Source organism: Rhizobium sp. M1, assembly GCF_002531805.1.
Lineage (GTDB): Bacteria > Pseudomonadota > Alphaproteobacteria > Rhizobiales > Rhizobiaceae > Rhizobium > Rhizobium etli_C.
Window position 1 is genome coordinate 56,103 of sequence record NZ_NWSW01000006.1, and the last position, 115,343, is coordinate 171,445.

Sequence of the window (115,343 nt, forward strand, 5' to 3'; positions counted from 1 at the left end):
GTGCCGCCGTCGGCTTCCATGAACTTGCCGATGTGACGTTCGGTCGCGCCGGTGAAAGCGCCCTTTTCATGGCCGAAGAGGATGCTCTCGACGAGATTGTGCGGGATCGCCCCGCAATTGACGGTGACGAACGGCTTGTTCGAGCGTTCGCCGCCGGACTGGATGGCGCGCGCCACCAGCTCCTTGCCGACACCGGATTCGCCTTCGAGCACGACGGGAATGTTGGATTGCGCCGCCCGCTGGGCAAGATCGATGACGCGGAGCATTGCCGGGCTGGCCGAAACGATGTCGTCGAAACCGACGGAGCCTGAGCGCGACCGGCGTCCGGCCCGTGCCTTCACCTCACGCTGGTCGAGCTTCATCGCATTCGAGATCGACGTGGCGATGCGTTCGGGCGAGACCGGCTTGACGACGAAATCGAAGGCGCCGGCGCGCATCGCCTGCACGACGGTTTCGATGCCGCCCTGGCCTGTCTGCACGATCACGGGGATCTGCGTGCCGAATTCATGAAGCGCGTCGAGGAATTCGAGACCGGTCATCTCGGGCATCATCAGGTCGAGCACGATGACGTTGAAAAGGCCGCTGTCGCGCTTGACCATTTCCAGGCCGATCCGGCCGTTTTCCGCCTGGTGCACGACATGGCCGTGACGCTCGATTGCGTTCTTGAGCAGGCGGCGCTGCACCGGGTCGTCTTCGACCACGAGGATTTGCCCTGCTCCCTTGAGCTCATTGTAACCGGTCATTGTCGCCTCACTTCATGCGAAACCATGGAGGGCACTCTGGCAGAAAGGCTTGAACATCCAGTTTTGAGAAATAATTGCATTTTAACGATTGCAACGACCGATTTTCGTGCCGAAGCGAGGCCTTTGATGGGGCGAAAGGCCCTTGATGCGGGGCCTTCTCACGCTTATTCAAACAGACCTGTTTTAAAGTGGAGAGGAATTGCGTCCATGAAAATCAAGCTCCCGCACGCCAGCCTTCGCTTGTCGCCTGCAGCGCCGGCTGGGCCCGCCGATCCGGCGCTCGGCGATCTGCCGGTCTGGAAGCTGCAGGATCTCTATCCCTCCGCCACGTCAACCGCCTTCGTCGCCGACATGGAAAAGGCCGGCAAGGCCGCGATCGCCTTCGAGGAAAGGTGGAAGGGCAAACTCGCCGACGCCGCGACGAAAACCGGCACCGAGGGCATCGGCGCGGCGCTGAAGGAATATGAGGCGCTTGACGACATCATGGGCCGCCTCGGCTCCTTTGCCGGCCTGACCTATTTCTCCGACACGACAAACCCGACCAACGGCAAGCTCTACGGCGACGTGCAGGCCAAGATCACCGAATTCTCGGGCCATCTCCTGTTCTTCGCGCTGGAACTGAACCGCATCGACGACGCGGTCATCGACGCCTGCATCGCCAACGACCCCGATGCCGGCCATTATCGCCCCTGGCTCATCGACCTCAGGAAAGACAAGCCCTATCAGCTCGACGACAGGCTGGAGCAGCTCTTCCTCGAAAAGTCGATGACATCGGCCTCCGCCTTCAATCGCCTGTTCGACGAAACCATGGCGGAACTCCGCTACGAGATCGATGGCGAGAAGGTGCCGCTCGAAGTGGCCTTGAACATGTTGCAGGAGAAGGATCCGGACGTGCGCCGCAAGGCCGCCATGGCGCTCGCCGAAACCTTCAAGGCCAATATCCGCATCTTCACGCTGATCACCAACACGCTTGCCAAGGACAAGGATATCTCCGACCGTTGGCGCGGCTTCGAGGACATTGCCGACTCCAGGCACCTTGCAAACCGTGTCGAGCGCGAGGTCGTCGATGCGCTCGCTGCCGCCGTCCGGGAAGCCTATCCCCGCCTTTCGCACCGCTATTATAAGATGAAGGCGAAATGGCTCGGCATGGAGCAGATGAACTTCTGGGACCGCAACGCGCCGCTTCCGGAAACCTCCAGCGCCGTAATCTCCTGGTCGGAGGCAAAGGACACGGTGCTGTCGGCCTATGGCAATTTCGCCCCCGAGATGGCCGATATCGCCAGGCGCTTCTTCGACGAACAATGGATCGATGCCCCGGTTCGCCCCGGCAAGGCGCCCGGCGCCTTTGCCCATCCGACGGTTCCCTCTGCCCATCCCTATGTGCTCGTCAACTATATGGGCAAGCCGCGCGACGTGATGACGCTTGCCCACGAACTCGGCCACGGTGTGCACCAGGTTCTGGCCGGCGCGCAAGGGGCGCTGATGTGCCAGACGCCGCTGACGCTCGCCGAAACCGCCTCCGTCTTCGGCGAGATGCTGACCTTTCGCACGCTTCTCGAAAAGACCACCGACAAACGCGAGCGCAAAGCGATGCTCGCCCAGAAGGTCGAGGACATGATCAACACGGTCGTGCGCCAGATCGCCTTCTACGAGTTCGAACGCCAGCTGCACACCGCCCGCAAATCAGGTGAACTCACCGCCGACGACATCGGCGAACTCTGGCTCTCCGTCCAGTCCGAAAGCCTCGGGCCGGCGATCAGCATTTCCGAGGGCTACGAGACCTATTGGGCCTATATCCCCCACTTCATCCACTCGCCCTTCTATGTCTACGCCTATGCTTTCGGCGATTGCCTGGTGAATTCGCTCTATGCCGTCTACCGGAAGGCCGAGAAGGGTTTCCAGGAGAAGTATTTCGAACTGCTGAAGGCCGGCGGCACCAAGCACCATTCCGAATTGCTGAAGCCTTTCGGCCTCGACGCCACCGATCCGTCGTTCTGGAGCCAGGGCCTGTCGATGATCGAAGGGCTGATCGATGAGTTGGAGGCTTTGGATAGGGCGTAAGAGAGCGAGTCCCTTCTCCCCTCGGGGAGAAGGTGCCGGCAGGCGGATGAGGGGGCGACACGGCAGGACCTCTCCTTCGCAGACGCTGAGGACGTCGCTTCGCTCCACCCCCTCATCTGCCCTTCGGGCATCTTCTCCCCGAGGGGAGAAGAGAGAAAATATTTGAGGCTCCCGATCGCATCTGAGCAATGGGGAGCAAAACAAACCGAAAGCGTTGCGTGGCCGATCAACCCTATATTCTCTTCCGCGACGACACATCAGGCCAGGTGATGCTGTTCGCCGAACCTGTAGAGATCATCGCCGCGCGAACGCCCGCCGAATTCTTCAGCGGCCTCACCCGCATGGAAGAAGCAAAGGCCGAAGGCAAATGGCTTGCCGGTTACATGGCCTACGAGGCCGGGTATCTCTTCGAGGAAAAACTTGCTTCCTTCGTCGGCGAAAATCGCAAGACGCCGCTCCTCTGTTTCGGCGTCTTCGACGCGCCGCAACCGGACACACATCCGCTTGCCCAGCCCAAACAGCGTCTCGAAAACGAGGAATTCCTCACCGAACCGAAAGCCGCCTGGGATTTCCCTATATATAAAGAGCGCTTCGACCGGCTTCACGAGCATCTCAGGCTCGGCGACGCCTACCAGGCGAACCTCACCATGCCGGTCGAGGTCCGCTGGAATGGCGATCCTCGCGCCGCCTTCTGGTCGCTGATCGAACGCCAGCCGGTCAAATATGGCGCGCTGGTCGATCTCGGCGGCCCCGTCATCCTGTCGCGCTCGCCCGAACTGTTCTTCCGTACCGATGAGCAAGGCTGGATCGAGACCCATCCGATGAAAGGCACGGCCAAACGCGGCGCCACCGCCGCCGAGGATGCCGAAATCATCGAGGCCATGCGCAACGATATCAAGACGCAGGCCGAAAACCGCATGATCGTCGATCTGCTGCGCAACGACATCTCCCGCATCACCGAGGTCGGCACGCTCGATGTCCCGAAGCTCTTCGATGTCGAGACCTATCCGACCGTCCACCAGATGGTCAGCCATGTGCAGGCGAGGCTGCGCCCCGGCCTTTCGATCCGCGACATCTTCACCGCCCTTTTTCCCTGCGGCTCGATCACCGGGGCGCCGAAGATGCGGGCGATGGAAATCCTCCACGCGCTCGAAGATGCTCCCCGCGATGCCTATTGCGGCGCGATCGGCATGATCTCGCCCAGCGGCGCCATGCGTTTCTCCGTCGCGATCCGCACCATCACGCTTTTTGAGCGCGGCAGGGCCGTCTTCAATGTCGGCGGCGGCATCGTCTTCGATTCGACCGCCGAGGCCGAATACGAGGAGTGCCTGCTCAAGGCCCGCTTCGCCGTCGGCGACCAATGGATCGCGCGATGACCGACTTTTCGCTGATCGAGACGCTGCGCTGGCAGCCCGGCGACGGCTTCATCCGCCTGCGGCTGCATCTCGCCCGGCTTTCCCGCTCCGCCCGTCGCCTCGGCTTCCCACAGCCGATCGAGGCGGCCGCCAAGCTCGAGGGCGCCGTTGCAGGCGCTGCCGGTCCGCTGCGCATCCGCCTGACCTTCGACGCGCAGGGCCGCATCGAGGTAACGAGCGCGGCTTTCGTGCCGCTGGCGCCGGAGACGGCCTGGACGGTGCGCATCGCCGAGACCCGCCTCGATTCCTCCGACAGGCTGCTGCGCCACAAGACCACCCGCCGCGCCGTCTACGAGACGGCGCGCGCCGAATATAAGTCCGATGAGGCCGATGAAGTCATCCTGCTGAACGAGCGCGGCGAGGTCTGCGAGGGCACCATCACTTCCGTCTTCCTGGATGACGGGACCGGCACACTGCGCACTCCGCCGATCTCCTGCGGCCTGCTTGCGGGCGTGCTGCGCACCGAGCTCATTTGCGCGCGCAAGGCGCGTGTCGGCCGCCTCACACTTGCCGATCTCGATGCCGGCACGCTTTATATCGGCAACTCGCTGCGCGGCCTGATCCGCGCCAATCTTGTCAGGAGCTGACCATGTTCATTCTCTCCCTCACCTACCTCAAGCCCAATGGCGAAGCCGACAGGTACATGGAGCCGCACATGGCCTGGGTGAAAGAGGGTTATGCCAAGGGCTGGTTCCTCGCCTCCGGCCGCAAGATACCGCGCACCGGCGGCGTAGTCCTCGCCATCGGCGACCGCGCCGCTATCGAGGCCTATGTCGCCGCCGATCCCTTCACCATCCATGGCGTTGCCGCATACGACATTACCGAGCTCGCCGTGACGACGACGGCCGAAGGGTTGGAAATCCTGAAACGCTGATTTTACGGAGCGGAGCGGATGTTCCCGTCGCCCCTTGCCGGCCCGCCGCCCGATATTTGACCTTTCCCCCTCAACGCTCTTTATTGTGACGCCGTTTTGTGATTAGAGCCGGTCACCTCGCAATTTCTGCGGCAATTTCAAAAGAATTCTTCAGGCTGATCGCCTTCGTCCCCTTCCACAGGAGAAAAGAATGACGGAAAAGAACCATCCGGTATATGCCGAAATTACCGGTCCGATCGTGATGATCGGCTTTGGCTCCATCGGCCGCGGCACCCTGCCGCTGATCGAGCGCCACTTCAAATTCGACAAGAGCCGGATGGTCGTCATCGACCCGCGTGAAGAACCCTCCGACATGGAGATTCTGAAGAAGCACGGCGTCCGCCACATCAAGGAATTTGTCACCAAGGACAATTACAAGGAGCTGCTGAAACCGCTCCTGACGGAAGGCGAAGGCCAGGGCTTCTGCGTCAACCTCTCGGTCGACACCTCCTCGCTCGACATCATCAAGCTCTGCCGCAAGCTCGACGTTCTCTATATCGATACGGTCGTCGAGCCCTGGCTCGGCTTCTATTTCGACAAGAGCATGAGCAACGCCGACCGCACCAACTATGCGCTGCGCGAAACCGTGCGCAAGGAAAAGGCGAAGAACCCGGGCGGCGCCACCGCCGTCTCCACCTGCGGCGCCAATCCCGGCATGGTCTCCTGGTTCGTCAAGCAGGCGCTGGTCAACCTCGCCAATGACATCGGCGTCAAGTTCGAGGAGCCGGACCAGCACGATCGCGAAGGCTGGGCCAAGCTGATGAAGAAGCTCGGCGTCAAGGGCATCCACATTGCCGAGCGCGACACCCAGCGCACCAAGCATCCGAAGCCGCTCAACGTCTTCTGGAATACCTGGTCCGTCGAAGGCTTCATCTCCGAAGGCATGCAGCCGGCCGAACTCGGCTGGGGCACGCATGAAGAATGGATGCCGAAGAACGCCAAGAAGCACAAGAAGGGCAACAAGGCGGCGATCTACCTGGAGCAGCCGGGCGCCAACACCCGCGTGCGCACCTGGTGCCCGACGCCCGGTCCGCAATATGGCTTCCTCGTCACCCATAACGAGTCGATCTCGATCGCCGATTATTTCACGGTCCGCGACAAGGACGGCGAAGTGACCTTCCGCCCGACCTGCCACTACGCCTACCATCCGGCCAATGACGCCGTGCTCTCCCTGCACGAGATGTTCGGCAATGGTGGTACGTCGCAGCCGGTCCATCACGTTCTCGACGAGGACGAATTGGAGGACGGCATCGACGAACTCGGCGTCCTGCTCTACGGCCATGAGAAGAACGCCTACTGGTATGGCTCACGACTGTCGCTCGAAGAAACCCGCCGCATCGCGCCCTACCAGAACGCCACCGGCCTGCAGGTCACATCAGCCGTTCTCGCCGGCATGGTCTGGGCGCTGGAACACCCGACGGCTGGCATCGTCGAAGCCGACGAGATCGACTACAAGCGCTGCCTCGAAGTGCAGATGCCCTATCTCGGCCCGGTCGAAGGTCATTACACCGACTGGACCCCGCTCGACGGCCGTCCGGGTCTCTTCCCAGAGGACATCGACACCAAGGATCCGTGGCAGTTCCGCAACATTCTCGTTCGCTGAGAGTGCTCGCACACGCTCGATGATGCCCGCCGCAAGGCGGGCATTTTTGTAACGCTGGCTGTATAAATGGCGCCCCCGCCGCGCCAAGCCTTGCCATCATGGCGGGCGCACGCCATGTTTTGCCCGAACTTGGCGGGTGACCGCCACGCCGAATCGCCGGGAGAAGCCTTATGAAAATCAGAACTGGTCTCGTTCTTGTCGGTGCCGCGGCCGCTCTTGCCGCCTGCGTTTCATCGGAGCCGCGACAGAGGGCGGTGGCAGTCGCCCCACCCGTTACGAATTCTGTTGAAGGCGAATGGACGGATGCCAATGGCTTAACCTCCACCTTCACAGGTGGGCAGTTTGTAACTCGCACAAGCGACGGAACAAACACACAGATGGCATCGGGAACTTATACGGTCGGATCTGATCAAATTATTCAGATTAACCTTTATTCGAATGTGAAAAAAACAAGCTCTCTCGTCAATTGCGCCCTCATTGGACCAAGCCAGCTTAATTGCACGACCGCAGCAGGGTCCCAGTTCACCCTTTCCCGCCGCGGCTGAAAGTGAGGCGATAGGCCGAAAGCACACCATGCGGGCCGTCGCCGGTTACCTTATCCTGCTGCTCGCAATGCCGCTTGCCGCGTTGGCCGTCGTTTTGCCGGCCAACGTCTATCGCGCCCAGGGCATCGATGCTCCCGATTGCGACGGACCGCTGCATGTGTTGATCTTCGCCCTGCCGGTCGTGCTGATCTATGGCGTCGGCGCGATCCTGGTCTATCGCGCCGGGCGACGCTTTCGTCGCCTCCTTTCCCCTCTCTGCCTGATCATAGCGCTCTCTGCGGTTCCGAATATTGCCGAGGCTGTGCACGAACTGCACCGAAACGACGCCGGCGGCGAATGCCGGGGGTAGCAGTCGGCTTTTTTGTCCCGCCCCTCTTGGAAAGAATGCCGTCTGGCCCAGCTTTCCCTTGCAGTCATATGCCGTGTCATGGAACATCGGCATGCTGGGTACCGCCCCGGCGGACTATGGAAGGGATCGGCGAGGGGGATCTTTCGCCTCAATCAGGAGAACAGGGATGACGAAGTCTTTCAGCTTCGGTCTTTTGACCGCGTCCATGCTGGCGCTGAGCGCGGGCGCCGCCTTTGCGGATTACGAACTCAATATTCTTCATATCAACGATTTCCATTCCCGCATCGAATCGATCAACAAGTTCGATTCCACCTGCTCGGCCGAGGAGGAGGGCAAGAAGGAATGCTTCGGCGGTGCTGCCCGCCTGAAGACAGCGATCGACCAGCGCCGCCAGGCGCTATCGGGCAAGAATGTCCTTCTGCTGAATGCCGGCGACAATTTCCAGGGCTCGCTCTTCTACACCACCTACAAGGGCGCGGCCGAAGCGGAATTCCTGAACCTGATGAAGTTCGACGCCATGACCGTCGGCAACCATGAATTCGACGACAGCGAGGATGGTCTCGCGACCTTCCTCGACAAGGTGCAATTCCCCGTCGTGACGGCGAACGTCAAGGCGACGGCTGCCTCCAAGCTCGGCGACCGCGTCAAGCCGTCGCTGGTGCTCGATGTCGGCGGCCAGAAGATCGGCATCGTCGGCGCCGTCACCAATGATACGCCCGAATTGTCCTCTCCCGGCCCGAACGTCACCATCGCCGATGACGTCCAGTCCATCACTTCAGCGGTTCAGGAGCTAAAGGGCCAGGGCGTCAACAAGATCATTGCGCTCACCCATGTCGGTTATCCCCGCGACCTCGCTTTAATCGCCAAGATTCCGGATGTCGATGTCGTCGTCGGCGGCCATTCCCACAGCCTGCTGTCCAACACCGATCCGAAGGCTGAAGGCCCATATCCGACGATGGTCGACAATCCCGGCGGCTACAAGGTGCCGGTCGTCCAGGCGGCCTCCTACAGCAAATATCTCGGTGATATCGTCGTCAATTTCGACGATAGCGGCGTCGTCAAGGATGCCAAGGGCGACCCGATCTTGATCGACTCGTCCTTCACGCCCGATCCGGCCGTCGTCACCCGCGTCGCCGAACTCGCAAAGCCGATCGAGGAATTGCGCAAGAAGGTGATCGGCGCCTCCGAAGCTCCGATCGAGGGCGATCGCAAAGTCTGCCGCGTCAAGGAATGCTCGATGGGCAATCTGGTGGCCGACGCCATGCTTGACCGCACGAAGAACCAGGGCGTCACCATCGCCGTTCAGAACGGCGGCGGCCTGCGCGCGTCGATCGACGGCGGCGATGTCACCCAGGGCGAGGTCATCACCGTGCTGCCCTTCCAGAACACGCTCGCCACTTTCGAGGCCACCGGCGCAGACGTCGTCAAGGCGCTCGAAAACGGCGTCAGCCAGATCGATCAGGGCGCCGGCCGCTTTCCGCAGGTCGCCGGCCTGAAATTCTCGTTCGACCAGTCCAAGCCTGTCGGCAGCCGCGTCCGCGATGTCCAGGTGAAGGAGGGCGACAGTTTCGCTCCGATCGACCAGGCCAAGACCTACAAGCTCGCCACCAACAACTTCATGCGGGCCGGCGGCGACGGCTATTCGATCTTCAAGGAAGGCAAGAATGCCTATGATTACGGCCCGGATCTCGCCGACGTAACCGCCGAGTATCTGGCTGCGCATTCGCCTTACAAGCCCTATACCGATGGCCGCGTGACGGAAATCGGCGCGACGGTGGCGCAGGCGCCGGCACCAACCACCCAACCTGCCCCCGCCCCTGCGGCTCCGGCAACGCCGGCACCAACCGCCGAGCCCGCCCCTGCTCCAGCAGCGCCGGCAGCACCCGCTCCGGCCACCGAGCCTGCTCCGGCCGCACCGGCCGCACCCGCGCCCGCCCCGGAACCGACGCCGGCGCCGGCAGCCTCCGCGCCTGCGGCAACGACGCCCTCGACCCATGTGATCGCCGCGGGCGACACCTTCTGGGATCTCGCCGAGACCTTCTATGGCGACGGCACGCTGTGGCGGAAGCTTTCGGAAGCCAACGGCAAGCCGGACCCGCGTCACCTGATGGTCGGCAAGGAGATCCAGGTTCCCGCCAAGTAAGACGATTTGTCTCGACGCCATCGGCCGGCCCGGGGTTTCCCGGGCCGGCTTTTCTTTCTATAGGGTGAACCATGATCTCACGGCTGCGTATGAGCCAACGAGACAACGAGTGTTGGGGCCAGAATGACAGCAGATATTTCACTCCGTCCGGCGGATCATCCGGCCGTCAAGTCAGGCAAGATCGGCGTCCTGCTGGTCAATCTCGGCACGCCCGACGGAACCGACTACATCTCGATGCGCCGCTATCTCAGGGAGTTCCTGACCGATCGCCGCGTCATCGAATGGTCGCGCTGGAAGTGGTATCCGATCCTGTTCGGCATCGTGCTCAACAGGCGCCCGCAGAAGGTCGGCAAGGCCTACGAGCTGATCTGGAACAAGGAGAGGAACGAAAGTTTTCTCCGTACCTATACGCGCAATCAGTCGGAACTGATGGCCGGGCGGCTGAAGGATCTCGATAACGTCAAGGTCGACTGGGCGATGCGCTATGGCACGCCGTCGATCGCCTCGCGCATCGACGCGCTGAAGCAGGAGGGCTGCGACCGTATCGTGCTCTTCCCGCTTTATCCGCAATATGCGGCTGCGACGACTGCCACCGTCAACGACAAGGCCTTCCAGAAACTGCTCTCGATGCGCTGGCAGCCGGCGCTGCGTACCGTGCCCGATTATCACGACGACGAGACCTATATCGAGGCGCTCGCCCAATCCGTCGAACGGCATCTTTCGACACTCGACTGGAAGCCGGAGATGCTGATCGCCTCGTTCCACGGCATTCCGATGTCCTATTTCAAGCAGGGTGATCCCTATTACTGTCAGTGCCAGAAGACCGGACGGCTGCTGCGCGAGCGCCTGGGCCTCACCCAGGAAAACTTCATGGTGACCTTCCAGTCCCGCTTCGGGCCGGAGGAATGGCTGCAGCCCTATACCGACAAGACGGTGGAGAAACTCGCCAGCGACGGCCTCAAGCGCATCGCCGTCATCAATCCCGGCTTCGTTTCCGACTGTCTGGAAACGCTCGAAGAAATCGCCGAGCAGGCCGCCCATTCCTTCCACGAGAATGGCGGCGAGAAGTTCGCGCATATTCCCTGCCTCAACGACAGTGAAGACGGCATGAAGGTGCTGGAAAAGGTCGTCCGCCGCGAATTGCAGGGCTGGGCCTGAGAAAAAGGGATAACCGGCGGCAGCCCACGGATCTTGGCGAGAGGAAAGCTGCTTTTCACGTGAAGGTGGAAGTGTGGCATCCGTGTGGCATTTCTTCCTCGCAAAGAACATGCTAACCCCACATCAGTGTGTGGGCGCATGCGCCGATGGGAGGGTTTTTTCATGCTGTTGGGCGGTTTCGATATCGTCGTGATCGTGCTGGTCATCTTCGTCATCCTGGTCCTCTTCGCCGGGATCAAGACGGTGCCGCAGGGCTACCGCTATACGATCGAGCGCTTTGGCCGTTATACCCGCACGCTGGAGCCCGGCCTCAACCTCATCACCCCCTTCATCGAGCGCGTCGGCGCTCGGTTGAACGTGATGGAGCAGGTGCTGAACGTGCCGACCCAGGAGGTGATCACCAAGGATAACGCCTCGGTTTCGGCCGATGCCGTCGCCTTTTATCAGGTGTTGAACGCGGCTCAGTCCGCCTATCAGGTTGCCAACCTCGAAAACGCCATCCTCAATCTCACCATGACCAACATCCGCTCGGTCATGGGCTCGATGGATCTCGACGAACTGCTTTCCAACCGCGATGCGATCAACGACCGGCTGCTGCGCGTCGTCGACGAGGCCGTGCAGCCCTGGGGCATCAAGGTCACCCGCGTCGAAATCAAGGATATCCAGCCGCCGCGCGACCTCGTCGACGCCATGGCCCGCCAGATGAAGGCCGAGCGCGAGAAGCGCGCCCAGGTGCTGGAAGCCGAAGGCTCGCGCAACGCGCAGATTCTGAGAGCCGAGGGCGCCAAGCAATCCGCCATCCTGCAGGCCGAGGGCCAGCGCGAAGCCGCCTTCCGCAACGCCGAAGCCCGCGAGCGCCTGGCCGAGGCCGAAGCCAAGGCGACGCGGATGGTCTCCGAGGCGATTGCCGCCGGCGACGTCCAGGCGATCAACTATTTCGTCGCGCAGAAATACACCGAGGCGCTCGCCTCCGTCGGCTCGGCGCCCAACTCCAAGATCGTGCTGATGCCGATGGAAGCCTCGTCTATCCTCAGCTCCCTCGGCGGTATCGGCGCCATTGCCCGCGAGGTCTTCGGCGACCCCGGCAATCCGCCGCCTGCGCCGCCGCGTCCGCGCCCCGCGCCGGTCCGCTCGACGCCGCCGATCAATCCGCCGACCCCCAACCCTTTCAACCCCGATTCGGAGCGCTGAGCCATGCTGGCGAAGATCATCGCCGAACTCGGTCCGTGGAGCTGGTGGGTTGTTGGCCTGGTTCTGCTCGCCGCGGAAATGATCGTGCCCGGCTTCTTCCTGGTGTGGATCGGCCTCGCCGCCTTGATCGTCGGTGCGCTGTCGCTGCTGTTCTGGGACAGCGCGTTCTGGGTCTGGGAGCTGCAGGCGATCCTTTTTGCCTTGCTCGCCGTTGCCACGACCTTTGCCGGCCGTCGGCTGATGCTGCGCAATGCCGCCACCGACGAGCCCTTCCTCAATCAGCGCGGCGCGAGCCTCGTCGGCCGTACCGCGACGCTGCACGAGCCGATCCGTGAAGGCCGCGGCCGCATCCGTCTCGATGATACGCTGTGGCAGGTGATGGGGCCCGATCTGCCGGTAGGGACGCAGGTCAAGGTCGTGGCGAGCAACGGCCGCGACCTCACGGTCGAACCCATCTAATCAAACAATGCTGATCAGGCGACGCCGATTCGCAGCAGGTCATGGAAATGCACCAGCCCGACCGGGCGGCTGTCATCGTCGACGACGATCAGCGCGCCGATGCTGTGCTGATTGAGCAGCGCGAGAGCAGCGGTCGCCAGAATCGTCGGCTTCACCGTCTTCGGCGTCTTCGTCATGATGTCGTCGACGGCAAGCTCGGCGAGATTGCGGGTCAGGTTGCGCGCCATATCGCCTTCGGTGACGATGCCGCAGAGCCGTCCCTCCTCGTCGAGCACGCCGACGCAGCCGAAATGCTTGCGCGACAGCACGGTGATCGCTTCCGGCATTGGCGTGCCCTTGGCAACGAGCGGCAACCGCTCGCCGGTATGCATGATGTCGGCGACATGTGTCAGGCTGGCGCCGAGCTTGCCGCCGGGATGGAAGACGTGGAAATCCGTGGCGCTAAAGCCGCGCGCCTCCAGAAGCGCCACTGCGAGCGCATCGCCAATCGCAAGCTGCATGATTGCCGACGTCGTAGGCGCCAAACCATGTGGGCAGGCCTCTATTTCCTTTGGCAGCTTGAGTACGATATCGGCGGCTAAGCCAAGGCTGGATTCTTCATCATAAGTGATGGCGATCAGCGGAATGGAAAAGCGCCTCGAATAGGAGAGAATCGCCTTGAGTTCCTGTGCCTGTCCGCTCCAGGAAATGGCGATAATGACATCGCTTTGGCCAATCATGCCAAGATCACCGTGATTGGCTTCGGCCGCATGCACGAAGAATGCAGGTGTTCCCGTTGAAGCAAGAGTCGCGGCAATCTTCACGCCGATATGACCGCTCTTGCCGACGCCGGTCACAATGACGCGCCCGGAGATGTTGCCGATGGTCTCGACTGCCCGTGAGAAGGGAACAGCCAATCCATTGTCGAAAGCCCGTTCGAGCGCTTCAAGACCGCGTTTTTCGGTCTCTATCGTGCGTTTTGCCGATTCGAGCACGCTGTTTTCAACGAGTTTAACCGCTCTTTTGTTCATGCAGATGCGTTAGACCTTTTCACTTTCTGAGTCCACCCTGGGATATTTCCGAATTGTGAACAACGCCTGCCCGCGGCAACGAATGATTAACCACAAGGCTTTACCTTTGGGTAAGAACCAAAATGCATGTCAGGCGCGAATTGATGGGCCACCCAAAACAGACGAGCAGTGTGACGCCGCTCCGCGCCATGAGCCGTGTCATCTGCTTTACTGCGTTCGGCAGCCTGCTTCTCGGCCAGACGGCAGCTTTGGCGCAGTCGGCCACACAGGTTCAGGCAAACACCGCAAATAGCCGCTCCACCGCCCAGGGCAGCACCACGAACGCCGCCGTCGGTTTCGATGAAGAAATCGACGTTTCCGCCGCTCCGGCGGCAGCCGGCGCGGCTGGAAATGCGGAGGAAGCCCAGCAAAGGCCCGCCATACCGGATGCGCAATCCGGCGACGATATCACCGGCTCCATCCTCGACGAGGACATCCGCCGGCTGAACACCCGCGAAGCACCGGTCGACGAAACGCCGCGCCGCCGGGCTGCCGAAAGTGCGTCGACGGCGGAAACGCCGGGCATTCCGCTCGGCACTTTCGTGCTCCGTCCGAGCGTCACCCAGAGCATCAACACCGAGACCACCAAGGACGGCAACACCAGGCAGCGGCGCGCCTTCCTCGAAACCGATGCGGCCGCGACGCTGACCTCCGACTGGGGCCGCCACCAGCTGAGCGTCACCTCGGAAGGCGCCTGGCAGAGGAATATCAGCGGCGAAGGCGAGGAGCAGCCTTCCTTCAAGATCAACGGCGATCTCAGGCTGGATCTTCCCCGGGATACGGTCGCGCACCTCACCGCCGGGTATAATTTCTACCGCGAAGATACGGACGATCCCGACGCGATCGCCAATGCGACGCAGCAATCCGATGTGCAGGAGTTTTCGGCCGGGGCCTCCGTCCAACGCGATTTCGGCATCCTGCGCGGCACGACGGCGCTGGCGCTGACCCGTTCGATCTATTCCGACGCCACGCTGGCCAGCGGCGCGACCGTCGCGCTCAGCGACCGCAATCAGACGACGGGCACGTTGCGCGGCCGCGTCGGCTACGAGCTGTCGCCCGCACTCATCCCCTTCATCGAGGCGACGATCGGCCGGACGCTTTATGACGAGACGCGCGATTCCGCCGGCTATGAGCGTTCGGGCCATAGCTACGGCGCCAAGGCCGGCGTCGAGGTCGATCTCGGCGAAAAGCTGAAGGGGGAGGTCGGCGTTGGTTACGAGAGGGCGGATTTCGAAGATAACAGGCTCTCGTCGATCGACACGGCCACGCTCGATGCGAGCCTGCTCTGGTCGCCGATCCGCGGCACCGACGTCAATCTCGACCTGCAGACGAGCATCCAGCCGACGACCACGGCCGGCGAGAGCGGTTACGTCTCGCACGCGCTGACGACGACGGTCACGCATCAGCTGCGCGACAATCTGGTCGGCACGATGATCGGTGGCGTGGTTTGGCGCGATTATCCCACCGACAGCACCATCAACGACGAGCTCGTCTATAGCGCGGCGACCGGCCTCACCTGGAACATCAATCGCTATCTCGACCTGACCAGCACGCTCGGCTACGAACTGACGACGCGCAAGGAAGGATCCGATTCGCAGCAATGGCGCGCAGGCCTCGGCCTCAAGCTGAAACGTTAAAGCGCATCGCGATCTTTCAGATTCGCTGCTTGCGCTTTAGCTCTTTCTTTCACGCATGTCGTTGCCGCAAAACCGCGCACACTTTTGCGCGACATGCTTAAACGCCGCACATCCGGTCCGGATGCGCGGCGCCCTGTCATGTCTGCGCTGATGAGAACCTTACCTCAGGCCGGCCAGCAATTCCTTGAAGCCGCCTTCGACGGTCGGGCGGATATCGGCGCGTTCGAGGGCGTAGGCGACATTTGCCAGGATGAAGCCATCCTTGGCGCCGCAGTCGTAGGTCGTGCCGCGGAAGTGATACCCGGCGAAATCCTGTTCCTTCAGCAGCTTCAGCATGCCGTCGGTCAGCTGGATCTCGTTGCCGGCGCCGCGCTCCTGGGTTTCGAGGATCCGGAAAATCTCCGGCTGCAGGATGTAGCGGCCGTTGATGAAGAAGTTGGAAGGCGCCGTTCCCTTGGCGGGTTTTTCCACCATGCCGGTGATTCGGAAGCCCTCGCCGATCGCTTCGCCGACGCCGACGATGCCGTATTTATGTGCCTGGTCGGGTGCGCATTCCTCGACGGCGATGATATTGCCGCCGCTCTGCCCGTAGAGGTCGATCATTCCCTTCATGCAGCCCTTGTCGCCCTTCATGATCATGTCGGGAAGCAGCAGTGCGAAAGGTTCGTCGCCGACGATTTCGCGGGCGCACCAGACCGCATGACCGAGGCCGAGCGGCTCCTGCTGGCGGGTGAAGCTCACCGTGCCGGCCTTCGGCAATTGCTGCTGCAGGAGAGTAATTTCCGCCTTCTTGGCGCGCTCCTTGAGCGTCTGCTCAAGCTCGAAATGAATGTCGAAATAATCTTCGATGACGTGCTTGTTACGCCCGGTGACGAAAACCAGATGTTCGATCCCGGCTTCGATCGCCTCATCGACGACATATTGAATGATTGGCTTGTCGACGACGGTCAACATTTCCTTCGGAACAGCCTTTGTCGCCGGGAGGAATCGCGTCCCCAACCCGGCCACGGGAAATACTGCTTTACGAACTTTGTTGTGCTGAGCCACACCGGCCTCCTGCTTCGCCATATCGCTTTGGAAAAAGAGCCTTTTGGCTCTACCTAGTATAGAATTGCTACTGTTTTGCAATGGTGACCGGAGCGCACCGCCATGGTAAAGAATTTGTTGACTCCGTTCCTGTAGTCTCGGGTCTGGGCGGACATGACGCCTCTGCTGCACCGAAAACTGAAGATGACGGATACGACAGTCGATGATCCAGAATCACAAAAACTCCCTTCGTGGTCTTGCTCTCGCCCTCGTTGTCGCCGCCCAGGTAGGCCTGGTCCCCGACAGCGCGAAAGCCGATTCCCGGTTCCAGAAATGGATCGCGGATTTTTACCAAACAGCCGCACAGAGTGGCATCAGTAAGGCAACCTACCAAAAGGCCTTTTCCGGGGTGAGCGAGCCCGACCCGACGGTGCTCGAAAAAGCCGCCTATCAGCCGGAATTCACCTCGAAGATCTGGGATTACATCGATTCGCGCGTCAATCCCTACACGGTCAAGATCGGCCGCGAGATGGCCGCCAAGCATGCCCGCACGCTCAACGCGATCGAGCAGCGCTTCGGCGTCGACAAGGCCATTCTGCTCGCCATATGGTCGATGGAATCCAATTACGGAGCGATCCTCGACAAGGACGACCGGCTGCACTACGTGCCGCGCGCGTTGGCGACGCTTGCCTATGCCGACCCGAGCCGCGCCAAATTCGCCAAGAAGCAGCTGGTCGCCGCGCTGAAGATCTTGCAGAACGGCGACGTGCCGGCACGCGAGATGACCGGCTCCTGGGCGGGCGCCATGGGCCACACGCAGTTCATCCCGACAAGCTACCTGCTTTACGCCGTCGACGCCGACGGCAACGGCCATCGCGACATCTGGAATTCGGTGCCGGATGCGCTGGCGACCTCGGCCAATCTCCTGATGAAGAACGGCTGGGATACCGGCAAGACCTGGGGCTACGAGGTCGTCGTTCCCGCGGCCGCCGCCAAGCAGGCCGGCAAGACCCATACGCTCGCCCAATGGGCGGAACTCGGCCTGAAACGCCCAAACGGCAAGGCCTTCCGCGAAGGCGGCACCAAGGCCGTGCTGAAGATGCCGGCCGGACCAAACGGCCCGGGCTTCCTGATGACCGCCAACTTTTTCACCATCAAGAACTACAATGCCTCGGACAGCTACGCGCTTGCCGTCGGCCTGCTGGCCGATCAGATCGCCGGTTACGGCGGCATGCAGCAGCGCTGGCCGCGCCCGGACGGCGCCCTTGATATCACCGAGAAATTCGAGCTGCAGACCCGCCTCAAGACCCTCGGCTATTACAATGGCGAGGTCGACGGCAATTTCGGCTCGGGTTCGAAGGCGGCGATATCGGCGGTGCAGGAGCGCATCGGCATGCAGCCGGACGGCGAGCCTTCGCTGCCGCTCCTGAACGCACTTCGCCGATAGGAATGCCGAAAAGCAAGCCCTGATTGGAAGCCACAGAACCGTGACCTAAATTATGAGCGGGAGTGGACGCTGACCTACCCCGCGTGCAAGATGCCGGCAGATGCGGAACTGCCCATGATGAAGAAAACTGATCGGACCCCTAAAATCCGTTGGCCGGTGCTCGCCTTGACGGCGGCTGCGCTGTGCGTCGGCGCGTTTGCGCCGGTGCATGTCGCCGAGGCCCAGGAGCAGCGCTACGAGCGCCGGTCGATCCTCGATTTCTTCCTTGGCCGGCGCTATCTCGATGACGGTCCGCAGGCCCCTGATGCCCAGCAGCCGCGACGCCAGCAGCGCAAGCGCCCGCCGGCGCAGAAGGCGGTGATCAATGCCCGCACCGCGCCGCCGGTGCGGCCGCCAGTGCAGGAAGAGCCGGTCGTGCAGAAGCTTGGCGACGCCAAGAAGGTCCTGATCGTCGGCGATTTCCTCGCCAGCGGCCTCGGCGACGGTCTCACCGCCGCCTTCGAGACTTCGCCCGGCGTCGTCGTCGAAGCCCGCGGCAACGTCTCCTCAGGCCTTGTCCGCGACGATTATTATGACTGGCCGGAACAGCTGCCGAAGATGATCGACGAGCTGAAGCCAGCCATGGTCGTCGTCATGATCGGCGCCAACGACCGCCAGCAGATGGTGACCGACACTGCCAAGGAAAAATTCCGCACCGACGGCTGGTTTGCCGAATACCGCCGCCGCGTTCTTTCCTTCGGTAAAGAAGTCACCGACCGCAAGATCCCGCTGCTTTGGGTCGGACTTCCCGCCTTCGAATCCGATCAGATGACGGCTGACGCCGTCCAGATGAACCAGCTCTATCGCAACCAGGTGGAAAGCATCGGCGGCGAATTCGTCGATATCTGGGATGGCTTCGTCGACGAGAACAGCAACTTCATCGTCACCGGTTCGGATGTGAACGGCCAGCAGGTGCGCCTGCGCACCTCCGACGGCATCAATCTCACGCAGGCCGGCCGCCGCAAACTTGCCTTCTATGTGGAAAAGCCGGCCCGCCGCATTCTCGGCACCCAGGCAAGCCCGGATCTGGTGCGGCTGGACGAAAGTGCCCTGCCCGGCCTCGGCCTTCCCACCAATCCGGTCGAACACACCGTGCCGATCAGTCTCTCCGATCCCAATCTCGACGGCGGCACCGAGCTTCTCGGCGCAAGGCCGCCGCCTGTGACGCTGACGAAATCGCCGCGCGATCTGCTTGTCGAGCAGGGCGAGATGACGCCGGCCCCGGTCGGGCGCGTCGACGACTATCGCATGCCGGCGGCCAAGACGCCGGCCGAAGTCTCGGTGAAATGAGAAAGTCCGCGCGAGCATGATGCCGAAACGTGTCGGCGGTTTCGGACCACATAAAAAAATCCGCCTGGGAACTGACCCTCGATAAGTTGGTCAACAACCTACGGGGGTCCGTTCACAGGCGGAGTTCGTCTCGTTCTGAGCCTGCGTGAGCCGACAGTCAGTTCGGCAGCACGCTCGAGCCCATCAAGGCCTCATCGATGGCGCGGGCAGCCTGGCGACCTTCGCGGATCGCCCAGACCACCAGCGACTGGCCGCGGCGCACGTCGCCCGCCGTCCAGAACTTGTCGATCGAGGTCTTGTAGTCCCGGTCGTTGGCGACGACGTTGGTCGAACCGCGCTTATCGGTATTGAGCGTCAGCTTGCCCTCGAGCTCCTTCAGCACGCTTGTCGTGAACGGGCCGCGGAAACCGATAGCGATGAAGGCGAGATCGGCTCGGATGACGAATTCCGTGCCCGCAACCGGCCGCCGGCGCTCGTCGACCTCACAGCATTTGACGCCCGTCAGCACACCGTCTTCGCCGATGAATTCGAGCGTCGCCACCTGGAACTCGCGCACGGCGCCTTCGGCCTGCGAGGAGGAGGTGCGCATCTTCGTCGCCCAGAAAGGCCAAACGGCGAGCTTGTCTTCCTTCTCCGGCGGCTGCGGCCGGATGTCGAGCTGAGTGACCTTGACGGCGCCCTGGCGGAACGCCGTGCCGACACAGTCCGAAGCCGTATCGCCGCCACCGACGACGACGACATGTTTGGCGCCGGCAAGGATCGGATCCGACGGCCAGCCGACGCTGTCGATGTTCTCGCGCCCGACGCGGCGGTTCTGCTGCACCAGATAGGGCATGGCATCATGGACGCCGGCAAGGTCAATGCCCGGAATGCCCGCCTCGCGCGGCGTCTCGGAGCCGCCACAATAAAGCACGGCGTCATGATCGGCCAGCAGCTGCTCGACCTTGACGTCGACGCCGACATTGACGCCGCAATGGAAGGTGACGCCCTCGCCCTTCATCTGCTCGACGCGGCGATCGATGAAGTTCTTCTCCATCTTGAAATCGGGAATGCCGTAGCGCAGCAGGCCACCCGGCTTGGTCTCGCGCTCATAGACATGCACCTCGTGGCCGGCGCGGCCGAGCTGCTGGGCGGCCGCCATGCCGGCGGGGCCGGAGCCAATGACGGCGACTTTCTTGCCGGTATGAACTGTCGCCGGCTGCGGCCGGATGAAGCCGAGCTCATAGGCCTTGTCGGCGATCGCCTGTTCGACCGTCTTGATGGCGACCGGCGCATCTTCGAGGTTCAACGTGCAGGCTTCCTCGCAGGGCGCCGGGCAGACGCGGCCGGTGAACTCCGGGAAGTTGTTGGTCGAATGCAGGTTCTGGATCGCCGCTTCCCAGTTGTTGTTGTAGACGAGGTCGTTCCAGTCAGGAATCTGGTTGTGCACCGGGCAGCCGGTGGGGCCGTGGCAATAGGGGATGCCACAGTCCATGCAGCGCGCCGCCTGTTTCTGCACTTCCGGATCCGACATCGGGATCGTGAATTCGCGGAAATGGCGGATGCGATCCGACGCCGGCTGGTACTTCGCCACCTGCCGGTCGATTTCCAGAAACCCTGTTACCTTACCCATCTCTTCGTCCCTTACCCTCATGACCGCCTCATCCGCGGCCAATTGTCTGTCGTCAGTCCCGGCATTCCGGGCGGGTTGCTTCTCTTGACCGTCATTGGAACATATCCCCTGAAACATCCGGGCGATCTGGACGGCCTTTCGCCGTCATGATCGTCACGGATCATCGAGACGTTTCCGATATCCGCCACCCGCAATCAGCCCGTGGCGAATATCCCGGTGCAAATCACTCCGCGGCGATGCCCATCCGGCTGCGTTCCATTTCCTCGAGCGCACGGCGGTATTCGACCGGCATGACCTTGCGGAACTTTGGACGGTAGTCGGCCCAGTGATCGAGGATCTGCTTGGCGCGGGACGAGCCCGTATAATGCAGATGATTGGAGATCAGCTGGTAGAGGCGCTCCTCGTCGTGACGCGTCATGTCGCCCGAGACGTCGACACGTCCCTTGTGCATGAGATCGCCGCCGTGGTGGTGCAGCTTCTCCAGCATGTCGTCTTCTTCCGGCACCGGCTCGAGCTCGACCATCGCCATGTTGCAGCGGCTGGCGAAATCGCCGGTTTCGTCGAGCACATAGGCGACACCGCCGGACATGCCGGCCGCGAAATTGCGGCCGGTGGCGCCGAGCACGACGACGACACCGCCAGTCATATATTCGCAGCCATGGTCACCGACACCCTCGACGATGGCGATCGCACCCGAGTTGCGCACGGCGAAACGTTCGCCGGCCACGCCGCGGAAGTAGCATTCGCCCTCGGTCGCACCGTAAAGCACGGTGTTGCCGACGATGATCGAGTTTTCGGCGACGATCCTCGAATTCTCCGGCGGCCGGATAATGATCTTGCCGCCCGAAAGGCCCTTGCCGACATAGTCGTTGCCATCGCCGATCAGGTTGAAGGTGACGCCGCGCGCCAGGAAGGCGCCGAAGCTCTGGCCTGCCGTGCCGCGAAGCGTCACGTTGATCGTGTCTTCCTTCAGCCCGCGATGGCGGAAGCGCTTGGCGACCTCGCCGGACAGCATCGCGCCAGCCGAGCGGTCGACGTTCTTGATGCCGACCTCGAAGGCGACGGGCGTCTTGTCGGTCAGCGCCGGCTCAGCCTGCTCGATCAGCACGCGGTCGAGAATGTCATCGATCGGGTGCTGCTGCCGGCTCGTCCAGAAGGTCTCCTCCTTGGCGGCATCGACCTTGTGGAAGATGCGGCTGAAGTCGAGACCCTTGGCCTTCCAATGCGCCAGCATCTCGTCCTTTTCCAGAAGCTCCGAAGCGCCGATGATCTCGTCGAGCCGGGTAAATCCGAGCGAGGCGAGGATTTCGCGCACTTCGTTGGCGACGAAGAAGAAGTAGTTGATGACGTGCTCCGGCGTGCCCTTGAAGCGCTTGCGCAGCACCGGATCCTGTGTCGCCACGCCGACCGGACAGGTGTTGAGATGGCACTTGCGCATCATGATGCAGCCGGCCGCGATCAGCGGCGCGGTGGCGAAGCCGAACTCGTCGGCGCCGAGCAGCGCCCCGATGATGACGTCGCGGCCGGTCTTCAGACCGCCGTCCACCTGCAGCGCAACACGCGAACGCAGGCCGTTCAGCACCAGCGTCTGCTGGGTTTCGGCAAGGCCGATTTCCCAGGGGCTGCCGGCATGCTTGAGCGAGGTCAGCGGCGAAGCACCGGTGCCGCCGTCGAAGCCGGCGACGGTGATATGGTCGGCGCGCGCCTTGGCGACGCCGGCGGCAACCGTACCGACGCCGACTTCGGAGACGAGCTTGACCGAGACATCAGAGGTCGGGTTGACGTTCTTCAGATCGTAGATCAGCTGCGCCAGATCCTCGATCGAATAGATGTCGTGGTGCGGCGGCGGCGAGATCAGGCCGACACCCGGCGTCGAGTGACGGGTCTTGGCGACCGTCGCATCGACCTTGTGACCGGGCAGCTGGCCGCCTTCGCCGGGCTTGGCGCCCTGCGCCACCTTGATCTGCAGCACGTCGGCGTTGACCAGATATTCGGTCGTGACCCCGAAACGGCCCGAGGCGATCTGCTTGATCGCCGAACGCTCCGGATTGCTCGACCCATCGGAGAGCGGCATGTAGCGGTCGGATTCCTCGCCGCCTTCGCCGGTGTTCGACTTGCCGCCGATCCGGTTCATGGCGATCGCCAGCGTCGTATGCGCCTCCCTGGAGATCGAGCCGAAGGACATCGCTCCCGTCGAGAACCGCTTGACGATATCGGCCGCCGGCTCGACCTCGTCGATCGACACCGGCTTGCGGCCGAGCGCCTCGGCGCTCTTAATGTTGAACAGCCCGCGGATCGTGTTCATGCGCAGCGCCGAATTGTTCACCATTTCGGAGAATTCGCGGTAGCGGTCCTCGGCATTGCCGCGCACGGCATGCTGAAGAGCTGCGACCGCATCCGGCGTCCAGGCATGGCTTTCACCGCGCATGCGGTAGGCATATTCGCCGCCGATATCGAGCGTCGTCGCAAGCAGCGGATCCTTGCCGAAGGCGGCGTTGTGGCGGGCGACGGTCTCTTCGGCGATCGCTTCGAGGCCGATACCTTCGATCATCGTTGCGGTGCCGAAGAAATACTTGTCGACCAGTTCCGACGACAGGCCGATCGCATCGAAGATCTGCGCGCCGCAATAGGACTGGTAGGTCGAGATGCCCATCTTCGACATCACCTTGAGGATGCCTTTGCCGACCGCCTTGATGTAGCGGTAGACGATTTCCGAGGCATCGACTTCCTTGGGGAACTCGCCCTTGGCATGCATGTCGAGCAGCGTGTCGAAGGCAAGATAGGGGTTGATCGCTTCGGCACCGTAGCCGGCAAGCAGACAGAAATGATGCACTTCGCGCGGCTCACCGGTCTCGACGACGAGGCCGACCGAGGTGCGAAGCCCCTTGCGGATCAGGTGATGATGCACGGCAGCCGTTGCCAGCAGCGCCGGAATGGCGATTCGATCGGGCCCGATCTGGCGGTCGGAGAGCACGATGATGTTGTAGCCGCCCTTGACGGCCGCTTCCGCGCGCTCGCAGAGCCGGTCGAGCATTTCAGGCATGCCGGCAGCACCCCGCTCGATGTCATAGGTGAAATCGAGCGTCTTGGTGTCGAACCGGTCTTCCGTATGACCGATCGAGCGGATCTTTTCGAGATCGCCGTTGGTCAGGATCGGCTGGCGCACTTCGAGGCGCTTGGCGTTCGCCATGCCTTCATGGTCGAGAATGTTCGGGCGCGGGCCGATGAAGGAGACGAGGCTCATGACGAGCTCTTCGCGGATCGGGTCGATCGGCGGGTTCGTCACCTGCGCGAAGTTCTGCTTGAAATAGGTGTAGAGCAGCTTCGGCTTTTCCGACATCGCCGAGATCGGCGTGTCCGTGCCCATCGAGCCGATCGCCTCCTGCCCGGTCGTCGCCATCGGCGACATCAGGATGCGGGTATCCTCGGTCGTGTAGCCGAAGGCCTGCTGACGGTCGAGCAGAGACACGTCGCGGCGTAGCGCCCGCGGCTCCACCGGCTTCAGCTCTTCGAGGATCAGCTGGGTGCGGTCGAGCCAGCTGCGATAGGGATGCGCGGTGGCAAGCTGCGACTTCACCTCGTCGTCGGAGATGATCCGGCCTTCTTCCATGTCGATCAGCAGCATCTTGCCCGGCTGCAGGCGCCACTTCTGAATGATCTTCTCCTCCGGAACCGGCAGCACCCCGGCTTCGGACGCCATGATGACGCGGTCGTCGTCGGTGACGAGGTAACGCGCCGGCCGCAGGCCGTTGCGATCGAGCGTCGCGCCGATCTGCTTGCCGTCGGTGAAGGCAACGGCAGCCGGCCCGTCCCACGGCTCCATCAATGCCGCATGATATTCGTAGAAGGCCTTGCGTTCGGCGGCCATCGACTGGTTGCCGGCCCACGCCTCAGGGATCAGCATCATCACCGCATGCGCTAGCGAATAACCGCCGCGCACCAGGAATTCGAGCGCATTGTCGAAGCAGGCCGTGTCCGACTGTCCCTCGTAGGAAATCGGCCAGAGCTTGGAAATGTCTTCGCCGAACAGCGGCGAGGAAACCGACGCCTGGCGCGCCGCCATCCAGTTGACGTTGCCGCGCAGCGTGTTGATCTCGCCGTTATGGGCGACCATGCGATAGGGGTGCGCAAGCTTCCACGACGGGAAGGTGTTGGTCGAGAAGCGCTGGTGCACCAGTGCGACCGCGCTTTCGAAACGCGGGTCCGACAGGTCCTTGTAATAGGCGCCGACCTGATAGGCCAGGAACATGCCCTTGTAGACCACCGTCGCCGACGACAGCGACACCGGATAGAAATTGCTCTCCTCGCCGTCGAACTCGTCATAGATGCGGTTGGAGATCACCTTGCGCAGCGTGAACAGCCGGCGCTCGAATTCGTCATTGTTCTCGGCATCCTCACCGGCACCGATGAAGACCTGCACGTGATGCGGCTCGGTAGCGGCAATCGCCGGCGCCTTGGAGAGCGAGGAATTATCAACCGGCACGTCGCGAAAGCCGATCAGGACCTGGCCTTCCTCTTCAATGACGTCCTTGATCACCTTCTTGAAGTGCTCGATCTGCTTTTCATCGCGCGGCATGAAGATATGGCCGACGCCATATTCGCCGGCCGGCGGCAGGGTGATCCCCTGCCCCGCCATCTCCTCACGGAAGAAGCGGTCGGGAATCTGCACCAGAATGCCGGCGCCGTCACCCATCAGAGGATCGGCGCCGACGGCGCCGCGGTGCGTCAGGTTCTCAAGAATGAACAAGCCGTCCTTGACGATCTGGTGCGACTTCTCACCCTTCATATGCGCGACAAAGCCGACGCCGCAGGCATCATGCTCATTGCGGGGATCGTAGAGGCCCTGTTTCTTCGGCAGGCCGGAGGCGGATTTGGACATATTGGCCGTCGCACGCATCTCAGCAGCGGCAAACCGGTCAAATTCCATGGATGGCGTCTTCGTCATCGTCTTTCCTCCTGTCGAAACCCGCGGGCCGCGGGCGGCTTTTCGTCCCGCACCGCAACCCGAAGATAGGTTCGGCGCATGACAGCGCTGTTGCATTGTGAAGATCGCCGCAGACATCTGCTTCTAGGGAAAGCAAACCGTCGCGTTCCGCGCCTGCCATTCGCCTCCGCGCGCCGCCCATCCTGGGGCTTGGCACTCGGAAGAACTATAGCGTGAAAGCCCGCCTGTTCCAGGGCTTTCGGCGCCTCTTCGGCCGCAAAGGCCAAAATAGGACAGCAACACTGTCCTAATTCATCTGCTCTATGCCAGAAAGCATTTGGCTTCGCAAGGGCGTCGGGTCAAAAATCGTCATTTTGCGACGGAAGATTACCAAATCGGTCGCAATCACGAAATAAAATTACGTCAAGTCGAGCCATTTTATTTATTGATTGCGCGGTTCAATTTTCGTGATGGATTATGGGCAATGGCCTTGATCCCGTGAAGGATTGACGTAATGTCCGCTGCGACCCTCCCAACCTGTTTCACTCCCACGGTCTCCGCTATGTTCTTTGCATCCGACAATTGGGCCGGCGCCCACAGATCCATTGCCGAACGCCTGCTGGCGGAATCGGCTGGTTTTGCCCCTGCCTATGGCGCCGGCGACCTCGACAAACAAGTCGAGGCCCGCTTCTGCGAGATCTTCGAACGTGAGGTTTCCGTCTTCTTCGTCGCCACCGGCACGGCCGCCAATTCCCTGTCGCTGGCAAGCGTCCAGCGCGCTGGCGGCATCACCTTCTGCCATTCCGAGGCGCATGTGATCGAGGATGAATGCGGCGCGCCGGAATTCTTCTCCGGCTCCGCCCGCCTCGTTGCCGTCGACGGCGAAGCTGGTAAGATCGATCCGGCGAAACTTTCGGCGAAGATCGCCAACTTTCCCGAGGACGCCCTCCGTCACGGCCGTGCCAGCGCCGTCACCATCACCCAGGCGACCGAGATCGGCACCGTCTATTCCCTGCCGGAGATCGGCGAGATCGCCGCCATATCACGAAAGCGCAACCTGCCGCTCCACATGGACGGCGCCCGCTTCGCCAATGCGTTGATTGCGCTCGGCGCCACCCCGGCCGAAATGACCTGGAGGCGCGGCGTCGACATGCTCTCCTTCGGCGGCACCAAGAACGGCTGCTGGTGCGCCGAGGCGATCGTCTTCTTCGATCCGGAACGGGCGCGCGAAATGCCCTTCATCCGCAAGCGCGCCGCCCAGCTCTTTTCCAAGTCGCGTTTCATCGCCGCCCAGTTCGATGCCTATTTCGAAAACGGCCTCTGGCTCGATCTCGCCCGCCATTCCAACGGCATGGCCGATCGCTTGCGCGCCGGCATCGGCGCCAGCAATGCCGCGCGGCTCGCCTGGCCGACCGCGTCAAACGAAGTCTTTGCCGTCATCAGCAAGAGCGCGGCAAAAACCGCCGAGGAAAGGGGGGCAAAATTCTACGCATGGCCGGTACCCGCAGCAACGCCCGAACTCGTCACCGAAGGCGAAACCCTGATCCGCCTCGTCACCAGCTTTGCGACCACGCAAGCCGATGTGGATGGTTTCCTGAAGTGCCTGACCGCCTGATCGGCCGGGAGGAGCGCCCGCCTGCCGGGCAGGCTCGCGGTGCCGAGGATGGCTCATGCCGACCTCAGCCCCCTCACCTTTTGCAGAATATCGTCCGAAAGTGCGGCGACCAGCGTCTGATCGGCGCCCTTGCGCGGCACGAGCACGAATTCCACGTCCTCCAGCGCCGGCAGCCTTCCAGCAGCGATCTCTTTCAGCCCCGAGGGCGCCATGCTGCGCGGCTGCACCAGCACGCCCATCCCGGCCCGCGCCGCCGCCGTCAGCCCGCTGAGACTGCCGCAAGTGCAGACGATCCGCCACGGCACGCCGTTGCGCCCGAGCGCTTCCAGGGCGATCGCCCGTGTTACGCTCGGTGGCGGGAAAGCAATCAGCGGCAGTGGCCCGGCAGCCAGCAGCCGCTCAGGATCGCGCGCCAGCCAGACGAGCGGCTCGCGATAGACGAGCTTCCCGCGTGCGTCACCGAGCCGGCGCTTGGCAAGCACCAGATCGATGTCGCCATTGTCCTGCATCTCGTAGAGGACGCCGGAGAGCGCCACGGTCAGTTCCAGGTCGACGGACGGGTGCGACCGAACGAAATCTTCCAGCGCCGCCGGCAGCTGGCTGGTGACGAAATCCTCCGAGACGCCGAGCCGCAGGCTGCCGCGCAGACTGTTGCTCTTAAATAGCGACTGCACCTGCCCCTCGATCGAAAGCATGGCGCGCGCATGCGTCAGCAGCGCTTCGCCATCGCCGGTCAACATGACCTTGTGCGTGTCGCGCGCCAGAAGCTTGCGACCGAGCGTCGCCTCCAGCCGCTGAATATGCTGACTGACCGTCGATTGCCCGAGACCCAGCCTTTCTGCGGCGAGCGTGAAACTGCCCATCTGTTCGACAGCGACGAAACTGCGCAATTGCGAAAGGTCCAGCATGACATCCGGTTTCTTGATAACTGTTATTTCTTGCATCCTGGATCATAATGGAGGACAGAACAATATCTAATCTTGTTTTGCCGCGAGACCGCCATGCGCCGCTTTCTGCCCGATAGCTTCACCAGCCTGCTTGTCTGCACCGTCATCCTTGCCTCGCTGTTTCCGGCAAGCGGCACCTTCGCGGCTTATTTCGGCATCGCCACCGATCTCGCCATCGCCGCCCTGTTCTTCCTGCATGGCGCCCGCCTCTCGCGTGATGTCGTTATCTCGGGGCTCCTGCATTGGCGCTTGCATCTCGTCATCCTGCTGACGACCTTCGGCATTTTCCCGCTGCTTGGTGTGGCGCTCGGCTTCATTCCGGACACGATCCTGCCGCAGCCGCTCTATCTCGGCATCCTCTTCCTCTGCGTGCTGCCGTCGACGGTGCAGTCATCCATCGCCTTCACCTCGATGGCCGGCGGCAACGTGCCTGCCGCCATCTGCTCGGCCTCCGCCTCGAATATTTTCGGCATGTTTCTGACCCCGCTGCTCGTCGGCCTGCTCTTTTCCGTCGGCGGCCATGGCGGCTTCTCCCTCGACGCGCTTCAGCAGATCCTGCTGCAACTGCTTGCCCCCTTCATCGTCGGCCAGATCCTGCAGCCCTGGATCGGCGACTGGATTCGCGCCAGGAGGAAGATTCTGATGCCCGTCGACCGCGGCTCGATCCTGATGGTCGTCTATCTCGCCTTCTCGACGGCAGTCGTCGAAGGACTCTGGCATACCTTCTCGATCGCCGATATCGCCGTCGTCATCGTCGCCGACATCGTCCTTCTGGGGATAGTGCTGGTGCTGACGATGTTCGGCAGCCGCCGGCTCGGCTTCGGCAAGGCCGACGAGATCACCATCACCTTCTGCGGCTCCAAGAAAAGTCTCGCAAGCGGCGTGCCGATGGCAAACGTCATTTTTGCCGGCCAGTCGATCGGCGCGATCGTGCTTCCGCTGATGCTCTTCCACCAGATCCAGCTGATGGTCTGCGCCGTCATCGCCCAGAAATACGCCGCCGCCGCGGCCCGCCGTGCAACCGAACAGCAGATCAAGGATGCCGCCAGCCCCGCCTGAACCGCAATAAAGCGAGCGCAATAAAAAACGGCGCCCCAAGCGGAGCGCCGTCCATTTATCCGCACGGGATAACGATCAGCTGTTGACGACCTGCGCCTCGATGGCCTTCGGAGCCTCGACCGGCTCTGCGGCAATCGCGATCTTGCGGGGCTTCATGGCCTCAGGAATATTGCGCAGGAGGTCGATGTGCAGCAGGCCGTTCTTCAGCGAAGCGGCGGTCACCTCGACATGGTCGGCGAGCTGGAAGCGGCGCTCGAAGGCGCGCTTGGCAATGCCGCGATAGAGGAATTCGCCGCCTTCGGCGGTTTCCTCGTTCTTTTCACCCTTCACGGACAGCACATGGGCATGCGCTTCGATCGAAAGTTCGGTCTCGTCGAAACCGGCGACCGCCATGGTGATGCGATAGGTGTTTTCACCGGTGCGCTCGATATTATAGGGCGGATAGGTCTGCGCCTGCTCCGGCTGAGCAAGGCTGTCGAGCATGGTGAACAGCCGGTCGAAACCGACCGTCGAGCGATAAAGGGGAGAGAAGTCTACGTGACGCATGATGTCCTCCTGTGGAAGCGACGTGTTGCGATAAAATGTCCCTGAAACCCCATGTTTGGCGGCCCCGGGGACGGTTGCGCGGGCCCTTCTTGGCACCCGCATCAAGGAGATGGTGATGGGATTTGCGGAGTTCAAGACCTTTTCGGAATCGCCTTGAACGGCCCGTGAACCCCGCATGAACGGCCGGTTCGGAACGCATTCAGACGCAAGCGCCTAGAGATAGCAGCGTCGGGTAAATCTGGTCCCGGCGGCTGAAGTGCATCGTCCCTTCTTCTTCAGCCTCAACCTAGGCCGGCTGCGGGCACCCTCATGCTCCTGCCGGCCCTTTTCTCCCGCCGCTTTGCGGGCACCGCCGCTTTCCAAGCCGGGAGCCATGCGCTATCCCTGATAGCGAAGCAGGCAGCAGCGGCGCATTGGCAAAGTCATGGATCAGGTTCTCTATTCGACGCCCGACAATCCCGCCCCGGAAAACCGCACGGAAGGGTATTTTGAAACCCATGACGGCCACCGGCTGCGTTACGCCGTCTTTCGCTCCGGCGCCCAGGTCGCCAGGGGCACGGTGGTCATTCTCCATGGCCGCAACGAATATATCGAAAAGTACTTCGAGACCATCCGCGACCTGACGGCGAAAGGCCTCTGGGTCGCGACCTTCGATCTGCGCGGCCAGGGCGGTTCTCAGCGGCTGATGAAACGCCGCAATCACGGCCACATCCGCCGCTTTGTCGATTACGAGCACGATCTCGACACCTTCCTCGAAAAGGTGGTGCTGCCGGATACGCGCCTGCCTTTCTATCTGCTCGCCCATTCCACCGGTGGGCTGATCGCGCTGTCGGCCGCCCCTTATCTGACCACCCGCATCGACCGCATGGTGCTGTCCGCTCCCTTCATTGGCCTGACCGGCCAGACGGCCTCGCCCCGTGTCATCCGTGCCCTTGCAGGCACGCTGACCGCTCTCGGCCTTGGTTTCCTGCCGTTGACCTCGAAATTGAAGGAGCCGGACTTCAGCCACAACCCGCTGACCTCGGACGAACAGCGCTTCGACCGCAACGTCGCGATGATGGCGGCTCATCCGGAGCTGACGCTCGGTCCGCCGACAGCCCGTTGGCTCACCGAGGCGTTCCGGACCATAGATCGGGTCACCTCACCCAACCATCTCTTTTCGATCACCATCCCGACCATCGTCATCGCCCCGACGCGCGACGGCGTCGTTCCCTATACGGCGCAGGAGCGGCTCTCGCGCTATTTCCGCGCCGGTCAGCTGGTGCCGATCAACGGCGCCCGCCACGAAATCTTCCAGGAACGGGATATCTACCGCGCCGCCGCGCTCGCCGCCTTCCACGCCTTCATTCCAGGCAGCGATGCCGAGGAAAACCAGGATGTCGCAGCCCTCGGCACGTGAGCCCGGATCAGGAACTGACCGGGGGATCAGCGGAGCTGACCCGGGGATCAGCGCTGCAGCACGGCGATCGCCTGCTCGTAGACCGCCCGGCTGCTGGCGGCGATGATCGAGCCGCCATTTTCCGGCCGGCCGCCGTCCCAGGTGGTGATGATGCCGCCCGCCCCCTCGATGACGGGAATGATGCCGCCGACATCATAGGGCTTCAGCCCGTTTTCGATGACGAGATCGATATGGCCGGCAGCAAGCAGCGCATAGGCATAGCAGTCGCAGCCGTAGCGGAAGAGCCGCACCTGGCTCTCGATCTCCCGATATTTCTCCATCTCCTCGCCGCCGAAGAGATGCGGCGAGGTGGTGAACAGAATGGCGCTGGAGAGCTGGTCGCACTGGCGCGTCACCAACCGCCGTTCGCCCTCCGGCCCGGTATAGATCGAACCGTTTTCGTCGGCGAAATAACGCTCGCCGGTAAAGGGTTGTTCGATCATGCCCATGATCGCCCGACCCTCCTTCTGCAGGCCGATCAGCGTGCCCCACACCGGCACGCCCGATATGAAGGCGCGGGTTCCGTCGATTGGATCGATCACCCAGACATAGTCACGGTCGAGCCCGACATTGCCGTGCTCCTCGCCGAGAATGCCGTGATCGGGGAAATTCTCCTCGATCAGCGCCCGGATAGCGAGCTCGGCAGCCCGGTCGCCTTCCGTCACCGGATCGAACCCCGAGGAAAGCTTGTTGGTGACATCGAGGCCGGAGCGGAAGCGTGGCAGTGTCTCGGCGCGGGCGGCCTCCGCCAGACGATTGAAGAACGAACGGTCAGGAAGCATGGTGACACCATTTGGCTGGCGGGAACGGGGTTTCATAGCGAAACGTGACGGGAATGCAAACGCCGCGGGCAATTTCGGACGAATTGCCCAAAGATATCGCAGCGCAATATATTGCTTGACATTTGTGCAATGCAATAGTAGCGTCGTCCGTACAGTCTTCTGACTGTAAATACCCTCCTTGGGTGTTTCCTCCCTAGACTTAGCCGCGCTGACCAGCGCGGTTCTTTTTTGGCCATTGCGAAAGACGACGGCCACACGAATATCGCCAAATTGAAAAGAAGATTATTCGGCGGCCAGCGCCCGGTCGCCGGCGAACTTTTCGACGTAATCGGCCATCTGCTGCATGAAGGCCGTCACGGCCTCGGCCACCGCGGCGAAATCTTCGCGCTTCTCCAGCGTCACCTCGTCGACATAGATCGCCCGGTTCACCTCGATCTGCAATGCATGCAGGCCGCGCGAGGGGCGGCCGTAATGTTCGGTGATGAAGCCGCCGGCATAGGGCTTGTTGCGGATCGCCGCGAAGCCCATTTCCTCGAGGATGGCGATGGCGGCGCGCGAAAGTTCGGCCGAAGCGCTGGTGCCGTAGCGATCGCCGATGATAAAATCGGGCCGTCCGGTGCAGCCGGCGACGCGCACATTGCCGGGCATCGAATGGCAATCGATCAGCACGCCGAAGCCGAACTGCACATGGGTACGGGCGATCAGCCGGCGCAGCGCCGCATGGTAAGGCTTGTAGACCGCCTCGACCCGATCCAGCCCCTCCTGCACCGGCAGGCGCCGCGCATAGATCTCCATGTTCTCGGCGACGATGCGCGGAATGGTGCCGAGCCCGCCGGCGACCCTCAGCGAGTTGACATTGGCATAGGGCGGCAGCAGCCCGTCGAACATCCTGGGATCGAGCTCGTAGGGCTCGCGGTTGACGTCGAGATAGGCGCGCGGAAAGTTGGCGGCGAGAAGCGGAGCGCCGAGGGTGACGGCCGAACCGAAGAGCTCATCGACATAGTGATCCTCGGAACGCCGGATGGCGATGCCTTCGAGCCTCGACTGGGCGATGAATTCCGGTGGATAAATGCGGCCGCTATGGGGGGAGTTGTAGACGAAGGGAATGGTCTGCGACACGGGCTCATGGACTTCAAAAAGCTCGTATTCGCGGATTTCCGGCACTTTCTGCCCTCTTTACCATGTCATGAACTGACTGCTTCGGCCATGTTGCCAGTTGCCCGCCCTCAAGTCCATACTATGTAGAAGGGATGGCAATCACGCACAGGCAATTCACCGGTTGTTTACCGGGCAAAGACTAGTGTAAACGGCTGGCACCCACCCAAAACCTATTGATCAGCGGTCTGGATTGATGACTCAGAAGATACTTCTCGCCGAAGACGACAACGACATGCGCCGCTTCTTGGTGAAAGCGCTGGAAAAGGCCGGTTACAAGGTCCTTTCCTATGATAATGGCGCCAGCGCCTATGACCGGCTGCGCGAGGAGCCGTTTTCCCTGCTGCTGACCGATATCGTCATGCCCGAGATGGACGGCATCGAACTGGCGCGCCGCGCCACCGAACTCGATCCCGACCTGAAGGTCATGTTCATCACCGGTTTTGCCGCCGTGGCGCTGAACCCTGATTCGAAGGCGCCGAAGGATGCCAAGGTCCTTTCCAAGCCCTTCCACCTGCGCGACCTCGTCGACGAGGTCAACAAAATGCTTGCCGCATAAGGCTTGTCTGGCGGTGCGTCACAAAACTGAAAAAAGCCTATTGACGGCTCCAAAGGTTTTGTGATCTATGCGCCGCCATCGGATGGGCGTGTAGCTCAGCGGGAGAGCACTACGTTGACATCGTAGGGGTCACAGGTTCAATCCCTGTCACGCCCACCATCCAGATTGCTTGACCTAGAAGGCCTTTCGAGAAATCGAGAGGCCTTTTTACATCACGGCTTGCGGGTGTGATCCACCTGCCCCATTAGGAGTTTCAGACTTGGCCCAGGTCATCAAACGACGCAAAACTCTTGTGGTTTCCAACGACAAGATTTCCCTGGCAAAAGGTGTCAGCCTTCCTGAGGGACGCTACCCCGTCACTGCCGAGTACGTCGTCTCCCATATGCGCGGCAGACCGGTCGAGCAGGCCGGCCGGATCATGCTTCACCTGACGCGTCAGAACCTCCTGGACTACGGTGTCGATCTGACCGGCAGCGCGATGTTGGGCAGTGATATCGATGTGAGCGGCAATGTCGCCCGCAAGGAAGCCACCCTGGAGTGAATTCTTGGGGTACAGGTGTCGTCACCGCGTCAAGGCCGCAATTCAGGCCGAGAACACCGCCCCAATCACGTCGCTGAACAATGCGAGTACCTGACCTTCCAGCGCACGGCCGGTTCGCCGGCGCAGACAGAGGGTGGGAGATTTTTCGCACCGGCGGCCGCCGCACACACGGCAAATTGGTAAGAGGGCAGATAACGAAAGCGTCGCGATCGAGCAGTCGGTTGCCACATTCGCTCATAAACCAGCGGGCGACGTCGGCAGTGTAGATCTTTGCGATGGTCGTCTCAATCTTCCGGCCCGACTTGAATAGCGCCGTGTCAAGCGCCTGACGGCGCATGCTGATGTGCATCAGTTTGCGCCGCGCTGGCCGGCCGGCATCGGACACGAATACGGAAAGCTCGCCAACCCGATACCGCCGGACTCGAACCCTGAGCCGAGGCGGCCGCAAAGCCTCGAACCGGGCATCGATGGCAGCAAGCCGTGACTTGACCTCCGCCTCGGGTAAGGTCTCGCACGGCAGAACATCGGCTGCCGGCGCAAGCTGGCTGGCAAATTGCGCCTGCGCAATCTCTTCGGGGTGGCGGGCATGAGTGAGATACTTAACCGGCAAGTCGCCCAGCCAGTCTCTCCGCTGGGCTATCGCCAGCGCTTTGGCACGCCGTTCGCCATATTGATTGACGGAGAAGCGTCTTTGCTTCTGACCTGCGTCGGTCAGAAGCGTCGCCTGCCAGGCAATACCCGAGCGGTCTTCTACCCGGCGCACCCCGGAAATTCCGCTCTGATTGTTCCTGCGCAGCCGTACTGCCTGTTCGTGATTGGTCTTTGGCGGTAAGGCGGAGATCACCTCATCCCGATAAGCCTCCGCCTGGACCAGGCTCGCTTCAGTGAGCCGTAGACGCTGTCCTTGAACAGGCGCGCGATCCGCTGCCCTTGCCGGCTTAGATTTACCCACCAGCCGGCGCCGCGGCGTTCGTTGGCCTCTTCACGCGAAATTCCATAGATGCCGCCGCGGTCTCCGGTTACCTCTCTGCTACTTGTCCTGAATTTTGCTTCGGCCGTCCGCGGCGGCATTTGTGCAGGTCCTCCAGACGCCCGTGCGCCAGTCCGTCACGCAGCAGCCGCCGGAGAAAAACGCACATCTTCCTGCGCGTTGAGACTTATCCCTGGAGTCGGCTCAAGGGATCCGGACAAGATATCGCCCTCCGGCGTGAACAGGAAAGCGTTGTCGTCCCTAATATCCCGACCGACATCGACAACCACCGGCATCCCCAGAATGTTCGAGAGGCGAGACAATTTGCTGGTCACGTCCTCCTTTTGGTACAGGTAGATGTTCAGCTTCGTGGCAAACGTTTTACGTTCGAGCAGCCAGCATTCCGCCACGGAATACTTGTCGATGAAGTCGACGAACGACCTGGCCGCATCTCCTCCGTCGAACACGGCCGGGCTCGGCACGCCGAACGCGTCGCAAAACGCAGCCTCCAATTCTGCCAAGCCGGGCTTGCCGTCGACATAGACATCCGCCACGGGGCCGTCGTAAACCAGACTTACTTTTTGCATTTGCGCCAAAGCTCCATGACGGTGTCGATTGCGTCCTGATCCAAGATGCCCTTTTTCTTCATGGCCTGGGCGAATTTCTGAGCGTTTTCCGGCGAGTTTCCGTTCAACTGCTGGATAAGCTGGTGCTGGGGACGCGAGAGATCAACAATACCCGGCCCGCTTACGGGATGCAGCGACCCGTTGTGCATGCCGTAGCCGCGGCCGTTGACGCTCCAGGTCTCGCCCGTCTTCTGCACCTTGCCGGCAATGATGTCGTCCAGATCGCGGTTGATGGCATCCTTGTAATCGGGGTCGATCATAGAATTGCGTTCCTTGGTCGGATCTCCACCTTTCGTCCTGCACGGATCATGCCGGCGAACCGGCTTCTTCAGGGAAGAGCAATTGCCGCTGCAATTGTTTCTCTGCCGCGCGGCGTTCCCTTGCTGGTCAGCTCTTTGTTGCGCCTGCCGGGGCTGCGCCGGCGGTTTCGGCGGAGCCGGTCGCGGCGCGGGCGGGCGCGGTACAGGCGGACGGCGCACACCACCCTTCAAAAGCTGGAGAATGAGTCTGAGAAGACCGCCCATCAGCCGATCCTGCTCCAGATATTCTCCCAATCATCACCGGCGGCCCGCTCGAGGTCCAGCAATAGGTCGTCAATCGCGTCGTCCGGATGCTTTGAAGGAAGCCGGAAATAGTCACGCGCCTCGACACTGTCCTGAATGCCGCCATTCGTGATCGACATCAGATAGGCCCATTTCATATGCGCTCGCTCCGAAGCCAACCCTAGCCGCGTTCCCGATGCCTCATAGGACAGGACCCGGTCCATCAACTCGGCATCGGTCAGTTCCGCCGTCGCCGGATCGACATCGCGTAGATAGGCCGTCACCTTGCGGCGGGATGCCTGCATGCGGGCATCCTCGATCATTGCGATCATGTCCCGATCCAGACGCAGCTGGCCGCGGCCTTCAAACGCCCTGCCGGCTGGCCTGCGCGCACGCTTGACGCCTCCGCCCCAGATCGGAGCGGGGGCGAAGAAAATCTGGTCGGCCGGACCGAACAGCCTCAAGGCACGCTCCTCGTCCAGGACCGGAAAGACCTGCATCATCACGTTGGGATCGGCGTGGCGAAAGATCACCATCTCGCCCGCATCGGCGCGTTGGTTGGCGGTCTCGGCAGTATTTTCCTCTGCGGCAGCCTCAATTTCCGCCCTGCCGCCGTCGAACACGTCAGAAGCCGGACCGCGCGGAATAACAACGCGATTTATGCTACGCAAATGGCGGAAAAGAGCTTCCGCCGTCATGGTCTCGTCGCCGACCCAGAACACGATGGCAGAACGCCGATCCGCAATTCTCAGCAGCGCTTCAATCCGGCTAGCCTGGTCAGGGGTAGGTGGCGCACCGGAAACGGTCAGCATTCCGCCGCCGGACGGATCGCCGGCTTTGAGGTTGGTCATCATCCTGTCGGAGAGTCTAGCCGCCCGCGCCTGCAGCGCCTCGTCTGAGAGATCGTTATCGCGATCATCAGGAGGAACCGCGTCCTCGCTCAGCTTGAACAGCGCCGGTCGCGAAGGGTCGACGAGCCAGGGCCCACCGACCACAATCGCGTAGTCCCCGCCAGCATGGCGATAGAGCGGGCGATGTAGAACGTCCGCCTCCCTCAGCATGGAAGGAAGGTTGTCGAACCGCGCACCATCCAAAACGGCGAAGAGGCGCCGGCCCGGTTCCGTGGCGATGTCGCACAAACGCGCCAGCAGCGCTTGGCTCGCATTCGACAGGTCCTGGCCGTCCACCTCCGGCTGTGGGTCGATCATGATCATCCTCTGACGGTGGGCATGGACTGCGCCGCCATGCTGGTCTGGCAGGACGTGCCGCCGCTTGCACTGGCGCCGGCGGGGCCGAGGGCCTTGTCGCCGATGAATACATTGGAAGAACCGGTCTGTACCTGGCCACCGCAATCGATGGCATCACCGATGCGCCCCGCCGGCTTGCCATTGATGAAGACGGATGCGGAACCAGCCGCCAGCTTTCGGGGGTGAGCCGGCTGCGGGCAGGCGGGGCAGCCGTGCGGCACGTAAGCATCGCCAACCCGCATCAAGGGACGGTCGTTGACATACACGTCCGGGCTGCCGCCGGTTGCCGGCGTCGGCGGGAAATGGCACGAATGGGCCGATCCAATATCTGCTCTACGATGGGCTGGTGGCATGGATCGAGTTCCCTTGGGCTGAGGCGAATACGCGCCGTGCGATGACAAACATGATTACTGCTATGACCGCTTGTAGGAAGGTCGCCAGCACGTCGAGCAGTTGGCTTAAAACGATGCGGGCGACTACAAAACCGTTTGGTTTGAAATTCGTCATTCCCAATTTCTTGACGAGGTGGGTTCGACATGATCACCGAAGACGCGCCTGAATTTGCTCGTTGGTCATCTGCAGCATTCACATTCGCGGTTCAGTTGAAATCTCAAAAGCCTAGCGAGTGAATTGGACTTGCAAAAACGTCCCGCAGAGCCGAAAGCAGGATGAATATAAAAAGTGCAACGATGAAGAGACCCCACGCCATTAGATCATAACGCACAGTTTTTCTTAGGATAGCAAAGTACGAACGTAGAATTCTCTTCATCTCCGCTTACCGCTTACCGTTCATGGTGTCAGACTGCGCACTTCACTGCGGTAGCCCCCAAGGGATTTGCCAGCCAGGAATAAGGGGCTCCGGATTTTGTATTTCGTTCGGCCAGATCGTTGGAAGAGGAAGCTCGTTGGGGATCAACTCATTGATGTTAGGTAGCCTCCAACTGTTGTCTTCGCTCTTGGCCTCCTGCCCTCCTATTTCGGCGATCAAGCGTTTTGCCTCTGCGACATAATCCATCGCAAACTTGTCGGCCAACCAGTTTAGAAACTGGAGTTCGGGATCCGCAAGCCGGATGGCATCTGGATGATCTCTGAGAATATTGCGAAGGGCCGCCACCTGTTGCGCACCAAGCTCGCTTGTCATCGTCACGCCTTCTGCACTTCCGGTTACGAAAGCGTGAATGTAAGACGCCACCTGATTATCATGTCTCTGCTGCTTCAGGATGTTGTGTGCAACACGCACCGCGGCGCCGACCTGTGCGAGGAGGAAGATAACGGCTGCAGTTGCCGGGCTCGCCAGTTTTCCGCCTAAAGTGTAGACGGGACCAGAAACGAAAATGCCGCCAGCCAACCGGCTACCAAACCCAACCAAGAACTTACCTCGCAGCTCCGTCTGTTGCCACAGCAAATAAAGCTGCATCTCAATGCGAATTTGCTCTCTCGTCTGACCGTTCCATGCCACGCCGAGAACTTGGTCGATCTTTCCGGCGTGAACTCTTGCCCCGGAACCATAGGTATCGAATTGTCCCTCAAGGGCCATGATCCATAAAATTGCGATCATCACGTCGGTCGGGTGACTTGCAAATCCTTTGACGGCGGCTCCCAGGTACTCGCCAACTTGATCCAAGATTGGCGCGGGCAATCCTCGAGCAGCCTCGATGATAAAATCGTCACCATCGTAGGTCGTGGTGATCCGCGATCCGTTTTCTCGAACAATCATAATGCCCGACATCGTGGATCTCCTAGTTCAGGTCTATTCTCTTGGCTTGGACGGTATACTCTGCCCCTGCCTTCGACCGGATTGTTTCACTTGCCTCAATCTCAAGATAGGTTCCTTTGATGCGAATACCGCCATCTTCCGAGACCATAATGTAGCCGTCTCCCGCCTGCAGCTTAACAAAAGAGGCAGACACGATATTCACGCCTTTGTGGGCGGACAACGAGGCCGCCGCGTGAGCGCTGATTTCGACACCCTGGGCAGTCATTAAGGTAATGGGGCCACCAGACTGGAGTATTGTCGCTCCTATACTGTTCATCACCAAGGACGTGCCCGTGCTCATGAAGACGTTTCCCTTCGCCGTCACGCGAAAGTCTCCTGTCGTTCCGGGAGCTAGGCCGGAGAGAAGATGGAAACTTGGCATGAACCTCTGTAAGAAATCGTCTGAGAACGCCAATCCGCTAATCATGCCAGCGGACAAACCGCCCATGCCGACCGTTATATTGTAGTCCTTGGCGACGCGGAGCGATTTCGTATAGCCGACGACTTCGGTGCTCTCGCCGTGAATAACTTCTCCGACATTTCCGCCGATGTTCCTTGCTACATTATGCTTTACGCGGATGCTCATGTCCTTCTGAGCATGCATATAGATTTCTTCTCGTCCAGCCTCGTCCTCGAAGCGTAGTTCGTTATGTCCATGTCCTTTGTGGGTATTTGTCCTAAATACACTCCGCGTCTTGTTCGCCGGCAGGTCGTAGGGCACCGCATTGGCCGGATTCGGTACGACGCCTGTTACCAGCGGCCGGTCGGGGTCGCCGTCGACGAAGGCGACCATCACCTCCATGCCGATGCGCGGGATGATCTGCCCGCCCCAGGTCGAACCTGCCCAGCTCTGCGCCACGCGCACCCAGCAAGTGTCGGAGCCGTCCTTCTTCGCCTTGCGATCCCAGGGGAACCACAGCTTGATGCGGCCGTACTGGTCGGGATGGATTTCCTCGCCGGAAGGGCCGGCGACGATCGCCACCTGGGTGCCTTCGATGCGCGGCCGCTTCGTCTCGCGGTGCGGCGTCATCGGCACGCGTGACGGCACGGCCTCGAAGGTATTGGTGTATTCCGGCTCGTTGCTGTTGGTCTCGTAGGAGCGGTCGACGACGGTATGGGTCGTCTTCACCACCACATGCTCCTCGTAGACGTGGTCGGGATGAGCGACCTCGTAGGGGGTGAAGCGGCGTCCCGCCTCCAGGATGCGGGATGTCGAGCCGCCGAAGACCCGGTCGTGATCGGCTTCGGAAGCCTGCATCCTCAGTTTTTCCGCCCGCTCCGCCTCGGCGACGGAGGAAATGCGCGCCGGATATTCGTAAAGCTCGCGTTTGGTCGCTTCCGGCATCTGCACCAGCGACGGCGTCATCGTGCCCGGCACCATGCGCGGCGTTTCGAAGTTCCAGTCGGCACCGGCACGCTGGCCCGGCACATAGGAGTAACGCCGGCTCCACTCGGTGATGTGGTTGCGGTCGGCCGAGCCCTGCGCCAGGCGAACCCGGACCTCGCCCTGTGCCGAGGGCGACGGGCCGAGCCAGGATTGGGCGCTGTCGGCCACATGCAGCTTGTGTTTGCCGTCCTCGTGGGAGAACCAGTAGAACAGGCCGTCCTCTTCGAAACGGCGGGTGAGATAGGCGAGATCGGTTTCGTTCCACTGCACCGAATAATGCTGCGGCGGCGGTGGCGTGATCACGCCGGAGGTGTCGGGTGCCGGGATGCCGTGTTCGGAAAACAGCGTCTCGACGATATCGACCGAGGTCTTGTCCATCCAGATGCGGCAGTCGGAGCGGCGCGACAGCAGCCACATCTGCGGCCGCAGCACCATGGAATAGGACCTGAGGCCGCGGGTGATCGGCGGCCCCTCGTTGAGTTCGGTCACCAGACCGTTGAACGGCCGGCGCACGGCGCCCTCGCCATCGCCCTGTTGCACTTCCACGGAGACATCCATCAGCCGGCCGATCAGTTCCTCCGGCTTGACCGACGGCTTCTTGGTGCGGGCCGAAAGCTTGATCTCAAACAGCGAGGAGATACCTTCCTCGATCGTCACCCGCTCCGGCAGAAGCTGGTCCTCGCCGAGCGGCGAGACGATCTTCAGGATTCGGTTCGCCTGGATGAAATCGGCGGCGAGGGACTGCAAATCGTCCATGAGGACCCCAATACTCTTCAAATCCGACAAAGGCTCCACCGAAAAACGGAGCAGAAAATGCACGCCATGTTTGTGCGATCAACATAGTTGCAAGCGTAAAGACGTCAAGCTTGAATGGCCTCGGTCGACTCAGACAGGTCCGTGTCCGGATAAGATGTCAGAAGCGCGTCGAGGACGGCCAGCGCACGATCCTTCAGCCCAGCAGCTCGCGTGCCGCGCAGGCGTCGCGTAAAACCTTCCATTTGTTGGCGGTCTGGCCCTTGCGAAGGTCTGCGATGTCGAGCTGACCGGCAGCGCGATGGTGGGCAGTGATATCGATGTGAGCGGTAATGTCGCCCGCAAGAAGCCACCCTGGAGTGAGTTCTTGGGGCATAGGTGATAGCCCCGCGTCAAGGAGGCGATTCAGGCCGAGAACACCGCCCCAATCACGTCGCTGAACAATGCGAGTACCTGACCTTCCAGCGCACGGCCGGTTCGCCGGCGCAGACAGAGGGTGGGAGATCTCTCGCACCGGCAGCCGCCGCCCTTGTTTCCGCCGCCCTCGCCTTGCCGGCCTTTGCCGCGCCTGCCTCCGCGCCTGAGACACTTCCCGGCACCGCCAGCGTCATTACGCTTTCCGGCAAGCGCGCCAAACTGGTCGTCGCCACTCCTCTCTCCCCGGCAGCTTATTAGCCATCCCCGGATTCGCACAGACCGCGGTTATGGCGCGCGCGCATATGAGGACATGCTTACGCGAGCACGAATTGCATATTGTTTTCGTGGCTCAGCCCACCGTTGTTCACGGCGAGATTTGCGACAGGCACGTGACAGATTCGTGACAAAACACGTGTTATTTCAGCAACATAGCAGCGCCAGCCTGCTGTCATGATCGATATCGTTATTGCGGCGCAATATCGCCTATGTAACTACCGCGGCGAGGCAGGCACCTGGTCAAAAAGGCGCCGCTTCGCTCACACGGGGTGAAGATCCGTAGGGACTGCCGATGGCAACGGTCTTCATCCTCTCGCATCTGAACTGGAGGTTATTCCATGAACATCAAGAGCCTTCTTCTCGGCTCCGCTGCTGCTCTCGCAGTAGTATCCGGCGCTCAGGCGGCTGACGCTATCGTTGCTGCCGAGCCGGAACCGGTTGAATATGTCCGCGTCTGCGACGCTTACGGCACCGGCTATTTCTACATCCCGGGCACCGAAACCTGCCTCAAGATCAACGGTTATGTCCGTTTCCAGGTTGACGTTGCTCCGAACGCCAGCTCGATCGGCGCCAGCGGCGGCGGTTCCGTTGCCAACGACTCGGACTGGGATGCTCGTACGCGCGGCCAGGTTCAGTTCACGGCTAAGAGCGACACCGAATATGGTCCGCTGACCGGCGTTATCGTCATGCAGTTCAATGCTGACAACGCTTCGGCCCAGCAAGCCAAGCTCGACTCCGCTTACATCGACATCGCCGGCTTCCGCGCCGGTCTGTTCTACAGCTGGTGGGACGACGGCCTCTCGGGCGAAACCGACGATATCGGCTCGCCGGTCACGCTGCATAACTCCATCCGTTATCAGTACGAAACCGACGCCTTCTACGCTGGCATCAGCGTCGACGAACTGGAAGACAGCCCGTTCTACAACGGCGAAACCGCCAACAACGTCGGCGTAGCCGTTGGTCTCGGCGGCAAGGCTGGTGCGTTCAGCTACCAGATCACGGCCGGTTACGACACCGACAACGAAGAAGGCGCCGTCCGCGCTATGGGTACGGTTGCCGTCGGTCCGGGCACGCTCGGCCTCGCAGTCGTCTACGCATCCAACCCGAACGCCTACTACAACAAGGCTGAATGGGCTATCGCTGCCGAATACGCCATCAAGACAACTGACAAGCTGAAGATCACCCCGGCTGTTCAGTACTACGACAACTACGGCGTCACTGCCGGCGAGTTCAACGACGACGTCAGCGCCTGGAAGGCCGGCGTAACGATCGACTACCAGATCGTTGACAACCTCTCCACGAAGATCTCGGTCCAGTACCTCGATCCGGACAATGCCGACGACGTCACCTCGGGCTTCTTCCGCCTGCAGCGCGCGTTCTAATAAAAAGGCTGCCGGCTAGTCTAGACCGGCAGCCGCAAATTCCTGATCCGACTGACCTCCGATCGGGAAAGAATGGGTCTGGACTTCCCTGCCTGGACCCATTCCCCCTGATCAGACAGTGCAATCAAGACGGCAGGCGCTCAACGAGTGCCTTGCCACCGTCAGATCATGCCGGCTTGTTGTCGATAGCTGACAGCTACGCCATTGCCGAGCCTTCCGGCCAGCAAGCCCAACGGGCTTTTCACGTATTTGCCGTCGATCGCTGATCCCCCGCAGCCGGTGAGAATCTTATGCCGCGGGAATGGCGGAACCAAATTCGAACACAGAACCATGCCATGGCGAATCGAGGATGAGGCAGTGATTCGCCTCGCCAGCACATGGGGTTTGAAATCGAAATGAACTTATCCGCGCTTGCAGCCGCCGCATTTTTGTCCGCCGCCTTTGCCTTGCCGGCCACCGCCGCGCCGGCCTCTCCCGCAGAAACTTTTCCCGGCGCGGCCGGCGTCATTACCCTGTCCGGCAAATGCGCCAAGCTCGTCGTCGCCAAATTCGACGCCACCAAGGGCTGCAAGAACGAGCTTGCCAGCGTTACGCTGGCCAACGGCTCGGTGACGTTCATCTTCACGTCGGATGGCAAGGCGCTCGGCTTCCAGGGCGACGGCGCCGGGATCAAGCCCGCCTCCAATGGCAATGCCCGCCTGCCCCTCAGCCTCGTCACCACAGGCGTCGGCAACAAGATGACCGGTCAGGTCAAGGTCGCCGGCTTCTGCACCTTCGGCAATCCCTACGCCGGCAAGCCGATCGCGATCGAATGCACGGCCGAAAGCAAGGATTCCTCCTTCGCCGGCAGCTTCCGCACTGGCGGCAAGCTGGTGAAAAAGGGCAAGTAGCGAAGATCAGGCGCACCAGGCGCCGCCCGCGCCCGGCTTGCGCGCCAGCCCCTCGTTGATCAGCTGCGCTCCGAAAGAACGGCCATCGCGCGAAACGACGCGCGGGGCGCCGGAAGACTCGGTCTTGCCTGCCGCATTCATGGTGAAGGGTCCGGCGTTCAGCAGCCCCAGCAGCCGCGACTTGGCGGCAAAGGCGATCCTGCGCTCGTCATCGCAGCGCGCCCGGTCGACGATCGGACTTGCCATATCGGCGATGACGATCTTCTCGCCCTTGTACCAGAAGACGCCGCCGTCGCCGACGCAGTTGATATGGGCGCCCTGGCCGCAATAACCGAAGGCGGCCGTTCCCGTTTGTGCAGCCCCGGGAGAAACCGCGGTCGGAACCGCCTTGACCGGCTGGATGGCCGGTGTCGGGATGGCGGCCGGCGGCAACGATTGCGGCGTGACCGGTGCCGTTTTCGGCGTCGGCGCGGCAAGCGCCACCTGCTTCGGCGGAACATCCCTCCTGGCAACAGGCCTCGGCTCCGCCGTTTCCCGCGTGGCCGGCGCCGATTGGCGGGCAAGCAGCGGCTGAATGCTCTTCCAATGATCGTGAGCAAGAATGCCGCCGATCGCGGCAATGCCGATCACCGCCCAGGGCAGCAATCCGCCGCCGCCGCTGCGCGCCCTGCTCTTTCCTCTCGCCGGCGCCTTGCGGCGGCCGCGTGTCGCTGTCTTGGCCATCTGTCCGATTCCCGTGAGGCCGCAATTATCGCCGGCCAATCCTTTCCGAAAGGTTGGCGCGGCGACAGGATGATGCTTGTGCCGCTGATCTTTTCCTGACACGGCATCGGCGCTCCGAGCACATTTCGGCTGCAACTCCGCGCGGGGCGCCGCTCGGGACGAGCATCGATAGACAGCAAAACGCCCGGCATCATGCCGGGCGCCGGTCTTGCTACAATGGCCCGCCGCTCATTCGGAGCGTGCGGCCGAAGGATCGTTTTTCCCAACCGATGCTGAGCCTTGAATGGACGAAGCAAGCGGCGTTTGACGTTTGCCGATATCGATGCGCTCATCCGCCGCCTCGCGTATCGCCTGCCATTCATTTTCATGCCGGATGGCGATATCGCGGGGCACAAAGTTGATCGTCATATGTTTGTCATCCTGTTTCGAAAAATCAGCTGCCAGGCGCCGAAGAAGCCGTTGGAATAGGCGCTATTTCTTGGTTTCCGCGTGGCCCTTGAGGTCGGGACCGCCTTTGGAAAGATCTGCGCCGGTCACATGCGCCGGCACGTGGATGTCATGAATGACGCCAGGCGTCAGCGTCAGGTCGACATGATGCGGCGGCAGCACCTGCGCCTTCTGCATGCGGTTCGGCTTCGCCCGCTTCATGCGGTCGGATGCCTCCGTGCGTTTGTCGGGAACATGGGTCGAAGTGTGCATCATCGGCCTCCTTTTCAGCTCAACCAGGGTCTAACGAGCGGGCGTCGGGATGGTTCCCAAAAAAACTGACAATCTCCCGGCAATGACCGGCTTGACTGAGCCGGGAAGTTGATTACCTAGAGCCTGTCCGCAGCCTTCCAGACATCGGCTGCGAACAATGTTTGGTGCCGGGCCCCTCTGGCGAGAGTTTTTACGGCGCTCTCGTGATGTCGGTACCGCCTGCAGCTTAGCCGGCGGATTTTTCATCGATGAAAAAACTCACCATGCCTTGCCAGCATGCCCGTTGTGGCATGCCGCGTTTTTCGCTCTCCAGCCTCTCCAAAAAGATTTGCGGCTGTGAGGTGCGGCCATGAATCAACCTGCAACCCATGAATCCTCGCTCGGCTATTTCCGCTGGGCTTTCATCGTCACTGCTCTCGGCCTTATTCTCGGCGCCGTGCTCGGCTGGCAGACAACCGGCACCATCGGCGGCATGGCGACCGTCTTCTTCATCTGCACCGTGCTTGCGGTACTCGAGATCTCGCTCTCCTTCGACAATGCCATCGTCAATGCCAACAAGCTGAAGGAGATGACGCCGCTCTGGCAGAAACGCTTCCTCACCTGGGGCATCATCATTGCCGTCTTCGGCATGCGCATCGTCTTTCCGCTGGCGATCGTCGCGATCGCGGCACGGATCGGCCCCTGGGACGCGCTGGTGCTGGCTGCCCGCGAGCCCGCAGAATATGCCCGCATCATGAACGATGCGCATCTGCCGATCGCAGCCTTCGGCGGCACCTTCCTGATGATGGTCGGCCTCAGCTATTTCTTCGACCACGAGAAGAAAATCCATTGGCTTCGCGGCCTGGAAAAAGTGATGGCGCGCTCAGCGACCATCAGGGGCATCGAGATCGCCTTCGTGCTGGCGCTGATGCTTGTGTTCTCCTGGCTGATCGGCGGCGAGGAAGCCAGCGTCTTCGTCCATTGCGCCATCTACGGCCTGCTGACCTTCCTGGCGGTCGAGGTCGTCGGTGAGCTGCTCGATGCCTCGCAGCAGACGATGAGCGCTGCCGCCAAGGGCGGTCTCGGCGCTTTCATCTATCTGGAGGTGCTGGATGCCAGCTTCTCCTTCGACGGCGTCATCGGCGCCTTCGCCCTGACGCAGAACCTCTTCGTCATCGCGATCGGCCTCGGCATCGGCGCCATGTATGTGCGCTCGATGACGATCATGCTGGTGGAGAAGGGAACGCTTGCCGAATACCGCTATCTCGAGCATGGCGCCTTCTATGCCATCCTGATCCTCTCGGTGATCATGTATGCGCAGACCCTGGTGCACATCCCCGAGGTGATCACCGGCCTCGGCGGCGCGGCCCTGATCGGCCTGTCGCTCTGGTCATCCATCCGCCACAACAGGCGCGCGCGGGTGGAAGATCACGCCCCCCGGCAGGAAGAACTTCACGCCTGACGATAGAGCATGCCGCGCAAAAGCGTGCGCGGTTTTGCGACGACGACATGCGTGAAACAAAGGCTTGAAGCGCGACGCGCTTCAAGAAGCCGCAGCGCCTGGCGTTGCGGCCCGTTGAACAAAATAAAGCCCGCGACCATCCGGTTGCGGGCTGTTTCATTCATGCATGCCTTGAAGGTCTTAGCGGGTGACCTGACCGAAGGAGGCCGGGTCGATGCCGAGTTCCCTGAGGTCGCGGGCGCGCGGCCGGCGGCCGGCTTCGACAGCGGCGCTGACCGCGTTTGCGGCGCCGAGCACGGCAAATGCACGGCCAAGGAAACCGGTGCGGATGGAACTGCGGATAGCGGACATTGTGTTTTGCTCTCGTTCTGTGATTGACCACCTGCAAATGGGGCCGCCCGTCCTCCAGGACAATGCACGTAAACTCATCTCAGCCATGCAAAAAGAAGAGGCCGGCGCATGTCTCCATGGCCGGCCTTGAGGCAGGGGTAAGTTTGTCTTTTTAGTCTTCGTTTGCCGCCAGCTGCGCAAGCACCTGTCCCCGGCCGCGCAGCCGCAGGATCAGCGGGATGAGGAAGGCGGCCGCTGCAACAATGAGAAGGCCTGCCGCGATCGGTGACATCACAAGCGTCGTGACGTCGCCCTGGCTGATCGCCAGTGCCCGGCGCAGCTGCTGTTCGGCAAGCGGCCCGAGGATCAGGCCGACGACCGTCGGCGCAATCGGATAGCCGAAGAGCCGCATCACGTAGCCGAGCAGGCCGAAAGCCAGCAGCATGCCGAGTTCGAACACCGACGGATTGGCGCCGATCGTCCCGAGCGTCGCAAACAGCAGGATGCCCGCATAAAGCCACGGCTTCGGAATGGTCAGCAGCCGCACCCAGAGCCCGATCAGCGGCAGGTTCAAGACCAGGAGCATGGCATTGGCGATGAGCAGGCTGGCGATCAGGCCCCAGACGAGCTGCGGGTTGGTGGCGAACAGCAGCGGTCCGGGCTGCAGCCCGTATTGCTGGAAGCCGGCCAGCATGATCGCCGCCGTCGCCGTCGTCGGCAGGCCGAGCGTCAGCAGCGGCACCAGCGTGCCGGCCGCAGATGCGTTGTTCGCCGCCTCCGGGCCGGCCACGCCTTCAATCGCGCCATGACCGAACTCCTCGGGGTTCTTCGCCAGCCGTTTTTCGGTCGCATAGGAGAGGAAGGTGCCGATTTCGGCGCCGCCCGCCGGCATGGCGCCGATCGGAAAGCCGATCAGCGTGCCGCGCAGCCAGGCTTTCCACGAGCGCGCCCAGTCCTGCGCGTTCATCCAGAGCGAGCCCTTGACGGCTTCGACCTTATCCTCCGCCCGGTTGCGCTGCGCGGCGATATAAAGCGTCTCGCCGATCGCGAACATCGCCACCGCGAGCGTCGTCACCTCGATGCCGTCAAGCAGGTCGGGTATGCCGAAGGAAAGCCGCGCCTGCCCTGTCTGCTGGTCGATGCCGACCATGGCAAGGGCAAAGCCGATGAACAGCGAGGTCAGTCCCCGCAGCGCCGAATCGCCGAAAGCCGAGGAGACAGTGACGAAGGCGAGCACCATCAGCGCGAAATATTCGCGCGGCCCGAAGACCAGCGCCAGCTTGACGATATAGGGCGCGATGAAGGCGAGCCCGAGTGTCGCGAGCAACCCGGCAACGAAGGAGCCGATCGCCGCTGTCGCCAGCGCCGGCCCGCCGCGCCCGGCGCGCGCCATCTTGTTACCCTCGAGCGCGGTGACGATCGAGGCGCTTTCTCCTGGTGTGTTCAAGAGGATCGAGGTGGTCGAACCGCCATACATGCCGCCGTAATAGATGCCGGCGAACATGATCAGCGAACCGCCGGGGTCGAGCTTGTAGGTGGCGGGCAGCAACAGCGCCACGGTGAGGGCGGGTCCGATGCCGGGCAGCACGCCGACGGCAGTGCCGAGCGTCACGCCGACCAGCGCATAAACCAGGTTCATCGGCTGCATCGCAACCAGGATCCCCTGCCATAGGAATTCGAATGTGCTCATCTTGATATCCCAAGCGCGTTCCCGGCCGTGCGTTACGCGATCCGGCGCTGCGCAAAAATCAAAAGTGCCGACAGCGCGCGCGCCGTCAGAAGAACAGGCGTTCGAGCGGGCCGGCCGGCAGCGTCAGCTGCAGCAGCTGCGAGAAGATCGCCCAGACGACGAAGCTGAAGACGATGCCGAACGGCAGCGAGATCCAGAGCTTCCGTTTGCCGAAGCCGCGCGCCGTGAATGCAAACAGCAGACCGGTGGCGATCGAGAAGCCGGCAAGGCGCAGAAGCAGCATCTGTCCGACAAGACCGGCAATGATCCAGATAACGGGCGCCACTTCCTGCCGATCGCGTTCCGGAAACTCGCCGCGCCAGGCTTCGGCGACGGTCCAGATCCCAAGACAGAAGAGGCCGAAGGCCACCACTTGGGGCATCGTTGCCGGGCCGATGCGGTCATACTGCGCGATTGTTTTCAGATGCGATGCATCCCAGAACATCACGCCGGCGACAACAAAGAGGAAAGCGGCAATGATGAACGCCGCCCAATCAGGGCGGCGCGTGGTTGCCGAGGAGTTATCCCCGCTCATTGAACAAGTCCGATCTCTTTGAGAATGCCTTCAGTGGCAGCGACATCCTTTTCAAGCTGCGCCTTGAAGGCGTCGCCGGACAGATAGGTGTCGGCCCAGCCCTTGGTCTTCAGAATTTCCTGCCAGGTGGCGGAGCCGTGCAGTTTCTCGAAATCGGAGGTGATGGCGGCGACCTGCTCTGCCGACAGGCCGGGGGCAGCGGCGACCATGCGCCAGTTCTGGATGCTGACGTCGGTGCCGGCTTCCTTCAGCGTCGGCGCATCGACGCCGTCGATACGCTTGTCGCTCGATACGGCAAGAAGACGCAGCGTGCCCGCTTTCACTTGCGATTCGAACTCGCTGTAGCTCGATACGCCGGCCGTAACCTGACTGCCGAGAATGGCGGCAAGCGCTTCGCCGCCGCCGGAAAAGGCGACATAGTTGATCTTGGTCGGGTCGACGCCGGCGGCCTTGGCGATCAGACCGACGGTGATGTGGTCGGTGCCGCCGGCCGAACCGCCGCCCCAGGAAACAGCGCCCGGATCCTTCTTCAGCGCCGCGACCAGATCGGCCATGGTCTTGATATCGGACGAGGCGGGAACAACGACGGCCTCATATTCGCCGGTCAGGCGGGCGATCGGCGTGACGTTCTTAAGCGTCACCGGCGACTTGTTGGTCAGGATGGCGCCGACCATGACATAGCCGCCGACGATCAGCGAGTTGGGGTTGCCGGCAGCCTGGCTGCTGAACTGCGCCAGCCCGATGGTGCCGCCGGCGCCGGGGACGTTCTGGACCTGGACGTTGCCGGAGATCTTCTCCTGCTGCAGCGCGGTCTGCAGCGAACGGGCCGTCTGGTCCCAGCCGCCGCCGGGCGCGGCCGGCGCGATGATGGTATAGTCGGCCGCATAGGCCGGCAGCGCGATGGCGGCTGCGAGAATGGTTGCGATGAACGTATGCTTCACGATTTGTCCTCCGTCGGCGGCTGAGCGCACCGCCTGTTATTCTCCAGGGAATCGGGAGGGGTAGCCGGCCGGCGGACACAGTTGTCCGAATGACGAGCGGAATGCCTCCCAAGGCTTCAGTTCTCCGCCTCCACGGAGAAGAAGTAGCCAAAGCCACCACAACAAGCTGTCATCTAGCTGACATCGGCAAGATATCCAGGAGGAAAGGACACTTTTTTGCCGTAATTGCCCGCGCGGCGGATCCGCCGTGTTGCTTTCAGCGGCTCACCGCTCCCGGCATCACATCCGTCGGGATCGGGCAGATGTAAGGCTTTCCACCGGTCTTCTCCATCCATTCGGCCTTCGCCGCCTTCATCAGCTCCGGTGATTTCACCAGGGAAAGACCGGTCAGGGCGAGAGCCTTGGCTGCATGCGCCATGGCCTTATGCGCAGCCGGCGCCTTTCCTTGCGCAACGACCTGCCATGTATGCGGGTTGGTGCCGATGGCCCAGGCAGGAGCCCAGCATTGGGCCGTGGGGGTCACCCAGCTCACATCGCCGACATCGGTCGAGCCTGCCCGAAAGTGCGAATGGCCCTCGAAATGCCGCAGCCCGAGATGGAGCGGCATCGCGCCATCGATCTTGGCAGCGGAGAAGACGTCGTGCCCGATCTGATACAGCCTGATGCTGCTGGCGATGGCTTCGTCGGTAAACGTCTTCTGGATGCGACGCGCAAAGGCGATATCGGCTTCGTCGAAGGCGACGGGGCCGAGCGCCATCATGTTTTCATGCATCGCCGTTTCCAGCGTAATATTCGGGAGAAGGTTCGTGGAAGCCGTATCGAAGACGATCTCCACGTCGGTCTCCGTCATCATCGCGGCGCCACGCGCGACTTTTTCCACGCGGGCTGCGAGATTGAGAGCCTGTGGCATGTCCGGCGCCCTGATGAGGTAGAGCACCTCGGCCTGCGCCTGCACGACATTGGCAGCCCGTCCGCCGGCATCGGTGATGGCATAATGCACGCGGCAGTCCTGTGGCATATGTTCGCGCAGGAAATTGACGCCGACATTCATAAGCTCCACGGCATCGAGTGCGGATCGGCCGAGATGCGCAGCATTGGAAGCGTGGGCCGCAACGCCCTTGAACCGGTAATAATATTCCAGCACCGCGAGATTGTTTGTGGAGCGGACGCCGTTGAACGGTGCGGGATGCCAGGTGAGAGCCGTGTCCACATCGTCGAACGCCCCCGCACGCACCATGAAGGTCTTGCCCGAGCCGCCCTCTTCGCCGGGGCAGCCATAGTATCGCACAGTCCCGGAAATGCCGTTATCCTTCAAATGGTTGGCGAGCGCGACAGCGGCCATCAACGACCCGACTCCCAGAAGATTGTGGCCGCAGCCATGTCCGGTCGCGCCTGCCGCAAGCGAACGCTGCTCGGCGATGCCCGCAATCTGGCTCATGCCCGCGAGTGCGTCGAATTCGCCGAGAAATGCAATGACCGGCTTGCCCGCGCCGGCTTCTGCGATGAAGGCGGTCTCCATGTCGGCAACGCCGCGACGGACGGAAAAGCCCTCGTCCTCAAGGGCCTTTGCCAGCAGACCGGAAGAACTCTTCTCCTCGAATTTCAGTTCGGCAAGATCCCAAATCCTGTCGCTCAGCACCGCGCAGGCCGGCCGCATACGCTCGATCGACGAAACGATCGCATCCACTGCTTCCTTGCTCATCCCTGATCCTTGCTTCTCCCGGCGGCCAGCAGGCCTCCGGCATGACATATCGGTCCGGCAGGCGAGCCTGCCGGTCCTGTCGTGTTGCCAATCCGAAGTGCAGCGGCGTCTGCGCCTCGGCGCCGCGAGATTCTTCAGTCGACCGAGACTTCCCAGAGGCGGGCGTTCGACTGCCAGACCGGCTGGCCCTTCAACGTCTTCGTCGCACCCCACACGTCGACCATGTCGTAGAGGAAAATGCCCGGCGCCTCCTTCAGCATCAGCTCATGGAACGCGTCGAAGATCTTCTGCCGCTTGGCCGGATCGGCTTCGACATAAGCCGCTTTCATCAGTTCCACGGCCTTGGGATCGTCCCACATCAGTGAAGCATTCTTGTCTTTGTTGCCGACATAAAAACTGTACATCAGCGCAGGGTCGAGCCGCGGGGCGACCGATTGCGAAATCACCTGATAGTTGCCGGACCGGCGACGGTCGACTTGCGTTGCGTAGTCGAGAACTTCGATCTGCACATTCAATCCGGCCTGCTGCATCATCGCCTGCGCCATAACCGCGGCGGGAAAGCTTGGAACATTGCCGCGCTTGTTGGCAATGATGGTGATCGGCTCGCCCTTGTAGCCGGCATCGGCCAATTCCTTCTTCGCCGCCTCGATGTCGTAGGGCAGCCTCTGCTTCTGGGTATCGTCAAAATAAACGGAATCCTGCGATACCATCGAGCCGTTCGCCTCGCCGGTTCCATTTGAGGCGGCGGTGACAAGCTCGCCGAGGTCGAGCGACATTGCCATCGCGCGCCGCACGCCGGGCTTGCTCAGCACCTTGTCGCGCGTCTGGATGTAGAACAGGTTCTTGCCGTTGTTGCGGGCGACGATCAGCTGCAGCTTATTGCTCGCCTTGATTTCCGGAATAAGGTCGGGCGATATCTCGGCGGTATCGAGGGCGCCGGACTCCAGTCCTGCCTTGACGGTGGATGCATCGGGAATGACCATGAACTTGATGCCGTCGGCCAAAGGTCGTTTCGAGCCGACCATCCCGTCCGGCTTGCCGTCATTTTCGGGAGAGACGTAGTCGGTGAACTTGGCGAGACGGATGTACTCGCCTTTTTTCCATTCGTCCCACATGAACGGACCGGTCCCGACCGGTTTGACGAAACTGCCATCCGCAGCCACGGAATCGGGGGAAATGATGGCGGTGTAACCGCATTCCGGACGCGACATCAGACCCAGAAAGACGGCCGAGGGCTTTTCGAGCGTGATCTGGACGGTCGATCCATCAAGCGCCTTCACACCGGTCACGGGGGCGGCACCGCCGGGCGCAAAATCGGAAAGGCACGTCCATTTCGTCTCGGGCTTGAGATAACGGTTCCAGTTCCACACGACGTCGTCGGCGGTCAGCGGCTTGCCATTGTGGAATTTCACGTCGCCGCGAAGGCGGAATGTATAGCTAAGGCCATCGCTGGAAACGTCGACGCTCTTGGCGAGCAGCGGCTTGACCTCGCCGCTATTGTTATAGCCGACCAGGCCCTCGACGATGTGCAGGATAACACCGTCGGTATTGCCGTCGCGATTGACCCCGGGATTGCTGCTGCGCAGATCCGAACTCTGAGCCACGACGATGTCGCGCGCATGCCCGAAACCTGCCATGCCAAGCAGCATCGTGCCGGCGAGAAGAATTTTCTTCATTGTTCTACCCTCTTTGTTTTGTCGATGATCAAGGTTTAAAATTGTCCCAGCAGGCCCGTGAGAGCCGGCCGATGGTTTCGAGCGCGATCGTGTAGCCCGGCGTGCCGTCCGCCATGGCCTGAGGCACGTCATCGGTGAATACGGCAATGGCATAGAAGGGCTCTTCGCCCAGATAAACGATGCCGGCATTCATGCGGCCGCGCTTGCCCGTGCCGCCCTTGTGCGCAACCACGGTGGCGAACGGCAATCTCGACGGGATCGCATAACGCAAGATCTGGTTCTTCAGGGTTTGAAGCGCGTAGCGGCAGAGCGCCTGCGAGCAGCGCAATCTTTCTGCCGCTTCCTCCGAAGTCTGTGCATCGAGGATCGCCTGCAGGAGAAAAATCTGGTCGCGTGCCGTGGTGGTGGTGACCGACCGCAGCGAATGATCAGGTGATAAGGCCAGCGGTGGAATTAAAAAACGATGATGCGTGGCGTCCATGCCGATCGACTTGCAATAGCCGTCGACCTCCTCGAGCGTCAGCCGCTCGAAGACCATCTTGGTGCAGACATTGTCGCTCAACACCATCATCCCGGTGATCGCATCGCGCAGCGAAATGACAATGCCCGGCGTCAGGTAGCGAAACATGCCGCTTGCCACTTCCTCGGCAAAGCGAGCCTCGTAGGTGATCGGCTCGTCGAGATCGAGCCGGCCTTCATGAACGGCCTTGAGCGCCGCCATCATGATCGATGTCTTCCGGGTACTGGCCGAAGGGGTTTCTTCGTCAGCGCCGCGCTCTATCGTTTCACCGGTGCGCAGGTTGCGCACCATGAACCGGGTGACGAATGGCTGCGCTTCGCAGATTGCATGAAGTTGTTCGGCCGTATCGGCCGATGTCGTCACGATAGCCACGTTAATTCTCCAAACGCCATTTGAGTGTCACACCACCGCTTGCATTGTGGTCGAGCGCGGGGATGGCCGAGAGGAGACGACGCGTGTAGGGCTCCCTCGGATTGTCGAAGATCGTGCCGCAGTCGCCTTGCTCGACGATGCGGCCCTCCTGCATCACCACCACCCGGTCAGCCACCTGTTCGACCACGCCAAGATCGTGGCTGATGAAAAGGCAGGAGAAGCCGTAGCGTTTCTGCAGATCCGAGAAGAGGTCGAGCACCTGCGCACGGACAGTAACGTCGAGCGCCGACACCGGCTCGTCGGCGATCAGGAATTTCGGCCGGCGCGCAACAGCCCGGGCAATGGCGACGCGCTGCCGCTGGCCGCCTGACAATTCGTGCGGATAGCGGCTGGCATAGTCCTTCCCGAGGCCGACTTCCTCGAGCGTTTCGAAAGCCCGTCGCCGCTTGGCCTCGCCGCTCAGGTTCGGCACCAGACGCAGCGCCTCCTCGACAAGCGCGAGAATGGTCATGCGCGGATCGAGCGAGGAGTAGGGGTCTTGGAACACCATCTGGCAATCCAGCCGGTAGTTCTTCCAATCCTCGTTGCGGGACCGGCCCTGGAACTCGATCGTCCCGCCGCTTTCCCTGACAAGGCCGGCGATGGTGCGGCCGAGCGTCGTCTTTCCCGAACCGGAACCACCGACGAGGGCGACCACCTCGCCTTCATAGACATCGATGCTGACCCCATGCAGGGCCCGCTTCCCCCGCGCCTTTTTGAGGAACGACCGGCGACCGGGATAATCGACGACGATGTTCTGCGCCGACACCATCGGTGTCTTGGTCTTATCGATGGCGCGCGGTTCACCGCGATAGGGGAGCGAGGAGAGGAGCTTGCATGTGTAGGGATGCTGTGGCGCCGCGAGAAGCTTGTCGGCTCTCCCCTGCTCGACAATTGCGCCCTTCTCCATGACGATGATACGGCTGGTGTACCGGGCAACCATCGGCAGATCGTGGCTGATCAGCAGGACGGCCGTGCCTTCCGCGGTCGTCAGATCGACCATCAGCTCCATCACGTCGCGCTGAATGACGGCATCCAGCGCCGTGGTCGGCTCGTCGGCGATCAGCAATGCCGGCTTCAGCAGCATGACGGAGGCCAGCATGATGCGCTGGCGCATGCCGCCGGAAAACTCATGCGGGTAGGAAGTGAGGGCGCCTTCAGGGTTGAGAATACCGACGCGCTTCAGCATGTCGAGGATGCGCGCACGCCGCTCCTGCGGCGCCAGCTTCGTGTGCAGGACAAGCCCCTCCTCCAGCTGACGGCCGATGGTCATGGATGGATTGAGGGATGTCATCGGTTCCTGGAACACGACGCCGATCTCGCGGCCCCGCATCGCCCGAAGATCACTGTTGCTCATCGAAAGCACGTCGCGGCCCTTGTAGCGCACGGTTCCGCCGGTCACGCGAACCGCCGCCGGCAGCAGCGATATCAGCGCCCGGGTCGCCAGCGTCTTGCCTGAGCCGCTCTCGCCGACAATGCCGACAATCTCGCCTGGCGCTATGTCGAAGCCGACGTCCTTGACGACCTGCAGGCCGGTGCCTGCAACCTCAAGCGAGAGACCGCAAACGTTCAAAAGCGTGTCGCCGGTCATTTCAGCCCCCTCATACGCGGATCCAGCTTGTCACGAAGGGCGTCGCCCAGAAGATTGATGCCGAGCAGCGTCAGCGCGATGCAGAGGCCGGGAAAAAGGCCGAGCCACACGGCCTGCTGGATGAACGGACGGCCGGCGGCAAGCATGTTGCCCCAGGTCGGCGCCGGCGGAGGCACACCTAGACCCAGGAAGCTCAGGGCGCTTTCCGAGAGGATGGCCCAACCGAACATCGACGTGGCAAGCACGGTGATCGGGGCAAGGCAATTGGGCAGGATGTGACGGACCATCGTGAAAAGCTCGCTGTTGCCCATTATTCTCGACGCTTCGATGAATTCCCGCTCCCGCAACGACAGAACCGCGCCGCGCACGACGCGCGCCATGGACGGGGTGTAGGCAATGCCGAGTGCGAAGATGATGCCGTACTGATTGGCGCCGAATACGGCCAGCAGCCCGAGCGCCAGCAGAATGCCGGGGAATGCCAGCAGCGCATTGTTGATCGCCATGATGACGCCGTCGGCCCAGCCGCGGACATAACCGCTGACAACACCGATCAACGTGCCGAAGACGGTCGCGAAACCGACGGTCAGCGTGCCGATCCACACGCTGGCCCGAGCGCCGACCATCAAGCGGCTGAGAACATCGCGTCCGAACTCGTCGGTCCCGAGCAGATGAGCGCCGCCGGGGGCAGCAAGCCTTACGGCAAAACCAAGTTTCATCGGGTCATATGGGGTCCAGAAAAGACCGACCGCGGCGGTGATCACCAGGATGGCAATCAGAATGCTGCCGATGAGGCCGTTGAAAGTGAACTTTTTCATTCGGCAACCACCCGCGGATCGAAGAAGGGATAGAGGAGATCGACCACCAGATTGACCAGAACATAGGATAGCGCCACGAACAGCAGGCAGCCCTGGATCACCGGGTAATCCCGGGCAAAGATGCTATCGACCATCAAACGGCCGAGGCCCGGAATGGTGAAGACGGTTTCGATCACCGCGATTCCCCCGAGCAGGTTGCCGAGGATCAGGCCGATAACCGTCCATGTCGGGCCAAAAGCATTCTTGAAGGCATGGCGCCAGAGGACCGCGCTTTCCGAAAGGCCCTTGGCGCGCGCATGCGTGATGTAGTCGAGACGCAGGACTTCCAGCGTCGAAGCACGCGCCATGCGGATCAGAACGCCCATTTCGTGGATGACCAGCGTCATGATCGGCAGGACGAGATACAGGATCCCGCTGGCGATATTGTCGCCGACCGAGACATAACCGAGAACCGGCAACCAGCCGAGCTTCAGGCCGAAAAGCAGCAGCAGCAGGAGGCCGAGCCAAAAAGTCGGAATGGAAAGCAGCACCGTCGCCGTGCCCACCAGGGCCAGGTCCGTCAGGCTGTTCTGTCGCCAGGCCGCGATCACGCCGGCGGGCACTGCGATGACGCTCGCCAGCAACACAGCAATGACGACAATTTCGGCGCTGACCAAGAAGCGGGATGCGACCAGCGGCAGCACCGCCTCGCCGTTGACGATGGAGCGCCCGAAATCACCCTGCAGAACGTTCCCTGCCCAGATGACGAATTGCTGGATCATCGATTTGTCGAGCCCGAGCTCGATGCGCATCGCCGCCACTTGGTCAGGCTGCGCCATGTCGCCGAGCATCAAAGCGGCGGGATCGCCGGGGATGAGCCGGATGAGTGCGAAAACGGTGGCGGCCACGAGGGCGATCGTCGGCAATGCCATCAACAGGCGGTTAAGAATGAAGCGTATCATGTGTTCCCCACGATCGGCGGCAGAGCCGTGGCCGCCATCGGTTTCGTTAAGGGAGACTATGACGGAATGAAAAAATCTCCGCAATATTATGCGTATTCGTCATATGTTTATGCAGAATGATAGGATGCAGGAAACGCTGCCATTCTGTTGTTCAGGAGAAATAAGTTACTGATTCAAATATCTTTTTGTGAAAGCTGGATCTGCCGTTTTAATGCATCGCTCAGGGATTGCGCTGCAATCGACAGGGGAACCCCTGCAGCACGTGCAAGCCCGAACTGTTGACGTGCATGCGGAATGAACGGACGATGCACGACGGGAAGATGGCGATAGAGATTTGCATAGAAGCTGCTGATGATCGTGACACCGAGGCCGTGGGCGACATAGGAACAAGCGGAACTGTTCGTATGCGTTTCGATCTTGACGATCTGCTTCACGCCCGCCTGTTTGAAGCTCTGATCGAGCGCCATGCGATTGGGCCTTTGACGGCCGATGAGGATCAGCGGTACGTCGCGCAGGTCCTTGGCCGAGATCTCCGCCAGTTCTGCCAGCCGGTGATCCCTCGGGATGACGCAGACGCTTTCCCCGCTCGCCACCTGCTCGACTTCGATGCCGGGACCGATTTCCCCTTCCATACGCAGGAAGCCGATATCGAGCACACGCTCCTCGACCAGCTTATTGATGGCAATGGTCGTGTCGAAAAACGTCTCGATGCGGACACTGGGGAAATCCCGCACGTAATCCACCAGCATGGCCGGCGCGAAGTTCTCCCACATGCTGCTTGGCAGACCGATCCGCACGATTTCCGGCCCTGCGGCGCCGCTTCTCAGATCTTGGGCGTGCCCGGACATGCGATCCACGGCCAAGAGAATATTCTCTGCATCCCGGGCGAGGATGGCCGCCTCCGGCGTCGGGATCAGCCGCCCCTTGTCGCGTACAAAAAGGGTGATGGACAAGTCCGCCTCGAGCTGCTGCAGGAGCCGGCTCACCCCCGACTGGCTGAGGCCCATGGCCTTGGCCGTCGCAATGGTCGATCCGGTGGACATCAGCGTCCGCAAGACCTCGAGCTGTCTGATGTTCATCGTGAAGCGTCCTCTGCACCGGCGGCCCAGCGCCAGTCGGCAATGCTTTGCAGAAAAAGGCCCGCGGATTTGGCCAAGGGATATTTCTCGCCGCTGACGAGGCAATAGGTCACCGGCAGTTCGGGCACCAATGGCACGAAACGCAGCGGCAGGGCTGTGTATTCGCGCGCGATGATGTCGCCCACCAGGGCGATCCCCAAACCATTCGCAGCCAGCGCACATGCACTGGCCACCGAATGTGCCTCGAGCAGCGGGCGCTGGCGTAGCCCGCCCTGGTAGAAAAGCGCCTCCAATTCGTGCCGAACAGGCCGCTCCCGGTTGAGGACGATGAGGTCCTGCCCCTTGAGGTCCGATATCGTCAGAGCGCTCTGTTTTGCCAATGGATGATCGGCATGAAGCGCGCAGACGATGCGGGAGAAAAGCTGTTTCTCCTGCCGCAGTCCGGGCGTCGCCAGCGGCAGGCGCGCGAAACCGATATCGGCCTCTCCGTCCGCCACCATCCTCTCGATCGCCAGATAGCTGCCGGAAGCGAGCTCCACGCGCACCGGACCATGGGCGCCGAAGAAGGCCTTGATCATGCGGGGAAGCACGGTGGATGACAGGCTGGCCGGGAAGGCAAGGCGCAGCAGCATGTCGCGTGAACGACCGCTTTCCAATTCCACCGCCGCCGTTTTCAGCTCCCGCAACCGATCCGAAATAGCGCGGATATCCGGCCCGAGCTGCCGGCCTTCGCGGGTCGGAGACAGCCGGTTCTTGTCACGTTCGAACAGACGGACGCCGAGATAGTCTTCAAGCTGCTGCAGCAGTCGGCTGGCATTGGATTGTGAAATGCCGAGCTCCAGCGCGGCGGCGATCGTCGATCCCGTTGCCGCGATCGCGTCATAGGCCTCGATATGCTTGAGGCTGATGCCTGCGCTGACTGCCCTGACCATGTGATGACTTTCCTCGGTAGCCTTATTCGAGAACTGCATAAGATTGCAGCGCTGTCAAAAGCAGAACAATTTCCGGTCTCGACCGAAGACCATCGAAAGAGTTTCGTCAATGACCACCGTTCTGCAGCGCATCGCAGCCCAGCTTTCATCCCGAAAGCATTTCTCTGAAACCGCCATCGAACGGGCAATCGATGCCGTCGCCGATACTTTTGGCTGCATGATCGCCGGCGCCGGAGACCTGGCCGTCACCGGCGTGACCGCGGCTTTTGCAAGCGAAATCGCAGGCGGAGGAAGCGCCTGGCTTGTAGCAGGCGGCGGCGCCCCCTCCTCCATTGCCGCGCTCGTCAATGGAACTGCGGCGCATGCACTGGATTTCGACGACAATTTCCATCCAGCCCGCGCCCATGCATCCGCGGTCCTCGTCCCTGCATTGCTGGCCACGGTTGCAGCAGGTCGCCCGGTGAGCGGCCGCGCTTTTCTGAGCGCCTATCTTGCAGGCCTGGACGCGCAGGCTGCCGTGGGTTTCGGCGTCAATCCCTCGCATTACAACAGGGGCTGGCATGGGACGGCGACGGTGGGCGCAGTCGGCGCCGCGGCGGGTGTGGCTCAGTTGCTGGGCGCAAGCGAGGAGGAGACGGCGCAGGCGATGAGCCTTGCAGCCTCGCTCGCCTGCGGCCCCAAGGGTCAGTTCGGTACTCTGGCCAAGCCGCTTCATGCAGGCATTGCAGCCCGAAACGCGGTTGAGGCGGCGCGGCTCGCCATTGCAGGCATCAGAGGCCGGCTCGACATCCTGGAAAGGCCGCAGGGATTTCTGGATCTTTTTGGCGGAGACGACCCGCGGGCATGGACGGATCTGCGACCGGAGCCGGCCCATATCATCGAAAGACGCGGCTTGGTCACCAAGCGACATCCATGCTGCGCATCGACCCACCGGGCAATCGATGCGCTGCTCGAGCTTAAACGAGACTATGGACTGACGGCGGACGACATCGTGTCGATCGACACCAAGGTCGGCGTCTCCGCCTTTCGCAACCTCGCCTATGCGGAACCCGCAGACGAGATGCAGGCCCGCTTCTCGATGCAATACTGTCTGGCGACGGCCTTTCTGAATGGATCCGTCAGCCTTGGCGATTTCACGCGCTCTGCCGTTTCGCGCCCGGATGTGAGGATGCTGGCAAAACGCATAACGATGGAATCCTATTCAGCGGACGAGGAAAAAGGAAATGAACGGTTGCCGCATATTGTCACCGTGCGGCTGTCGGACGGGACGACGCTACGCCGACAACGTCTCCATGCAAAGGGTTCCGTGGAAGACCCGCTGAGCACGCAGGAGCGCCGCGAAAAATTTGAAGACTGCCTGAAATGGGGAAATCGTCAACCGGGCTGCGACCTCTACGCGCGCCTCAGAAGACTGAATGAGGCCGCAGACCTGTGGACGGAGCTTGGCATGGCGAACCACAGCCGGAAAGCTGAATTGCTTGCGGGACCTGAGACCGTATAACCCCTGTCAATCCGGGCTTTTCGTGACTTCGCGTTCCGCAGGTTGCTTCAGCCGCGCCGACCTGCTTCGGCGCGGCTGAGACAGGCAGCGCGGATCCGGCAATCCTCTTCCGGATATGGCTGTCCGGCGCTCGCAAGGACAGGTCTTCCTCACTGCGCCCGCAGAACCTCGTTCCAGTGCGCGATCAGCCGCGCCCGCTTCACCTGGTCGAGATAGACCATCAGCCCGGGGCTGACAGGCACTGGCCGAAGTTGCGAACCGAGCAGCTCCTGCAGCGTATTGGCGGTGTTCTCGCCGGCCACCTCGGGGCTGACCGCGGGGATCTGCAGCTCGCGCGCCATGATCGTCTGGCCCTCCTTCGACATGAAAAAGGTAAGGTAACGACGACCGAGCTCCGGCTCGGCGGCCGCCTGCGGGACCAGCCCGATCCGCGACATCACCACCGTATAGTCCTTCGGCAGCACGATCCCGACATCAGGATGCCGCGAAGCCCAGTCGGCGGCGTAGGAGCCGAGGATATTGTAGCCGAGCACGAAGCGCCCGTCGGCAACGCGTTCGAGGATCGCCGAGCTCGTCGAGTAAAGCTTGACGCCGGCCGCGCCCATCGCGCCGATCACCGACCAGATGTCGCCGAATTGCTCCTGGTCGCGCGCCATGAACAGAAAGCCGACACCGGACCTCTCGATATCGTAGGTGCTGATCCGGCCATAAACCGCATTGCCCTTGCGCTTCAGATAGTCGACGAGTTCCGCCCGCGAGCTTGGCACCGGCTCATGCGCGAAGCTCGGCTTGTGATAGACGAAGACCGCCGGCTCGAAAGTCAGCGCATAGGCGGTGTTGCGCCAGTTCGCCCATTTCGGCCATGCGGCGCTCATCGGCAGATTGCTGACCTGGGCATAGCCGTCATTCGAAAGCTTCACCTGCAGGTCCATCGCCGAGGAGAAAGCAAAATCCGCCGTCTTCTTGCCGGCATCCGTCTCCCCGACGATCCGGTCGTAGATTTCGCCGGTCAGCATGTCCTCATATCTGACCGCGACATCGGGATTGGCCTCCTGAAAGCCCCGGATCATCGGCTGCGCCAGCGGCTCGTCGAGCGAGGAATAAACGGTCAGCACCGGCGCCTCGGCCTTGCCCGATTTCGCCGGAAAAAAGACCTGATCGGCCAGGGCAAAACCCGGCCAGAACGCCAGCAGCAAGATGAAAATTCTCCTCATGCCGCAACAATGCCCGAGCACGGCTGGAGGAGCAAGGGCGCGCCGGAGCGAGGCCCTCGGTGGGGCCGGCTCAACTCGATCACTGGTCATTTTCGGTGCCGACCGGCAAGCTTTGACCAAGCCGTATATTTCGTTTCCGCCAGCTTTCACCACAAAGGATTAGCAAACAAGGCCGTCCTTCACCCTTTTAGAGTATTGATGAAGACCGGCGACGATATATGGTCGCGCTACCGCGTCAAAACGTCGACGCCGCCCGAATTACTTTTTCGGGGGACGACTCTGCGCGACAAAAACTCTAAAAATAGCTAGGTTATTCCGGGAAGATCCATGGGAGGGGTCATGGAACGACGACTGAGCGCTATTCTCGCTGCGGATGTCGTCGGCTACAGCCGGCTGATGGGCATCGATGAGTCAGGCACGCTGCAGGCGCTGAACCGCCATCGCTGCGAGCTGGTCGATATCAGGATTTCGGACTACAAGGGCCGGATCGTCAAACTCACCGGCGACGGCATCCTTGCCGAATTCCAGAGCGTCGTGAATGCGGTCGCCTGCGCCGCCGAAATCCAGCGCAGCATGTCGACGCGCAACGAGAACGTCCCGAAGGATGAGCGCGTCGAATTCCGCATCGGCATCAATCTCGGCGACGTCGTCGTCGAAAACGGCGACATCTTCGGCGACGGCGTCAATCTCGCCGCGAGACTCGAGCGTATCGCCGCCCCCGGCGGCATCGCCGTGTCGGCTTCGGTGCGCGATCAGGTCGGCTCGCGCCTCAATCTCGGCTTCGAATTTATCGGCGAACACATGCTGAAGAACATCCGCCAGCCGGTGCAGGTCTATACCGTCACCCTCGCGCCACCCTCTTCCGCCAAGCTCATCGCGCAGAACCGCAATACCTGCTTCATCGCGGTCTTGCCTTTCACCAATATGAGCGGCGACGCCGACCAGGATTATTTCTCCGACGGCATAACCGAAGACATCATCACCGATCTCTCCAAGATCTCCAGCCTGCACGTCGTGCCGCGCAATACGATCTTTACCTACAAGGGCATCTCGGTGAAGTTGAAGCGGCTCGCCCAGGAACTCGGCGTGCGCTATGTGCTCGAAGGCAGTGTGCGCATCTTCGACAAGCGCGTGCGCATCTCCGGCCAGCTGATCGACACCGCCAATGGCGATCATCTCTGGGCCGAGCGCTACGACCGTGACCTCACCGACATCTTCGCCATCCAGGACGAGATCACCCATGCGATCGTCGGCCAGCTGAAGGTGCGCCTGCTGCCGGAGGAGAAGAAGGCGATCGCCAACGAGCCGACCGCCAATGTCGAGGCCTATACCTATTATCTCCGGGGCCGCCAGCTTTCCCACACCTGGACGAAATCCTACCTGCAGCTCGCCAGGCGCATGTTCTGCAAGGCAGTCGAGCTCGATCCGGACTATGCCCGCGCTTATGCCGGCATCGCCGATTGCGACGCCGCGATCCGCGACTGGGCGCCCGACGATGTGCCGCTGAGACGCATCCTCGAGATGAGCGCCCGCGCGCTCGCACTCGATCCCGATCTTCCGGAGGCCCATGCTTCGCACGGCTTGGCGCTGCATCAGAGCGGCTATGATGACCGGGCGGCGGCGGCCTTCGAGCGTGCCCTGACGCTCGACCCGAACCTCTTCGAGGCGAATTTCCATTATGCCAGGTTCTTCTTCATGCACGGAAACTTTGCCGAATCCGTTCAATATTTCACCCGCGCCGCCGAAATCCGCCCTGACGACTATGTCTCGCCGATCCATCTGATGGCCGCCTACCATTCGCTCGGCCGTGGGGTGGACAGGGAAAACTGGGCCCGCCTCGGCTTGCTGCGCGCCGAACGCGCGCTGAATCTCAATCCGGAAAATTCCGGCCCCGCCCATCGCGGTGCGCTCGCGCTTGCCCATCTCGGCGATGTCAAACGCGCACGCGACTGGGCGGCGCGGGCGATCGCCATCGACCCCGACGACATTGTCGCCCAGTATAATCTCGCCTGCGTCTATTCCGTCCTCGGCGATGTCGACCAGGCGATCGACCTTTTGGAGAAGCTGCTGCCGAACAGCTCCGTCTACCATATCAAATGGTTCAATAATGATTCCGACCTCGACAATATCCGCGACGACCCGCGCTTCCAGAAGCTGCTCGCCGCCGCGATGACGCAACGCGAGGAGATGGAAAGGACGGGCAGCTGAGATCGATCTTTATCCGGCCCGTTCACCAATCTTCAAAATCGCTGTGACAACCCGTCCTCACCCCTGTAACGTCGCTTGAAAAACAGGGGAACATCCGTGCGCATCCTGCTCACCGAAGACAATATCGCGCTGGCCGACGGGCTCTCGGCGATCTTGCGCGGCACGGGCCATGCCGTCGATGTGGTCCATGACGGGGCCTCCGCCAATGCCGTCATCGCGGCGGAAAATTTCGACCTTGTCATCCTCGACCTCAACCTGCCTGAGATGGACGGGCTCGACGTGCTGCGCGCCATGCGCGCCCGGCAGAATCAGGCGGCCGTCCTCATCCTGACCGCGCGTGGAGCGCCGGAGGAACGGGTAAAAGGCCTTGATCTCGGCGCCGACGATTATCTGATCAAGCCCTTCGACATCGCCGAATTCGAGGCTCGTGTGCGCGTGCTGCTGCGCCGCCAGGCCGGGCTGCGTTCGGCGACGGTCGGCTTCGGCGGCATTTCCTTCGATCTCAATTCCCGCACCTTCTCCGCCGGTTCCACCCCTCTTGACATTCCCGCCCGAGAACTTGGCCTGCTCGAAATCCTCTTCATGCGGGCCGGCAAGGTCGTGGCCAAGGAGGCGATCATACAGTCGCTGACCGCCTTCGACGACGACATTTCCGCAAACGCCATCGAGCAATATGTCAGCCGGCTGAGAAAGCGCCTTTCGCCGCATGGCCTGACAGTCAAGACTGCCCGCGGCATCGGCTATTATCTCGACAAGCTGCCCGAGGCTTCATGAAGGCCGCCTACTCTCTCCGGCGCCGGCTGCTCTTCTGGCTGCTCGTCTCCACGGCCGTCATCGGCATGCTGGCGCTTGCCGATACCTATCGCGAGGCTGTGCAGACCTCGAACATCGTCTCCGACCGTGTTCTCGCCGGCTCGGCGCTCGCGATCGCCGAACGGGTCGTCGTCGCCGAAGATGGCACGCTGCAGGTCGATATCCCCTATGTCGCGCTCGAAATGCTGACTTCGGCCGCGCAGGACCGCGTCTTCTACCGCGTCGACGGCCCGCCGGGCCAATTCATCACCGGTTACCAGGCTCTGCCGGTCCTGCAGAAGACGCCGAGCGGTGCGGCCGCCTTCGCCGACGACACCTTTCGCGGCGAGCCGATCCGCATCGCCACGCTCGAACGGTCCGCCTCGACCGGCATCCGCTCGGTACCCTTCGTCGTGACCGTCGCCGAAACCACGATCGCCCGCCGACAGTTGACCCAGGCGATCCTCGTGCGTTCTGCACTGCGCCTCGCCGTCATGATCGCCGGAGCGGCGGTGATCGTCTGGATCTCGGTCACGGTGGCGCTCCGCCCGCTCTACAAGCTCGGCGACGCCATCGGCGAACGCAGTCCTGACGATCTGCATCCGATCGAACAAACCGTGCCGAGCGAGGTCGAGCCGCTGGTCGATACGGTCAATTCCTTCATGGTCCGCCTGCAGTCGGCGCTCGATGCCCTGCGCAATTTCACCGGCAATGCCAGCCACCAGCTGCGCACGCCGCTGGCGATTATCCGCACCCAGCTTGCACTTTCGGCCCGCGCCGGCTCGCTCGGTGAAGCCCAGGCGGCAGCGCTGAAGGGCGACCAGGCCGTCGCGCATGCCGAGCGCATCCTTGCCCAGCTTCTGCTGATGGCGAAGATCGACGCCGCCACGGCCAAGGAGGCGCTGACCGCCTCCGCCATCGATCTCGCCGCCATCGCCCAGGAAATCACCGGCGAACAGATCCCGGCCGCTGCCGTCGCCGGCATCGATCTCGGCTTCGAGGGTGAGAGCCCGGCGATGATCCGCGCCGAGCCGCTGCTGATCGGCGAAATGCTGCGCAATCTTGCCGGCAATGCCATCGCCTATGCCGGCAAGGGGGCTGAAGTCACCGTCCGCGTCATCGCCGCCGCCGAGACGATCCGCCTCGAAGTCGAGGACAACGGCCCCGGTATTGCGCGCGAGAAGCTGGAGGCAGTACGCCGCCGTTTTTCGCGCGGCAATGATTCCGCCGCGCCCGGCGCCGGCCTCGGCCTTCCCATCGTCGAGGAAATCGCCAATCTTTTCAATGCTGTCATGACGTTGGAACCTGGAACGGGCGACCGCGGGCTGAAGGTGGCCGTCACCTTTGCCAGGGCGTCGTAAAAGCCGTCGCCACCCCGGCCTTTGCACCTTGCTTTCTTTCGCTGCATTGCACAGACTGGCTTTGGGAACAGCAAGACGCACGACGATGCGCGCAGGATAAAAAGAGAAATATGTCGATCAAAGCCAGTATCTATCACCTGACGCATTATATCTATGACAAGCCGGTTCGCCTCGGCCCCCAGATTATCCGGTTGAAACCGGCCTCGCATTCGAAGACACGGGTGCTCAGCCACTCGCTGAAGGTCACGCCCTCCAACCATTTCGTCAATCTGCAGCAGGATCCCTACGGCAATTATCTCGCCCGCTACGTCTTCCCGGACCCGGTAACGGAGTTCAAGATCGAGGTCGACCTCGTCGCCGACATGACGGTCTACAACCCGTTCGACTTCTTCGTCGAAGAAGAAGCGACCAAATGGCCCTTCGATTATCCCGAAACGATCCGCGAGGATCTGTCGATCTACATGACGCCCGAGCCGGCCGGCCCGCGCCTGAAGGCGCTGCTGCCGACCCTCGACTGGTCGCCCGGGCAGGCGACGATCGATATGGTCGTCGGTTTGAACGCCCGCCTGCAGCGCCAGATCGGCTATGTCATCCGCATGGAAGCCGGCGTGCAGACGCCGGAGGAAACGCTGGAAACAGCCAAGGGCTCGTGCCGCGACACCAGCTGGCTGCTCGTCCAGATCCTTCGCCATCTCGGCCTCGCCGCCCGCTTCGTCTCCGGGTACCTCATCCAGCTGACGCCGGATCTGAAGGCGCTCGACGGCCCCTCCGGCACCGAAGTCGATTTCACCGACCTGCATGCCTGGGCCGAGGTCTACCTGCCCGGCGCCGGCTGGGTCGGCCTCGATCCCACATCGGGCCTCTTGACCGGGGAAAGCCACATCCCGCTGGCCGCCACGCCGCATTACCGCAACGCCGCGCCGATCTCTGGCGGTTACTTCGGCGAGGCCGAAACCGAATTCGCCTTCGACATGAAGGTTTCGCGCGTCGCCGAGCACCCGCGCATCACCAAGCCCTTCTCGGATGAAAGCTGGGAGGAGCTCAACGAACTCGGCGAGAAGGTCGACCGTGTCCTCGAAGCAGAGGACGTACACCTGACGATGGGCGGCGAGCCGACCTTCGTTTCGATCGACGACTTCCAGTCCGAAGAGTGGAACACCGCCGCCGTCGGCCCGACCAAGCGCGAAAAGGCCGACAGCCTGATCCGCCGGCTGCAGGAGCGCTTCGCCCCCGGCGGCTTCCTGCATTACGGCCAGGGAAAATGGTATCCGGGCGAAAGCCTGCCGCGCTGGACCTTCTCGCTCTACTGGCGCCGCGACGGCAAGCCAATCTGGCAGAACCTCGATCTGGTCGCCGCCGAAGGCAGGGATACCGGTGTTGCAGCCGAGGATGCCGAAAAGCTCTTGACGGCGATCGCGAGAGAATTGGCGATCAAGCCCGACATGGTGCAGCCGGCCTTTGAGGACCCGGCCGACTGGATCATCAAGGAAGGCAATCTTCCCGACAATGTCGATCCGGCGAATTCGAAGCTGAAGGATCCCGAGGAACGCAACCGCATCGCCCGCGTCTTCGATCGTGGCCTCACCGTCCCCACCGGTTACATCCTTCCGGTCCAGGCATGGAACGCCAGGGCCGCTGAAAGCCGGGTCTGGGTCAGCGAGAAATGGCGCACCCGCCGCGGCAGGATCTTCCTTGTGCCTGGCGACAGCCCGATCGGCTACCGCCTGCCGCTCGGCACCCTGCCCTATGTCCCCCCGGCACGCTATCCCTATATCCATCCCGCCGATCCGACGATCCCGCGCGAACCGCTGCCTGACGTTTTCGTACCGGCCGGCCGCGCCATGCCGGAAGCCTCCTTCCACGCCGGCGAGAACAATCGCAGTCGGATCGAACAGACGCTCGGAGAAATCGGCGGCGCCGTGCGCACTGCCATGTCGGTCGAACCGCGTGACGGCAGGCTCTGCGTCTTCATGCCGCCGGTCGAGCGGATCGAGGATTATCTTGAGCTGATCGCCGCTGCCGAAAACGCCGCCGCCGAGCTCAAGCTTCCCGTTCATATCGAAGGTTATCCGCCGCCGCAGGACGAGCGCATCAACGTCATCCGCGTCGCCCCGGATCCCGGCGTCATCGAGGTCAACATCCATCCGGCATCCAACTGGAAGGATTGCGTCGATATCACCACGGCAATCTACGAGGAGGCGCGCGCCACCCGGCTCGGCGCCGACAAATTCATGATCGACGGCCGTCATACCGGCACCGGCGGCGGCAACCATGTCGTCGTCGGCAGCGCCAATCCGAACAACAGCCCCTTCCTGCGCCGTCCGGATCTGTTGAAGAGCGTCGTCCTCCATTGGCAGCGCCACCCCTCGCTCTCCTACCTCTTCTCCGGCATGTTCATCGGCCCGACCAGCCAGGCGCCGCGCATCGACGAGGCTCGCCACGACAGCCTCTACGAGCTGGAGATCGCCATGGCGCAGATCGCGGCGCCCGGCCGCGGTCAGCCGCCGCTGCCCTGGCTCGTCGACCGCCTGTTCCGCAATCTCTTGACCGATGTCACCGGCAACACCCACCGCGCCGAGATCTGCATCGACAAGCTGTTTTCGCCCGACGGCCCGACCGGCAGGCTCGGCCTCATCGAGTTCCGCGGCTTCGAGATGCCGCCGAATGCCCGCATGTCGCTTGCCCAGCAATTGCTCGTGCGCGCGCTGATCGCCCGCTTCTGGGTCAACCCGGTCGACGGCAAGTTCGTCCGCTGGGGCACGACCCTGCACGACCGCTTCATGCTGCCGCATTTCGTCTGGGCCGATTTCCTCGACGTGCTCGCCGATCTTCGCGAAAACGGCTTCGACCTCAGCCCGGAATGGTTCAAGGCCCAGCTCGAATTCCGCTTCCCCTTCTGCGGCGAAGTCGAATACGAGGGCTCGAAGCTGGAACTGCGCCAGGCGCTGGAGCCTTGGCATGTCATGGGCGAGGAAGGCGCGGTCGGCGGCACCGTGCGCTACGTCGACTCCTCCGTCGAGCGCCTCCAGGTGCGGTTCGAAACCAGTAATACGGCCCGCTACACGGTGACTTGCAACGGCCGCACCCTGCCGCTGACGCCGACCGGCACCTCCGGCGTATCGGTCGCCGGCGTCCGCTACAAGGCATGGCAGCCGGCTTCGGGCCTGCACCCTGTCCTGCCGGTCAACACACCTTTGACTTTTGACATTTATGATACATGGTCGAAGCGTTCGATCGGCGGCTGCATCTATCATGTTGCCCATCCGGGCGGCCGGACCTATGACACCTTCCCGGTCAACGGCAACGAGGCGGAAGCAAGGCGGCTCGCCCGCTTCGAACCGTGGGGGCATACGGCAGGCGGTTATATCCCGCGCGCCGAGACGGGTTCGCTTGAATTCCCGCTGACGCTGGATCTGCGGCGGCCCGCCGGAATTTGAGCCGGGATCGAGGCCAAGGGCTGAGGCCGGGGTTGGGATGTGAGTTTTGATGGGTAAAAGGCCCGCAGCGGAGCGCAAGGGTGAGGCAGAGGTTCGCATCGGCAAGGATGCGGCCTTCGACTATGCGCCGCTTCCCGGCACTGCCGACGAGATGGTCGACAATAATGGCGTCGTCCGCCCCGTCTGGCAGCGTTTCCTCTCGCATCTCGGCGCAATGCCGGAAAAGGATCTCGCCGAGCGTTTCGCTCGCGCCGACCGCTATCTCAGGGATGCCGGCGTCTTCTACCGCGCCTATGGCAGCAAGGGCACCGGCGAACGCGCCTGGCCGATCTCGCATATCCCGGTGCTGATCGACGAGCGCGAATGGCAGGCGCTGTCGGCGGGCCTGGTCCAGCGCGCCGATCTGTTGGAAGCGATCGTCGCCGATATCTATGGCGACAACCGGCTGGTGGAGGAAGGGGTGCTGCCGCCGGCGCTGATCGCCGCCAATCCGGAATTCCAGCGCCCGCTCTCCGGCATCAGACCGGCATCCGGCCACTATCTGCATTTCTGCGCTTTCGAGATCGGCCGCGGGCCTGACGGCAATTGGTGGGTGCTCGCCGACAGGACGCAGGCGCCATCGGGCGCCGGTTTCGCGCTGGAAAGCCGCGTCGCCACCACCCGCGCCTTCTCGGATATCTACGCCGAAACCCCAGTCCACCGCCTCGCCTCCTTCTTCGGCGCCTTCCGCGATGCGCTGCAGAGCTTGAAACATTCCGGCGACGACCGCATCGCCGTGCTGACGCCGGGCCCGGCCAACGAGACCTACTATGAACACGCCTATATCGCCCGCTATCTCGGCCTCATGCTGCTCGAGGGCGAGGATCTGACCGTCGTCAAGGGCCGCGTCATGGTGCGCACCGTCGCCGGCCTGAAGCCGATCGGCGTGCTCTGGCGCCGTCTCGATTCCGCCTTCGCCGACCCGCTGGAACTGAACCAGAATTCGCATATCGGCACGCCCGGCCTCGTCGAAGCCTTGCGCACCGAAAGCGTCACCATCGTCAATGCGCTCGGCACCGGCATTCTCGAAACCCGGGCGCTTCTGGCCTTCACGCCGACCATCTGCCGCCGTCTGTTGGGGCAGGATCTGCGGCTGCCCTCGATTGCGACCTGGTGGTGCGGCCAGGAGGAAGAGCGCGAGCACGTCGCCAAGAATATCGAGAAGATGGTGATTGGCCCGGCCTATTCCCGGGCGCCCTTCTTCGACGACGACGGCGAATCCGTGCTCGGCTCGTCGCTGCGGGCGACCGCCAGGGATTCCATCACCGATTGGCTGAGTTCGGACGGCCCCAAGCTGGTCGGCCAGGAGGTCGTCACACTCTCGACGACGCCGGCCTGGGTGGACGGCAAGCTGGTGCCGCGGCCGATGTCGCTGCGCGTCTTCGCCGCCCGCACCGCCAACGGCTGGCAGATCATGCCCGGCGGTTTTGCCCGCATCGGCTCCGGCGCCGATGTCGCGGCAATCGCCATGCAGTCGGGCGGCGCGGCCGCCGATGTCTGGATCGTCAGCGACAAGCCGGTCGAGCGCCACACGCTGCTGCCGGCCGAAGGCAGCTTCACCCGCAATATGCCGGGCAGCCTGCCGAGCCGGGCGGCCGACAACCTGTTCTGGCTCGGCCGCTACATCGAACGCGCCGAAGGGGCGTTGCGCATCCTGCGCGCCTGGCATGCGCGTTATGCCGAGGCCGCCGATCCGAGCCAGCCGCTGCTTGCCGACGTCTCGGCCTATCTCGCCGCCGTCGATATCGATACTGCCGAGGCCGTGCCGGAAACGCTCTTACGCAACATCGACAGCGCGGTTTATTCGGCGAGCAATATCCGCGACCGTTTTTCGCCGGACGGCTGGCTGGCGCTCAACGATCTCGCCAAGACCGCCCGCCGTTTCCGTGTCACCGTCACTGCCGGCGACGACGCCAGCCACGCGATGACGATCCTTCTGCGCAAGCTCGCCGGTTTTGCCGGCCTCGTGCACGAGAACATGTACCGCTTCATGGGTTGGCGCTTCCTCTCGCTCGGCCGCTATATCGAGCGCGGCCTGCACATGACCCGCCTGCTCGGCCACATGTCCGGCCCGGAAGCGCCCGACGGCGCGCTCGACATGCTGCTGGAAATCGGCGACAGCGTCATGACCCACCGCCGCCGCTACAACGTCAATACGGCGCGGCTGACGGTCACCGACCTCTTGGCGCTCGATCCGCTCAACCCGCGCTCGGTGCTCTTCCAGGTGAACGAGATCCACCACGAGGTCGAGCAATTGCCGAATGCCCTGATCAACGGCCAGATGTCGCCCTTCTACCGCGAGGCGATGCGGCTTCATTCCGGCCTGGCGGTGATGACGCCGGAGGGCATGGGGCCTGAGGTCTATCAGCGGTTCGAACGCGAATTGGAGCAGCTTTCCGACCTGCTCGCCCAGACCTATCTCGGGTGACGGCAGTGCTTTACGACCTCTCGCTCCGCATGGGTTACATCTACGACGTCCCGGCATCCGGCGCTCGCCACATCATGCGCCTGATGCCGCTGTCGCTCACCAACCGGCAACGCCTGGTCGCCGGTTCGATCACGATTTCGCCGACGCCGGACGAGCAGTCGCATTTCGTCGATTTCTTTCAACACCCCGCCACCTCCTTCATGCTGCGCGCGCCGCACGAGGCGCTCGACATTCGCATGCAGGCCCGCGTGCAGGTCGAAAGCCAGCCGATCGCCGCCGATTTCTCGCCGCTGCTTGCCGACCTGCCCGAGGAGATAGCAGGCACCTGGTCGCTGGCGCCGGATTCGCCGCACCACTTTCTCGGCGACAGCCCGCGCCTGACGCAGACGCGCGAGATCGCCGACTATGCCCGAAGCTGCGCCAAGCCCGATCTGACGGCGATGCAGATCGCCCATGCGCTCTGCACCCGCATCAACAAGGATTTCACCTACGATCCCGACGCGACGACGGTCGACACGACACCGCTCGAGGCTTTCAAGCTGAAGCGCGGCGTCTGCCAGGATTTTACCCACATCATGATCATGGCGCTGCGAAGCCTCGGCATTCCGGCGGGTTACGTCTCCGGCTTCCTGCGCACCATCCCGCCGCCCGGCAAGGAACGGCTGGAAGGGGCCGATGCCATGCATGCCTGGGTCAGGATCTGGTGCGGCGAGACGATCGGCTGGATCGAGCTCGACCCGACCAACGACATCCCCGCCGGCACCGACCACATCGTCGTCGCCTATGGGCGCGATTATTCCGACGTCGTCCCCGTTATCGGTGTGTTGAAAAGCTATGGCGGCCAGCGTGCGGTCCAGGCGGTCGACGTGATCCCGCTGAAATAAGGCAATCCCAAAACTGGAAAAAACCGGCGATTCGTTAAAATTCTATTGACGCCGTAAGGTCGGCGTAAAGAACCAGCATGCGTTAATCACCTGACAGGGTTTCCACTTGGGTGAACATGATGAGCACCTTCTCTTTGCATCCCTGCCTGCGTCGCATGTTTAGCGATCGAGGCGGTAATTTCGGTATCATGACGGCGATTTTGGCGCCGGTTCTTCTCGGTGCTGCCGGCATGGCGGTCCATGTCGGCGATATGCTGCTCTCCAAGCAGCAACTGCAGGAAGCAGCCGATTCGGCGGCGCTTGCGACCGCCACCGCGCTGGCGAATGGCACGATCCAAACCTCTCAGGCCGAGGCCTTCGCGCGGAATTTCGTCGCAGGGCAAATGGCGAATTATCTGCAAAGCGGCGTCGACATTAAAAGCGCGACGGGCGTTAGCGTGCAGACAAACACATCGGGAAATTCGACATCCTACCAGGTGACGGTTTCGCCGAGCTACGACCTGACGGTCAATCCGCTGATGCAGGCGGTCGGCTTCACCACGCAGCACCTTTCGACATCAGGCACGACGGTCGGCGGCCATTCGCAGACTCAGACCCAGGGCTCCATCTCGATGTATCTGGCGCTCGACAAATCAGGATCGATGGGAGAGGACACGGCGACCGTCAACGAGGAAGATCCCACGGAATCATATACCTATGCCTGCAATCCCCACTATAACAAGAAGGGCAAGGAGGTCTGGGACACCTGCACGGGCAGTCGCGCGAACTACTACACGAAAATAGAAGCGCTGAAGATGGCCGCCGGCAATCTCTTCGCCCAGTTGAGCACCGCCGATCCCAACGCCCAATACGTCCGCACCGGTGCGGTCTCTTACGATATCGTTCAATACGCACCCAGCAGTCTCGCCTGGGGAACTGTTGGTGTTTCGAGCTATGTCAATGCGCTTCAGGCGAATGGCGGTACGAATTCCAGCGGCGCTATGAGCACCGCCTATTTGTCCCTGACGGCAAAGAATGCTGCGGGGAACGACGCCGAAGACTCCGCCCACCAGTTGAAGAGCGGGCAGATACCCAAGAAGTACATCGTCTTCATGACGGACGGCAACAATAACGACGACAGCAGCGGCGGCCGTTCATATGACACGCTGACCAAGGCGACATGCGACACAGCCAAGTCCAAGGGCATTGTGATCTATACGATCGCCTTCATGGCGCCCGAGGGCGGACAGGCGCTGCTGCAGTATTGCGCCTCAGACGCCTCCCACTATTTCCAGGCGGAAAAAATGGAAGACCTTTTCGCCGCGTTCAAAGCGATCGGAGCGAAGGCGTCCACTCAAGTGACGCGCCTGACGAACTGACGATACTGCCAGCCGAAAGCCGATCAAAAAAGCCGCGCCGGTACAAACCGGCGCGGCTTTTCGTTATCGCTATCCCATCCATCTGATCGGGAAAAGCGTTTGAAATCAATCCCCTCGAACCCCGTGAATATGAAGGTTTCGCAAATTTTTCGTTTGTCCAAATCCTTTGTTGCAAGTGCTTCCTAACGATGCATAAACTGTGGTCCGCGCAAGCGACAAATCGATTAAATCAGGCATAACACCCTGAAACCAAATTAAAATTGGCGAGATCTGACCATGAATACCGTTTCCAAGCCGGTTATCCCTTCTCCCGCTCCCCGCAGTTCAAGGCCGGAAATTCTCGCTGAAGAAATCATCGAACGTCTGACCTACCGCATCGGCAAGGACGCCAAGGTGGCGAAGCCGCATGACTGGCTGACGGCGACGATCCTGGTGGTGCGCGACCGCATCATCGACAAGTGGATGGCCTCCACCCGCGAGGTCTATGCGACCGGCGCCAAGCGCGTCTATTATCTTTCCCTCGAATTCCTGATCGGCCGCCTGATGCGCGACGCCGTCTCGAATCTCGGCCTGATGGAAGAGGTGCGCGATGCGCTCGCCTCGCTCGGCGTCGATGTCAACGTCATTGCCGGGCTGGAGCCGGATGCCGCACTCGGCAATGGCGGCCTCGGGCGTCTCGCCGCCTGCTTCATGGAGAGCATGGCGACGGTCGACGTCCCGGCCTATGGCTACGGTATCCGCTATGTCCATGGCCTCTTCCGCCAGCAGCTGGCCGACGGCTGGCAGGTGGAACTGCCCGAAAACTGGCTCGCCCACGGCAATCCCTGGGAGTTCGAGCGCCGCGAGAGCTCCTATGAAATCGGCTTTGGCGGTTCCGTCGAATTCATCACCACCCATGACGACCAGCCGCGCTACGTCTGGAAACCGGCCGAACGCGTCATCGCCGCCGCCTTCGACACGCCGGCCGTCGGCTGGCGCGGCAAACGCGTCAACACGCTGCGCCTCTGGTCGGCGCAGCCGATCGATCCGATCCTGCTCGATGCCTTCAACGCCGGCGACCACATCGGCGCGCTGCGCGAAAGCAACAAGGCCGAAAGCCTGACCCGGGTTCTCTATCCGGCCGACGCCACGCCGGCCGGCCAGGAACTGCGCCTGCGCCAGGAATTCTTCTTCTCGTCCGCTTCGCTGCAGGACATCCTGCGCCGCCACCTGCAGCAATATGATGATTTCACCTCGCTGCCGGACAAGGTGGCCATCCAGTTGAACGACACCCATCCGGCCGTCTCGGTCGCCGAACTCGTGCGTCTGCTCTGCGACGTGCACGGCATGGATTTCGAACAGGCCTGGGAGATCACCCGCCACACGTTCTCCTATACAAATCACACGCTTCTGCCCGAAGCGCTGGAAAGCTGGCCGGTGCCGCTGTTCGAGCGCCTGCTGCCGCGTCACATGCAGATCGTCTATGCGATCAACGCCAAGATCCTGCTCGATGCCCGCAAGACCAAGAATTTTTCCGACAGCGAAATCCGCTCGATCTCGCTGATCGAGGAAAGCGGCGACCGCCGCGTGCGCATGGGCAACCTCGCCTTCATCGGCTCGCATTCGATCAACGGCGTCTCGGCCCTGCACACCGATCTGATGAAGGTCACGGTCTTTGCCGACCTGCACAAGCTCTATCCCGACCGCATCAACAACAAGACCAACGGCATCACGCCGCGCCGCTGGCTGCAGCAGTGCAATCCCGGCCTCACCGGCCTGATCCGCGAGGCGATCGGCGACGAGTTCCTCGATGATGCCGAAAAGCTGCGCCCGCTCGAGGCGCATGCTTCCGATCCGAGCTTCCAGCAGAAGTTCGCGGCGATAAAGCGGGCCAACAAGGTGGCGCTCTCCAATCTCGTCGCCAGCCGCATGGGCGTGAAGCTCGATCCGTCGGCGATGTTCGATATCCAGATCAAGCGCATCCACGAATATAAGCGCCAACTGCTGAACATCATCGAAGCCGTTGCCCTCTACGACCAGATCCGCTCGCATCCGGAGCTGGACTGGGTGCCGCGCGTCAAACTCTTCGCCGGCAAGGCGGCGCCGAGCTACTACAACGCCAAGCTGATCATCAAGCTGATCAACGACGTCGCCCGCACCATCAACAACGACCCGTCGGTGCGCGGCCTGTTAAAGGTCGTCTTCGTGCCGAACTACAATGTCTCGCTCGCCGAGGTCATGGTTCCGGCCGCCGACCTCTCCGAGCAGATTTCGACCGCCGGCATGGAGGCATCCGGCACCGGCAACATGAAGTTCGGCCTCAACGGGGCGCTGACGATCGGCACGCTCGACGGCGCCAATGTCGAGATGCGCGACAATGTCGGCGAAGACAACATCGTCATCTTCGGCCTCAGGGCCGACGAGGTTGCCAAGGTCCGCAGCGACGGCCACAATCCCCGCGCCATCATCGAGGGCTCGCGCGAACTCTCGCAGGCGCTCTCCGCCATCGGCTCCGGCGTCTTCTCGCCCGATGATCGCAACCGCTACACGGCGCTGATCGACGGCATCTATTGGCACGACTGGTTCATGGTCGCCGCCGATTTCGACGCCTATGCCCAGGCTCAGCGCGACGTCGACCAGATCTGGACCAACCAGTCCGACTGGTACACCAAGACGATCAACAATACGGCGCGGATGGGCTGGTTCTCTTCCGACCGCACGATCAGGCAATATGCAGACGAAATCTGGAGAGCCGGATGAAAACGCCGAAAACCATCCCTGAAGTAAAGCTTTCCTGGGAAATTTCGGCAGATGAAATCACGGCGATCCTTGCCGGCTCGCATTCCAATCCCTTTGCCGTCCTAGGTGTGCACCAGGCCGGCGACGCCTTCGTCGCCCGCTGTTTCATTCCGGGCGCCGAAGACGTGACCGCCATGACGCTCGACGGCGTCGTCGTCGGCGAACTGAAGCAGCTGCATGCCGACGGCTTCTTCGCCGGCCCCGTTTCGCTGACCAGGCTGCAGCCGGTGCGCTACCGCGCCCGGCGCGGCGATGCCGAATGGGCCGTCACCGACCCCTACAGCTTCGGGCCGGTGCTTGGGCCGATGGACGATTATTTCGCCCGCGAAGGCTCGCATCTGCGTCTGTTCGACAAGATGGGCGCTCACCTCATCCGCCATGACGGCGCCCAGGGCATGCACTTCGCCGTCTGGGCCCCGAATGCGCAGCGCGTCTCGGTCGTCGGCGATTTCAACAATTGGGACGGCCGCCGCCACGTCATGCGGCTGCGCGCCGACAGCGGCATCTGGGAGATCTTTGCCCCTGATGTGCCGATCGGCGCCGCCTACAAATTCGAGATCCGCGGCCATGACGGCGTATTGCTGCCGCTGAAGGCCGATCCCTTCGCCCGGCGCAGCGAGCTGAGGCCGAAGACCGCCTCGGTCGCCGCCGCCGAGCTGGAGCAGGTCTGGGAGGACGAGGCCCATCTGAAGCATTGGCGCGAGACCGACAAGCGCCGCCAGCCGATCTCCATTTATGAGGTTCACGCCGCCTCCTGGCAGCGTCGGCAGGACGGCACCATGCTGTCCTGGGACGAGCTCGCCTCCAGCCTCATCCCTTATTGCGTCGACATGGGTTTCACCCATATCGAATTCCTGCCGATCACCGAACATCCCTACGATCCCTCCTGGGGCTACCAGACGACCGGCCTCTACGCGCCGACCGCCCGCTTCGGCGAACCGGAGGGTTTTGCCCGTTTCGTCAACGGCTGCCACAAGGTCGGCATCGGCGTCATCCTCGACTGGGTGCCGGCGCATTTCCCGACCGACGAGCATGGCCTCGGCTGGTTTGACGGCACGGCGCTCTATGAGCACGAAGACCCGCGCAAGGGCTTCCACCCCGACTGGAACACGGCGATCTACAATTTCGGCCGCACCGAGGTCGTTTCCTATCTCGTCAACAACGCCCTCTATTGGGCCGAGAAGTTCCATCTCGACGGACTGCGGGTCGATGCCGTCGCCTCGATGCTCTATCTCGATTATTCCCGCAAACACGGCGAATGGATCCCGAACGAGTATGGCGGCAACGAGAACCTCGAAGCGGTCCGCTTTCTGCAGGACCTCAATATCCGCATCTATGGCCTGCATCCCAATGTCATGACCATCGCCGAGGAATCGACCTCCTGGCCGAAGGTCTCGCAGCCCGTCCACGAAGGCGGCCTCGGCTTCGGCTTCAAGTGGAACATGGGCTTCATGCACGACACGCTGAGCTACATGAAACGCGATCCGGTGCACCGCAAGCACCATCACAACGAGCTCACCTTCGGCCTGCTCTATGCTTATTCCGAAAATTTCGTCCTGCCGCTGTCGCATGACGAGGTCGTCCACGGAAAGGGCTCGCTGATCGCCAAGATGCCGGGTGACGACTGGCAGAAGTTCGCCAATCTGCGCGCTTACTACGCCTATATGTGGGGCTATCCCGGCAAGAAGCTGTTGTTCATGGGCCAGGAATTCGCCCAGTGGAGCGAGTGGAGCGAGGCGAAGTCGCTCGACTGGAACCTACTGCAATACCGTATGCACGAGGGCATGCGCCGCCTGGTGCGCGACCTCAACTTCACCTACCGCAGCAAACAGGCGCTGCATGAGCGTGACTGCGAGGGCGAAGGTTTCGAATGGCTGGTTGCCGACGACGGCGAGAATTCCGTCTTTGCCTGGCTGCGCAAGGCGCCGGGCCAGAAGCCGATTGCCGTCATCACCAATTTCACGCCCGTCTATCGCGAGAATTATTCGATCCGCCTGCCTCTGGCGGGCCGCTGGCGGGAGATTCTGAATACCGATGCCGACATCTACGGCGGCAGCGGCAAGGGCAATGGCGGGCGCGTGCAGGCCGTCGATGCCGGCGGCAACATCACCTGCTCGATTACGCTGCCGCCTTTGGCAACGATCATGCTTGAACCTGAAAATTAAGACTGGTGGGAGGAGAAAATGGTAGAAAAGCGTATTCAGCCACTTGCCCGCGATGCAATGGCCTATGTTCTGGCGGGCGGCAGGGGGAGCCGTCTCAAGGAACTCACCGACCGGCGCGCCAAGCCCGCCGTTTATTTCGGCGGCAAGGCCCGCATCATCGATTTCGCTCTGTCGAACGCGCTGAACTCCGGCATTCGCCGCATCGGCGTCGCGACGCAATACAAGGCGCATTCGCTGATCCGCCACATGCAGCGCGGCTGGAACTTCTTCCGCCCGGAGCGCAATGAGAGCTTCGACATCCTGCCGGCCAGCCAGCGCGTCTCCGAGACCCAATGGTATGAAGGCACGGCCGACGCCGTCTATCAGAACATCGACATCATTCAGGATTACGGTGTCGAATACATGGTCATTCTGGCCGGCGACCACGTCTACAAGATGGACTATGAATGGATGCTGCAGCAGCACGTCGATTCCGGCGCCGACGTCACCATCGGCTGCCTGGAAGTGCCGCGCATGGAAGCGGTGGGCTTCGGCGTCATGCATGTCAACGAGAAGGACGAGATCATCGCCTTCGTCGAGAAGCCGGCCGATCCGCCGCCCATTCCCGACAAGCCGGATTACGCGCTGGCCTCGATGGGCATCTATGTCTTCCACACCAAGTTCCTGCTCGATGCACTGCGCCGCGATGCCGCCGATCCGACCTCGAGCCGCGATTTCGGCAAGGACATCATCCCCTATATCGTCCAGCATGGTAAGGCGGTCGCCCACCGCTTCGCCAAATCCTGTGTCCGGTCGGATTTCGAGCACGAGCCCTATTGGCGCGACGTCGGCACGATCGACGCCTATTGGCAGGCCAATATCGACCTGACGGCGATCGTGCCGGAGCTCGATATCTACGACAAGTCCTGGCCGATCTGGACCTATGCCGAGATCACCCCGCCGGCAAAATTCGTCCATGACGACGAGGATCGCCGCGGCTCGGCCACGTCTTCCGTCGTCTCGGGCGACTGCATCATCTCCGGTGCCAGCCTCAACAAGAGCCTGCTCTTCACCGGTGTCAGGGCCAATTCCTTCTCCAAGCTGGAAGGGGCGGTCATCCTGCCGAATGTGAAGATCGGACGGCGCGCGCAGCTCAAGAATGTGGTGATCGACCACGGCGTCGTCATTCCGGAAGGTCTTGTTGTCGGCGAGGATGACGAACTCGATGCCAAACGCTTCCGGCGGACGGAAAGCGGCATTTGCCTGATCACGCAACCGATGATCGACAAGCTGGATATCTGACGTATGAAAGTTCTTTCGGTTTCGTCCGAAGTCTTCCCTTTGATCAAGACAGGGGGCCTGGCCGATGTGTCAGGCGCCCTGCCGATTGCTCTGAACGCCTTCGGGGTCGAGACCAAGACTCTCCTGCCCGGCTATCCTGCCGTCATGAAGGTCATTCGCGACCCCGTCGTCAGGCTCGAATTCGCGGACCTGCTCGGAGAAAAGGCGACCGTGCTCGAGGTCCGGCACGAGGGCCTCGATCTGCTCGTCCTCCATGCCCCGGCCTATTACGACCGGCCGGGCGGCCCCTATCTCGATCCGCTCGGCAAGGACTATCCCGACAATTGGCGCCGTTTCGCCGCCCTGTCGCTCGCCGCCTCCGAGATCGCCGCCGGTCTGCTGCCCGGCTGGCGGCCGGATCTGGTCCACACGCACGATTGGCAAGCGGCGCTGACCTCCGTCTACATGCGCTATTATCCGACGCCGGAACTGCCGAGCGTGCTGACGATCCACAACATCGCCTTCCAGGGCCAGTTCGGCTCCGAGATCTTTCCAGGCCTGCGCCTGCCCGATCATGCCTTCGCCATCGACGGCGTCGAATATTACGGCACGACCGGCTTTCTGAAAGGCGGCCTGCAAACCGCCCATGCGATCACCACTGTCAGCCCCACCTATGCCGATGAGATCCTGACGCCGGAATTCGGCATGGGGCTCGAAGGCGTGATTGCCACCCGCATCGACAATCTGCACGGCATCGTCAACGGCATCGACACCGATATCTGGAATCCGGCAACCGATCCCGTCGTCCACACCCATTACGGCCCGACGACGCTGAGGAACCGCGACGAGAACCGCCGCTCGATCGCCGAATTCTTCCATCTCGACAATGACGATGCCCCGATCTTCTGCGTCATCAGCCGTCTCACCTGGCAGAAGGGCATGGATATCGTCGCCAACGTCGCCGACGAGATCGTCGGCATGGGCGGCAAGCTCGTCGTGCTCGGTTCCGGCGAAGCCGCGCTTGAAGGCGCGCTGCTCGCTTCCGCCAGCCGTCATCCCGGCCGCATCGGCGTCTCGATCGGCTATAACGAGCCGATGTCGCATCTGATGCAGGCCGGCTGCGACGCGATCATCATCCCCTCACGCTTCGAGCCCTGCGGCCTGACCCAGCTTTACGGTCTGCGCTATGGCTGCGTGCCGATCGTGGCGCGCACCGGCGGGCTGAATGACACGGTGATCGATGCCAATCACGCCGCCCTTGCGGCGAAAGTGGCAACCGGCATACAATTCTCACCCGTGACGGAAACGGGCATGCTGCAGGCAATCCGCCGTGCGATGCATTTTTACGCGGACCGAAAACTCTGGACCCAATTGCAAAAGCAGGGCATGAAATCGGATGTCTCCTGGGAGAAGAGCGCCGAACGCTACGCTGCCCTCTATTCAAGCCTCGTCTCGAAAGGCATGTGACCTAAAATGATCAAGTCCGTACCCACCACGCCCTACCTGGACCAGAAGCCCGGCACCTCAGGCCTGCGCAAGAAGGTTCCGGTCTTCCAGCAGCCGAATTATGCGGAGAACTTCATCCAGTCGATCTTCGATTCGCTGGAAGGCTACCAGGGCAAGTGCCTCGTCATCGGCGGCGACGGACGCTATTACAATCGCGAAGTCATTCAGAAGGCGGTCAAGATGGCCGCCGCCAACGGCTTCGGCAAGGTGATGGTCGGCAAGGGCGGCATCCTGTCGACGCCGGCCGCGTCCCACATCATCCGCAAGTACAAGGCTTTCGGCGGCATCATTCTGTCTGCCAGCCACAATCCCGGCGGCCCGACCGAAGATTTCGGCATCAAGTACAACATCAACAATGGCGGTCCGGCCCCGGAAAAGATCACCGACGCGATCTATGCCCGCTCCAAGACGATCGACAGCTACAAGATCGCCGATTTCGCCGACGTCAATCTCGATCGCATCGGCAAGGACGAACTTCCCGGCGGCATGATTCTCTCGGTCATCGATCCGGTCGAAGATTATGCCGCGCTGATGGAAGAGCTGTTCGATTTCGGCGCCATCCGCAATCTGATCAGCCTCGGCTTCCGCATCGCCTTCGATGGGATGAGCGCCGTCACCGGCCCCTATGCCAAGGAAATCTTTGAAAATCGCCTCGGCGCTCCCTCTGGATCTGTGCGCAATTTCATGCCGCTGCCGGATTTCGGCGGTCATCACCCGGATCCGAACCCGGTTCATTGCAAGGAACTCTTCGATGAGATGATGGGTGATGACGCGCCCGATTTCGGCGCCGCTTCCGATGGCGACGGCGACCGCAATCTGATCATCGGCCGCGGCATCTTCGTCACACCCTCCGACAGCCTGGCGATCCTTGCCGCCAACGCCAATCTCGCCCCCGGTTACTCCGGCGGCCTCGCCGGCATCGCCCGCTCGATGCCGACCTCGGGTGCTGCCGACCGTGTTGCCGAAAGACGCGGCATCGGCATGTATGAGACGCCGACCGGCTGGAAGTTCTTCGGCAACCTGCTCGACGCCGGCATGGCGACGATCTGCGGCGAGGAAAGCTCCGGCACCGGATCCAGCCACGTCCGCGAAAAGGATGGCCTCTGGGCGGTGCTGCTCTGGCTGAATATTCTTGCCGTGCGCGGCGAGAGCGTCGCCGATGTGGTCACCCAGCACTGGCAGACCTACGGCCGCAACTATTATTCGCGCCACGATTACGAAGGCCTCGACACCGATGCGGCGAACGGGCTGATGGACAATCTCCGCAGCCAGCTTTCCACCCTGCCCGGCAAGAGTTTCGGCAGCCTGAAGGTCGAGAAAGCCGACGATTTCGCCTATCACGATCCGATCGACAAATCGGTGAGCGAGCACCAGGGCATCCGCGTCCTCTTCGAAGGCGGCTCCCGCGTCGTCTTCCGTCTCTCCGGCACCGGCACGTCTGGCGCAACCTTGCGTGTCTATATCGAGCGTTACGAGCCGGATTCGACTCGCCACAACATCGAAACGCAGGAAGCGCTCGCCGATCTCATCGCGGCAGCCGACAGCGTTGCCAGCATTCGGGAACGCACGGGACGCGACGCGCCAACCGTGATCACCTGATCCGGGGGAAACATGCGCGGGAACAATGCGGCGCAGGCCGGCGCGATCGTCTTCGATACCGGCGTCGAATTTGCCGTGTGGTCGCATCATGCCGCGCAGGTCGAGCTCTGCCTGTTCGACAATGACGGCAACAGGGAATTCGCGCGCCTGCCGATGGCGCGCGACGGCAACCAGATCCATCGCCTCTTCGTCGATGGCCTCAGGCAAGGCGCCCGCTACGGCTATCGCGCCGACGGTATCTACGCGCCGGACAACGGCCTCTGGTTCGATCCGTCGAAATTGCTGATCGACCCCTATGCCAAGGAGATCGACCGGCCGTTCCGCTACGATCCCCGCCTCGGCATCTATGGCGAAGACAGCCAGGATCTGATGCCGAAGGCGATCGTCACATCAGATACGCGCGCCGCCGTCGCCAAGCCACTCTTCAAACCGGGCGGCTTCATTTACGAAGTCGCGGTCCGCCCCTTCACCATTCTTCATCCTGATATACCGGAACGCCAGCGCGGCACGATCGCCGCCCTTGCCCATCCCTCCGTCATCGCGCATCTGAAGCGGATCGGTGTCGATGCCGTCGAACTGATGCCGATCACCGCCTGGATCGACGAACGCCACCTGCCGCCGCTCGGCCTCACCAATGGCTGGGGCTACAATCCTGTCGCCTTCATGGCGCTCGATCCCCGGCTCGCTCCCGGCGGCATGACCGAGCTGCGCGAGACGGTCGCCGCCCTGCATGCCGAGGGCATCGCGGTTATCCTCGACCTCGTCTTCAACCATACCGGCGAGAGCGACCGGTACGGGACGACGCTGTCGCTGCGCGGCCTCGACAACCTGCATTATTTTCGCCATGTCCAGAATGGCCCGGGCGAACTGGTCAACGATACGGGAACCGGCAACACGCTCGCCTGCGACCATCCCGAAGTTCGCCGTCTCGTCATCGACAGCCTGCGCCATTTCGTGCTCAACGCCGGCGTCGACGGTTTTCGCTTCGATCTCGCGCCCGTCCTCGGCCGAACCGCGACCGGCTTCGAGCGCGATGGCGGAACACTTGCCGCCATTCTGGCCGACAACGTGCTCGCCGACCGGATCATGATCGCCGAACCCTGGGACATCGGTCCCGGCGGTTACCAGCTCGGCAACTTCCCGCCGCCCTTCCTCGAATGGAACGATCGGGTCCGCGACGACCTGCGTTGTTATTGGCGCGGCGATCAATGGAAGACCGGCGCGCTGGCAACCGCGCTTGCCGGTTCTTCCGACATCTTCGCCCGCATTGACGGCAAAGGGACGCGCAGCGTCAATTTCCTTGCCGCCCATGACGGCTTCACGCTGATCGACCTCGTCTCCTATGCCGGAAAGCACAACGACGCCAATGGCGAGCACAATCGCGACGGCCATAATGAGAACCACTCGTGGAACAATGGCGTCGAAGGCGAAACCCTCTACCCCTCGATCCGCAAGCGCCGGATAAACGATGTGATGGCGCTGATATCAACGCTCTTTGCCACCCGCGGAAGCATCATGCTGACGGCCGGCGACGAAGGCGGACGCAGCCAGCGCGGCAACAACAATGCCTATTGTCAGGACAACGAGATCACCTGGCTCGACTGGAAGACATTGAATGAGGATCTCATCGCCCATACCGCCTTCGTCGCCGGGCTGCGCCGCCGCTTCACCGCCTTTTCCGAAACGGATTTCCTGTCGGGAAATGGCGACGTCGAATGGATCTCGGTTTCGGGCGAACCGATGACGGTCGCCGAATGGGAGACGCCGTCGCTCGCCGTCCTCGGCATGCTGCTGGCAACCGGCGACCGGGCCTCAAGAGGCAAACCCACCCGGCTTGCCGTGCTCTTCAATCGTTCCGAAAGCCGCGAGCTCTTTACGCTTCCGTCGGAAGGCGAAGCTTGCTGGCGTCAATTGACGCCGGCGGGCGTGAAGAAGGCCGGCGCCCGAGTCACCGTCGAGCCACGCTCCGTCGGCTTTTTCATAGAAAAGTGACCGGCGCCTCCCATTGGCGCAAATCCTTGTCGCAATCGTCATAAATGCACGATAAGGCTTTGCCGCGGCGGGCTTATCTGACGGGGAAATGCATGGGCACGGAAATTTCACTCTCCGACGTGCGGGGATTGATCGGCATGGAAACGGGCCTTTCGGATTGGATCACCGTCGACCAGACGATGATCGATGCCTTTGCGGGGGCAACGGATGACCACCAGTTCATTCACGTCGATCCCGAGCGCGCCGCCGCCGAAAGCCCCTTCGGCGGCACCATCGCCCATGGCTTCCTGACACTGTCTCTGCTCTCGGCGATGAATTACAACTGCCTGCCGAAAGTGCGCGAGCAGACCATGGGCATCAATTACGGCTTCGACCGCGTCCGCTTCATGACGCCGGTCAAAAGCGGCGCCCGCGTGCGCGGCCGCTTCCTGCTGTCCGACGCCCGCTTCCGTGGCGGCGGCATGCTGATGACCACCTACGACGTTACGATCGAGATCGAAAACGAGAAGAAGCCGGCCCTGACGGCAAAATGGATCACCATCATCCAGTTCGACCCGAAGGATCGTCCCGAGGACGTGTAGGCCGGATGCGGCTATGATTTCACGGAATTAACGACCGCTTCAAGCGCGTGGCCGTCCGGATCGATGACGAAGGCGGCATAATAGTGCTCGCCATAGTGGGGTCGAAGACCGGGAGCGCCATTGTCACGGCCACCATGCGCGATTGCCGCGGCATGAAACGCATCGACCGCCTCACGGCTCAGCGCGGCAAAGGCCAGATGAAACCCCGGGCCGGCCGGACGCTGGCCCTCTGGCCGATGTTTGATCGCCAGCTTGTCGCCGCCGCCGGGAGGGCCGTAGCCGACCGCCTGCCCCGTCTGCCCAGGCCTGATGTCATCCCAGACCCTGACATAACCGAGGGCACCGAGGGCGGCATCGTAAAATGCCGCCGACCGCTCTATATCGGAAACGCCGAGGGAGGCATGATGCAGCATTCTTCCTCCCTCGAACGGGCGCCCTAAATAGGCAGGACTGATCCGGGCTCAATGACCGGCATCATGAGCCGCCTCGTTGAGCAGCCCGAAGACGAAGTCGGAAAACGACCGCCAGCATTCGACCCGGAACGTCTGTTCATCCGTGCGCAGAAGCACGATTTCCGCCTTGCCCAAGATGGTCCGCGATGCGGCCCCGACCGGAAACGAAGAAAGCGACAGGTCCTGCGGGCAGCCGGCGGCAAGCGTCTTTTCCGCGCCCGGTCCCGAGACGATGATCGCGACATTGCGGTGGGAAACGTCGGTCGCCGAATGCACGGCACGGAGGCCGGAAAGCACCGCCATCAGATCGGCGCCATCCTCATCGATTACCAGCCATTCGTCCGGCCCGATCCAGAGCGCTGAGCGCGCACCGGCTCGACTGGAGGTCTTCGGAGCGTTCGGCACGGTGAGACCGAGCGCTTTGGACAGCGCGGCAAGCGATTCCGCCGGCGCGCGCAGTGCCACCCGGCTCGCTGCCGGTGCCACCGTCAGCCGTACCGTTGCGGAGCCGCCGAGACGGCCGGCAAGCACTGGCTTGCGAATTGCGACATCAGCCATGGATGCGGCCTCCTTCCTTGTCAAAGAATACCAGATCCGCCACCTCGACGGCGATCGTCCGGTCCGGCATCGGCACGTAGAGCGTCTCGCCCATCCGCGCCCGGCCGCCGGCGACGAGCGCGAAGGCGATCGACCGGCCGCAGCTTTCCGACCAGTAGGCCGAGGTAACGTGGCCGAGCATCGTCATCGGCTTCGGCTCGTTCGGGTTCGCGACGACCTGCGCGCCTTCTTCGAGCACCAGCTTCGGATCCTTGGTGACAAGCCCGACCAGCTGCTTGCGTCCCTCTTTCACGAGGTCCGGCCGCTGCAGGCCGCGAATGCCGACAAAGTCCTTCTTCTTCTTCGAAACGGCCCAGGCAACACCCGCGTCATCGGGCGTAACCGTCCCGTCAGTATCCTGGCCGACGATGATGTAGCCCTTCTCGGCGCGCAGAACGTGCATCGTCTCGGTGCCGTAGACGCAGGCGCCGAGCGGTTCGGCATTGGCCCAGACGGCTTCGAGCACCGACTGGCCATAATCGGCCGGCACGTTGATTTCGAAACCGATTTCGCCGGTGAAGGAGACGCGGAAGAGCCGCGCCGGCACACCGCAGACGGTGCATTCGGCAACGCTCATATGCGGGAAGGCCTCGTTTGAGAGGTCGACCCCTTCGACCAGCGGCTCGACGATCTGGCGCGCCTTCGGCCCCTGCACGGCAATGACGGCCCATTGCTCGGTGACCGAGGTCAGCCATACCTTCAGGTCCGGGAATTCCGTCTGCAGGTAATCTTCCATGTGGTGAAGAACGCGCGGTGCTCCGCCGGTCGTCGTCGTGACATGGAAACGGTCCTCGGCCAGTCGCCCGACGACGCCGTCGTCATAAACGAAGCCGTCTTCGCGGGTCATGATGCCGTAGCGGGCCTTGCCCGGCTTCAGCGTATCCCAGGCATTGGTGTAGATGAGGTTGAGGAACTTTGCCGCATCCGGTCCCACCACCTCGATCTTGCCAAGCGTCGAAGCATCGAAGATGCCGGCCGACTCTCGGGCTGTGCGGCATTCGCGCGCGACCGCCTGATGCATGTTCTCGCCGGCACGCGGATAGAACCAGGCACGTTTCCAGTTTCCGACATCTTCGAAAACGGCACCGTGGGCTACTTCCCATTCGTGCAGCGGCGTCTTGCGCGTCGGATCGAACAACTCTCCGCGCGAATGGCCGATCAGCGTGCCGTAGGTGACCGGCGTGTAGGGTGCGCGGAAGGTGGTGAGACCGACCTGCGGGATTTCCTTGCCGAGCATTTCGGCGGCGATTGCCAGGCCATGCATGTTGGAAAGCTTGCCCTGGTCCGAGGCCATGCCGTTCGTCGTAAAGCGCTTGATGTGCTCGATCGAATGCATGCCCTCGCGCACGGCAAGGCGGATATCCTTGGCACAGACATCGTGCTGGAAGTCGATGAAGGCCTTGGCGTTGGTTTTCGGCCCCGCGCCTTCGGCGGCACCGATCATACCGCCCGTCCATTCAAAGGCCTGCTCGGCCGAAATTGCGATCTTCTCGCCGCTGCTTCCGCCGGTGGCCTGCGCCATCAGCTCGCCGGCGGCAAGCGATTCCTCGATCGTCCGCTGCAGGTCGTCGGTGCCGTTGCAGGCGCCGACCGACAGGCAGTTCTGCGCGTAGGAGCCGGGCAGGAAACGCTGGCTTTCAGCGTCGAAGGCGACTTTGCCGCGCGACTGCGAGAACAGATGCACGGAGGGCGTCCAGCCGGCCGAAACCAGCAGCGCATCGACGGCGATCTTGCGCGGCGAACCGCCGCCGTTGCGCGCCACCGTCATCGACGAGATGCGCAGCCGCCCCGCGGTGTTGATGACCGACTGGCCGGCCAGCACGTCGATGCCGAGCGCGCGCGCTTCCGCCAGCACCGCCGCGCCCGGCGCCTGCCGGCAATCAACGATGGCAGCGATCGAAACGCCCGCGCGTTTCAGGTCGAAGGCCGTTTCATAAGCCGAGTCATGCGCCGTGTAGATGCCGACATTCTTGCCGACGGCGACGCCGTAATGGTTGAGATAGGTCCGCGCCGCCGAGGCCAGCATGATGCCGGGCCGGTCGTTGTTCGGAAATACCATGTGCCGTTCGATCGCGCCGTTAGCGAGGATCACCCGCTTGGCCCGGACCTGCCAGAGCCGTTCGCGCGGCAGATCATGGGCGGGATTGGCGAGATGATCGGTGACGCGCTCGGCCAGGGCGACAAAATTGTGGTTGTAGTAGCCGAAGGCAGTCGTACGCAGCAGCACTTGGACATTGTCCATCGCCTTCAGCTGCGCCACGGCCTTCTGCGCCCAGGTGAAGCCGTCCTGCCCGTCGATCTTGGCGCCGGCATCATAGCGCAACGCGCCACCCGCCTCCGCCTGCTCGTCGCAGAGGATCACCCTGACGCCGGTCCGGGCCGCGGCCAGCGCCGCCGAAAGCCCGGCAACGCCGCCGCCAACCACCAGCACGTCGCAATGCGCGTAACGGCTGGCATAATGGTCCGGATCGCCTTCCGTCGGGGCAACACCGAGGCCGGCGGCGCGACGGATGAGCGGTTCATAGACATGCTTCCAGGCGGCGCGCGGCCACATGAAGGTCTTGTAGTAGAAGCCGGCGGCGAAGAACGGCGACATCAGATTGTTGATGGCCCCGACATCGCGGGCAAGCGAGGGCCAGCGGTTCTGCGAGCTGACGATCATGCCGTCGAAGACTTCCTGCACGGTGGCGCGCACGTTCGGCTGCTTGCGTGCCGCATCCCGGGCGACGTCGATCAGGGCGTTCGGTTCCTCGGCGCCGGCTGACAGAATGCCGCGCGGCCGGTGATATTTGAACGAACGGCCGACGAGGTGCACGCCGTGGGCGATCAGCGCCGAGGCGACGCTATCGCCTTCGAGCGCCGCATAGGTCTTGCCGTCGAAGCTGAAGCGCGCGGTTTTGGCCGGCGTCAGGCGCCCCTTGCCGGCGATACGGTTGACGCCGCTCATTGCGCCTCTCCTTCCAGGGCTTCATATGTCTCGACAGGCGCGTGCTTCTCGGCCGCAGCCCCGATCTCGGGCTTCGGCTCGCCTGCCTTGTAGGTCATGATGAACTTGTCGCTCACCGTGTCGCGCGCGGCGTTGAAGAAGCGCCCGCAGCCGTGAATATGCCGCCAGCGTTCGTAGATCAGCCCCTTCGGATTGTCGCGCAGAAAGAAATAGGCCTCAAATTCCTCATCCGATATCGAGGCCATGTCGGTGGGCCGCGCGATATGCGCGTCGCCCGCGCCGCGGAATTCGAGCTCGGAGCGCTCTTCCTGGCAGTAAGGGCAATGGATCAGCAGCATGTAGGATTTCCTTCTCCTCCACTTCTCCCCAGCGGGGAGAAGGTGCCTGAAAGACGGATGAGGGGGTGAGCGACAAAAGCAGCGAGCATGAGCACGAAAACACCCATCGTCAGTGCGCCACCGCCGCCGCTGCAGCCTCGTCGATCAGCCGGCCGCTGCGGAAACGTTCCAGCGTCAGGCCGGCGCTGAACTTGTGCGGTTCGTCGCGGGCGATCAGATGGGCGAAAAGATTGGCCGAGCCCGGCGTCGCCTTGAAGCCGCCGGTGCCCCAGCCGCAATTGACGTAAAGCCCGGGAACCGGCGTCTTCGACTGGATCGCCGAACGATCCGGCGTGTTGTCGACGATGCCGCCCCATTGACGCATCATCTTGACGCGCCGGAACATCGGGAAGAGTTCGCAGATGGCATCGAGCGTATGGGTGATGATCTGCAGCCCGCCGGTCTGCGAGTAGGAATTGTACTGGTCGGTGCCGGCGCCGATGACGAGTTCTCCCTTGTCGGACTGGGAGATATAGGCGTGCACCGTGTTCGACATGACAACACAGGGGAAGATCGGCTTCAGCGGCTCGGAAACCAGCGCCTGCAGCGGGCTCGATTGCAGTGGCACCCGCACATCGGCCATCTTCATGATCGTCGTCGTGTGGCCGGCCGCCGACACGCCGACTTTTCTGGCGCCGATGAAACCGCGCGTGGTCTCGACGCCGGTCACGCGCCCATCGGGCGCACGGCGGATGCCGGTCACTTCGCAATTCTGGATGATGTGGACACCGCGGTCCGATGCTGCGCGCGCATAACCCCAGGCGACCGCATCGTGCCGCGCCGTGCCGCCGCGCCGCTGCAGCGCCGCGCCGTTGATCGGGTAGCGCGCGCTGGCCGAGATATCGAGCGGCGGACAATAGGCTTTCGCCTGCTCCGGCGTCAGCCATTCATTGTCGATGCCGTAGAGCCGGTTCGCATGGATATGGCGCTTGAACGACTGCTGGTCGTGAATATTGTGCGAGAGCATCATCACGCCGCGCGGCGAATACATCACATTGTAGTTGAGCTCCTGCGAAAGCCCCTCCCAGAGCTTCATCGAATGCTCGTAAATGTGCATGCTCTCTTCGTAGAGATAGTTCGAGCGGATGATGGTGGTGTTGCGCCCGGTATTGCCGCCGCCGAGCCAGCCCTTCTCGATCACCGCCACATTGGTGATGCCATGCTCCTTGGCGAGATAATAGGCGGCCCCCAGGCCGTGCCCGCCGGCGCCGATGATGACGACGTCGTATTCGGCGCGCGGTTCTGGTGAAGTCCACTGCTTCTCCCAGCCTCTGTGGCCACGAAGGGCCTCTCGCGCCACGGCAAAAACCGAATATTTCCGCATCCGCCTTCTTCTCCTTCGGGCAAGGACTATTCTCCGTGCCCATACAAATCGCAAATCCAAATGCGGCACAACGGCTCTTTTGCGACGCGCGAGAGCTTTGGTTTTGACACTGAGCGACATGATGTCGAAAAACGCCCGGTTTTCCAGAACGCGCGCTCCGCTTCCTCCGGCAACCAGCAACCGATCGGACCGCCGGCCAGCCCTCACCCAAGTGGGCGAGAAGACAAGCAGTTACCAAAATGTTAATTCTCGCCTGTTGCCGGGGTCTTATATCATGTGGGGTCGGCGTTCATTCTTCCACGCGCTTTTCATCGCGTTTTTGAGCGCCCAGGCGTCGCCCGCCGCCGAGCCGGTCGGCCAAGCCGTCCTCATCAAGACCGAAGTGACCGGACAGGCCGGCCCCATAGAGGTCAATAGCAGCGTTCACCGCGACGAGCGAATCCGAACGTCGCAATCCGGACTTGGCCAGTTTCTGTTTCGTGACGGCACCAAGCTTGCGGTCGGCTGGGGTTCCTCCGTCGTCATCGACAAATATGTGTTCGACGATACGCAATCGGTCAGAAAGCTCACCATCAAGGCCGCCAAGGGGACTTTCCGCTGGGTCAGCGGTAATTCCAATTCGTCGGCCTATCAGATCCTGACGCCGGCCGGCACGATCGGCGTGCGCGGCACCGCATTCGATTTCTACGTCGGCCCCGACGGCACCACCGCCGTCGTCCTCCTGAACGGCGCGGCCAGCTTCTGCGGCCCCGGCGGCTGTCGCCAGCTGCAGCAACGCTGCGATTGCGTTGTCGCCAAACCGAATGGCGATATGACGGCGGCCGGCCGGGTCGATCGCAACGTCCTTGACAGACTTGGAAACCAGCGTGCCCTGCCCTTCCTGTCCGGCAACCAACGGCTTTCGGGCGGCCTCGGCATGCTCGGCGGCTGCAATATGGCCTCCGTTATGCCGGAAAGAAAAGACAGAACACGGCCTCCGCCGGCAGTTGCGCCTGCTCCGCAGAGGCAGGATCCGCCACAGAGACAGGCCGAGCCGCAAAAGGAGCGACCGAACAAGCCCGACAAGCCTCATCACGACAAGCCTCATCACGACAGGCCGCACCATGATAAGCCCCACCATGACAAGCCGGATAGACCCGACAAGCATGAGGGCCATGGGAGCCACGACGATGACGGAAAGCCCGGAAATCACGGTTTGGATCATCGGGACCCCGAGCGCCACCATGATGGAGATCGCGACCATAAGAATGATCGAAACCACGACAGAAGTCGGAATTTCAATCGCGGTCGGTGAGGCTGTTTTCGGGATCCTCGCAAGTCAAGGCGTCGGCACTGGGCACCGCCCTTCGAAAATCGCTTCTACTTTTCGGCATCGGCGGCGCTCTTTTCGATCCCCGCCGGCAATTCCCGAAAATGGTCGGTCCTGCTGGGTATCCGCCGATAGAATTCCACCAAACCGCCCACCACCTCATCCGCCCTGAGCTTTGCCGTATCCATAAGTTTGCGGGTATTCTTTGAATGCGCATGCAGGGCTTGCATCAATTGCCGGTGAACGGCATTGAGCGCGGCGAATTCCCGGGATGCCGCCACATGCTCATCGCCGAGGACGGCAAGGATCTTAGTGCGGCTGCTCTTTCCCTTCAGTGGAATGGCGCCGGCGTCGATCAGCGCCATTCCTTTCACTGAACGTGCAGCGCTGTCGGAGATGAGGATATCGAAGCCTACCTCTTTGCACGACGACTCGATGCGGGCGGCGACGTTGACGGCATCTCCGACAGCCGAATAGTTGAAGCGGGTCTTGGCGCCCATATTGCCGACGCAGGCAATGCCGGTATGGATGCCGATGCCGATGCCGACCTCCTGATCGGGACCGAAGCCGAAGGCGTCGCCGGCGTTCAGTTCGGCGAGTGTCGCGCGCATGGCCAAGGCTGTGCGAACCGCCTTGGTTTCGTGATCCGCAACATCAACCGGCGCATTCCAGAACGCCATGATCGAATCGCCGATAAACTTGTCGAGCGTGCCTTCATTGGCCACGACATGACGGCTTAGCGCGTCGAGCAATGTGTTCAGGAAGGCGACGACAGCCGTCGGCGCCAGCCGTTCACTCATCTCGGTGAAGTTCCTGACGTCGACGAACATGACCGTCAGCTCGCGGTCATCCCCACCCAGGCGCAATGCATCGCGGTTATGCTCAATGCGATGGAGCAGCGACGGAGACAGATAGTGTCCGAAGGCGCGCCGCACCTCGCGCCTTTCCCGATCAATCACCAGAATGCGGAACGAGGTTGCGGCAAAATGGGTGATCGATCCGCTGACGATCGGCGCCAGCGGATCGAGAAGAAGTCCCCAATAGAGAAACGACAACCACGACGCCACGAGCGCCATTGCCGTAATCAGCAGGCCGCAGACCAGGGCGACGGCGGGACTGACGAAGGTCGTCACCACGACGAGCAGGCATCCGAGCACCGCGATCGTGAGGATTTCCAGCCCGTCCGCCCAGTCGGGCCGCGACAGGAACTGGCCGGAGAGAATCTGCTCGACGGCCTGCGCATGCAGCGAAACGCCAGGGACATTCTCGCCGAGCGCGGTGACGCGAATGTCCTGCAGGCCCGCGGCCGAAGTCCCGACGAAAATGACGCTGCCGTTGATGGCGGCTGCAACGTCGGGGCTGGCGCCTGCACCGGTGAGCACCTGGCGCGCAGAGATATAGCGCTCGGCCCGGTCCGGCGTGACATAGAGCCAGAGTTCGCCGGCCGCCGTCAGCGGCACGACGAAGTCGCCGATCTTTGCCGATGTCATAATGGCGGCGCGGTCGGGCGCGCCCGACAGCACATAGGTCGACACCCCCTGCGCGACCCGCAGCGCCTCGATCGCCAGATTCGGATAGAGCTGCTCGCCATCGGTCAAGAACAGCGGAACCGCCCGAACCACAGGCGAGGGATTGCCCGGATTGAGGCTGATATGGCCAAGCCCCGCTGCATTGGCCTCCAGTTGCGGCCTGAGCGGCGTCGAAGCGTGCAGAAAGGGCGGGGCCGAGACCGGACTTTCGCCCGTGAAGGCGAAGCCCGCCTTGACGGGCGGCCGGTAACCGCCCTCGTTGGACAAGCCGAAGCCGAGGACGACGGGCTTGCCGGCAATCGAGCCGGCGAATATCTCGTCGTTGTCGGGCAGTTTCTCGGCAAGCGAAGGATCGACGCCGGCGACCTCGCGTACGACGTTGCGCGGCGATAGCCGGTCCGGCTCGGCGAAGAGAACATCGAAGGCGATGGCCGCTGCCCCCATTTCCGAGAGCCTGTCCACCAACAGCGCCAGCCTGTCCCGCGGCCACGGCCACTGGCCGAATTCGCGCAGCGAGGCTTCGTCGATGTCAACCACGCGGACCGGCATCGGTTCGAAGCTTCTCGGAACCAGCCGCTGATATTCGTCGAAGGTCACCCCGCGGATCAGCTTGAAAATCCCCGGATCGTCCGCCCGCAGGATCGTCAGCGCTGCCACGATCGCCAGGCCGATAACCACACCGATTTGCTGCACGCGTGTCATCATCTCACCGGCTGTCCCTCCCGCGGCCGACGGAGCGGCCTGCGTCTGCCGACAGACAGGCTACGCCGCTTTCGGCCCGAATGCCATTCGCGCACGCGTCCTGGACGCTCCGTTTTCGACCTCTTGCCCTTCGTCTTTCCATCCGGCCGATAAGAAGCGCCGTCAATGAGCCCACGGCTCCGATTTTGGCCAGGCTTTTGCTGGGATGACAAGGCTTCGACCTTGCCGGGCGCCCGGCGAAATGTTCTTGTAGCGATCGAAAATCGCACGCTTTTTCAAGAGAAGGGTAAGGGTCGCCGTGATTTCCGAATCCGCCGCGCGCCGAAGCGGCTACTGGCTGATCGCCGTCGTGCTGGCCATGCTGGCCGGGCTGCCGCTTGCCGTCTGGCTCGACATCAGCGATCTCTCGGGAAATACCTTGCGGCGACAGGCGCGCGACATGAGTTCGCTGATATCGAGCATTCGCTCCTATTATTCGGCGAACGTCGTCGGACGGGTTTTGGCCGCGCATGCCAGCGGCGCGACCGCCGGCACGGTCGTCTCCCACAACTATGCCAATATTCCAGGCGCCATCCCGCTGCCGGCAACACTTTCGCTGGAGCTCGGCGACGTCATCAAGGAACAGCAGGCCAATATCACCTATCGTTTCGTCTCCGATCTGCCGTTCAAGAGCCGCGCATCCCACGAGCTCGACGACTTCGAAAGACAAGCGCTCGCGGCGCTGCGCGCCAATCCGCAACAGACGCTGAACGACCTCACCCGTGTCGGACTGACCGATACCCTGCGGTTCATCACCCCTGTCGTCATGGGCCAGGCCTGCGTTGCCTGCCACAACAGCCACCCGGAAAGCCCGAAGACCGATTGGAAGGTGGGCGATGTGCGCGGCATCCAGGAAGTGATCATCCGGCAGCCCTATGCGAGCAACGTCTTCGCCTTCAAATACCTGCTCTGCTATTTTCTGTTTGTCGCCATCATCGGCCTCAGCTTCATTCTGCTGCAGCGGCAGCAGGCGCGCGCGATCCATAACGCCAACCAGGATCTGGAAGCGGCCAACGAATTCCTCGCCAGCGTCTCGCTGAAGATTTCACGCTACCTCTCGCCGCAGATCTACAAGAGCATTTTCAGCGGGCAGAAGGACGTGGTGGTCCATACCGAGCGCAAGCGCCTGACGATCTTCTTCTCCGACATCAAGGATTTCACCGCGACCACCGAGCGGCTGCAGCCGGAAGCGCTGACGGAGATGCTCAACGAATATCTGACCGAAATGTCGAACATTGCGCTCGCCCATGGCGGCACGGTGGACAAGTTCATCGGCGACGCCATGCTGGTCTTCTTCGGCGACCCGGAAACGAAGGGCCCGGAGGAGGATGCGAAAGCCTGCCTGCGCATGGCCGTCGACATGCAGCGCCGCCTCGGCGAACTGAAGGACAGATGGCGCAGAAACGGCACCGAAGAGCCTTTCGTCGTGCGCATGGGAATCAACAGCGGCTATTGCAACGTCGGCAATTTCGGCAGCAGCGACCGCATGGACTATACGATCATCGGCGCGGAGGCCAATCTCGCCGCCCGCCTGCAATCGATCGCCCAGGGCGGAGAGATCGTCATCAGCTACGAAACCTATGCGCTGGTCAACGAGATCGTCGATGCCCATCCACTGCCGCCGATCACGATGAAGGGCATACAGCGTGAGATCGTGCCCTATGCTGTGGATGGGCTGACGCTCGGCGCGGATCATAAGAGCCGCGTTCTGAGCGAACATCTCGCCGGCCTCGACCTGCATCTGGATATGAGCCGGGTCGAGCCTGCCGACCGCCTTCGGGTCAGGACGGCGCTCAAGGAGGCGATTGCAGCTCTGGATGAAGCCCTGCCGGAGTCGGCGCGATCGAGACAGGATATCGGACCGGTGTGATTTTTCCGCCTGCCTCCCATATCCGTCTGGACTTCCCCGACCCGATCTGCTATCCCGCATCACCAATCGCAAGGCTGCGGCCGCGCGAACGTTATTTTTTTGCCCCTGGCGCTGCGCCGCCTCAGGCATCAACCAAACCAAAGGAACGTGATTCTCGTGCAGGTACTTGTCCGCGATAACAATGTCGATCAGGCTCTCCGCGCTCTCAAGAAGAAGATGCAGCGCGAAGGCATTTTCCGCGAAATGAAGATGCGCGACTACTACGAGAAGCCGTCGCAGAAGCGTGCTCGCGAAAAGGCCGAGGCTGTTCGCCGCGTTCGCAAGCTGGCCCGCAAGCGCGCCCAGCGCGAAGGCCTGGTCGCACGCTAAGCGTTGCCGTCGTTTTTTCGACGTTTTCAGATGCATTGTGGCGGGGGCGATTGGTTCGCCGCCGCCTTTTTAGTTTGCCGCTGAAGATCGCATATCCCAATATCGGATATGCCGCATGGGGAAAGCGAGCCCGAATGGCTGTTACCACCTTCAATCCGTCCCGCGCCTTGCAGAAAACCGCATTGCTGCCCGCTATGGCGCTGGCCGCCATGTTCGGCCTTGCCGGCTGCGAAACGACCAATACCACGGACGCCGTGATCCGCATCGACAAGGCGCAGGGTTCGGAAGAGAACATCGCCTCGCTGACGGCGGTTATCAACGCCAACCCCCGGGATCCCGAAGGCTATAATGTCCGCGGCTCCGCTTACGGCCGCGGCGGCCAATTCCGTCCGGCGCTGAACGATTTCAACACTGCGCTGCAGATCAATCCGCGCTTCTTCCAGGCCTATGCCAACCGCGCCCTCGTCTATCGCAACATGGGTCAGCAGGCCCAGGCGATCGCCGACTATAACGCCGCGCTGCAGATCAACCCGAGCTATGACGTCGCCTATATCGGCCGCGGCAATGTCTATCGCATGGCCGGCCAGGACGACCAGGCGTTCAACGATTTCGACCGCGCGATCCAGCTCGGCACCACCGATGGCCGCGCCTATCACAATCGCGGGCTGATCTATCAGAAGCGCAATCAGCAGGACAAGGCGATCGACGATTTCTCGAAAGCGATCTCGCTCGCGCCGAACTCGGCCGAGCCCTATAACGGCCGCGGCATTTCCTATATCGCGCTGAACGACGACGACAACGCCTTTGCCGATTTCAACCATGCGATCGAGCTCAACGGCAACATCGCCGAATCCTGGGCCAACCAGGCGCTCGTCTACGAACGTCGCGGCGACAAGGCCAAGGCCGCCCGCTCCTATCGCCATGCGATCGGCCTCGATCCGAAGTACCAGCCGGCTCGTGACGGCCTTGCTCGCGTTGGCGTCGCCCCAGCCGGCTAAGGATGTGCATTAGGGCGGCCGGACCATCGGATGCTCCAGATCCTTGCCGTTGCGAGAAATCTCCGGCGGAGCCGCCTTATCTGTGACCGGCCCGATGCGCGTGCAGCGACCGCCGATGACGTCGACGCTGTCATGAAGGCGGCGGCATCGCCTTGAAAAGAGAGGCGGAAAAAACATCCGTCGTCTTCGATGGCATGTCATACGATGTTGCAACCGGCTCCTGCTCCCCCTAACATGTCGCTGCTTCGATAGCCCGCTATCGGGCGTTGGAAAAACGTGTTGAGGGCGTTTTGCGAGAGATACGGATCTTTGCGTTCCTGACCGCGAGCGAAAACTGTTGCGGGCAGCGCCCGCCCCAGCGCCGCGCATCGTCCGAGCGACGCAAGGGATGCGGCCATGTTTTGTGCCCCGGGATTTTATCCTTCGCTCGATGGGACTCGATGGAGTGTGCGATGGCGCAGGCGGCGTGGCGCATTCAATGAAGATCGTTGCGCTGTTCTTCCCAAAGGCTTCGATCGGCACCTATCTCGTTGCCATGGCGGTGGCGATTGCGCTGCCGATTTTCGCCTTCGTGGCGCTGCTTCTGCTGCAGCTGGAGGACAACCAGCGTTCGGCGCTGCGGCGCGAGACGGTGCAGGACGCACTTGCCCTTTCGCGCATCATCGACCGGCAGCTTCAGGACATGGCGACGACGCTGCGGCTGCTGTCGAGTTCGCCGGAACTTGAAAACGGCGATCTCGCCTCCTTCCACGAGCGCACGGAAACGGCTCTGCGCAACAATTCGCTTTACGTGCTTGCCGTCGACCGCACCGGCCAGCAACTGCTGAATACACGCCGGCCTTTCGGCACGCCGCTCGGAGAGATGGCAAACATCGCCTCCCTCGATGCCGCCATGAAATCCGGTCGCATCGAGGCTTCCGATGTTTTTCGCGGCAGAACCAGCGGCGATTGGGTCTATAACGTCACCCTCCCGAGGACAACGGATGATCCGGTCGCCGCCCTCATCATCACGCAGGATGCCAGGGATCTCGGCAGGCTGGTGACGACTCAGGGCCTTGCTCCCGGCTGGTCGGCCGCCGTCATCGATCAAAGCGGTCACGTGGTCGTTGCCGCCGGCCCCGCAGCCCTGGAACCCGGTACGCCCTTCGATCCGCGCATCCTGCCGGCGCTTGGTTTCTCCCGCGGCGTCTTCGAAGACAAGACGATCCTACCGCACACGCTTCTCGGTTATGCTCAAATTCCCGGCTGGTCATGGAAGACGGTGATCTGGGGGCCGGTGGCACAGGCTTCGATCCTCAGCACCTGGCGCTTCCTCATCATCGGCGGCGTGGCGCTTGTGCTCGTCGCGGTGCTCGCCGCCTATGCCGTCGCGAGACAGGTGCGCACCACCATCCGCGATATCGCCGAAATGGCAAAGCGTATGGGCGACGGCCACATTGTCTCGCCGGTCGAGACCAGCGTCATCGAGGCGAACCAGGTGGCGATCGCCCTGTCGAATGCCTCCTTCGACCGCAGCCAGACCGAGGACCGGCTGCGTTTCGTCATGCACGAACTCGTCCACCGCACGAAAAATCTTCTGACGCTTGCCCAGGCAATGATGCGCCAGCTCGCCAAGCAGGCCGACAGCGTCGAGACCTTCCAGGCCGCTGTCGCCGATCGCCTCGAGGGGCTGGGGCGTTCGATCGAGCTCCTGACCAGCGAGCAATGGGGAGGCGTATCGCTGCGGCGGGTCGTCGATATCCATCTGCAGGCCTTCCCGCAATCGCGTGAACAGATCGAAATCACAGGTGAGGATTTCGTCCTGAAGCCGGATGCGGTGCAGAATCTCGGTCTGGCCCTGCATGAGCTGGCCACCAATTCGGTGAAATACGGCGCGCTTTCCGTTCCGCAGGGCCGTGTCCGCTTCGAATGGCGCGATGTCAGGGAGGAAGACAAGCCGGATGCCCTGCTCCGCTTCACCTGGGAGGAGCGTGGCGGCCCGCCGGTGACAGAGCCCTCACGCACAGGCTTCGGCACGACCGTTATCAAGGCCCATGCCGCCGCCGCCTTCCGCGGCACAGTTGAGATCGATTTCCGGCCTGAAGGCCTGTTATGGGTGTTGACGGCGCAGCGCGCCGCGCTGGAGCGGGACTGACGCATGTCGCCCGGCAGGGCGGAGCGTTTCCCCGGAAATCCTGGCGCCAGAGCGCATCCCATGAATCACGTTTGATACCGCGTGCTTCAGCCTCCCGGAACAATCGCCACCTGCACCCGTTTCGAACAGGTCGTTCCCAAGGAGAAAGACCATGTTCAAGCAAACCATCATCGCAGCCGCGGCTCTGACGGCCGCAGCCTGGGCAAGCCCGGCCGGCGCGGAAAACTATGTCACGCTTGGCCGCCTGGTCTGCGGATCGGATGGCGGCCAGGGTCTGATCATCACGTCGCAGAAGAACCTGATCTGCACCTACACGCCGGCATCCGGCGGCGCCAAGGCGGTCTACGCCGGCAAAATCGAGAAGTTCGGCCTCGACATCGGTCAGACCGGCAAGAGCGTGATGATTTGGCAGGTGCTTGCGAAAACCGGTACGGATATGCCGCAATACGCCTTGGCCGGTGAATATTATGGCATCGGGGCGGATGCGAGCATCGGGGCAGGCGCCGGCGCCAAGGTGATCGCCGGCGGCACCAACAAAGCGTTCATGCTGCAACCGTTGAACGTCCAGGCTCAGGAAGGACTGAACCTGGCGATCGGGGTCGAGAAGATGACGCTGGTGCCGGGCGAGACATAAGAAAGCAGCAGGAGGGCGGCTGCATTTCACTCGATCAATGCGAAATCGCCTTGTTGATATCCTCGGTCATTTTCTTCGCATCGCCGAGCAGCATCATCGTGCCGTCCTTGTAGAACAGCGTATTGTCGATGCCGGCATAACCGGAGCCGAGCGAGCGCTTGACGAAGAGGCAGGTCTTCGCCCGGTCGACGTCGAGGATCGGCATGCCGTAGATCGGCGAGGTCTTGTCGTCGCGCGCGGCCGGATTGGTGACGTCGTTGGCGCCGATGACATAGGCGACATCGGCCTGGGCGAATTCCGAATTGACGTCCTCGAGTTCGAAGACCTCGTCATAGGGAACATTCGCTTCGGCGAGCAGCACATTCATGTGGCCGGGCATGCGGCCGGCAACCGGATGAATGGCATATTTCACTTCGACGCCGTTCTTCTTGAGATTGTCGGCGAGTTCACGCAAGGCATGCTGGGCCTGGGCAACCGCCATGCCGTATCCCGGCACGATGAGGACCTTCGAGGCATTCGCCATCAGATAGGCCGCGTCCTCGGCCGAGCCGAGCTTGACGGTCCTGTCCGAGGTATCGGGTCCGCTGGCCGCCGTCTCGCCGCCGAAGCCGCCGAGGATGACGGAGATGAAAGAGCGGTTCATGCCCTTGCACATGATGTAGGAAAGGATCGCGCCGGAGGAACCGACGAGCGCGCCGGTGATGATCAGCGCCAGATTGCCGAGCGTGAAGCCGATGCCGGCCGCGGCCCATCCCGAATAGGAGTTCAGCATCGAAACGACAACGGGCATATCGGCGCCGCCGATCGGCACGATCAGCAGAACCCCAAGCGCCAGCGACAGCGCCACCACGGCCCAGAAGTCGAAATGGCTTTCGGTGGCGGCAAGTCCGATGATGAAGAGCACGATCAGAACCAGCAGGGCCGCATTGATCAGATGCCGGTAGGGCAGCAGGATCGGCTTGCCGGACATGCGCCCGTCGAGCTTCAGGAAGGCGATGATCGAGCCGGTGAAGGTCAGCGCTCCGATCGCCACGCCGAGCGCCATCTCGACGCGCGCCTCGGTGTGGATGTGGCCGATCTCGCCGATGCCGAACGAGGCCGGCGTATAGAGCGCCGAAGCCGCGACCAGGACGGCCGCAAGTCCGACCAGCGAATGGAAGCCGGCGACGAGCTGCGGCATCGAGGTCATGGCGATGGTGCGGGCGACATAGGCGCCGACGCTGCCACCGATGGCAAGCCCAAGGATGATCAGCACAAAGCCGCCGAAGTCAGGCGTCGCCAGCACCAGCGTCGTCAGGATCGCGATCCCCATGCCGACCATGCCGTAGAGATTGCCCTTGCGGCTGGTGGCCGGATGCGACAGGCCGCGCAGCGCCAGGATGAACAGAACGCCGGAGACGAGGTAGAGGAAGGCTGCGATATTGGTCATCGGTCGCTCACCGGTCCTTCTTGCGGTACATCGACAGCATCCGCTGCGTGACGAGGAAGCCGCCGAAGATGTTGACCGAAACCAGCACCAGGGCGACGAAGCCGAAGCCGGTCGCAAGTCCGCTCGTCGAGATGCCGACCGCCAGCAGCGCGCCGACGACGATGACCGAGGAGATCGCATTGGTGACGGCCATCAACGGCGTATGCAGGGCCGGCGTTACCGACCACACGACGTAATAGCCGACGAAGATCGACAGGACGAAGATCGCGAATTGAAAGACGAAGGGATCGATCGCCCCGCCGGTGGCGGCACTGGCCGCTTCCGGCGCCTGGGCCGCCGCCGCAATCACGGCGGTCACCGCCTGGTCGAGCTGTTCCAGCGCTCTGTCCATTGCTTCACTGGCCATCAGTTGTCCCCCTTCTTCGCGCCGCCGAAGGCGGGATGAACCACGTCGCCGGCATAGGTCAGCATCGTCGCCTTGACCAACTCGTCGTCGAGGTTGACGATGACGCTGCCGGTTTCCTTGTTGACCATGGTCTCGAGGAAGGTGACGAGGTTCTTGGCGTAGAGCGCCGAGGCGCTGGCCGCAACCCGGCCCGGCATATTGGCAAAACCGATCACCTTGACACCGTCGACATCGGCGACCTCGCCGGCGACGACGCCCTCGATATTGCCGCCGCGCTCGACCGCGAGGTCGACGGCAACGGCACCCGGCTTCATCGAGGCGAGCATGGCGCGTGAAACCAGCCGCGGCGCGGCGCGACCGGGGATTAGCGCGGTGGTGATGACGATATCCTGCTTGGCAATATGCTCGGCCACGAGTGCGGCCTGCTTGCCCTGATAGTCGGCCGACATTTCCTTGGCATAGCCGCCGGCTGTTTCCGCCGCCTTGAACTCGTCGTCCTCGACGGCGATGAACTTGGCGCCAAGCGAGGCGACCTGCTCCTTGGCGGCCGGGCGGACGTCGGTGGCCGAAACCGCCGCGCCGAGACGGCGCGCGGTGGCGATCGCCTGGAGGCCGGCGACGCCGGCACCCATGACGAAGACCTTGGCGGCCGGCACGGTGCCGGCGGCCGTCATCATCATCGGCATGGCGCGGTCATAGACCGCCGCCGCCTCGATGACGGCCTGGTAACCGGCGAGATTGGCCTGGGACGACAGCACGTCCATCGATTGGGCGCGGGTGATGCGCGGCATCAGTTCCATCGCGAAAGCCGAAAGCCCGGCACTGGCCAGAGCCGCGATCGCTTCGTCATTGCCGTAGGGATCCATGATGGCGATCACCGCGGCGCCGCTTTTATAGGATGAGATTTCCTCTTCGTTCGGGCGGCGGACCTTCAGTACCACGTCGGCGGAGGCGGCATCGGCAAAACTGCCGATCCTGGCGCCGGCCGCCTCGAACTCTCCATCCGGAATACGTGACGCCGCCCCGGCACCGGCCTCGACGACGACGTCGAAGCCGAAACTCTTCATTTTCTTCACGGTCTCGGGGGAGGCCGCGACACGCGTCTCCCCGGCATTTTCCCTTGCAACGAAAACGATATTGCCCAACTGCCCCCTCCTCCGGGTCAGCCAGACCGCCGCAGGCTTCCCTGCGCAGGCCAAGCACCTAAGCATGTCGCGCAAAACTGTCCGGCGGTTCTGCGATAACGATATGCGAGAAAATAAAGACCTGAAGCACGAACAGCGAATCTGAACGATCGCAACGCGCTTCAGTCACAAGCTTCGGCGAAGCCCTCCCTTTGCCGCGATCAGCGGACCAGGAAGACGCCGGCAGCGAGAAGAATGATGAAGACGAAGAGGCCGCCGAGAAGGCCGGCGCCGCCGAAGAAACCGGCAGTCATCGCAAGCAGGAGGACGATGAGAAGCATCGAGCCGTATTTCGTGGCCGCGATGAACATGTCGTAGGTCTTTTCATGTTCCCGGTAATCCATCGGCGCGCCGGTCTCGACCGGTCCGGTATGATGTTCGGCCATAAATATCGTCTCCCTGAAATGCCTCTGCACTGCCTCATCCCTCGCCCACGCGAGGGAGGCCCCTATTTGCAGGGATTACACAATGACAGGCGAAAGCGCAATGCATGAGAATGCCGCAGCCGCGCTTGGCAACCCCTTCCTCCCGCTGGAAAGATGCGCAGAGACGCCCACGGCGAAGCTTATATCTCCGCTCGTCGCCGACCCGCCCCGATCCGGGCTGCAATCGCTTCTCCGCCGGGGACCAGAAATCATAGCGGCAGGTCGGTGCCGAGTTCGCCTTGCGGCACGAAGCGCGCCGTCGGAATGATGGTCAGCGGCGGCAGCGTGTCGTTGGGATTGCGCGAGAACATCATGCGTTGCTCGCTGGCGCTGGAGATGAAGAAGGGATAGCGCGTCAACAGCTTGCGCCCGACCTCGACCACATTCGTCGCCATCAGCGTCATGTCGATCCCGTAATTCTTCGCCAGTCGGCCGGGGACGATCGTGTCGGCATAGAAGACCCGCTTGTAGAAAGCGGCATGCGGCGGTCGAACGAACTGAAGCACACGGTCTGCGCGGAAATAAGCGGCCGCAACAATGGTGGGTCTCAGTGTCAGATAGGGAACCCAGGGCAGATCGGCCGTGAGTTCCGGATCGGCCGCGAAACGCGCCGGATCGATCAGGGTCAACCCTGCATCCAGGAGTTCGTCCATCGCTTCGGGAAAGGCGCCGCCGGACTGACTGAGGCGGTGATCAGGTGTCACATAATGAACTCGGATCGTGCTGATCAGCTCACCATAATAGTACAACCCGAAAATATAGGCGTGGCTGTCGAAATCGCTGTCATCAAGCAGCCCTTTCGGAGCGAGCGCGAGGACGTCATGGGCCTTGTAAGCCTTGTAACGCAGGCGTTCCACCTGTTCCATGTCTTCGCTGCTTTCGACGCGACGATATTCGACATGATCCAGAATATCCAAAATTTTCGTACTGAAATCACCACGCTTGAACAGTGTCTCTGACATTCTCTCGATCCGCTCGTTAACGGATCATTAATCATACGCCGGCGAAATTTAGGCAAGGAAATCCGATAATTCGGCCCGTATATAAACTATTAAGGTTAACGGCGCTGGGGATTGTCAGCGGAAGAATTGGCGCTCACAGAGCGCTCAGGCGACCTTGTTGCGGCGACGTTGCACGGGGCGGCGGCCGATGCCTTGCTGTAACAGCGGGATGTTTTGGGAAGGCACCGGCTGCGAAAAAACATAGCCCTGCACCAAATCGGTGCTGCGGTGCTTGTTGAGCAGCGCGAGCTGCTCCTCGGTCTCGACACCCTCGATGACGATCTTCAGGCCGAGTTCGCGGGCGAGATGGACCGTGCCGCGCAAAAGCTTGAGACGGCGGGTATCCTCGACGATGTTGCGCACGAAGGAACGGTCGATCTTGACGATATCGAGCGGCAGCGTATCGAGATAGCTGAGGCTGGAGAAACCGGTGCCGAAATCGTCAATGGCGATGGTGATGCCGCGGGCCCTCAGCTCCGCCAGGATGGCGCGCACGGCCTGCGGCTCGTCGATCAGGCAGCTTTCGGTGACTTCGAGATGCAGCCGCGCCGCATCGAGGCCGGAATGAGCGAGCGCATCGGCGACCACGGAAAGGATATCGGCATCGCGCAGATCGCGCGCCGAGAGGTTGACCGAGACGGCGATATGGTCCGGCCAGCTCATGCACTCGGTGCAGGCCTTGAACAGGACGAAACGGGTGATGTCGGAGATAATGCCCATCTCTTCGGCAAGCCGAATGAACACGTCGGGCGGAATCGAGCCCTTCTCCGGATGCACCCAGCGGGCCAGCGCTTCGGCGCATTCTATCCGTGTGCCATCGGCCCGGAACATCGGCTGGAAGACGAGATGCAGCGCCTGCGCCGAAACCGCTTCGCGCAGGTCAGCCTTCAGCTTCTGCTGCTCGATATAGCGCCCGTCCATCTCGCGCTCGAATCCGGAGATGCCGCCCTTGAGGCGGGACTTGCTTTCGAAAAGGGCAAGATCCGCCTTGACGCTCCACTCATCCATTGCGAAGGCCGAGCTTTCGAGGATCGCGTATCCGGCGCTGAGCGACACCAGGAAGGTCAGCTCGTCGACCTCGTAATGGCCCTGGATCGCGGCGTGCACGCGGCGAATCGAGAGCTCGAGCGATGTGGGCTCCTTCGCATGCGGGAAGAACAGGATGAACTGATCGCCCATCAACCGGCCGAGGATGGCATTGCCGCAAGCCTGCTTGATGCGGGCGGCGATGGCGCAAAGCAGATGGTCGCCGGTGACGTGACCACGCATGTCGTTGACATGTTTGAACTCGTCGATATCAAGAACCATGAAGCCGAGCGGTCCTGATTTGCGCGGGTGCCTGGCGAGATATTCCTGGACCAGTTGCCCGAAATATTCGCGGTTCGGCAGGCCGGTCAGCGCATCGAAGCGGACCATGTGCATGATCTTCTGCTCCGCCTTCACCCGGCTCGACACGTCCTCGAAGATCAGAACGGCGCCGCCGTCGGCCCTCCGGCTGGCGGAGAATTCGAGCGACAGGTCCTCAGGGAAGTGAATGAGCGTGCGTGACAGGTTGCCGTCGGCGACCTGAGTGAGCTGGCGCAGGATAAGCTCCGGTTGCGAGGCATCCATGAAGCTGTAACGCGCTCCATAACGCAGCACGGCGCCGAGGTCGCGATCCTTCAGCCGCTCCGGCGCACCGATCCTCAAAAGCTCGCAGGCCTTGCGGTTGACGACCTGGATACGGTTTTCGGCATCGACCATCACCAGGCCATGCGGCATGTTGTTGAGCGCCGTATCGAAACGGTCGGCGATCATGGTGATTTCCCGGCGCGCGATGACGTTCTCATAGAGGAACTCGCGCACGCCATTCGCCATTGCCCGCGTCGTCAGCCAGAAGGGAATAAGGAAGATCGACAGGAGACCGCGGTAGAAATCCAGCGCCAACAGGCTGCAGACGATCATCGGAAGGCAGCAGGAGAATGTCTGAAGGTCGACCGCGAGGCGCGAACCGTAGTTGCGGCCGACGACCGAAACCATGGTTGCCATAGTGACGGCAATGCAGGCAAGCTCGGCAAAGGAATCGCGCACGACGAAGATCGCGTAGCCGCTGGCGATACCAAGCAATGCCGTGGTGCAGGCAGCACCGGCAACCAGAATCCGCTCCCAACGCTCGATTCCGGCGTGCGACAGGCTCTCCTTGTCGACACGGTCAAACTGCCGGAAGATGGCCATGCGCACGCTGAAGACCAGAAGGAAGGCGGCAGAGAGGAGAATGTAAACGGAAGACTGTGTCTTGGCGGCGACGGCGAGGCATGTCGCCACGTGGACGATTACGCCAGCAAGAAGCGTCATGCGGTTCCCGGAAAGGGAACTCACAAACGACAGATACACATCTAAAGGGACCCTGTTCGGGCTATCTGGCTTCATCCACACTTTCCCTGTGCGCGGGAATTCTAGAGGCAACCCTTTAAAAATTGATTTCAATCGAATCAAACATTTGGTCAAATTTTCTAAAACCCCAGGATGAACAGCACAGCCTTGGCGTGATAATGCAGCCTTGTCGCGAGATTGTTGAAATAATCATCCACGCCTGGGTTGTTAAAATATTTACCGGCCGTGCGGGCCGGCCGTCTTAGTGCCGCCTCAACCCCGAAAATCGGAATCGTTTTCGGAAAAATCCGAAGCGCGCGAGAGAGGAGACGGCGCTATACGACTATGCGCCAATGCGCGGCATTTATCCTTCCAATTTCGAGGGCCGTGGTCTACACCGATTCCAAAGAGGGAAAGCTGCCGAATAACGGCAGGACAAGAATAAGGGAAACGAATGTCGGGACTTCTGGCGGCAAGCCGGCTGATCGATTCGGTCAGTCAAATCATGGGCAAACTTTCCGAATATATGGTGCTGTTCTGCTGTCTGATCAGCGCCGGAAACGCCATCGTCCGTTATGCCTTCAACTACAGTTCCAACGGCTGGCTGGAAATCCAGTGGTATCTGTTCGCCTTCGTCGTCATGCTCGGCGCCTCGCATGCGCTGCGCAACAATGAGCATGTCCGCGTCGACCTGATCTATGGCGCAGTCTCCGACAAGGCGAAGATGTGGATCGACATCGTCGGCCTCATCCTGTTCCTCATCCCCGTCTGCATCTTCCTCACCTGGCTCTGCTGGCCTTTCTTCGCGCTGTCCTACCGGCAGGGGGAAATATCGGGCAATGCCGGCGGACTGATCCGCTGGCCCGTCAAGCTGATCCTGGTCGCAGGCTTCGGGCTGCTGTCCCTTCAGGGCGTCTCCGAGCTGATCAAGCGGATCGCCGCCCTCACCGGCTATATCAGCATCGACACAAAATACGAAAAGCCGCTGCAATAGCGCCCCGGGAGGAACGGATTTGTTTGATTTCGGCATTATTCCGCCGGCCATGTTCCTGGGCATGGTCATCTTCATGCTCTACGGCTTTCCGGTCGCCTTTTCGCTCGCCGCCGTCGGCCTGTTCTTCGGCATCATCGGCATCGCCACGGGCCATTTCAGCGAAGCCTTTCTGCAAGCGCTGCCCCTGCGCTTTTTCGGCATCGTCTCCAACGACCTGCTGCTCGCCATTCCCTTCTTCACCTTCATGGGCGCGGTGCTGGAACGCTGCGGACTTGCCGAGGATCTGCTCGAAGGCACCGGCAAGCTCTTTGGCGGCATTCCCGGCGGCCTCGCCTATGCCGTCATCCTGGTCGGCGCCGTCCTCGGCGCCATCACCGGCACGGTGGCCGCCTCCGTCATCACCATGGGCGTGATCTCGCTGCCGATCATGCTGCGCTACGGTTACAACCCGCGCCTTGCCACCGGCGTCATCGCCGCCTCCGGCACCATCACCCAGGTGATCCCGCCCTCGCTCGTGCTCGTCGTCCTCGCCGACCAGCTCGGCAGATCGGTCGGCGACATGTATCTCGGCGCGATCGGCCCCTCGATCCTGCAGGTGGCGATCTTCGTCCTCTTCATCCTTGTCATGTCGATCATCCGGCCGAAATCGATGCCACCGCTGCCGAAAGAGGTGCGCGGCAACCTTGACTGGGCGCTGCTCGCCAAAGTGCTGATGGGCATGGTGCCGTCGATCGTGCTGATCTTCCTCGTGCTCGGCACGATCTTCATGGGGCTTGCGACGCCGACGGAAGCCGGCGCGCTCGGCGTCGTCGGCGCCATGGGGCTCGCCGCCCTGCATCGCCGTCTCACTTGGCCGCTGATCCGTGAGGCGATGACGTCGACCACCCATATCACCTCGATGGTGGTGATGATCCTGATCGGCTCCACCTGTTTCAGCCTGGTCTTCCAGGGCATGGACGGTTCGCGCTGGATCGAGCACATGCTCTCGGGCATCCCTGGCGGCCCGGTCGGCTTCCTGATCTTCGTCAACATCTTCATCTTCGTGCTCGCCTTCTTCCTCGATTTCTTCGAAATCGCCTTCATCGTCATCCCGATGCTCGCCCCCGTCGCTTCCAGTCTCGGCATCGACCTGATCTGGTTCGGCGTACTGATCTGCGTCAACATGCAGACGAGCTTCATGCATCCGCCCTTCGGCTTCGCGCTCTTCTATCTGCGCTCGATCGCCAGCAAGGACGTCAAGACCTCCGATATCTATATGGGCGCGCTGCCCTGGGTCGGCATGCAGATCATCCTGGTGGCAATCGTGATCTTCTGGCCGCAATCGGTCACCTACTGGCTGGATCACGGCCCGAAGGTCGACCCGAACTCGATCAAGATCGAAGTGCCGGGCTTCGGCGGCCAGCTCGGCCTGCCGCCGGTGGGCGGCGGCAATGGCACGCCGCAGATCCCCGGCCTGAACCTGCCGCCGCTCGGCTTGCCGGGAGCCCCGCCGCCACCTGCGAAATAACTCCCCCAAAATAACAGGGCCAAAACAAAACCCCGGACCAAGCGATCCGGGGTTTTGGTATGCGTTCGTGTCAGGCGCCGATGGAAGCGCTTAAAGCGCGTCGCGTCAAATTTGATTCACGCAACGCACTTTAGCTCTTTGTTTTTATGCATGTCGTTGCCCCGGAACCGCGCACACTTCCGGGCGACATGCATTAGAGCTTGCCGGCCCGCTGCTGGATCATCATGAACGTATCAAACGTGTATTCCGAGAGCTGCATCCACAGATAGGCGTCGCGCTTGAAAGCGGTCTGGTCGTCGTAGATCTTCTTGAAATACTGGTTGTTGGCCGAGATTTCGCCGTAGATGCCCATGGCCGCCTGGAAGCAGGCCTCCATGATCTCCTGGCTGAACGGGCGCAGCGTCGCGCCTTCGGCGACGAGCTGCTTCAGCGCCGTCGGGTTCTTCGTGTCGTATTTCGCCAGCATGTTGGTGTTGGCGAAGGCGCAGGCGTCGGTGAGCGCTGCCTGGTAGTGCTTCGGCAGGTTGCTCCATTTGTCGAGATTGAAGAACGCATGCACCGTCGGGCCGCCTTCCCACCAGCCCGGATAATAGTAATATTTCGCCACCTTGTGGAAGCCGAGCTTCAGATCGTCATAGGGACCGACGAATTCCGCCGCATCGATCGTGCCCTTTTCAAGCGCCGGGTAGATGTCGCCGCCGGCGATCTGCTGCGGGACGACGCCGACCTTCTCCATGACCCGGCCGGCAAGGCCGGCGATGCGCATCTTGACGCCCTTCAGGTCATCGAGCGTATTGATTTCCTTGCGGAACCAGCCGCCCATCTGGGCACCGGTATTGCCGGCCGGCAAAGCATACATGCCCTGCGTGGCATAAAACTCGTTCATCAGCTTGTTGCCGTTGCCGTCATTAAACCAGGCATTGGTCAGGCGGCTGTTGAGGCCGAAGGGGATCGCCGTTCCGATGGCGTAGGTCGGATCCTTGCCGACGAAATAATAAGAGGTGGTGTGGGCTGCCTCGACCGTACCGGCAGCCACCGCATCGACGGCCTGCAGACCCGGCACGACTTCACCGGCCGCGAAAGGCTGGATGGTGAAATTGCCGTCGGTTGCGGCGGCAACATGCTTGGCGATGTCTTCGGCACCGCCATAGATCGTATCCAAGCTCTTCGGAAACGACGACGTCATGCGCCACGCGATCTTCGGATTCTCCTGCGCGATCGCAGGCGCTGCCAATGCCGTTGCGGCAACCGCGCCGGCCCCGGCGGTTCCCGCCTTCTTGAAAAACGAACGACGATCCATCAAAAACCTCCCGTATAGATGGCACTGCGCGGCCAATCTTCACCCCTACCCGCAGCGAGGGCAGAGCTAAGCATGGCGAGGGCCGCGATTCAAGCTTTAGTCTATTAGCCTTTGGCATCAAGACGGCAATAAGGCAACACCCAGGCACCCATCAAAATCAGCAGCTTAGCCGCGAGGACAGACGCCACGGCGAGGCGCTGGCGGAAATCGGCCGCCAGCTGCAGCCAAACGTTGACTTCGCGGCCATTCTGGCGGCAGAAACGACAAGCAGAAGATTTCACCGGGGCGAACATGACGAAACCGATCGTTGCCATTCCTGCCGATATCCGCAGCTTCGACGGCGCGACCTGGCACGCCGTGCAGCATCAATATCTCAGTGCCGCGTTGAATGCGGCCGGCGTCATGGCCTTTGTCATCCCGGCTTTCGAGGCGGGCTTCGACACAGACGCAATCCTCGACCGCGTCGATGGTCTGCTGGTATCGGGCTCGGCCAGCAATGTGCATCCTTCGCTTTACGGCGCCGAGGCGAATGACAAGGACGGTCCCTTCGATCCCGCCCGCGACGCCACAAGCCTGCCGCTCATCCGCCGCGCCATCGATCGCGCCATCCCGCTGCTCGCCATCTGCCGCGGCATTCAGGAGCTGAATGTCGCTCTCGGCGGCTCGCTGGCAAGCGAGATCCACGAGCAACCCGGCATCTGGGACCATCGCCGGCCGGAAGGTGTCGACCGTGACGGCATGTACGCCATCCGCCAGACTGTCCACGTCAAGGAAGGGTCATGCATTGCCGGCATCCTCGGCCCGGGCGATATCCGCGTCAACTCGTTGCATCGCCAGGCGATCGCCAGGACCGCGCCGCGCCTGCAGGTGGAGGCCACCGCCGAGGACGGCACCGTGGAGGCCGTTTCCGTCATCGATGCCAAGGCCTTCGCCGTCGGCGTGCAATGGCATCCGGAATATTGGGCCGAAACCGACAAGACGTCGAACCGGCTGTTTGCCGCCTTCGGCGACGCCGTTCGCAGTTATGCCGCCGCCAAACCGCCCGTGACCGCGGCGCAGGCAATCGCCTGACCACTGGCCAGGTCAAGCGCGCCAGCTTGAACCATCGCGCCTCTAAACCTTTTGCGGTGTCTCCGGCACCGGCGTCAGCGCCGTTCCCTTCTCGAACCAGGCAATCAGATTGTCGGCCACCAGATCGGCCATCGCATTGCGCGTGGGCACGGAGGCCGAGGCGACGTGCGGCAGCAGCACGGCATTGGCCGGTTCCATGAGCGTCGCCGGCACGGTCGGCTCTTCATAGAAGACGTCGAGGCCGGCCGCGCCGAGCGCGCCTGACGCCAGAGCCGCACTCAGCGCCTCTTCATCCACCGTCCAGCCGCGGCCGACATTGACGAGGATGCCGTTCGGACCGAGAGCGGCGAGGATATCGGCATCGATCGTCTTATGCGTCTGCGGCGTCTTCGGAACGATGGCGATCAATGTGTCCACCGCCTCGGCCAGTCCTTTCAACGTCGGGTAATAATCATAGGGCGCGTCGGCATGGCGCGACCGCGTGTGATAGCTGATCTTCACCTTGAACGGCTCCAGCCGTTTGGCAATCTCGAGCCCGATGCGACCGAGGCCGTAGAGCCCGACATGACGGCCCTTGAGCGAGAAACGCGACAGCGGATAGGCCGTGCCCGGCTTCCAGTTGCCCGCGCGCAGCCAGGCTTCGGCCCGCGGCAATTCGCGGATCGTGTTCAAGAGCAGGCCGATCGCCGTGTCGGCAACCTCGTCGTTCAGAACGTCAGGCGTATTGGTGACG

96 protein-coding genes, 1 tRNA gene and 1 pseudogene (2 of these 98 cut by a window edge) are annotated in these 115,343 nt (G+C 62.1%); 49 read left to right on the forward strand and 49 right to left on the reverse strand.

Features of this window, described 5'->3' with window-relative positions; all coding sequences use genetic code 11:
• Nucleotides 1-743, reverse strand: the start of a protein-coding gene (locus CO655_RS06455) for a sigma-54 dependent transcriptional regulator (protein ID WP_097664148.1). It extends 808 nt beyond the left edge of the window; only the first 743 of its 1,551 coding nucleotides appear in the window; its start codon is at nt 741-743; its stop codon lies beyond the left edge, outside the window.
• 207 nt (nt 744-950) lie between these two features.
• Here CO655_RS06455 and CO655_RS06460 point away from each other — a divergent pair, with 207 nt between their 5' ends.
• From CO655_RS06460 to CO655_RS06510, 11 genes are all read left to right on the forward strand, one after another.
• The gene (locus tag CO655_RS06460; protein ID WP_097603963.1) at nt 951-2,804 is read left to right on the forward strand and encodes a M3 family oligoendopeptidase; all 1,854 of its coding nucleotides are present in this window, start codon (nt 951-953) and stop codon (nt 2,802-2,804) included.
• A gap of 188 nt (nt 2,805-2,992) precedes the next feature.
• Nucleotides 2,993-4,180 (forward strand): aminodeoxychorismate synthase component I, encoded by a 1,188-nt coding sequence (locus tag CO655_RS06465; protein WP_097603962.1) that lies wholly within the window; start codon nt 2,993-2,995, stop codon nt 4,178-4,180.
• On the forward strand, nt 4,177-4,806 hold the full coding sequence (locus tag CO655_RS06470; protein WP_097664244.1) for an aminotransferase class IV family protein: 630 nt from the start codon (nt 4,177-4,179) through the stop codon (nt 4,804-4,806). Before CO655_RS06465 ends, CO655_RS06470 begins: the two co-directional genes overlap by 4 nt.
• A gap of 2 nt (nt 4,807-4,808) precedes the next feature.
• Entirely contained in the window at nt 4,809-5,093 is a 285-nt protein-coding gene (locus CO655_RS06475; protein WP_097664149.1) for a YciI family protein, read from the forward strand.
• A 190-nt stretch (nt 5,094-5,283) separates the two neighbouring features.
• Nucleotides 5,284-6,735, forward strand: a complete 1,452-nt coding sequence (locus CO655_RS06480; protein ID WP_097603960.1) for a homospermidine synthase — start codon at nt 5,284-5,286, stop codon at nt 6,733-6,735.
• A gap of 170 nt (nt 6,736-6,905) precedes the next feature.
• Nucleotides 6,906-7,280: a hypothetical protein gene (locus CO655_RS06485; RefSeq protein ID WP_097664151.1), complete on the forward strand. Its 375-nt coding sequence runs from the start codon at nt 6,906-6,908 to the stop codon at nt 7,278-7,280.
• A 28-nt stretch (nt 7,281-7,308) separates the two neighbouring features.
• Nucleotides 7,309-7,629: a hypothetical protein gene (locus CO655_RS06490; RefSeq protein WP_097664152.1), complete on the forward strand. Its 321-nt coding sequence runs from the start codon at nt 7,309-7,311 to the stop codon at nt 7,627-7,629.
• A gap of 166 nt (nt 7,630-7,795) precedes the next feature.
• A complete protein-coding gene (locus CO655_RS06495; protein WP_097664153.1) occupies nt 7,796-9,772 on the forward strand; it encodes a 5'-nucleotidase C-terminal domain-containing protein in 1,977 nt (658 codons plus the stop codon).
• A 123-nt stretch (nt 9,773-9,895) separates the two neighbouring features.
• Nucleotides 9,896-10,930, forward strand: coding sequence for a ferrochelatase (gene hemH, locus CO655_RS06500; protein ID WP_010033190.1), 1,035 nt, complete (start codon nt 9,896-9,898; stop codon nt 10,928-10,930).
• Between the two features lie 162 nt (nt 10,931-11,092).
• The gene (locus CO655_RS06505; protein ID WP_097603956.1) at nt 11,093-12,121 is read left to right on the forward strand and encodes an SPFH domain-containing protein; all 1,029 of its coding nucleotides are present in this window, start codon (nt 11,093-11,095) and stop codon (nt 12,119-12,121) included.
• Nucleotides 12,122-12,124: 3 nt separating this feature from the next.
• The gene (locus tag CO655_RS06510; RefSeq protein WP_010033200.1) at nt 12,125-12,580 is read left to right on the forward strand and encodes an NfeD family protein; all 456 of its coding nucleotides are present in this window, start codon (nt 12,125-12,127) and stop codon (nt 12,578-12,580) included.
• Between the two features lie 14 nt (nt 12,581-12,594).
• On the opposite strand, the gene CO655_RS06515 is transcribed toward CO655_RS06510, so the two are convergent.
• Complete coding sequence (locus CO655_RS06515; protein ID WP_097664154.1) at nt 12,595-13,590, reverse strand: KpsF/GutQ family sugar-phosphate isomerase; 996 nt, start codon at nt 13,588-13,590, stop codon at nt 12,595-12,597.
• Nucleotides 13,591-13,733: 143 nt separating this feature from the next.
• Between CO655_RS06515 and CO655_RS06520 the strand changes: the two genes are divergently transcribed.
• Complete coding sequence (locus CO655_RS06520) at nt 13,734-15,266, forward strand: outer membrane beta-barrel protein (protein ID WP_097664245.1); 1,533 nt, start codon at nt 13,734-13,736, stop codon at nt 15,264-15,266.
• A 159-nt stretch (nt 15,267-15,425) separates the two neighbouring features.
• Here the strand turns inward: CO655_RS06520 and galU are convergent, their stop codons facing one another.
• Entirely contained in the window at nt 15,426-16,313 is an 888-nt protein-coding gene (gene galU, locus CO655_RS06525) for a UTP--glucose-1-phosphate uridylyltransferase GalU (RefSeq protein WP_097604079.1), read from the reverse strand.
• A gap of 202 nt (nt 16,314-16,515) precedes the next feature.
• On the opposite strand from galU, the gene CO655_RS06530 reads away from it, so the two are divergent.
• Entirely contained in the window at nt 16,516-17,739 is a 1,224-nt protein-coding gene (locus tag CO655_RS06530) for a lytic murein transglycosylase (RefSeq protein WP_097603953.1), read from the forward strand.
• Between the two features lie 90 nt (nt 17,740-17,829).
• Complete coding sequence (locus CO655_RS06535) at nt 17,830-19,068, forward strand: DUF459 domain-containing protein (RefSeq protein ID WP_097603952.1); 1,239 nt, start codon at nt 17,830-17,832, stop codon at nt 19,066-19,068.
• A 157-nt stretch (nt 19,069-19,225) separates the two neighbouring features.
• Here CO655_RS06535 and CO655_RS06540 read toward each other — a convergent pair whose 3' ends face one another.
• Nucleotides 19,226-20,680, reverse strand: a complete 1,455-nt coding sequence (locus CO655_RS06540; protein WP_097580374.1) for a glutamate synthase subunit beta — start codon at nt 20,678-20,680, stop codon at nt 19,226-19,228.
• A gap of 223 nt (nt 20,681-20,903) precedes the next feature.
• Nucleotides 20,904-25,625, reverse strand: coding sequence for a glutamate synthase large subunit (gltB, locus tag CO655_RS06545; RefSeq protein WP_097664155.1), 4,722 nt, complete (start codon nt 25,623-25,625; stop codon nt 20,904-20,906).
• A 541-nt stretch (nt 25,626-26,166) separates the two neighbouring features.
• Between gltB and CO655_RS06550 the strand changes: the two genes are divergently transcribed.
• Entirely contained in the window at nt 26,167-27,219 is a 1,053-nt protein-coding gene (locus CO655_RS06550; protein WP_097664156.1) for a low specificity L-threonine aldolase, read from the forward strand.
• A gap of 53 nt (nt 27,220-27,272) precedes the next feature.
• Here CO655_RS06550 and CO655_RS06555 read toward each other — a convergent pair whose 3' ends face one another.
• The gene (locus CO655_RS06555; RefSeq protein ID WP_097603949.1) at nt 27,273-28,127 is read right to left on the reverse strand and encodes a LysR family transcriptional regulator; all 855 of its coding nucleotides are present in this window, start codon (nt 28,125-28,127) and stop codon (nt 27,273-27,275) included.
• Between the two features lie 93 nt (nt 28,128-28,220).
• Here CO655_RS06555 and CO655_RS06560 point away from each other — a divergent pair, with 93 nt between their 5' ends.
• On the forward strand, nt 28,221-29,225 hold the full coding sequence (locus CO655_RS06560; protein WP_097604078.1) for a bile acid:sodium symporter family protein: 1,005 nt from the start codon (nt 28,221-28,223) through the stop codon (nt 29,223-29,225).
• Nucleotides 29,226-29,300: 75 nt separating this feature from the next.
• Here the strand turns inward: CO655_RS06560 and CO655_RS06565 are convergent, their stop codons facing one another.
• Nucleotides 29,301-29,771, reverse strand: a complete 471-nt coding sequence (locus CO655_RS06565) for an Hsp20 family protein (protein ID WP_064683240.1) — start codon at nt 29,769-29,771, stop codon at nt 29,301-29,303.
• A 424-nt stretch (nt 29,772-30,195) separates the two neighbouring features.
• Between CO655_RS06565 and CO655_RS06570 the strand changes: the two genes are divergently transcribed.
• Nucleotides 30,196-31,170, forward strand: coding sequence for an alpha/beta hydrolase (locus CO655_RS06570; RefSeq protein WP_097603948.1), 975 nt, complete (start codon nt 30,196-30,198; stop codon nt 31,168-31,170).
• Nucleotides 31,171-31,217: 47 nt separating this feature from the next.
• On the opposite strand, the gene hisN is transcribed toward CO655_RS06570, so the two are convergent.
• Nucleotides 31,218-31,991, reverse strand: a complete 774-nt coding sequence (gene hisN, locus CO655_RS06575) for a histidinol-phosphatase (RefSeq protein WP_097664157.1) — start codon at nt 31,989-31,991, stop codon at nt 31,218-31,220.
• Between the two features lie 282 nt (nt 31,992-32,273).
• On the reverse strand, nt 32,274-33,155 hold the full coding sequence (locus CO655_RS06580) for an N-formylglutamate amidohydrolase (RefSeq protein WP_010033008.1): 882 nt from the start codon (nt 33,153-33,155) through the stop codon (nt 32,274-32,276).
• A 187-nt stretch (nt 33,156-33,342) separates the two neighbouring features.
• On the opposite strand from CO655_RS06580, the gene cpdR1 reads away from it, so the two are divergent.
• From cpdR1 to CO655_RS33760, 4 genes are all read left to right on the forward strand, one after another.
• The gene (cpdR1, locus tag CO655_RS06585) at nt 33,343-33,705 is read left to right on the forward strand and encodes a response regulator CpdR1 (protein WP_003542883.1); all 363 of its coding nucleotides are present in this window, start codon (nt 33,343-33,345) and stop codon (nt 33,703-33,705) included.
• Between the two features lie 84 nt (nt 33,706-33,789).
• Nucleotides 33,790-33,864, forward strand: a tRNA-Val gene (locus CO655_RS06590).
• A gap of 100 nt (nt 33,865-33,964) precedes the next feature.
• Nucleotides 33,965-34,246 (forward strand): hypothetical protein, encoded by a 282-nt coding sequence (locus tag CO655_RS06595; protein WP_245293745.1) that lies wholly within the window; start codon nt 33,965-33,967, stop codon nt 34,244-34,246.
• Between the two features lie 586 nt (nt 34,247-34,832).
• Nucleotides 34,833-35,078, forward strand: coding sequence for a hypothetical protein (locus tag CO655_RS33760; protein WP_176539220.1), 246 nt, complete (start codon nt 34,833-34,835; stop codon nt 35,076-35,078).
• A gap of 275 nt (nt 35,079-35,353) precedes the next feature.
• Here the strand turns inward: CO655_RS33760 and CO655_RS06605 are convergent, their stop codons facing one another.
• From CO655_RS06605 to CO655_RS34755, 8 genes are all read right to left on the reverse strand, one after another.
• Nucleotides 35,354-35,803, reverse strand: a complete 450-nt coding sequence (locus tag CO655_RS06605) for a hypothetical protein (protein WP_097664159.1) — start codon at nt 35,801-35,803, stop codon at nt 35,354-35,356.
• The gene (locus tag CO655_RS33320) at nt 35,791-36,366 is read right to left on the reverse strand and encodes a hypothetical protein (protein WP_141514291.1); all 576 of its coding nucleotides are present in this window, start codon (nt 36,364-36,366) and stop codon (nt 35,791-35,793) included. Before CO655_RS33320 ends, CO655_RS06605 begins: the two co-directional genes overlap by 13 nt.
• Nucleotides 36,366-37,598, reverse strand: a complete 1,233-nt coding sequence (locus tag CO655_RS06615) for a hypothetical protein (protein ID WP_097664161.1) — start codon at nt 37,596-37,598, stop codon at nt 36,366-36,368. The genes CO655_RS33320 and CO655_RS06615 overlap by 1 nt, the downstream gene beginning before the upstream one ends.
• Nucleotides 37,595-37,984, reverse strand: a complete 390-nt coding sequence (locus CO655_RS06620; RefSeq protein ID WP_097664162.1) for a PAAR domain-containing protein — start codon at nt 37,982-37,984, stop codon at nt 37,595-37,597. Before CO655_RS06620 ends, CO655_RS06615 begins: the two co-directional genes overlap by 4 nt.
• A complete protein-coding gene (locus CO655_RS33765; protein ID WP_176539222.1) occupies nt 37,965-38,138 on the reverse strand; it encodes a hypothetical protein in 174 nt (57 codons plus the stop codon). Before CO655_RS33765 ends, CO655_RS06620 begins: the two co-directional genes overlap by 20 nt.
• A 304-nt stretch (nt 38,139-38,442) precedes the next feature.
• Nucleotides 38,443-39,360, reverse strand: coding sequence for a hypothetical protein (locus CO655_RS06625; protein WP_097664163.1), 918 nt, complete (start codon nt 39,358-39,360; stop codon nt 38,443-38,445).
• A 10-nt stretch (nt 39,361-39,370) separates the two neighbouring features.
• Nucleotides 39,371-41,530 carry a type VI secretion system tip protein TssI/VgrG gene (tssI, locus tag CO655_RS06630; protein WP_097664164.1) on the reverse strand — a complete coding sequence of 720 codons (2,160 nt, stop codon included), beginning with the start codon at nt 41,528-41,530 and terminating at the stop codon, nt 39,371-39,373.
• Between the two features lie 193 nt (nt 41,531-41,723).
• Nucleotides 41,724-41,903 carry a hypothetical protein gene (locus CO655_RS34755; RefSeq protein WP_097664165.1) on the reverse strand — a complete coding sequence of 60 codons (180 nt, stop codon included), beginning with the start codon at nt 41,901-41,903 and terminating at the stop codon, nt 41,724-41,726.
• 77 nt (nt 41,904-41,980) lie between these two features.
• Here CO655_RS34755 and CO655_RS34260 point away from each other — a divergent pair.
• The 3 genes and pseudogenes from CO655_RS34260 to CO655_RS06650 all read left to right on the forward strand — a co-directional run.
• Nucleotides 41,981-42,175: pseudogene (locus tag CO655_RS34260) on the forward strand (hypothetical protein); the annotation flags it as partial.
• Nucleotides 42,176-42,558: 383 nt separating this feature from the next.
• Nucleotides 42,559-43,602, forward strand: a complete 1,044-nt coding sequence (locus CO655_RS06645) for a porin (protein WP_097664166.1) — start codon at nt 42,559-42,561, stop codon at nt 43,600-43,602.
• A 395-nt stretch (nt 43,603-43,997) separates the two neighbouring features.
• Nucleotides 43,998-44,492, forward strand: a complete 495-nt coding sequence (locus CO655_RS06650) for a hypothetical protein (protein WP_097664246.1) — start codon at nt 43,998-44,000, stop codon at nt 44,490-44,492.
• A 6-nt stretch (nt 44,493-44,498) separates the two neighbouring features.
• On the opposite strand, the gene CO655_RS06655 is transcribed toward CO655_RS06650, so the two are convergent.
• From CO655_RS06655 to CO655_RS06665, 3 genes are all read right to left on the reverse strand, one after another.
• Nucleotides 44,499-45,215, reverse strand: coding sequence for a hypothetical protein (locus CO655_RS06655; protein ID WP_097604077.1), 717 nt, complete (start codon nt 45,213-45,215; stop codon nt 44,499-44,501).
• Between the two features lie 228 nt (nt 45,216-45,443).
• Nucleotides 45,444-45,623, reverse strand: coding sequence for a hypothetical protein (locus tag CO655_RS06660; RefSeq protein WP_010032152.1), 180 nt, complete (start codon nt 45,621-45,623; stop codon nt 45,444-45,446).
• 63 nt (nt 45,624-45,686) lie between these two features.
• Nucleotides 45,687-45,917 (reverse strand): hypothetical protein, encoded by a 231-nt coding sequence (locus CO655_RS06665; RefSeq protein WP_010032149.1) that lies wholly within the window; start codon nt 45,915-45,917, stop codon nt 45,687-45,689.
• 346 nt (nt 45,918-46,263) lie between these two features.
• Here CO655_RS06665 and CO655_RS06670 point away from each other — a divergent pair, with 346 nt between their 5' ends.
• Nucleotides 46,264-47,355, forward strand: a complete 1,092-nt coding sequence (locus CO655_RS06670) for a DUF475 domain-containing protein (protein ID WP_097664167.1) — start codon at nt 46,264-46,266, stop codon at nt 47,353-47,355.
• On the opposite strand, the gene CO655_RS33770 is transcribed toward CO655_RS06670, so the two are convergent.
• The 13 genes from CO655_RS33770 to CO655_RS06730 all read right to left on the reverse strand — a co-directional run bounded on the left by CO655_RS33770 (nt 47,346) and on the right by CO655_RS06730 (nt 60,596).
• On the reverse strand, nt 47,346-47,519 hold the full coding sequence (locus CO655_RS33770) for a hypothetical protein (protein WP_176539223.1): 174 nt from the start codon (nt 47,517-47,519) through the stop codon (nt 47,346-47,348). The genes CO655_RS06670 and CO655_RS33770 overlap by 10 nt on opposite strands.
• Before the next feature lie 16 nt (nt 47,520-47,535).
• Nucleotides 47,536-47,706 carry a hypothetical protein gene (locus tag CO655_RS33775; RefSeq protein WP_097603939.1) on the reverse strand — a complete coding sequence of 57 codons (171 nt, stop codon included), beginning with the start codon at nt 47,704-47,706 and terminating at the stop codon, nt 47,536-47,538.
• Nucleotides 47,707-47,857: 151 nt separating this feature from the next.
• Nucleotides 47,858-49,375 carry a tripartite tricarboxylate transporter permease gene (locus tag CO655_RS06680; protein ID WP_097603938.1) on the reverse strand — a complete coding sequence of 506 codons (1,518 nt, stop codon included), beginning with the start codon at nt 49,373-49,375 and terminating at the stop codon, nt 47,858-47,860.
• An 85-nt stretch (nt 49,376-49,460) separates the two neighbouring features.
• On the reverse strand, nt 49,461-49,949 hold the full coding sequence (locus tag CO655_RS06685) for a tripartite tricarboxylate transporter TctB family protein (protein ID WP_010029796.1): 489 nt from the start codon (nt 49,947-49,949) through the stop codon (nt 49,461-49,463).
• The gene (locus CO655_RS06690; protein ID WP_010029797.1) at nt 49,946-50,890 is read right to left on the reverse strand and encodes a tripartite tricarboxylate transporter substrate binding protein; all 945 of its coding nucleotides are present in this window, start codon (nt 50,888-50,890) and stop codon (nt 49,946-49,948) included. The genes CO655_RS06685 and CO655_RS06690 overlap by 4 nt, the downstream gene beginning before the upstream one ends.
• 256 nt (nt 50,891-51,146) lie before the next feature.
• A complete protein-coding gene (locus CO655_RS06695; RefSeq protein WP_097603936.1) occupies nt 51,147-52,592 on the reverse strand; it encodes a M20 family metallopeptidase in 1,446 nt (481 codons plus the stop codon).
• 134 nt (nt 52,593-52,726) lie between these two features.
• A complete protein-coding gene (locus CO655_RS06700) occupies nt 52,727-54,268 on the reverse strand; it encodes an ABC transporter substrate-binding protein (RefSeq protein WP_097664168.1) in 1,542 nt (513 codons plus the stop codon).
• Nucleotides 54,269-54,296: 28 nt separating this feature from the next.
• Entirely contained in the window at nt 54,297-55,079 is a 783-nt protein-coding gene (locus CO655_RS06705; RefSeq protein ID WP_097664247.1) for a serine hydrolase, read from the reverse strand.
• Nucleotides 55,080-55,161: 82 nt separating this feature from the next.
• A complete protein-coding gene (locus CO655_RS06710) occupies nt 55,162-56,790 on the reverse strand; it encodes an ABC transporter ATP-binding protein (RefSeq protein ID WP_097603934.1) in 1,629 nt (542 codons plus the stop codon).
• On the reverse strand, nt 56,787-57,605 hold the full coding sequence (locus CO655_RS06715) for an ABC transporter permease (RefSeq protein ID WP_097603933.1): 819 nt from the start codon (nt 57,603-57,605) through the stop codon (nt 56,787-56,789). The genes CO655_RS06710 and CO655_RS06715 overlap by 4 nt, the downstream gene beginning before the upstream one ends.
• Nucleotides 57,602-58,546, reverse strand: coding sequence for an ABC transporter permease (locus CO655_RS06720; RefSeq protein ID WP_097664169.1), 945 nt, complete (start codon nt 58,544-58,546; stop codon nt 57,602-57,604). The genes CO655_RS06715 and CO655_RS06720 overlap by 4 nt, the downstream gene beginning before the upstream one ends.
• Nucleotides 58,547-58,719: 173 nt before the next feature.
• A complete protein-coding gene (locus CO655_RS06725) occupies nt 58,720-59,625 on the reverse strand; it encodes a LysR family transcriptional regulator (protein ID WP_097580392.1) in 906 nt (301 codons plus the stop codon).
• A complete protein-coding gene (locus CO655_RS06730; protein ID WP_348628142.1) occupies nt 59,622-60,596 on the reverse strand; it encodes a LysR family transcriptional regulator in 975 nt (324 codons plus the stop codon). Before CO655_RS06730 ends, CO655_RS06725 begins: the two co-directional genes overlap by 4 nt.
• A gap of 70 nt (nt 60,597-60,666) precedes the next feature.
• Between CO655_RS06730 and CO655_RS06735 the strand changes: the two genes are divergently transcribed.
• Nucleotides 60,667-62,058, forward strand: a complete 1,392-nt coding sequence (locus CO655_RS06735) for an MmgE/PrpD family protein (protein ID WP_097664171.1) — start codon at nt 60,667-60,669, stop codon at nt 62,056-62,058.
• A 149-nt stretch (nt 62,059-62,207) separates the two neighbouring features.
• Here the strand turns inward: CO655_RS06735 and CO655_RS06740 are convergent, their stop codons facing one another.
• Entirely contained in the window at nt 62,208-63,254 is a 1,047-nt protein-coding gene (locus CO655_RS06740; RefSeq protein WP_064683404.1) for an ABC transporter substrate-binding protein, read from the reverse strand.
• 357 nt (nt 63,255-63,611) lie between these two features.
• Here CO655_RS06740 and CO655_RS06745 point away from each other — a divergent pair, with 357 nt between their 5' ends.
• The 14 genes from CO655_RS06745 to CO655_RS06810 all read left to right on the forward strand — a co-directional run bounded on the left by CO655_RS06745 (nt 63,612) and on the right by CO655_RS06810 (nt 87,660).
• Nucleotides 63,612-65,480 (forward strand): adenylate/guanylate cyclase domain-containing protein, encoded by a 1,869-nt coding sequence (locus tag CO655_RS06745; protein WP_097664172.1) that lies wholly within the window; start codon nt 63,612-63,614, stop codon nt 65,478-65,480.
• A gap of 96 nt (nt 65,481-65,576) precedes the next feature.
• Complete coding sequence (locus CO655_RS06750; RefSeq protein ID WP_085743241.1) at nt 65,577-66,254, forward strand: response regulator transcription factor; 678 nt, start codon at nt 65,577-65,579, stop codon at nt 66,252-66,254.
• Complete coding sequence (locus tag CO655_RS06755; protein WP_097664173.1) at nt 66,251-67,633, forward strand: sensor histidine kinase; 1,383 nt, start codon at nt 66,251-66,253, stop codon at nt 67,631-67,633. Before CO655_RS06750 ends, CO655_RS06755 begins: the two co-directional genes overlap by 4 nt.
• Nucleotides 67,634-67,743: 110 nt before the next feature.
• Nucleotides 67,744-71,070, forward strand: coding sequence for a transglutaminase family protein (locus CO655_RS06760; RefSeq protein ID WP_097603926.1), 3,327 nt, complete (start codon nt 67,744-67,746; stop codon nt 71,068-71,070).
• 49 nt (nt 71,071-71,119) lie between these two features.
• The gene (locus CO655_RS06765; protein WP_097664174.1) at nt 71,120-73,537 is read left to right on the forward strand and encodes a circularly permuted type 2 ATP-grasp protein; all 2,418 of its coding nucleotides are present in this window, start codon (nt 71,120-71,122) and stop codon (nt 73,535-73,537) included.
• On the forward strand, nt 73,534-74,421 hold the full coding sequence (locus CO655_RS06770; RefSeq protein ID WP_097664175.1) for a transglutaminase family protein: 888 nt from the start codon (nt 73,534-73,536) through the stop codon (nt 74,419-74,421). The genes CO655_RS06765 and CO655_RS06770 overlap by 4 nt, the downstream gene beginning before the upstream one ends.
• Nucleotides 74,422-74,540: 119 nt before the next feature.
• Entirely contained in the window at nt 74,541-75,779 is a 1,239-nt protein-coding gene (locus CO655_RS06775) for a pilus assembly protein (RefSeq protein ID WP_097664176.1), read from the forward strand.
• A 276-nt stretch (nt 75,780-76,055) separates the two neighbouring features.
• Complete coding sequence (locus CO655_RS06780; protein WP_097664177.1) at nt 76,056-78,518, forward strand: glycogen/starch/alpha-glucan phosphorylase; 2,463 nt, start codon at nt 76,056-76,058, stop codon at nt 78,516-78,518.
• Entirely contained in the window at nt 78,515-80,722 is a 2,208-nt protein-coding gene (glgB, locus tag CO655_RS06785) for a 1,4-alpha-glucan branching protein GlgB (RefSeq protein WP_097603921.1), read from the forward strand. Before CO655_RS06780 ends, glgB begins: the two co-directional genes overlap by 4 nt.
• Nucleotides 80,723-80,740: 18 nt before the next feature.
• The gene (gene glgC / locus CO655_RS06790) at nt 80,741-82,003 is read left to right on the forward strand and encodes a glucose-1-phosphate adenylyltransferase (protein WP_097603920.1); all 1,263 of its coding nucleotides are present in this window, start codon (nt 80,741-80,743) and stop codon (nt 82,001-82,003) included.
• A gap of 3 nt (nt 82,004-82,006) precedes the next feature.
• Nucleotides 82,007-83,449: a glycogen synthase GlgA gene (glgA, locus tag CO655_RS06795; protein WP_097603919.1), complete on the forward strand. Its 1,443-nt coding sequence runs from the start codon at nt 82,007-82,009 to the stop codon at nt 83,447-83,449.
• Between the two features lie 6 nt (nt 83,450-83,455).
• A complete protein-coding gene (locus tag CO655_RS06800) occupies nt 83,456-85,087 on the forward strand; it encodes an alpha-D-glucose phosphate-specific phosphoglucomutase (RefSeq protein WP_010031384.1) in 1,632 nt (543 codons plus the stop codon).
• Between the two features lie 12 nt (nt 85,088-85,099).
• Nucleotides 85,100-87,079 carry a glycogen debranching protein GlgX gene (gene glgX, locus CO655_RS06805; protein WP_097664178.1) on the forward strand — a complete coding sequence of 660 codons (1,980 nt, stop codon included), beginning with the start codon at nt 85,100-85,102 and terminating at the stop codon, nt 87,077-87,079.
• Between the two features lie 92 nt (nt 87,080-87,171).
• Nucleotides 87,172-87,660, forward strand: a complete 489-nt coding sequence (locus CO655_RS06810; RefSeq protein ID WP_038691313.1) for a MaoC family dehydratase — start codon at nt 87,172-87,174, stop codon at nt 87,658-87,660.
• 11 nt (nt 87,661-87,671) lie between these two features.
• Here CO655_RS06810 and CO655_RS06815 read toward each other — a convergent pair whose 3' ends face one another.
• The 5 genes from CO655_RS06815 to CO655_RS06835 form a co-directional block, all read right to left on the reverse strand.
• Entirely contained in the window at nt 87,672-88,073 is a 402-nt protein-coding gene (locus CO655_RS06815) for a VOC family protein (protein WP_097664179.1), read from the reverse strand.
• 48 nt (nt 88,074-88,121) lie between these two features.
• Nucleotides 88,122-88,670 (reverse strand): sarcosine oxidase subunit gamma, encoded by a 549-nt coding sequence (locus CO655_RS06820; protein WP_097664180.1) that lies wholly within the window; start codon nt 88,668-88,670, stop codon nt 88,122-88,124.
• Entirely contained in the window at nt 88,663-91,656 is a 2,994-nt protein-coding gene (locus tag CO655_RS06825; protein ID WP_097664181.1) for a sarcosine oxidase subunit alpha, read from the reverse strand. The genes CO655_RS06820 and CO655_RS06825 overlap by 8 nt, the downstream gene beginning before the upstream one ends.
• Complete coding sequence (locus CO655_RS06830; protein ID WP_097603914.1) at nt 91,653-91,994, reverse strand: sarcosine oxidase subunit delta; 342 nt, start codon at nt 91,992-91,994, stop codon at nt 91,653-91,655. Before CO655_RS06830 ends, CO655_RS06825 begins: the two co-directional genes overlap by 4 nt.
• Before the next feature lie 109 nt (nt 91,995-92,103).
• On the reverse strand, nt 92,104-93,357 hold the full coding sequence (locus CO655_RS06835) for a sarcosine oxidase subunit beta family protein (protein ID WP_097541797.1): 1,254 nt from the start codon (nt 93,355-93,357) through the stop codon (nt 92,104-92,106).
• Nucleotides 93,358-93,631: 274 nt separating this feature from the next.
• On the opposite strand from CO655_RS06835, the gene CO655_RS06840 reads away from it, so the two are divergent.
• Nucleotides 93,632-94,651, forward strand: coding sequence for a FecR domain-containing protein (locus CO655_RS06840; RefSeq protein ID WP_097603913.1), 1,020 nt, complete (start codon nt 93,632-93,634; stop codon nt 94,649-94,651).
• 65 nt (nt 94,652-94,716) lie between these two features.
• Here CO655_RS06840 and CO655_RS06845 read toward each other — a convergent pair whose 3' ends face one another.
• Entirely contained in the window at nt 94,717-96,897 is a 2,181-nt protein-coding gene (locus CO655_RS06845; RefSeq protein ID WP_097664248.1) for an adenylate/guanylate cyclase domain-containing protein, read from the reverse strand.
• Nucleotides 96,898-97,195: 298 nt separating this feature from the next.
• Between CO655_RS06845 and CO655_RS06850 the strand changes: the two genes are divergently transcribed.
• From CO655_RS06850 to CO655_RS06870, 5 genes are all read left to right on the forward strand, one after another.
• The gene (locus CO655_RS06850; protein WP_097664182.1) at nt 97,196-98,806 is read left to right on the forward strand and encodes an adenylate/guanylate cyclase domain-containing protein; all 1,611 of its coding nucleotides are present in this window, start codon (nt 97,196-97,198) and stop codon (nt 98,804-98,806) included.
• 156 nt (nt 98,807-98,962) lie between these two features.
• The gene (gene rpsU / locus CO655_RS06855) at nt 98,963-99,175 is read left to right on the forward strand and encodes a 30S ribosomal protein S21 (RefSeq protein ID WP_003585885.1); all 213 of its coding nucleotides are present in this window, start codon (nt 98,963-98,965) and stop codon (nt 99,173-99,175) included.
• Between the two features lie 134 nt (nt 99,176-99,309).
• Nucleotides 99,310-100,173: a tetratricopeptide repeat protein gene (locus CO655_RS06860; protein WP_097664183.1), complete on the forward strand. Its 864-nt coding sequence runs from the start codon at nt 99,310-99,312 to the stop codon at nt 100,171-100,173.
• A gap of 478 nt (nt 100,174-100,651) precedes the next feature.
• Nucleotides 100,652-102,307 carry a sensor histidine kinase gene (locus CO655_RS06865; RefSeq protein ID WP_097664184.1) on the forward strand — a complete coding sequence of 552 codons (1,656 nt, stop codon included), beginning with the start codon at nt 100,652-100,654 and terminating at the stop codon, nt 102,305-102,307.
• Nucleotides 102,308-102,458: 151 nt separating this feature from the next.
• Nucleotides 102,459-102,941, forward strand: coding sequence for a DUF992 domain-containing protein (locus tag CO655_RS06870; protein ID WP_097664185.1), 483 nt, complete (start codon nt 102,459-102,461; stop codon nt 102,939-102,941).
• A gap of 34 nt (nt 102,942-102,975) precedes the next feature.
• Here the strand turns inward: CO655_RS06870 and CO655_RS06875 are convergent, their stop codons facing one another.
• The 6 genes from CO655_RS06875 to CO655_RS06900 all read right to left on the reverse strand — a co-directional run bounded on the left by CO655_RS06875 (nt 102,976) and on the right by CO655_RS06900 (nt 109,795).
• The gene (locus tag CO655_RS06875) at nt 102,976-104,370 is read right to left on the reverse strand and encodes an NAD(P)(+) transhydrogenase (Re/Si-specific) subunit beta (protein ID WP_097603908.1); all 1,395 of its coding nucleotides are present in this window, start codon (nt 104,368-104,370) and stop codon (nt 102,976-102,978) included.
• Between the two features lie 7 nt (nt 104,371-104,377).
• Nucleotides 104,378-104,776, reverse strand: a complete 399-nt coding sequence (locus CO655_RS06880; protein WP_064683198.1) for a proton-translocating transhydrogenase family protein — start codon at nt 104,774-104,776, stop codon at nt 104,378-104,380.
• Nucleotides 104,776-105,921, reverse strand: coding sequence for a Re/Si-specific NAD(P)(+) transhydrogenase subunit alpha (locus CO655_RS06885; protein ID WP_097603907.1), 1,146 nt, complete (start codon nt 105,919-105,921; stop codon nt 104,776-104,778). The genes CO655_RS06880 and CO655_RS06885 overlap by 1 nt, the downstream gene beginning before the upstream one ends.
• 200 nt (nt 105,922-106,121) lie before the next feature.
• Entirely contained in the window at nt 106,122-106,346 is a 225-nt protein-coding gene (locus CO655_RS06890) for an aa3-type cytochrome c oxidase subunit IV (RefSeq protein ID WP_097580418.1), read from the reverse strand.
• A gap of 248 nt (nt 106,347-106,594) precedes the next feature.
• A complete protein-coding gene (locus CO655_RS06895) occupies nt 106,595-107,347 on the reverse strand; it encodes a hypothetical protein (RefSeq protein ID WP_010031322.1) in 753 nt (250 codons plus the stop codon).
• A gap of 144 nt (nt 107,348-107,491) precedes the next feature.
• On the reverse strand, nt 107,492-109,795 hold the full coding sequence (locus CO655_RS06900) for an EAL domain-containing protein (RefSeq protein ID WP_097664186.1): 2,304 nt from the start codon (nt 109,793-109,795) through the stop codon (nt 107,492-107,494).
• Nucleotides 109,796-110,192: 397 nt separating this feature from the next.
• Between CO655_RS06900 and CO655_RS06905 the strand changes: the two genes are divergently transcribed.
• A complete protein-coding gene (locus CO655_RS06905; protein ID WP_097664187.1) occupies nt 110,193-110,732 on the forward strand; it encodes a TRAP transporter small permease subunit in 540 nt (179 codons plus the stop codon).
• A 19-nt stretch (nt 110,733-110,751) separates the two neighbouring features.
• Nucleotides 110,752-112,239 (forward strand): TRAP transporter large permease subunit, encoded by a 1,488-nt coding sequence (locus CO655_RS06910; protein ID WP_097664188.1) that lies wholly within the window; start codon nt 110,752-110,754, stop codon nt 112,237-112,239.
• A gap of 193 nt (nt 112,240-112,432) precedes the next feature.
• On the opposite strand, the gene CO655_RS06915 is transcribed toward CO655_RS06910, so the two are convergent.
• Both CO655_RS06915 and CO655_RS06920 read right to left on the reverse strand, forming a co-directional pair.
• The gene (locus tag CO655_RS06915) at nt 112,433-113,539 is read right to left on the reverse strand and encodes a TRAP transporter substrate-binding protein (protein WP_038691341.1); all 1,107 of its coding nucleotides are present in this window, start codon (nt 113,537-113,539) and stop codon (nt 112,433-112,435) included.
• A gap of 104 nt (nt 113,540-113,643) precedes the next feature.
• Nucleotides 113,644-113,853, reverse strand: a complete 210-nt coding sequence (locus CO655_RS06920; RefSeq protein ID WP_097664189.1) for a hypothetical protein — start codon at nt 113,851-113,853, stop codon at nt 113,644-113,646.
• Between CO655_RS06920 and CO655_RS06925 the strand changes: the two genes are divergently transcribed.
• Nucleotides 113,831-114,610, forward strand: coding sequence for a gamma-glutamyl-gamma-aminobutyrate hydrolase family protein (locus tag CO655_RS06925; protein ID WP_097664190.1), 780 nt, complete (start codon nt 113,831-113,833; stop codon nt 114,608-114,610). The two genes, CO655_RS06920 and CO655_RS06925, sit on opposite strands and share 23 nt — an antisense overlap.
• 42 nt (nt 114,611-114,652) lie before the next feature.
• Here the strand turns inward: CO655_RS06925 and CO655_RS06930 are convergent, their stop codons facing one another.
• Nucleotides 114,653-115,343 carry the 3' portion of a 2-hydroxyacid dehydrogenase gene (locus CO655_RS06930; RefSeq protein ID WP_097603901.1) on the reverse strand. The gene runs 266 nt beyond the window's last position, so 691 of the gene's 957 nt are visible here — the last part of the coding sequence; the start codon falls outside the window, past its right edge; its stop codon occupies nt 114,653-114,655.

Bases quoted from the DNA above. Each gene is read 5' to 3' on its own strand.
- CO655_RS06915 (WP_038691341.1), bottom strand. From the start codon at position 113,539: ATGGATCGTCGTTCGTTTTTCAAGAAGGCGGGAACCGCCGGGGCCGGC.
- CO655_RS06810 (WP_038691313.1), top strand. From the start codon at position 87,172: ATGGGCACGGAAATTTCACTCTCCGACGTGCGGGGATTGATCGGCATG.
- CO655_RS06705 (WP_097664247.1), bottom strand. From the start codon at position 55,079: ATGGTGCGCAACCTGCGCACCGGTGAAACGATAGAGCGCGGCGCTGAC.
- hemH (WP_010033190.1), top strand. From the start codon at position 9,896: ATGACAGCAGATATTTCACTCCGTCCGGCGGATCATCCGGCCGTCAAG.
- CO655_RS06695 (WP_097603936.1), bottom strand. From the start codon at position 52,592: ATGAGCAAGGAAGCAGTGGATGCGATCGTTTCGTCGATCGAGCGTATG.
- CO655_RS06560 (WP_097604078.1), top strand. From the start codon at position 28,221: ATGCGCCGCTTTCTGCCCGATAGCTTCACCAGCCTGCTTGTCTGCACC.
- CO655_RS06475 (WP_097664149.1), top strand. From the start codon at position 4,809: ATGTTCATTCTCTCCCTCACCTACCTCAAGCCCAATGGCGAAGCCGAC.
- CO655_RS06800 (WP_010031384.1), top strand. From the start codon at position 83,456: ATGATCAAGTCCGTACCCACCACGCCCTACCTGGACCAGAAGCCCGGC.
- CO655_RS06655 (WP_097604077.1), bottom strand. From the start codon at position 45,215: ATGGCCAAGACAGCGACACGCGGCCGCCGCAAGGCGCCGGCGAGAGGA.
- CO655_RS06835 (WP_097541797.1), bottom strand. From the start codon at position 93,357: ATGCGGAAATATTCGGTTTTTGCCGTGGCGCGAGAGGCCCTTCGTGGC.
- CO655_RS06920 (WP_097664189.1), bottom strand. From the start codon at position 113,853: ATGGCAACGATCGGTTTCGTCATGTTCGCCCCGGTGAAATCTTCTGCT.
- CO655_RS06555 (WP_097603949.1), bottom strand. From the start codon at position 28,127: ATGCTGGACCTTTCGCAATTGCGCAGTTTCGTCGCTGTCGAACAGATG.
- CO655_RS06715 (WP_097603933.1), bottom strand. From the start codon at position 57,605: ATGAAAAAGTTCACTTTCAACGGCCTCATCGGCAGCATTCTGATTGCC.
- gltB (WP_097664155.1), bottom strand. From the start codon at position 25,625: ATGACGAAGACGCCATCCATGGAATTTGACCGGTTTGCCGCTGCTGAG.
- CO655_RS33765 (WP_176539222.1), bottom strand. From the start codon at position 38,138: ATGACGAATTTCAAACCAAACGGTTTTGTAGTCGCCCGCATCGTTTTA.
- hisN (WP_097664157.1), bottom strand. From the start codon at position 31,991: ATGCTTCCTGACCGTTCGTTCTTCAATCGTCTGGCGGAGGCCGCCCGC.
- CO655_RS06735 (WP_097664171.1), top strand. From the start codon at position 60,667: ATGACCACCGTTCTGCAGCGCATCGCAGCCCAGCTTTCATCCCGAAAG.
- CO655_RS06845 (WP_097664248.1), bottom strand. From the start codon at position 96,897: ATGACACGCGTGCAGCAAATCGGTGTGGTTATCGGCCTGGCGATCGTG.
- CO655_RS06685 (WP_010029796.1), bottom strand. From the start codon at position 49,949: ATGAGCGGGGATAACTCCTCGGCAACCACGCGCCGCCCTGATTGGGCG.
- CO655_RS06895 (WP_010031322.1), bottom strand. From the start codon at position 107,347: ATGTCAGAGACACTGTTCAAGCGTGGTGATTTCAGTACGAAAATTTTG.
- CO655_RS06665 (WP_010032149.1), bottom strand. From the start codon at position 45,917: ATGATGCACACTTCGACCCATGTTCCCGACAAACGCACGGAGGCATCC.
- CO655_RS33320 (WP_141514291.1), bottom strand. From the start codon at position 36,366: ATGGGCGGTCTTCTCAGACTCATTCTCCAGCTTTTGAAGGGTGGTGTG.
- CO655_RS34755 (WP_097664165.1), bottom strand. From the start codon at position 41,903: ATGCCCCAAGAACTCACTCCAGGGTGGCTTCTTGCGGGCGACATTACC.
- CO655_RS06745 (WP_097664172.1), top strand. From the start codon at position 63,612: ATGGAACGACGACTGAGCGCTATTCTCGCTGCGGATGTCGTCGGCTAC.
- CO655_RS06530 (WP_097603953.1), top strand. From the start codon at position 16,516: ATGATCCAGAATCACAAAAACTCCCTTCGTGGTCTTGCTCTCGCCCTC.
- CO655_RS06725 (WP_097580392.1), bottom strand. From the start codon at position 59,625: ATGAACATCAGACAGCTCGAGGTCTTGCGGACGCTGATGTCCACCGGA.
- glgB (WP_097603921.1), top strand. From the start codon at position 78,515: ATGAAAACGCCGAAAACCATCCCTGAAGTAAAGCTTTCCTGGGAAATT.
- CO655_RS06505 (WP_097603956.1), top strand. From the start codon at position 11,093: ATGCTGTTGGGCGGTTTCGATATCGTCGTGATCGTGCTGGTCATCTTC.
- CO655_RS06755 (WP_097664173.1), top strand. From the start codon at position 66,251: ATGAAGGCCGCCTACTCTCTCCGGCGCCGGCTGCTCTTCTGGCTGCTC.
- CO655_RS06860 (WP_097664183.1), top strand. From the start codon at position 99,310: ATGGCTGTTACCACCTTCAATCCGTCCCGCGCCTTGCAGAAAACCGCA.
- CO655_RS06520 (WP_097664245.1), top strand. From the start codon at position 13,734: ATGGGCCACCCAAAACAGACGAGCAGTGTGACGCCGCTCCGCGCCATG.
- CO655_RS06775 (WP_097664176.1), top strand. From the start codon at position 74,541: ATGAGCACCTTCTCTTTGCATCCCTGCCTGCGTCGCATGTTTAGCGAT.
- CO655_RS06615 (WP_097664161.1), bottom strand. From the start codon at position 37,598: ATGATCATGATCGACCCACAGCCGGAGGTGGACGGCCAGGACCTGTCG.
- CO655_RS06820 (WP_097664180.1), bottom strand. From the start codon at position 88,670: ATGGCTGATGTCGCAATTCGCAAGCCAGTGCTTGCCGGCCGTCTCGGC.
- CO655_RS06710 (WP_097603934.1), bottom strand. From the start codon at position 56,790: ATGACCGGCGACACGCTTTTGAACGTTTGCGGTCTCTCGCTTGAGGTT.
- cpdR1 (WP_003542883.1), top strand. From the start codon at position 33,343: ATGACTCAGAAGATACTTCTCGCCGAAGACGACAACGACATGCGCCGC.
- CO655_RS06825 (WP_097664181.1), bottom strand. From the start codon at position 91,656: ATGAGCGGCGTCAACCGTATCGCCGGCAAGGGGCGCCTGACGCCGGCC.
- CO655_RS06570 (WP_097603948.1), top strand. From the start codon at position 30,196: ATGGATCAGGTTCTCTATTCGACGCCCGACAATCCCGCCCCGGAAAAC.
- CO655_RS06780 (WP_097664177.1), top strand. From the start codon at position 76,056: ATGAATACCGTTTCCAAGCCGGTTATCCCTTCTCCCGCTCCCCGCAGT.
- CO655_RS33760 (WP_176539220.1), top strand. From the start codon at position 34,833: ATGAGTGAGATACTTAACCGGCAAGTCGCCCAGCCAGTCTCTCCGCTG.
- glgA (WP_097603919.1), top strand. From the start codon at position 82,007: ATGAAAGTTCTTTCGGTTTCGTCCGAAGTCTTCCCTTTGATCAAGACA.
- CO655_RS06880 (WP_064683198.1), bottom strand. From the start codon at position 104,776: ATGGCCAGTGAAGCAATGGACAGAGCGCTGGAACAGCTCGACCAGGCG.
- CO655_RS06925 (WP_097664190.1), top strand. From the start codon at position 113,831: ATGACGAAACCGATCGTTGCCATTCCTGCCGATATCCGCAGCTTCGAC.
- CO655_RS06890 (WP_097580418.1), bottom strand. From the start codon at position 106,346: ATGGCCGAACATCATACCGGACCGGTCGAGACCGGCGCGCCGATGGAT.
- CO655_RS06540 (WP_097580374.1), bottom strand. From the start codon at position 20,680: ATGGGTAAGGTAACAGGGTTTCTGGAAATCGACCGGCAGGTGGCGAAG.
- CO655_RS06830 (WP_097603914.1), bottom strand. From the start codon at position 91,994: ATGCTGCTGATCCATTGCCCTTACTGCCAGGAAGAGCGCTCCGAGCTC.
- glgC (WP_097603920.1), top strand. From the start codon at position 80,741: ATGGTAGAAAAGCGTATTCAGCCACTTGCCCGCGATGCAATGGCCTAT.
- CO655_RS06460 (WP_097603963.1), top strand. From the start codon at position 951: ATGAAAATCAAGCTCCCGCACGCCAGCCTTCGCTTGTCGCCTGCAGCG.
- CO655_RS33775 (WP_097603939.1), bottom strand. From the start codon at position 47,706: ATGTCCGCTATCCGCAGTTCCATCCGCACCGGTTTCCTTGGCCGTGCA.
- CO655_RS06650 (WP_097664246.1), top strand. From the start codon at position 43,998: ATGAACTTATCCGCGCTTGCAGCCGCCGCATTTTTGTCCGCCGCCTTT.
- CO655_RS06765 (WP_097664174.1), top strand. From the start codon at position 71,120: ATGGGTAAAAGGCCCGCAGCGGAGCGCAAGGGTGAGGCAGAGGTTCGC.
- CO655_RS06815 (WP_097664179.1), bottom strand. From the start codon at position 88,073: ATGCTGCATCATGCCTCCCTCGGCGTTTCCGATATAGAGCGGTCGGCG.
- CO655_RS06495 (WP_097664153.1), top strand. From the start codon at position 7,796: ATGACGAAGTCTTTCAGCTTCGGTCTTTTGACCGCGTCCATGCTGGCG.
- CO655_RS06730 (WP_348628142.1), bottom strand. From the start codon at position 60,596: ATGCAGTTCTCGAATAAGGCTACCGAGGAAAGTCATCACATGGTCAGG.
- tssI (WP_097664164.1), bottom strand. From the start codon at position 41,530: ATGGACGATTTGCAGTCCCTCGCCGCCGATTTCATCCAGGCGAACCGA.
- CO655_RS06625 (WP_097664163.1), bottom strand. From the start codon at position 39,360: ATGTCGGGCATTATGATTGTTCGAGAAAACGGATCGCGGATCACCACG.
- CO655_RS06720 (WP_097664169.1), bottom strand. From the start codon at position 58,546: ATGATACGCTTCATTCTTAACCGCCTGTTGATGGCATTGCCGACGATC.
- CO655_RS33770 (WP_176539223.1), bottom strand. From the start codon at position 47,519: ATGAATGAAACAGCCCGCAACCGGATGGTCGCGGGCTTTATTTTGTTC.
- CO655_RS06480 (WP_097603960.1), top strand. From the start codon at position 5,284: ATGACGGAAAAGAACCATCCGGTATATGCCGAAATTACCGGTCCGATC.
- CO655_RS06470 (WP_097664244.1), top strand. From the start codon at position 4,177: ATGACCGACTTTTCGCTGATCGAGACGCTGCGCTGGCAGCCCGGCGAC.
- CO655_RS06465 (WP_097603962.1), top strand. From the start codon at position 2,993: ATGGGGAGCAAAACAAACCGAAAGCGTTGCGTGGCCGATCAACCCTAT.
- CO655_RS06660 (WP_010032152.1), bottom strand. From the start codon at position 45,623: ATGACGATCAACTTTGTGCCCCGCGATATCGCCATCCGGCATGAAAAT.
- CO655_RS06550 (WP_097664156.1), top strand. From the start codon at position 26,167: ATGTTCTTTGCATCCGACAATTGGGCCGGCGCCCACAGATCCATTGCC.
- CO655_RS06905 (WP_097664187.1), top strand. From the start codon at position 110,193: ATGTCGGGACTTCTGGCGGCAAGCCGGCTGATCGATTCGGTCAGTCAA.
- CO655_RS06490 (WP_097664152.1), top strand. From the start codon at position 7,309: ATGCGGGCCGTCGCCGGTTACCTTATCCTGCTGCTCGCAATGCCGCTT.
- CO655_RS06620 (WP_097664162.1), bottom strand. From the start codon at position 37,984: ATGCCACCAGCCCATCGTAGAGCAGATATTGGATCGGCCCATTCGTGC.
- CO655_RS06700 (WP_097664168.1), bottom strand. From the start codon at position 54,268: ATGAAGAAAATTCTTCTCGCCGGCACGATGCTGCTTGGCATGGCAGGT.
- CO655_RS06875 (WP_097603908.1), bottom strand. From the start codon at position 104,370: ATGACCAATATCGCAGCCTTCCTCTACCTCGTCTCCGGCGTTCTGTTC.
- CO655_RS06565 (WP_064683240.1), bottom strand. From the start codon at position 29,771: ATGCGTCACGTAGACTTCTCTCCCCTTTATCGCTCGACGGTCGGTTTC.
- CO655_RS06840 (WP_097603913.1), top strand. From the start codon at position 93,632: ATGTGGGGTCGGCGTTCATTCTTCCACGCGCTTTTCATCGCGTTTTTG.
- glgX (WP_097664178.1), top strand. From the start codon at position 85,100: ATGCGCGGGAACAATGCGGCGCAGGCCGGCGCGATCGTCTTCGATACC.
- CO655_RS06605 (WP_097664159.1), bottom strand. From the start codon at position 35,803: ATGCAAAAAGTAAGTCTGGTTTACGACGGCCCCGTGGCGGATGTCTAT.
- CO655_RS06900 (WP_097664186.1), bottom strand. From the start codon at position 109,795: ATGAAGCCAGATAGCCCGAACAGGGTCCCTTTAGATGTGTATCTGTCG.
- CO655_RS06670 (WP_097664167.1), top strand. From the start codon at position 46,264: ATGAATCAACCTGCAACCCATGAATCCTCGCTCGGCTATTTCCGCTGG.
- CO655_RS06510 (WP_010033200.1), top strand. From the start codon at position 12,125: ATGCTGGCGAAGATCATCGCCGAACTCGGTCCGTGGAGCTGGTGGGTT.
- CO655_RS06535 (WP_097603952.1), top strand. From the start codon at position 17,830: ATGCCGGCAGATGCGGAACTGCCCATGATGAAGAAAACTGATCGGACC.
- CO655_RS06485 (WP_097664151.1), top strand. From the start codon at position 6,906: ATGAAAATCAGAACTGGTCTCGTTCTTGTCGGTGCCGCGGCCGCTCTT.
- CO655_RS06645 (WP_097664166.1), top strand. From the start codon at position 42,559: ATGAACATCAAGAGCCTTCTTCTCGGCTCCGCTGCTGCTCTCGCAGTA.
- CO655_RS06515 (WP_097664154.1), bottom strand. From the start codon at position 13,590: ATGAACAAAAGAGCGGTTAAACTCGTTGAAAACAGCGTGCTCGAATCG.
- CO655_RS06865 (WP_097664184.1), top strand. From the start codon at position 100,652: ATGAAGATCGTTGCGCTGTTCTTCCCAAAGGCTTCGATCGGCACCTAT.
- CO655_RS06680 (WP_097603938.1), bottom strand. From the start codon at position 49,375: ATGAGCACATTCGAATTCCTATGGCAGGGGATCCTGGTTGCGATGCAG.
- CO655_RS06760 (WP_097603926.1), top strand. From the start codon at position 67,744: ATGTCGATCAAAGCCAGTATCTATCACCTGACGCATTATATCTATGAC.
- CO655_RS06870 (WP_097664185.1), top strand. From the start codon at position 102,459: ATGTTCAAGCAAACCATCATCGCAGCCGCGGCTCTGACGGCCGCAGCC.